Source organism: Buchnera aphidicola (Uroleucon sonchi), from assembly GCF_011035165.1.
Taxonomy (GTDB): Bacteria; Pseudomonadota; Gammaproteobacteria; order Enterobacterales; family Enterobacteriaceae; genus Buchnera; species Buchnera aphidicola_BE.
Map to the genome: position 1 here is coordinate 519044 of NZ_CP047588.1, position 95306 is coordinate 614349.

The 95306-nt window shown below is 25.1% G+C and carries 105 protein-coding genes, 9 tRNA genes and 1 rRNA gene (1 of these 115 cut by a window edge); 32 read left to right on the forward strand and 83 right to left on the reverse strand.

Going from position 1 to position 95306, the window contains the following annotated elements; genetic code table 11:
• From GUU85_RS02310 to GUU85_RS02330, 5 genes are all read right to left on the reverse strand, one after another.
• Positions 1-896: ribosomal RNA gene (locus GUU85_RS02310) — 23S ribosomal RNA — on the reverse strand (it extends 2025 nt beyond the left edge of the window).
• A gap of 160 nt (positions 897-1056) precedes the next feature.
• Positions 1057-1129: transfer RNA gene (locus GUU85_RS02315), tRNA-Glu, on the reverse strand.
• Between the two features lie 127 nt (positions 1130-1256).
• Positions 1257-2102, reverse strand: coding sequence for a shikimate dehydrogenase (gene aroE / locus GUU85_RS02320; protein WP_163119547.1), 846 nt, complete (start codon positions 2100-2102; stop codon positions 1257-1259).
• On the reverse strand, positions 2095-2622 hold the full coding sequence (locus GUU85_RS02325) for a Sua5/YciO/YrdC/YwlC family protein (protein WP_174240624.1): 528 nt from the start codon (positions 2620-2622) through the stop codon (positions 2095-2097). The genes aroE and GUU85_RS02325 overlap by 8 nt, the downstream gene beginning before the upstream one ends.
• 95 nt (positions 2623-2717) lie before the next feature.
• Positions 2718-3191: a DUF494 family protein gene (locus GUU85_RS02330; protein ID WP_163119556.1), complete on the reverse strand. Its 474-nt coding sequence runs from the start codon at positions 3189-3191 to the stop codon at positions 2718-2720.
• Between the two features lie 234 nt (positions 3192-3425).
• Here GUU85_RS02330 and def point away from each other — a divergent pair, with 234 nt between their 5' ends.
• Positions 3426-3950 (forward strand): peptide deformylase, encoded by a 525-nt coding sequence (def, locus tag GUU85_RS02335; protein ID WP_163119558.1) that lies wholly within the window; start codon positions 3426-3428, stop codon positions 3948-3950.
• Position 3951: 1 nt separating this feature from the next.
• The gene (fmt, locus tag GUU85_RS02340; RefSeq protein WP_163119560.1) at positions 3952-4896 is read left to right on the forward strand and encodes a methionyl-tRNA formyltransferase; all 945 of its coding nucleotides are present in this window, start codon (positions 3952-3954) and stop codon (positions 4894-4896) included.
• Between the two features lie 84 nt (positions 4897-4980).
• Here fmt and rplQ read toward each other — a convergent pair whose 3' ends face one another.
• From rplQ to fkpA, 36 genes are all read right to left on the reverse strand, one after another.
• Entirely contained in the window at positions 4981-5376 is a 396-nt protein-coding gene (gene rplQ / locus GUU85_RS02345) for a 50S ribosomal protein L17 (protein ID WP_163119562.1), read from the reverse strand.
• A 50-nt stretch (positions 5377-5426) separates the two neighbouring features.
• Positions 5427-6416, reverse strand: a complete 990-nt coding sequence (locus GUU85_RS02350; protein ID WP_163119563.1) for a DNA-directed RNA polymerase subunit alpha — start codon at positions 6414-6416, stop codon at positions 5427-5429.
• A 44-nt stretch (positions 6417-6460) separates the two neighbouring features.
• A complete protein-coding gene (gene rpsD / locus GUU85_RS02355; protein WP_163119571.1) occupies positions 6461-7081 on the reverse strand; it encodes a 30S ribosomal protein S4 in 621 nt (206 codons plus the stop codon).
• A gap of 33 nt (positions 7082-7114) precedes the next feature.
• Entirely contained in the window at positions 7115-7510 is a 396-nt protein-coding gene (gene rpsK, locus GUU85_RS02360) for a 30S ribosomal protein S11 (protein ID WP_163119573.1), read from the reverse strand.
• 18 nt (positions 7511-7528) lie between these two features.
• A complete protein-coding gene (gene rpsM / locus GUU85_RS02365; protein WP_163119575.1) occupies positions 7529-7885 on the reverse strand; it encodes a 30S ribosomal protein S13 in 357 nt (118 codons plus the stop codon).
• An 89-nt stretch (positions 7886-7974) separates the two neighbouring features.
• The gene (gene rpmJ / locus GUU85_RS02370; RefSeq protein ID WP_014500175.1) at positions 7975-8091 is read right to left on the reverse strand and encodes a 50S ribosomal protein L36; all 117 of its coding nucleotides are present in this window, start codon (positions 8089-8091) and stop codon (positions 7975-7977) included.
• Between the two features lie 17 nt (positions 8092-8108).
• Entirely contained in the window at positions 8109-9428 is a 1320-nt protein-coding gene (secY, locus tag GUU85_RS02375; protein WP_163119576.1) for a preprotein translocase subunit SecY, read from the reverse strand.
• A 10-nt stretch (positions 9429-9438) separates the two neighbouring features.
• On the reverse strand, positions 9439-9873 hold the full coding sequence (rplO, locus tag GUU85_RS02380; RefSeq protein ID WP_163119578.1) for a 50S ribosomal protein L15: 435 nt from the start codon (positions 9871-9873) through the stop codon (positions 9439-9441).
• A 5-nt stretch (positions 9874-9878) separates the two neighbouring features.
• Positions 9879-10058: a 50S ribosomal protein L30 gene (gene rpmD / locus GUU85_RS02385; RefSeq protein ID WP_163119579.1), complete on the reverse strand. Its 180-nt coding sequence runs from the start codon at positions 10056-10058 to the stop codon at positions 9879-9881.
• 16 nt (positions 10059-10074) lie between these two features.
• Positions 10075-10578, reverse strand: coding sequence for a 30S ribosomal protein S5 (gene rpsE / locus GUU85_RS02390; protein WP_163119581.1), 504 nt, complete (start codon positions 10576-10578; stop codon positions 10075-10077).
• Positions 10579-10592: 14 nt separating this feature from the next.
• Entirely contained in the window at positions 10593-10961 is a 369-nt protein-coding gene (gene rplR, locus GUU85_RS02395) for a 50S ribosomal protein L18 (RefSeq protein ID WP_163119583.1), read from the reverse strand.
• A gap of 1 nt (position 10962) precedes the next feature.
• A complete protein-coding gene (gene rplF / locus GUU85_RS02400) occupies positions 10963-11499 on the reverse strand; it encodes a 50S ribosomal protein L6 (protein ID WP_163119585.1) in 537 nt (178 codons plus the stop codon).
• Positions 11500-11513: 14 nt separating this feature from the next.
• The gene (gene rpsH / locus GUU85_RS02405) at positions 11514-11906 is read right to left on the reverse strand and encodes a 30S ribosomal protein S8 (protein WP_163119806.1); all 393 of its coding nucleotides are present in this window, start codon (positions 11904-11906) and stop codon (positions 11514-11516) included.
• Positions 11907-11939: 33 nt separating this feature from the next.
• The gene (gene rpsN / locus GUU85_RS02410; protein ID WP_163119593.1) at positions 11940-12245 is read right to left on the reverse strand and encodes a 30S ribosomal protein S14; all 306 of its coding nucleotides are present in this window, start codon (positions 12243-12245) and stop codon (positions 11940-11942) included.
• A 16-nt stretch (positions 12246-12261) separates the two neighbouring features.
• Positions 12262-12801 carry a 50S ribosomal protein L5 gene (gene rplE, locus GUU85_RS02415; RefSeq protein ID WP_163119595.1) on the reverse strand — a complete coding sequence of 180 codons (540 nt, stop codon included), beginning with the start codon at positions 12799-12801 and terminating at the stop codon, positions 12262-12264.
• Positions 12802-12818: 17 nt separating this feature from the next.
• Complete coding sequence (rplX, locus tag GUU85_RS02420; RefSeq protein WP_163119597.1) at positions 12819-13130, reverse strand: 50S ribosomal protein L24; 312 nt, start codon at positions 13128-13130, stop codon at positions 12819-12821.
• 34 nt (positions 13131-13164) lie between these two features.
• A complete protein-coding gene (gene rplN / locus GUU85_RS02425) occupies positions 13165-13533 on the reverse strand; it encodes a 50S ribosomal protein L14 (protein ID WP_163119599.1) in 369 nt (122 codons plus the stop codon).
• 119 nt (positions 13534-13652) lie between these two features.
• Positions 13653-13907: a 30S ribosomal protein S17 gene (rpsQ, locus tag GUU85_RS02430; protein ID WP_163119808.1), complete on the reverse strand. Its 255-nt coding sequence runs from the start codon at positions 13905-13907 to the stop codon at positions 13653-13655.
• Positions 13904-14101 (reverse strand): 50S ribosomal protein L29, encoded by a 198-nt coding sequence (rpmC, locus tag GUU85_RS02435; RefSeq protein WP_163119601.1) that lies wholly within the window; start codon positions 14099-14101, stop codon positions 13904-13906. Before rpmC ends, rpsQ begins: the two co-directional genes overlap by 4 nt.
• Positions 14101-14511 (reverse strand): 50S ribosomal protein L16, encoded by a 411-nt coding sequence (gene rplP / locus GUU85_RS02440; RefSeq protein WP_163119603.1) that lies wholly within the window; start codon positions 14509-14511, stop codon positions 14101-14103. The genes rpmC and rplP overlap by 1 nt, the downstream gene beginning before the upstream one ends.
• Positions 14512-14531: 20 nt before the next feature.
• Positions 14532-15233: a 30S ribosomal protein S3 gene (gene rpsC / locus GUU85_RS02445; RefSeq protein WP_163119605.1), complete on the reverse strand. Its 702-nt coding sequence runs from the start codon at positions 15231-15233 to the stop codon at positions 14532-14534.
• Positions 15234-15251: 18 nt separating this feature from the next.
• Positions 15252-15584 carry a 50S ribosomal protein L22 gene (rplV, locus tag GUU85_RS02450; RefSeq protein ID WP_163119612.1) on the reverse strand — a complete coding sequence of 111 codons (333 nt, stop codon included), beginning with the start codon at positions 15582-15584 and terminating at the stop codon, positions 15252-15254.
• A gap of 31 nt (positions 15585-15615) precedes the next feature.
• Positions 15616-15894, reverse strand: coding sequence for a 30S ribosomal protein S19 (gene rpsS / locus GUU85_RS02455; protein ID WP_163119614.1), 279 nt, complete (start codon positions 15892-15894; stop codon positions 15616-15618).
• A gap of 19 nt (positions 15895-15913) precedes the next feature.
• The gene (rplB, locus tag GUU85_RS02460; RefSeq protein WP_163119617.1) at positions 15914-16735 is read right to left on the reverse strand and encodes a 50S ribosomal protein L2; all 822 of its coding nucleotides are present in this window, start codon (positions 16733-16735) and stop codon (positions 15914-15916) included.
• A 15-nt stretch (positions 16736-16750) separates the two neighbouring features.
• Entirely contained in the window at positions 16751-17053 is a 303-nt protein-coding gene (gene rplW, locus GUU85_RS02465; protein WP_163119619.1) for a 50S ribosomal protein L23, read from the reverse strand.
• A complete protein-coding gene (gene rplD / locus GUU85_RS02470) occupies positions 17050-17655 on the reverse strand; it encodes a 50S ribosomal protein L4 (RefSeq protein WP_163119810.1) in 606 nt (201 codons plus the stop codon). Before rplD ends, rplW begins: the two co-directional genes overlap by 4 nt.
• A gap of 17 nt (positions 17656-17672) precedes the next feature.
• A complete protein-coding gene (rplC, locus tag GUU85_RS02475) occupies positions 17673-18302 on the reverse strand; it encodes a 50S ribosomal protein L3 (protein WP_163119621.1) in 630 nt (209 codons plus the stop codon).
• 35 nt (positions 18303-18337) lie between these two features.
• Positions 18338-18649: a 30S ribosomal protein S10 gene (gene rpsJ / locus GUU85_RS02480; protein ID WP_053940444.1), complete on the reverse strand. Its 312-nt coding sequence runs from the start codon at positions 18647-18649 to the stop codon at positions 18338-18340.
• Positions 18650-18960: 311 nt separating this feature from the next.
• Entirely contained in the window at positions 18961-20145 is a 1185-nt protein-coding gene (gene tuf / locus GUU85_RS02485; protein ID WP_163119623.1) for an elongation factor Tu, read from the reverse strand.
• Between the two features lie 53 nt (positions 20146-20198).
• On the reverse strand, positions 20199-22307 hold the full coding sequence (gene fusA, locus GUU85_RS02490) for an elongation factor G (protein WP_163119625.1): 2109 nt from the start codon (positions 22305-22307) through the stop codon (positions 20199-20201).
• 104 nt (positions 22308-22411) lie between these two features.
• Positions 22412-22882 (reverse strand): 30S ribosomal protein S7, encoded by a 471-nt coding sequence (gene rpsG, locus GUU85_RS02495; RefSeq protein ID WP_163119627.1) that lies wholly within the window; start codon positions 22880-22882, stop codon positions 22412-22414.
• Between the two features lie 66 nt (positions 22883-22948).
• Positions 22949-23323 (reverse strand): 30S ribosomal protein S12, encoded by a 375-nt coding sequence (gene rpsL, locus GUU85_RS02500; protein ID WP_163119629.1) that lies wholly within the window; start codon positions 23321-23323, stop codon positions 22949-22951.
• A 122-nt stretch (positions 23324-23445) separates the two neighbouring features.
• Positions 23446-23733 carry a sulfurtransferase complex subunit TusB gene (gene tusB / locus GUU85_RS02505; protein ID WP_163119631.1) on the reverse strand — a complete coding sequence of 96 codons (288 nt, stop codon included), beginning with the start codon at positions 23731-23733 and terminating at the stop codon, positions 23446-23448.
• Between the two features lie 13 nt (positions 23734-23746).
• The gene (gene tusC, locus GUU85_RS02510; RefSeq protein ID WP_163119633.1) at positions 23747-24106 is read right to left on the reverse strand and encodes a sulfurtransferase complex subunit TusC; all 360 of its coding nucleotides are present in this window, start codon (positions 24104-24106) and stop codon (positions 23747-23749) included.
• A gap of 18 nt (positions 24107-24124) precedes the next feature.
• The gene (gene tusD, locus GUU85_RS02515; protein ID WP_163119635.1) at positions 24125-24511 is read right to left on the reverse strand and encodes a sulfurtransferase complex subunit TusD; all 387 of its coding nucleotides are present in this window, start codon (positions 24509-24511) and stop codon (positions 24125-24127) included.
• Between the two features lie 79 nt (positions 24512-24590).
• A complete protein-coding gene (gene fkpA / locus GUU85_RS02520; RefSeq protein WP_163119637.1) occupies positions 24591-25352 on the reverse strand; it encodes an FKBP-type peptidyl-prolyl cis-trans isomerase in 762 nt (253 codons plus the stop codon).
• A 1281-nt stretch (positions 25353-26633) separates the two neighbouring features.
• Here fkpA and tsgA point away from each other — a divergent pair.
• Positions 26634-27800, forward strand: a complete 1167-nt coding sequence (gene tsgA, locus GUU85_RS02525) for an MFS transporter TsgA (protein ID WP_163119639.1) — start codon at positions 26634-26636, stop codon at positions 27798-27800.
• A gap of 87 nt (positions 27801-27887) precedes the next feature.
• On the opposite strand, the gene trpS is transcribed toward tsgA, so the two are convergent.
• The 4 genes from trpS to aroK all read right to left on the reverse strand — a co-directional run bounded on the left by trpS (position 27888) and on the right by aroK (position 31722).
• Positions 27888-28916, reverse strand: coding sequence for a tryptophan--tRNA ligase (gene trpS, locus GUU85_RS02530; protein WP_163119641.1), 1029 nt, complete (start codon positions 28914-28916; stop codon positions 27888-27890).
• Positions 28917-28943: 27 nt separating this feature from the next.
• On the reverse strand, positions 28944-29630 hold the full coding sequence (gene rpe / locus GUU85_RS02535; RefSeq protein ID WP_163119643.1) for a ribulose-phosphate 3-epimerase: 687 nt from the start codon (positions 29628-29630) through the stop codon (positions 28944-28946).
• Between the two features lie 445 nt (positions 29631-30075).
• Complete coding sequence (aroB, locus tag GUU85_RS02540; protein WP_163119645.1) at positions 30076-31158, reverse strand: 3-dehydroquinate synthase; 1083 nt, start codon at positions 31156-31158, stop codon at positions 30076-30078.
• A 42-nt stretch (positions 31159-31200) separates the two neighbouring features.
• Positions 31201-31722 carry a shikimate kinase AroK gene (gene aroK / locus GUU85_RS02545; RefSeq protein WP_163119647.1) on the reverse strand — a complete coding sequence of 174 codons (522 nt, stop codon included), beginning with the start codon at positions 31720-31722 and terminating at the stop codon, positions 31201-31203.
• A 300-nt stretch (positions 31723-32022) separates the two neighbouring features.
• Between aroK and GUU85_RS02550 the strand changes: the two genes are divergently transcribed.
• Positions 32023-32107, forward strand: a tRNA-Ser gene (locus GUU85_RS02550).
• Between the two features lie 15 nt (positions 32108-32122).
• Here GUU85_RS02550 and deoD read toward each other — a convergent pair.
• The 4 genes from deoD to GUU85_RS02570 form a co-directional block, all read right to left on the reverse strand.
• Entirely contained in the window at positions 32123-32830 is a 708-nt protein-coding gene (deoD, locus tag GUU85_RS02555) for a purine-nucleoside phosphorylase (RefSeq protein ID WP_163119649.1), read from the reverse strand.
• 44 nt (positions 32831-32874) lie between these two features.
• Positions 32875-34101, reverse strand: coding sequence for a phosphopentomutase (locus GUU85_RS02560; protein WP_163119651.1), 1227 nt, complete (start codon positions 34099-34101; stop codon positions 32875-32877).
• A gap of 59 nt (positions 34102-34160) precedes the next feature.
• Positions 34161-35753 carry a peptide chain release factor 3 gene (locus GUU85_RS02565; protein WP_163119652.1) on the reverse strand — a complete coding sequence of 531 codons (1593 nt, stop codon included), beginning with the start codon at positions 35751-35753 and terminating at the stop codon, positions 34161-34163.
• A 249-nt stretch (positions 35754-36002) separates the two neighbouring features.
• Entirely contained in the window at positions 36003-36581 is a 579-nt protein-coding gene (locus tag GUU85_RS02570; RefSeq protein ID WP_163119653.1) for an NfuA family Fe-S biogenesis protein, read from the reverse strand.
• A gap of 113 nt (positions 36582-36694) precedes the next feature.
• Between GUU85_RS02570 and bioH the strand changes: the two genes are divergently transcribed.
• Complete coding sequence (bioH, locus tag GUU85_RS02575; RefSeq protein WP_163119654.1) at positions 36695-37465, forward strand: pimeloyl-ACP methyl ester esterase BioH; 771 nt, start codon at positions 36695-36697, stop codon at positions 37463-37465.
• Between the two features lie 68 nt (positions 37466-37533).
• On the opposite strand, the gene GUU85_RS02580 is transcribed toward bioH, so the two are convergent.
• Entirely contained in the window at positions 37534-38049 is a 516-nt protein-coding gene (locus tag GUU85_RS02580) for a single-stranded DNA-binding protein (protein WP_163119655.1), read from the reverse strand.
• A 521-nt stretch (positions 38050-38570) separates the two neighbouring features.
• Here GUU85_RS02580 and dnaB point away from each other — a divergent pair.
• The 4 genes from dnaB to hemW all read left to right on the forward strand — a co-directional run bounded on the left by dnaB (position 38571) and on the right by hemW (position 42951).
• The gene (gene dnaB / locus GUU85_RS02585) at positions 38571-39968 is read left to right on the forward strand and encodes a replicative DNA helicase (protein ID WP_163119656.1); all 1398 of its coding nucleotides are present in this window, start codon (positions 38571-38573) and stop codon (positions 39966-39968) included.
• A 239-nt stretch (positions 39969-40207) separates the two neighbouring features.
• The gene (gshB, locus tag GUU85_RS02590; protein WP_163119658.1) at positions 40208-41164 is read left to right on the forward strand and encodes a glutathione synthase; all 957 of its coding nucleotides are present in this window, start codon (positions 40208-40210) and stop codon (positions 41162-41164) included.
• Between the two features lie 16 nt (positions 41165-41180).
• Positions 41181-41600, forward strand: a complete 420-nt coding sequence (gene ruvX / locus GUU85_RS02595; protein ID WP_163119660.1) for a Holliday junction resolvase RuvX — start codon at positions 41181-41183, stop codon at positions 41598-41600.
• A gap of 220 nt (positions 41601-41820) precedes the next feature.
• Positions 41821-42951 carry a radical SAM family heme chaperone HemW gene (hemW, locus tag GUU85_RS02600; protein WP_163119668.1) on the forward strand — a complete coding sequence of 377 codons (1131 nt, stop codon included), beginning with the start codon at positions 41821-41823 and terminating at the stop codon, positions 42949-42951.
• A gap of 6 nt (positions 42952-42957) precedes the next feature.
• Here hemW and trmB read toward each other — a convergent pair whose 3' ends face one another.
• A complete protein-coding gene (trmB, locus tag GUU85_RS02605; RefSeq protein ID WP_163119670.1) occupies positions 42958-43674 on the reverse strand; it encodes a tRNA (guanosine(46)-N7)-methyltransferase TrmB in 717 nt (238 codons plus the stop codon).
• A 116-nt stretch (positions 43675-43790) separates the two neighbouring features.
• On the opposite strand from trmB, the gene mutY reads away from it, so the two are divergent.
• The 3 genes from mutY (at position 43791) to murI (ending at position 45974) form a co-directional block, all read left to right on the forward strand.
• Positions 43791-44843 carry an A/G-specific adenine glycosylase gene (mutY, locus tag GUU85_RS02610; RefSeq protein WP_163119672.1) on the forward strand — a complete coding sequence of 351 codons (1053 nt, stop codon included), beginning with the start codon at positions 43791-43793 and terminating at the stop codon, positions 44841-44843.
• An 18-nt stretch (positions 44844-44861) separates the two neighbouring features.
• Complete coding sequence (locus GUU85_RS02615) at positions 44862-45101, forward strand: oxidative damage protection protein (RefSeq protein ID WP_163119812.1); 240 nt, start codon at positions 44862-44864, stop codon at positions 45099-45101.
• Positions 45102-45185: 84 nt separating this feature from the next.
• Positions 45186-45974, forward strand: coding sequence for a glutamate racemase (murI, locus tag GUU85_RS02620; protein WP_163119674.1), 789 nt, complete (start codon positions 45186-45188; stop codon positions 45972-45974).
• Here the strand turns inward: murI and sbcB are convergent.
• Complete coding sequence (gene sbcB / locus GUU85_RS02625; RefSeq protein WP_163119676.1) at positions 45971-47416, reverse strand: exodeoxyribonuclease I; 1446 nt, start codon at positions 47414-47416, stop codon at positions 45971-45973. The two genes, murI and sbcB, sit on opposite strands and share 4 nt — an antisense overlap.
• Positions 47417-47469: 53 nt before the next feature.
• Here sbcB and GUU85_RS02630 point away from each other — a divergent pair, with 53 nt between their 5' ends.
• Complete coding sequence (locus tag GUU85_RS02630; RefSeq protein ID WP_163119678.1) at positions 47470-47778, forward strand: DUF496 family protein; 309 nt, start codon at positions 47470-47472, stop codon at positions 47776-47778.
• 12 nt (positions 47779-47790) lie between these two features.
• Here GUU85_RS02630 and GUU85_RS02635 read toward each other — a convergent pair.
• A tRNA-Asn gene (locus tag GUU85_RS02635) sits at positions 47791-47863 on the reverse strand.
• 140 nt (positions 47864-48003) lie between these two features.
• On the opposite strand from GUU85_RS02635, the gene GUU85_RS02640 reads away from it, so the two are divergent.
• Together GUU85_RS02640 and pyrE are read left to right on the forward strand one after the other, a co-directional pair.
• Positions 48004-48076 (forward strand) — tRNA-Ile (locus GUU85_RS02640).
• 125 nt (positions 48077-48201) lie between these two features.
• A complete protein-coding gene (gene pyrE / locus GUU85_RS02645; protein WP_163119680.1) occupies positions 48202-48846 on the forward strand; it encodes an orotate phosphoribosyltransferase in 645 nt (214 codons plus the stop codon).
• A gap of 14 nt (positions 48847-48860) precedes the next feature.
• Here pyrE and dut read toward each other — a convergent pair whose 3' ends face one another.
• The 13 genes from dut to pgi all read right to left on the reverse strand — a co-directional run bounded on the left by dut (position 48861) and on the right by pgi (position 64312).
• Positions 48861-49313, reverse strand: a complete 453-nt coding sequence (gene dut, locus GUU85_RS02650; protein ID WP_163119683.1) for a dUTP diphosphatase — start codon at positions 49311-49313, stop codon at positions 48861-48863.
• A 39-nt stretch (positions 49314-49352) separates the two neighbouring features.
• Positions 49353-50105 (reverse strand): 3'(2'),5'-bisphosphate nucleotidase CysQ, encoded by a 753-nt coding sequence (gene cysQ / locus GUU85_RS02655; RefSeq protein WP_163119685.1) that lies wholly within the window; start codon positions 50103-50105, stop codon positions 49353-49355.
• A 51-nt stretch (positions 50106-50156) separates the two neighbouring features.
• Positions 50157-50606, reverse strand: coding sequence for a 50S ribosomal protein L9 (rplI, locus tag GUU85_RS02660; RefSeq protein WP_163119687.1), 450 nt, complete (start codon positions 50604-50606; stop codon positions 50157-50159).
• 49 nt (positions 50607-50655) lie between these two features.
• Positions 50656-50883, reverse strand: a complete 228-nt coding sequence (gene rpsR, locus GUU85_RS02665) for a 30S ribosomal protein S18 (protein WP_163119689.1) — start codon at positions 50881-50883, stop codon at positions 50656-50658.
• A gap of 73 nt (positions 50884-50956) precedes the next feature.
• Complete coding sequence (gene rpsF, locus GUU85_RS02670) at positions 50957-51301, reverse strand: 30S ribosomal protein S6 (protein WP_163119690.1); 345 nt, start codon at positions 51299-51301, stop codon at positions 50957-50959.
• A 156-nt stretch (positions 51302-51457) separates the two neighbouring features.
• On the reverse strand, positions 51458-53659 hold the full coding sequence (rnr, locus tag GUU85_RS02675) for a ribonuclease R (protein WP_163119814.1): 2202 nt from the start codon (positions 53657-53659) through the stop codon (positions 51458-51460).
• 68 nt (positions 53660-53727) lie between these two features.
• Positions 53728-55050, reverse strand: a complete 1323-nt coding sequence (locus GUU85_RS02680; protein ID WP_163119691.1) for an adenylosuccinate synthase — start codon at positions 55048-55050, stop codon at positions 53728-53730.
• 49 nt (positions 55051-55099) lie between these two features.
• Positions 55100-56029, reverse strand: a complete 930-nt coding sequence (gene hflC, locus GUU85_RS02685; protein WP_163119692.1) for a protease modulator HflC — start codon at positions 56027-56029, stop codon at positions 55100-55102.
• Positions 56022-57239, reverse strand: coding sequence for an FtsH protease activity modulator HflK (hflK, locus tag GUU85_RS02690; protein ID WP_163119693.1), 1218 nt, complete (start codon positions 57237-57239; stop codon positions 56022-56024). The genes hflC and hflK overlap by 8 nt, the downstream gene beginning before the upstream one ends.
• Before the next feature lie 130 nt (positions 57240-57369).
• Positions 57370-58257, reverse strand: coding sequence for a tRNA (adenosine(37)-N6)-dimethylallyltransferase MiaA (miaA, locus tag GUU85_RS02695; RefSeq protein ID WP_216843179.1), 888 nt, complete (start codon positions 58255-58257; stop codon positions 57370-57372).
• 1149 nt (positions 58258-59406) lie between these two features.
• Entirely contained in the window at positions 59407-60567 is a 1161-nt protein-coding gene (locus GUU85_RS02700) for a mannitol-1-phosphate 5-dehydrogenase (RefSeq protein WP_163119695.1), read from the reverse strand.
• Between the two features lie 46 nt (positions 60568-60613).
• Positions 60614-62497, reverse strand: a complete 1884-nt coding sequence (locus tag GUU85_RS02705) for a PTS mannitol transporter subunit IICBA (RefSeq protein ID WP_163119697.1) — start codon at positions 62495-62497, stop codon at positions 60614-60616.
• A gap of 162 nt (positions 62498-62659) precedes the next feature.
• Positions 62660-64312: a glucose-6-phosphate isomerase gene (gene pgi / locus GUU85_RS02710; protein WP_163119815.1), complete on the reverse strand. Its 1653-nt coding sequence runs from the start codon at positions 64310-64312 to the stop codon at positions 62660-62662.
• Between the two features lie 274 nt (positions 64313-64586).
• On the opposite strand from pgi, the gene orn reads away from it, so the two are divergent.
• The 3 genes from orn to GUU85_RS02725 all read left to right on the forward strand — a co-directional run bounded on the left by orn (position 64587) and on the right by GUU85_RS02725 (position 66236).
• A complete protein-coding gene (gene orn / locus GUU85_RS02715) occupies positions 64587-65138 on the forward strand; it encodes an oligoribonuclease (RefSeq protein WP_163119699.1) in 552 nt (183 codons plus the stop codon).
• A 38-nt stretch (positions 65139-65176) separates the two neighbouring features.
• Positions 65177-65252, forward strand: a tRNA-Gly gene (locus tag GUU85_RS02720).
• A gap of 279 nt (positions 65253-65531) precedes the next feature.
• Positions 65532-66236 carry an N-acetylmuramoyl-L-alanine amidase gene (locus GUU85_RS02725; protein WP_163119817.1) on the forward strand — a complete coding sequence of 235 codons (705 nt, stop codon included), beginning with the start codon at positions 65532-65534 and terminating at the stop codon, positions 66234-66236.
• Positions 66237-66344: 108 nt separating this feature from the next.
• Here the strand turns inward: GUU85_RS02725 and rpmE are convergent, their stop codons facing one another.
• On the reverse strand, positions 66345-66545 hold the full coding sequence (gene rpmE, locus GUU85_RS02730) for a 50S ribosomal protein L31 (RefSeq protein WP_163119707.1): 201 nt from the start codon (positions 66543-66545) through the stop codon (positions 66345-66347).
• Between the two features lie 598 nt (positions 66546-67143).
• Between rpmE and hslV the strand changes: the two genes are divergently transcribed.
• From hslV to coaD, 5 genes are all read left to right on the forward strand, one after another.
• On the forward strand, positions 67144-67674 hold the full coding sequence (gene hslV, locus GUU85_RS02735; protein ID WP_163119709.1) for an ATP-dependent protease subunit HslV: 531 nt from the start codon (positions 67144-67146) through the stop codon (positions 67672-67674).
• A gap of 13 nt (positions 67675-67687) precedes the next feature.
• Positions 67688-69019 (forward strand): HslU--HslV peptidase ATPase subunit, encoded by a 1332-nt coding sequence (gene hslU / locus GUU85_RS02740; RefSeq protein WP_163119711.1) that lies wholly within the window; start codon positions 67688-67690, stop codon positions 69017-69019.
• Between the two features lie 219 nt (positions 69020-69238).
• Complete coding sequence (locus GUU85_RS02745) at positions 69239-69730, forward strand: Hsp20 family protein (protein ID WP_163119713.1); 492 nt, start codon at positions 69239-69241, stop codon at positions 69728-69730.
• Positions 69731-69843: 113 nt separating this feature from the next.
• Positions 69844-70602 carry an FAD-binding oxidoreductase gene (locus GUU85_RS02750; RefSeq protein WP_163119715.1) on the forward strand — a complete coding sequence of 253 codons (759 nt, stop codon included), beginning with the start codon at positions 69844-69846 and terminating at the stop codon, positions 70600-70602.
• A 767-nt stretch (positions 70603-71369) separates the two neighbouring features.
• Positions 71370-71867 (forward strand): pantetheine-phosphate adenylyltransferase, encoded by a 498-nt coding sequence (coaD, locus tag GUU85_RS02755; RefSeq protein ID WP_163119717.1) that lies wholly within the window; start codon positions 71370-71372, stop codon positions 71865-71867.
• 76 nt (positions 71868-71943) lie between these two features.
• Here coaD and GUU85_RS02760 read toward each other — a convergent pair whose 3' ends face one another.
• Entirely contained in the window at positions 71944-72813 is an 870-nt protein-coding gene (locus tag GUU85_RS02760; RefSeq protein ID WP_254056357.1) for a hypothetical protein, read from the reverse strand.
• Positions 72814-73067: 254 nt separating this feature from the next.
• Positions 73068-73526 (reverse strand): hypothetical protein, encoded by a 459-nt coding sequence (locus GUU85_RS02765; RefSeq protein ID WP_163119719.1) that lies wholly within the window; start codon positions 73524-73526, stop codon positions 73068-73070.
• A 148-nt stretch (positions 73527-73674) separates the two neighbouring features.
• On the opposite strand from GUU85_RS02765, the gene GUU85_RS02770 reads away from it, so the two are divergent.
• Complete coding sequence (locus GUU85_RS02770) at positions 73675-74418, forward strand: class I SAM-dependent methyltransferase (RefSeq protein ID WP_163119721.1); 744 nt, start codon at positions 73675-73677, stop codon at positions 74416-74418.
• 86 nt (positions 74419-74504) lie between these two features.
• On the opposite strand, the gene GUU85_RS02775 is transcribed toward GUU85_RS02770, so the two are convergent.
• The 3 genes from GUU85_RS02775 to dapF form a co-directional block, all read right to left on the reverse strand.
• Positions 74505-75956 carry an inorganic phosphate transporter gene (locus GUU85_RS02775; RefSeq protein WP_163119723.1) on the reverse strand — a complete coding sequence of 484 codons (1452 nt, stop codon included), beginning with the start codon at positions 75954-75956 and terminating at the stop codon, positions 74505-74507.
• 82 nt (positions 75957-76038) lie between these two features.
• The gene (locus GUU85_RS02780; RefSeq protein WP_163119725.1) at positions 76039-77256 is read right to left on the reverse strand and encodes an MFS transporter; all 1218 of its coding nucleotides are present in this window, start codon (positions 77254-77256) and stop codon (positions 76039-76041) included.
• Positions 77257-77287: 31 nt separating this feature from the next.
• Positions 77288-78106, reverse strand: a complete 819-nt coding sequence (dapF, locus tag GUU85_RS02785; RefSeq protein ID WP_254056374.1) for a diaminopimelate epimerase — start codon at positions 78104-78106, stop codon at positions 77288-77290.
• Positions 78107-78270: 164 nt separating this feature from the next.
• Between dapF and cyaY the strand changes: the two genes are divergently transcribed.
• The 3 genes from cyaY (at position 78271) to GUU85_RS02800 (ending at position 80461) form a co-directional block, all read left to right on the forward strand.
• Positions 78271-78597, forward strand: coding sequence for an iron donor protein CyaY (gene cyaY / locus GUU85_RS02790; RefSeq protein WP_163119729.1), 327 nt, complete (start codon positions 78271-78273; stop codon positions 78595-78597).
• A 122-nt stretch (positions 78598-78719) separates the two neighbouring features.
• On the forward strand, positions 78720-79664 hold the full coding sequence (hemC, locus tag GUU85_RS02795; protein WP_163119731.1) for a hydroxymethylbilane synthase: 945 nt from the start codon (positions 78720-78722) through the stop codon (positions 79662-79664).
• Positions 79665-79675: 11 nt separating this feature from the next.
• Positions 79676-80461, forward strand: a complete 786-nt coding sequence (locus tag GUU85_RS02800) for a uroporphyrinogen-III synthase (RefSeq protein ID WP_163119733.1) — start codon at positions 79676-79678, stop codon at positions 80459-80461.
• Here the strand turns inward: GUU85_RS02800 and GUU85_RS02805 are convergent.
• The 9 genes from GUU85_RS02805 to GUU85_RS02845 all read right to left on the reverse strand — a co-directional run bounded on the left by GUU85_RS02805 (position 80432) and on the right by GUU85_RS02845 (position 88536).
• Positions 80432-80508: transfer RNA gene (locus GUU85_RS02805), tRNA-Pro, on the reverse strand. The genes GUU85_RS02800 and GUU85_RS02805 overlap by 30 nt on opposite strands.
• Before the next feature lie 9 nt (positions 80509-80517).
• Positions 80518-80593 (reverse strand) — tRNA-His (locus tag GUU85_RS02810).
• 46 nt (positions 80594-80639) lie between these two features.
• Positions 80640-80713: transfer RNA gene (locus GUU85_RS02815), tRNA-Arg, on the reverse strand.
• Positions 80714-80904: 191 nt separating this feature from the next.
• Positions 80905-82164 (reverse strand): transcription termination factor Rho, encoded by a 1260-nt coding sequence (rho, locus tag GUU85_RS02820; RefSeq protein WP_163119735.1) that lies wholly within the window; start codon positions 82162-82164, stop codon positions 80905-80907.
• 127 nt (positions 82165-82291) lie between these two features.
• Positions 82292-82630, reverse strand: coding sequence for a thioredoxin (gene trxA, locus GUU85_RS02825; protein ID WP_163119737.1), 339 nt, complete (start codon positions 82628-82630; stop codon positions 82292-82294).
• A gap of 165 nt (positions 82631-82795) precedes the next feature.
• A complete protein-coding gene (locus GUU85_RS02830) occupies positions 82796-84805 on the reverse strand; it encodes a UvrD-helicase domain-containing protein (RefSeq protein WP_163119739.1) in 2010 nt (669 codons plus the stop codon).
• 53 nt (positions 84806-84858) lie between these two features.
• On the reverse strand, positions 84859-86331 hold the full coding sequence (gene ilvC, locus GUU85_RS02835; protein WP_163119741.1) for a ketol-acid reductoisomerase: 1473 nt from the start codon (positions 86329-86331) through the stop codon (positions 84859-84861).
• A gap of 31 nt (positions 86332-86362) precedes the next feature.
• Entirely contained in the window at positions 86363-88216 is a 1854-nt protein-coding gene (gene ilvD, locus GUU85_RS02840; protein WP_163119742.1) for a dihydroxy-acid dehydratase, read from the reverse strand.
• Between the two features lie 247 nt (positions 88217-88463).
• Positions 88464-88536: transfer RNA gene (locus GUU85_RS02845), tRNA-Trp, on the reverse strand.
• A gap of 167 nt (positions 88537-88703) precedes the next feature.
• Here GUU85_RS02845 and GUU85_RS02850 point away from each other — a divergent pair.
• The 5 genes from GUU85_RS02850 to fdx all read left to right on the forward strand — a co-directional run bounded on the left by GUU85_RS02850 (position 88704) and on the right by fdx (position 93115).
• Positions 88704-89918: an IscS subfamily cysteine desulfurase gene (locus GUU85_RS02850; protein ID WP_163119744.1), complete on the forward strand. Its 1215-nt coding sequence runs from the start codon at positions 88704-88706 to the stop codon at positions 89916-89918.
• Positions 89919-89945: 27 nt separating this feature from the next.
• A complete protein-coding gene (gene iscU, locus GUU85_RS02855; protein WP_163119746.1) occupies positions 89946-90332 on the forward strand; it encodes a Fe-S cluster assembly scaffold IscU in 387 nt (128 codons plus the stop codon).
• Positions 90333-90412: 80 nt separating this feature from the next.
• Positions 90413-90934, forward strand: a complete 522-nt coding sequence (gene hscB, locus GUU85_RS02860; protein WP_163119748.1) for a Fe-S protein assembly co-chaperone HscB — start codon at positions 90413-90415, stop codon at positions 90932-90934.
• A gap of 15 nt (positions 90935-90949) precedes the next feature.
• A complete protein-coding gene (gene hscA / locus GUU85_RS02865) occupies positions 90950-92776 on the forward strand; it encodes a Fe-S protein assembly chaperone HscA (RefSeq protein WP_163119750.1) in 1827 nt (608 codons plus the stop codon).
• Positions 92777-93115: an ISC system 2Fe-2S type ferredoxin gene (gene fdx / locus GUU85_RS02870; protein WP_163119752.1), complete on the forward strand. Its 339-nt coding sequence runs from the start codon at positions 92777-92779 to the stop codon at positions 93113-93115. It begins immediately after the preceding gene.
• On the opposite strand, the gene der is transcribed toward fdx, so the two are convergent.
• Together der and GUU85_RS02880 are read right to left on the reverse strand one after the other, a co-directional pair.
• A complete protein-coding gene (gene der / locus GUU85_RS02875; RefSeq protein ID WP_163119754.1) occupies positions 93112-94464 on the reverse strand; it encodes a ribosome biogenesis GTPase Der in 1353 nt (450 codons plus the stop codon). The genes fdx and der overlap by 4 nt on opposite strands.
• 58 nt (positions 94465-94522) lie before the next feature.
• Entirely contained in the window at positions 94523-95116 is a 594-nt protein-coding gene (locus tag GUU85_RS02880; RefSeq protein WP_163119756.1) for a tetratricopeptide repeat protein, read from the reverse strand.
• Positions 95117-95306: the final 190 nt, after the last annotated feature.

A 95306-nucleotide genomic window follows, 5' to 3' on the forward strand; every position in this document is an offset into this window, starting at 1 on the left:
TGGCCCCCTAGTCGAAACAGTGCTCTACCCCCGAAGATGAATTCACGAGGCGCTACCTAAATAGCTTTCGGGGAGAACCAGCTATCTCCCGGTTTGATTGGCCTTTCACCCCTAGCCATAGGTCATCCGCTGATTTTTCAACATCAGTCGGTTCGGTCCTCCAGTTGGTTTTACCCAACCTTCAACCTGCCCGTGGCTAGATCACCGGGTTTCGGGTCTGTACCCTGCAACTTAACGCCTATTTAGGACTCGGTTTCCCTTTGGCTCCCTTATTCAGTTAACCTTGCTACAGAGTACAAGTCGCTGACCCATTATACAAAAGGTACGCAGTCACACATATTTTTAAAAACATATATGCTTCCACTGCTTGTACGTACACGGTTTCAGGTTCTATTTCACTCCCCTCGCCGGGGTTCTTTTCGCCTTTCCCTTACGGTACTAGTTCACTATCGGTCAGTCAGGAGTATTTAGCCTTGGAGGATGGTCCCCCCATCTTCAAACAGGATTTCTCGTGTCCCGCTCTACTTTTTGAACTCACAATATAAATTATTTTATATACAGGGCTATCACCTTGTATCGCTGAATTTTCCAAATCATTCTACTGTAATTTATATTGATTATAGTTCTAGGCTGATCCCTTTTCGCTCGCCACTACTAAGGGAATCTCAATTGATTTCTTTTCCTCAAGGTACTTAGATGTTTCAGTTCCCTTGGTTTGCTTTATTAACTTATTTAATTCGGTTAATAATGATGCATTAACTGCATCGGGTTTCCCCATTCGGAAATCGACGGTTATTGCGCTTCATATCAGCTTACCGACGCTTTTCGCAGATTAGCACGTCCTTCTTCGCCTCTGACTGCCAAGGCATTCACCATGTACGCTTATTTGCTTAACCTTACAACCCACAGGTGTTTTACAAAATAAGTGATTAATACTTGTTTTTTCCGAATTTTTAAAGAGCTAATTTAAAGTTGAACTTTACTTTAAAAGTGATCTTGAGAATAACACAATTATTTAAAATAGTATATAAGAATTTTATAAATATTTCTATTTCTTGTCCCCTAGGGGATTTGAACCCCTGTTGCCGCCGTGAAAGGGCGATGTCCTAGACCTCTAGACGAAGGGGACTATTTTATATAAAATATATTTTTTAAAATAACATTGTTATAAATAACAGATCAAAAAAAAAGAGTCAAGCAATTTTTATAATATTAATCAAAATTTTTTCATACTAATCTTTTAAAATCAATAAAAATTAAGCATTTTTTATAAATTTTTTTTTATTTAAAATATCAATAATATAATGAATTTTTGGCATGACTTTATGCCATAAAAAAAATGCATGAGCAGCTTGAAAAACTAACATTCCTATTCCATCAGAAAAATAATGCGCACCAATATTTATACACCAATCAATAAATTTTGTATTATTGATTTGATAATTAATATCATATAAATGTGTTTTTTTTAAACAAATTAAAGATAAAGGAATCATATCATTTTCAATTTTAGAAATATTGGATCTGGCATTAATAATTAAATTAAAATATTTAATATTTAATTTATTTGTGTTTAGTATTTGTATTTTTCCATATTGATTAAATTGCATAACTATCTTTTGCGCATTCGATAGAGTTCTATTTAAAACAAATACAGAACAACCAAAAGATAAAAGAGCATATAAAATTCCTTTAACCGCTCCTCCTGCACCAAGTATTAAAATTGAGTCATTTTTTTTTATAAAATTTAATCTTTTAAGATCAGATAACAAACCAATTCCATCTGTATTATCCCCTAAAATACATTGGTTTTTTAATTTATACAATGTATTAACTGATTGAGCAATTTTAGCTTGTTCAGTTAATTTATTACAAAAAAAATAAGCTTCTTGTTTAAATGGGGCAGTAATATTTGCTCCAACTCCATAATTTTTAAAAAAATAATTTAAAAAAGAATACAAACTATCTAATGGGACATGAACAGATTGATAAGTGTGTAAAATATTTGTTTGTTTAGCAAAATATTTATGAATTATAGGAGATTGAGTATGATTAATCGGATTTCCAAATACAGCATAATTAAAATCTTGACATTTAAACATGACGAATTATATTCCCATCAATAAGATTAACAATCTTAGAAGGATTCTTTTCAGTACCTATTGTTCCATGTAATAATGGAAAATTTTTTCCAAAATATTTTAATACTTCTTGATCTGTGATACATGGAGGCATGCTAGAAATATTAGCACTTGTAGAGATTAACGCCCCTCCAAATGCATTACATAACTTTATTATTTCAGCATGAGAGCTAATTCGAACAGCAATAGTATTAAATTTCCCAGTTAACCAATAAGGTACTTGTAATTTTGCCGGAACAAGAAAAGTAAAATGTCCTGGCCAAACAAGTTGCATGGTTTTTTTTTGTTCGTTTGATATTTTTTCTTCATTAATATACTTTTTTATTTGACAAAAATGCGCAGCAACTAATATAAATCCTTTTTCTATGTTTCGGTTTTTTAACTGTAACAATTTTTTTACAGCTTGTTCGCTATTAGGATCGCATCCAAGTCCAAACATTGATTCTGTAGGATAAGCAATAATATGTTGATTTTTTAACATGTAAACACAATAATCTAAAGAATTTGAAAAATAATTATTATTCATTATTTTACTCGTAAATAAAAATATTATTTTTTTATTAATTCATTATCAATTTAATGAATAATTTCTTCTTTAAAATTAAATAATAAATTCTCTAGTTTATTATATACCAATTCATGCCCCGGAACATTAAATAAAACAATTAATACAATCCATTTTAAATCTTCAAGATGCAATTCATTCATATCTAAATCCATAATTCTTTCAATAATCATTTCTCTTGTCTCTAATGTTAATATCTCTAACTGTTCTAAAAAAAGTAAAAAACCGCGACAATCAACATTTAATTTAAGAGATTCTTCTTGAGTATAAATTCGAGTAGATATTTGTTCTGATATTACATTAATAGACGACAAAATATTATTTTTATAACAAGCAAGATTTTTTAACCAACGTAAAGCATTATAAATATCTTTCTTTGGAAATCCTATATCTGATAAATCATTTGTTAAACTATCATAATCAATAGAAATTTTTGATTTAGTATGTACATAATTTTCAAATAAATATATTAATATGTCAAACATTATATCCTCAATTATATACTTAAAGATTTATATGTTTAGTAATATGTCCTACATATAAATTTTACCATAAATATTATTAATACATAATACATAAAATATTATAATATTAACGTGCATAAATTTTAATCGAAAAAATATGTCTTATTGAGTACAAAAAATACAAGTAAACTTTCAATTATAATAAAAAAGTCTATACTAATATATTAAATTTAACTATTTGATCTTTTACTTTATATGTCTGATTTAAAATTACTTTACTATCCTGATAGACGTTTAAGACTTATTGCTAAACCTGTAACAGAAATTAATAAAAAAATAAAGAAAATTATTAATAATATGATATATACGATGCATCAAAAAGAAGGAATTGGTTTAGCAGCTACTCAAGTTGATATTCAATTGCAAATTATAGTAATAAATGTAATGCAAAAAAAAGATACAGATTTAGTATTAATTAATCCTAAAATTCTTAAAAAAGAAGGAAATATTAGTATTCAAGAGGGTTGTTTATCAATTCCAGAATATCGTGCTTTTATTCCGCGATTTAATTATATTAAAGTGCAATCAATTGATCAGTATGGAGAAACAATAGAAATAGAAGCGCAATCAATTATGTCTATATGCATTCAGCATGAAATAGATCATCTTCAAGGAAAATTATTTATTGATTATTTATCTAAATTTAAAAAAGATCGAATTAAAAAAAAATTTGAAAAATTTAAAAAACAACAAATTAAATCACTAAGGGAATCAAGTTAATTTGAATACATTAAAAATTATTTTTGCTGGAACAGAGTATTTTTCAGCTGCCTATCTAAATGTATTAATCACTTCTTCTTATAAAATTGTTGCAGTTCTTACTCAACCAGATCGTCCTTCCGGGAGAGGACAAAAGATTCATTTTTCTCCTGTTAAAATTTTATCATTACATCATAAAATTCCTATTTATCAACCTATAAATTTAAATGATGTACTCTTTCAAAATAGAATATTAAATCTGAATGCTGATATTATGATAGTTGTTTCTTATGGAAAAATAATACCAAAAAAAATTTTAAATATGTTTTCTAAAGGATGTATCAACGTTCATCCTTCTCTATTACCAAAATGGCGTGGATCGACTCCAATTCAATCATCTATTTTATATGGAGATAAAAAAACTGGAATAAGTATTATTCAAATGAATGATAAAATTGATTCAGGAGAAATAATATACTCAACTGAATGTAATATATCTTCAAAAGATACGACAAAAAGCTTATCTTTAAAATTAATTAAAATAGGCACAAGAGGATTGTTAGAAACATTAAAAAATATTATTTTAAATAAAATCATAAAAATTAAACAAAATGAAAATTATATGACTTTATCAAAAAAAATATATAAAATAGACGCTTTATTAAACTGGAATTTACATGCTCAACAATTAGAACGACGTATTCGAGCATTTAATCCATGGCCAATATGTCACTTTACATTTAAAAATGTAAATATAAAAGTTTGGGAAGCAACTATCATACCTATAGCAGAAAAAAAATTTTCTATAGGAGAAATTGTCTGTGCAAATCAATATGGGATTCAAATTAATACAGCTTATCAAATATTAAATCTTGAAAAAATACAATTACCAGGAAAAAAAATAATGGATATAAAAAATATTATTATATCTAAAAAAAATTTTTTTAAGATTGGTGCAATTATATAAAAACAAGCAAACGGTAAAAATCCGTTTGCTAAATCTTAAGAATTAAATACATTTTTAGTAAAATTCATAACATTTAAATATAATTTATTTTGATTTGATAACTTTTTCGTTTTTATTTTTTTTTATACGATCAACTAATTCAATATAAGCCATTGGAGCTTTGTCTCCAGATCTAAATCCACATTTTAATATACGAGTATAACCACCTAATCTATTTAAAAATAATGGACCCAAATTAACAAATAATTTTGCTACTATTGCATGATCTCGGATACGAGAAAATACTAAACGTCTATTTGACACGGTATCTATTTTAGATAAAGTAATAATTGGCTCTGCAATACGACGAAGTTCTTTTGCTTTAGATAAAGTCGTTTTAATAACTTCATGTTTAAATAAAGCACAAGACATGTTTTTTAACATTGCGTTAAGATGAGTGCGATTGCGATTTAATTGACGACCGCTTTTCCGGTGACGCATATATCTATTTTCCTTTTAATAATCTTTTAAAATATACAATATAATATAAACTATTCATCTGAAATACTTTCTGGAGGCCAATTCTCTAATTTCATTCCAAGTGATAAATTACGAGCAGCTAATATATCTTTAATCTCAGTCAAAGATTTTTTTCCTAAATTAGGAGTTTTTAAAAGCTCTACCTCAGTTCGTTGGACTAAATCACCTATATAATGTATTGATTCTGCTTTAAGACAATTAGCTGATCTTACAGTTAATTCTAAATCATCTACTGGACGTAATAAAATAGGTTCAAATTTTGGTTTTTCTTCTTCTATTTCAGGAGCACGAACATCTCTTAAATCAACAAAGGCTTCTAATTGTTCTGATAAAATAGTAGCAGCTCTCCGAATTGCTTCTTCTGGGTCAATTGTTCCGTTAGTTTCCATTTCAATTACTAGTTTATCTAAATCTGTTCTTTGCTCAACACGTGCTGCTTCAACATTATAAGAGATTCGATCTATAGGACTGTAACAAGCATCTAGCAATAAACATCCTATTGGCCGCATATCTTCTTCAGAATGAACTCTAGTGGCGGCAGGAACATAGCCTCGACCACGTTGCACTTTGATTCTCATATCAATAGATGAAGTATCACAAGTTAAATTACAAATAATATGGTCTGGTTTAATAATTTCAACATCACTATTATGTATAATATCACCAGCTGTTACAGATCCAATACCAGATTTTTTTAATATAAGATAAGCTTCATCTTTGCCATGTACTTTAACAGCTAACTCTTTTAAATTTAATAATATTTCTAAAATATCTTCTTGTATGCCTTCTTTAGTACTATATTCATGCAATACACCATCAATTTCTACTTCAGTTACTGCGCATCCAGGCATAGAAGAAAGTAAAATTCTACGCAGTGCATTTCCTAATGTATGACCAAAACCTCTTTCTAATGGTTCTAAAGTTACTTTTGTATGAGTATCGCTAATTTGTTCAATATCTACTAAACGTGGTTTTAAAAAACTCATTGTATAATTCTGCATAAATTTTGTTTCCTTTCAAATAATTAACTACTTATTTCAGTTAATTACTTAGAATACAGTTCAATAATTAAATATTCATTAATTTCTGCAGATAAATCAGATCTTTCAGGAAATCTTTTAAATACACCTTCCATTGTAGTTAAATTCACTTCTAACCATAATGGTTTTTCTCTATGCTCAACTAATTGTAATGCCGCTTTTATACGTGATTGTTTTTTAGATTTTTCTCGAATAGCAATTACATCATTAGGAGATACTTGATATGAAGCAATATTAACAATCTTATCATTCACTATAACAGATTTATGATTAATTAATTGTCGAGATTCTGCACGAGTACATGCAAAACCCATACGATAAACTACATTATCTAATCTAGATTCTAATAATTGTAATAAATTAGCTCCAGTATTACCTTTTAAACGCGCTGCATTTTTATAATAAATTTTGAATTGACGTTCTAAAATACCATATAAACGACGTACTTTTTGTTTTTCTCTTAATTGCATAGCATAATCAGATAATCTAGGTTTTTTAATACCATGCTGCCCAGGCGGTTGTTCTAATTTACATTTTGATTCTATTGAACGAAGTCCTGATTTTAAGAATAAATCAGTTCCTTCTCGTCGACTTAATTTTAATTTTGGACCTATATATTTTGACATTTTATATCTCTTTTTAAAAAAAATTATTTTAATTTAAACGCGACGTTTTTTAGGAGGACGACAACCATTATGTGGAATAGGTGTAACATCAGTAATATTAGTAATACGAAATCCAGCTGCATTTAAAGCCCTAATAGTCGATTCTCTTCCTGGACCTGGACCTTTAACCATGACTTCTAAATTTTTTATCCCATAATCTTTTACAATCTCAGCACAACGTTCCGCAGCAACTTGTGCAGCAAAAGGAGTAGATTTTCGAGATCCTCTAAAACCAGAACCACCAGATGTTGCCCAACCTAAAGAATTTCCTTGTCTATCAGTAATAGTTACAATAGTGTTATTAAAAGATGCATGGATATGTGCTATACCATCTAAAATTTGTTTTTTAACACGTTTACGTGTACGAACAGATGATGAATTTTTAATCATAATTTACATTTACCTATATTATTTTTTTATTGGCTTTCTCGGACCTTTACACGTCCTAGCATTTGTTTTAGTTCTTTGTCCATGAACAGGTAAATTTCTACGATGACGTAAACCACGATAACAATTTAAATCAATTAAACGTTTAATATTAAGCGTAGTCTCTCGTCTTAAATCACCTTCAATAACATATTTAGAAACATGTATTCTTAAAATTTCAATTTGTTCTTCATTTAAATCGATAATTTTAGAAGATTCAGGAATTTTTGATATTAAACAAATTAATTTAGAGCGTTTTTTACCAATGCCATATATTGAAGTTAATGCAATTAAAGTATGTTTATTTTCAGGAATATTAATGCCTGCAATACGTGCCATTTTATATATTTCCTATGAATTCTATGTGAAATTATAATATATATCACAATTGTTTTATACGAATAATAAAATAATATATTTATTAAATATTATCCTTGACGTTGTTTATGTTTTGGATCAGTCCGACATATTACTCGAACAACATTTTTTCTTCTTATTATTTTACAATTGCGACATAATACTTTTACAGAAGCTTGTACTTTCATTTTTATCCTTAAATATATTAATTTAAATTAGCTTTTTTTAATATAGATTCATATTGATTAGACATAATTAATGTTTGTATTTGAGATATAAAATCCATAATTACTACTACAACAATTAATAATGAAGTTCCACCAAAATAAAAAGGAGCATTCATAGAGCTACGCATAAATTCTGGAATTAAACAAATAAAAGTAATATAAAAAGATCCAACTAATGTTAATCGTATCATAATTTTATAAATATATTTAGCTGTCTGTTCACCAGGTCTAATACCTGAAATAAAAGCACCTGATTTTTTTAAATTATCTGCTGTTTCACGAGGATTAAAAACTAATGCAGTATAAAAAAAACAAAAAAAGATTATTGCAGATATATATAAAATCAAATATAAAGGTTGATTAGGTTGCAAATAAAATAAAACTTTTTTTAACCATGTCCATTCATTATTTGATGTACACCAGGATAGAATTGTAGCAGGAAATAAAACAATGCTAGATGCAAAAATAGCTGGCATAACACCAGACATATTAATTTTTAATGGCAAATGAGTGCTTTGTGCAGTATAAATACGACGACCTTGTTGACGTTGCGCATAATGTACGATAATTTTTCTTTGTCCTCGTTCTATAAAAACTACCAGTAAAACGACTAGAAAAATAACTAATAAAATAAAAATAAAAAATAAAAAAGATAAATCTCCTTTTCTAGTTTGTTCAATAGTATTGCTGATTGCAGAAGGCAAACCTGCTATAATACCTATAAAAATAATAATTGAAATACCATTTCCAATTCCGTTTTCAGTAATTAATTCTCCTAACCACATTAAAAACATAGTTCCAGTAACTAAACTTAACATAGAAGTTAAATAAAAAGAAAAATCTGGATGAATAATAATTGAATGTACACCAATCAAATTAGGTAGACTAGTCGTTACCCCAATAGATTGTATAATTGCTAATATTAAAGTTCCATATCTAGTATATTGATTAATTTTCTGACGTCCTAATTCACCTTCTTTTTTGATTTCAGATAGTGTTGGATATATTAGCGTTAATAACTGAATAATAATAGAAGATGAAATATATGGCATTATGCCTAATGAAAAAATAGAAGCTCGACTTAGTGCTCCTCCAGAAAACATATTAAACATATCAAAAATACTGCCTTGTTGCTCATTTAATATTCTAGATAAAACAAAAGTATTAATGCCAGGAATTGGAATAAAAGAACCAATGCGAAAAACAATTAAAGCTATGATCACAAAAATTATTCTTTGCTTTAATTCACTGAAATTTTTTTTAGGTTTTTTAAAATTTGGTGCTAATTTCTTTGCCATTATTAAATGCTTATCCTTCAATTTTTCCGCCAGAATTTTCAATTTCAATACGAGCACCTTTAGTAACACGTATGCCTTTGATTGTTAATGATTTTTTTATTTTTCCTGAAAGAATTATTTTAGCATATTTAATATTTTTTTTAATAATATTAGCTGTTTTTAATATATCAAGATTGACAATATCAGTATTTAAATGAGATAAATCTGATAAACGAATTTCTGCAGTCATATGTTTTTTTCTAGAATTAAAACCAAATTTAGGCAGTCTTCTATATAAAGGCATTTGACCACCTTCAAAACCACGACGCACACTACTGCCAGATCTAGATTTTTGACCTTTATGACCACGACCTGCAGTTTTTCCAAATCCTGAACCTATACCGCGACCTAATCTTTTTCGATTTTGACGAGCTCCACGCGCTGGAATTAGAGTATTTAAATGCATTGACACTATTCCTCTTGTATTTTTAGAATATAAGAAATTTTTTTAACCATACCTTGAATTGATTTTGTATTTTTTCGGATTACCGTGTGTCCAATATGACGCAATCCTAAACCAATTAATGTTTTTTTATGTTTAGGCAATCTACCTATAGAACTTTTAATTTGAGTAATTTTAATTTTTTTCATATATTTAAATTATTATTTATCCTAATATATCTTCTATACGTTTATTACGCTTCGCAGCTATCATGTTTGGAGATTTCATATTAATTAAACCATTCATAGTAGCACGAACTACATTAATTGGATTAGTAGAACCATAAGTTTTAGCTAACACGTTATGCACTCCTGCTACTTCTAACACTGCTCGCATAGCTCCTCCCGCAATAATACCAGTTCCATCAGAAGCAGGTTTCATAAAAATATTAGATCCAGTATGAGATCCTTTTAATGGATGTTGTAAGGTCTTATTAACTAATGGTATTATAATCATATTACGTCTAGCTTTTTCCATGGCTTTTTGAATGGCAGCAGGAACTTCACGAGCTTTTCCATAACCAAAACCAACTTTTCCATTACCATTACCCACTACTGTTAATGCAGTAAAAGAAAATATACGACCACCTTTTACAGTTTTAGAAACACGATTTACTGTAATTAATTTTTCTTGTAAATCACTATTATTTTTTTTTTCGAGATTAGCCATGATCAATTTTCACCTTAAAACTTAAGACCTACTTCACGAGCAGATTCAGCTAATATTTTTATACGACCGTGGTATTTAAAACCAGATCGATCAAAAGACACGCAGTGTATTCCTTTTTTAAATGCACGTTCTGCAATAATTTTACCTATTAAAGCAGCAGCTTGTTTATTTCCTGTATACTTTAAATTAGAATTAATATTTTTTTCTAATGTCGAAGCATATGCTAATACTTTTGATTCAATAGAAGAAATAATTTGAGCATAAATATGACGCGAAGTACGATGTACAACTAATCTCATCGCACCTAATTGTTTTATTTTACATCGTGTTTTCATAGATCGACGTATACGAGAAATTATTTTTTTTTTACTCGATAAAATCATTTTATTTCTTTTTAGCCTCTTTAATACGAACAACTTCGTTTAAATATCGAATACCTTTTCCTTTATACGGTTCTGGTTTACGATAAGAGCGTAAATTAGCAGCAATTTGACCTACTAATTGTTTATCTATTCCTCGAATAACGATTTCTGTTGGAGATGGATTGTCTATTTTAATACCTTGAGGAATATAATATTTAATAACATGAGAATAGCCTAATGAAAGATTGATAATATTATCCGATGTAATTGAGACACGATAACCTACTCCAGATAATTGCAATTTTTTAATAAATTGTTTTGAAACACCTATAATCATAGAATTAACAAGCGCCCTTGCAGTTCCTGCTTGAGCCCATCCGTCAGAAAAACCAGAACGTGGTGAAAAACATATTTTATTATTTAAATATTCGATGTTAACAGATTTATTTATAACACGAGAAAGCTGTCCATATTTTCCTTGAATTGATATAATTGGTAAATCTAATTGTACATTAATGTCAGAAGGAATGATAATTGGGCATTTAGCAATACGAGACATTCTTCCTCTCCAATTTAAGAGACATAACAAATAACTTCACCGCCAAGACCGACTTGACGAGCAACACGATCCGTCATAACACCTTGAGAAGTAGAAATTATTGCTATTCCCAAACCAGCCATAACTTGTGGTAAATTTTTTTTATTTTTATATATACGCAAACTCGGACGACTAATGCGTTCAATCGTCTCAACCACTGATTTTCCTTGAAAATATTTTAAAATGACTTTTAATTTAGGTTTGATTATATCAATAATTTCATAATCTGTAATATATCCTTCTTCTTTTAATACACGTGCAATCGATTTTTTTAATTTAGATAAAGGCATAATAATAGAATATTTATTAGCTGATTGACCATTTCGAATACGTGTTAGCATATCTGCTATTGGATCTTGCATACTCATTTTTTTTAAACTCCACAAACTCAATAATATATTTTACCAACTTGATTTTTTTAAACCTGGTATTTCACCTTTCATAGCCGCTTCTCTGACTTTTATACGACTCAATCCAAATTTTCGTAAAAAAGCATGTGGACGACCAGTTTGACGGCATCTATTTCTTTGACGAGACGGACTAGAATCCCGAGGAAAGGTTTGTAATTTTAATACTGCATTCCAACGTTCTTCTTTCGAATATTTTATATTAGAAATAATATTTTTTAATTCATTTCGTTGAATATAAAATTTATTAGCTAATTTAACACGTTTGATTTCACGTGCTTTCATTGATTGTTTAGCCATTGAATAACCTTTGTTTTTATCGACGAAAAGGAAAATTAAACTCAGATAACAACAAACGACCTTCATCATCAGATTTAGCAGTAGTCGTGATTGTTATATCTAATCCGCGAACACGATCAATTTTATCGTAATCAATTTCAGGAAAAATAATTTGTTCTTTTATACCTAGACTATAATTTCCTTTTCCATCAAAAGAATTATTAGATAAACCACGAAAATCACGAATTCTAGGGATAGCAATAACAATTAAACGTTCAAAAAAATCCCATTTTTTTTGACCTCGTAATGTTACTTTACATCCAATAAAAAAACCTTGACGAATTTTAAAATTTGCAATAGATTTACGCGCTTTAGTGACGACTGGTTTTTGACCAGATATTATTGTTAAATCTGACATAGCATGATCTAATGTTTTTTTATCAGAAGCAGATGCTCCTAAACCCATATTTAAAGTAATTTTCTCAATTTTTGGTACTTCCATTATAGAACTATATTTTTTTTTTAACATCAGTTTATGTACAACAATAGATTTATAATAATTATAAAATGTTGTCATTATCTTGCTCCAAAACATTAAATAGTTTTTTTATTCGATTTAAAAAAACGAATTTTTTTTCCTTTTTCCAATCTAAAACCAACACGATCAGATTTATTAGATTCTGGATTAAAAATCGCAAGATTAGATATATGAATCGGTGCTTCTTTTTCTATTATACCTCCACTTTGATTTTGAGATGGAATAGGTTTTTGATGTTTTTTAATCAAGTTTAATCCATCAACAATAGCTTTATTTGAAGATAAAATTTTTTTAATTTTACTTGTTTTGCCTTTATCTTTTCCTGTTAATATTATAACTGCGTCATGACGACGCAACTTTGATGCCATTTTATATTCCTTAATATTATATATTATAAATAAACTATAGAACTTCAGGTGCTAATGAAATAATTTTCATAAATTTCTCTGTACGTAATTCACGAGTAACAGGGCCAAAAATACGAGTGCCAATAGGCTGTTCATTATTATTTAATACAACACAAGCGTTATTATCAAAACGAATAATTGAACCATCAGTTCGTCTCACTCCTTTTTTTGTTCTAACTACAACTGCTTTTAACACTTCCCCTTTTTTAACTTTTCCTCGAGGAATAGCTTCTTTAATAGTAATTTTGATAATATCACCAATAGCTGCATAACGACGACGCGAACCACCTAATACTTTAATACACATAGCAGATCGTGCTCCGGAGTTATCAGAAACACGTAATATAGTTTGTTCTTGAATCATTAGTATTTAAAACTCCTATTATATGTATTAATAAATACTAAAAATATTTTCTATAATATGATGATTTTTGTTATTTATTAATTGGTGTATATTCTTATCTCTGTATATTAAATGTAACTTTAAAAAATAGTTTTTTTAATAATACGCACTAGTATCCAAGATTTAGTTTTAGAAATTGGTCGTGATTCTCGAATTTCTATTAAGTCTCCTATATGACATTGATTTTCTTCGTCATGAATATGGATTTTTGTAGTACGTTTAATAAACTTTTTATAAATTGCATGTTTTACGAAACGCTCAATAGCAACTACAGCAGATTTTTGCATTTTATTACTAATTACCCGGCCTTGTAGTGTGCGAATCTTATCCATTATTGTAATTTCTCTTGTTCAGCTAATATGGTCTTAATTTTTGCGATATTACGTCTTACTATACGTAATAAATGAGGTTGCTTTAATTTTCCAGAAACAGATTGCATACGTAGATTAAATTGCTCTCTTAATAAATGAAAAAGTTCTATACGTAAATCTTTTTTATTTTTTTTTCTTAATTCTACTATTGTCTTCATTACATCACCGTTTTATTAACAAAAGTAGTTTTAATTGGTAATTTAGCTGCTGCTAATTTAAATGCTACACGCGATTCTTCTTCAGTAACTCCATCTAATTCATAAAGTATTTTCCCAGGTTGTATTAAAGCTACCCAATATTCAACATTGCCTTTACCTTTTCCCATTCGAACTTCTAAAGGTTTTTGTGTAATCGGTTTATCAGGAAATATGCGTATCCACATTTTTCCCTGTCTTTTGATGCAACGAGTTATAGTTCTTCTTGCAGATTCAATTTGACGAGAAGTTAAGCGACCTCTATCAATGGCCTTTAAACCAAAAGTTCCAAACTCAATATGAGTACCAGAGGCTAAACCGCGATTTCGACCTTTATGCATTTTTCGAAATTTAGTACGTTTTGGTTGCAACATTATTGGTTTCTCTCTTTATTTTATTTTCTATTTTTACGAAATTGCTTTTTTATATGACTTGAAGGTTTATCTAATTGCTCAATTGCTCGCATACCTCCTAATATTTCACCTTTAAAGATCCATACTTTAACCCCTATTACACCATAAGTAGTGTGTGCCTCTGAAACACTATAATCAATATTTGCACGTAAGGTATGTAAAGGAACCCTTCCTTCTCTATACCATTCCCTACGAGCTATTTCTGCTCCACCTAAACGACCACTAACTTCAACTTTAATTCCTTTAGCACCTTGTCTCATTGCATTTTGAACTGATCTTTTCATAGCTCGTCGAAACATTACTCGTCTTTCTAATTGAGATGTAATACTATCAGAAACAAGCTTTGCATCTAACTCGGGTTGACGTATTTCAGAAATATTAATTTGAACTGGAACCTTCGTAATTTTAGCGATAGATGTTCTTAATTTTTCTACATCTTCTCCTTTTTTTCCAATAACAATTCCTGGTCTAGCTGTATAAATCGTTACTCGTATACTTTTTGCTGGTCTTTCAATAATAATACGAGAAATTGAAGCTTTTTCGAGTGCTTTTATTAAAAATTGACGTACTTTGTAATCACTATCTAAATTATTAGCAAAATCTTTAGTATTAGAAAACCAAACAGAATTCCATTTTTTTATTATACCTAAACGCATACCATTAGGATGTACTTTCTGACCCATAACTGACTCTCCTTAATGTTAACGATCAGATACAATAACAGTAATATGACTAGTACGTTTTAAAATACGATCTGCACGTCCTTTAGCACGTGGCATCATTCTTTTCATTGTTGAGCCTTCGTTAACAAATATTTGTTTAATTTTTAATTGATCAATATCTACACCATCATTATGTTCTGCATTTGCTATAGCTGATTCAAGTACTTTTTTAACTAAAATAGCTGCTTTTTTTTTATTATAAGTCAAAATATTTAATGCTTCTGGTACTTTTTTATTACGTATTAAATTAACAATTAAACGCACTTTTTGAGCTGAAGAACGCGCTTGACGATGTTGAGCTAAAATTTCCATTTACTCCTCTTGTATATTATTATATAAAAAATTAACGTTTTTTAACTTTTTTATCAGAAATATGACCTCTATACGTACGAGTTAGAGAAAACTCACCTAGTTTATGACCAACCATTTCTTCAGTAATAAAAACTGGGATATGATTGCGACCATTATGAATTGATATTGTTAAACCTACCATATTTGGGAAAATCGTCGAACGTCTTGACCATGTTTTAATAGGTTTTTTATCATTCATTTTAACTGATTTTTCTACTTTTTTTAATAAACTAACATCAATAAATGGACCTTTTTTAAGTGAACGAGGCATAACATGATCCTTGTCATAATTATGTTTTACGATGACGTAAAATAAATTTTTCAGTACGTTTATTTTTACGAGTTTTTTTACCTTTTGTTTGAATACCCCATGGACTAACTGGATGTTTACCAAAATTTCTTCCTTCTCCACCTCCATGAGGATGATCAACAGGATTCATAGCTGTTCCACGAACAGTAGGACGTACTCCAGCCCAACGTGATGCTCCAGCTTTTCCTAAGACCTTTAACATATGTTCAGAGTTGCCTAATTCTCCAATTGTAGCTCTACAATTAGATTCTACTTTTCTCATTTCTCCTGAACGCAAACGTAAAGTTGCATATTTATTATCAAATGCGACTAATTGAACATAGCTTCCTGCAGAACGCGCTATTTGACCGCCCTTTCCAGGTTTCATTTCTACGTTATGAATAAACGTTCCGGCTGGGATATTTTTTAATGGCAAAGCATTTCCTATTTTTATAGGAACTTGCATACCAGATATAATTTTATCTCCTATCTTCAGATTTTTTGGGGCTAAAATATATCTTCTACTACCATCTTTATATAATATTAAAGCAATATTTGCAGAACGATTAGGATCATATTCAAATCTTTCTATTTTAGCTTCTATACCATCTTTATTTCTTTTAAAATCTATAATACGATACGTTTGTTTATGTCCACCACCAATATGACGAGTCGTAATTCGTCCATGATTATTCCGTCCTCCACTTTTATTTTTTTTGCTTAATAATGAAGGATATGGTTTTCCTTTATGAAGATGATTATTCATAATTTTAATAACGTGGCGACGACCCGGAGATGTCGGTTTACATTTAACAATTGCCATTATTGTATCCTCCGACTACTCTGTATTGCTAATAAAATCTAAATTATACCCTTTTTTAATTTTAATATATGCTTTTTTCCAATTACATTTTTGAACAATACGATTAGATTGACGTTTCTTTTTTCCTTTTATTTTTAATGTTCTTATTCTATCTACTTCTACATTGAATATTTTTTTTATTGCACATTTTATTTCATATTTTGTAGAGTTATTTAAAACTTTTAAAACAATAGTATTAAATTTATCCATAGATAAAGATGATTTTTCAGAAACATGTGGAGAAAGTAGTATTTTAAGTAAACGTTCTTCAGAAATCATAAAAGTATTTCCTCTACTTTTTTTACCGCTGCAACAGTAATAATAACATGTTCGAAAGAAATTAGGCTTACAGGATCTATAGAATAAACATCCTTTACATCAACAGAATATAAATTTCTTGACGCAAGCAGTAAATTTTGATCTATTTTCAGCGTTACAATCAAAACATTATTTAAATTAATTGTTTTCAATTTTTCTACTAATAGTTTTGTTTTAGGAACATTTAATGAAAAGTTTTCAAATATTGTTAATCTTTTTTGACGTATTAATTCAGAAAAAATACTTTTTAGTGCACCGCGATACATTTTTTTGTTGACTTTCTGTGTATAATCTTGTGGTTTGGCGGCAAATGTTACACCACCTGATCGCCAAATTGGACTTCTAAACGATCCAGCTCTTGCACGACCAGTACCTTTTTGACGCCAAGGCTTTCTGCCAGATCCAGAAACTTCAGAACGACTTTTTTGTGCTCTTGTACCTTGTCGATTACATGCTGAATATGCGACAACAACTTGATGAATTAAAGCTTCATTAAAATCTCGACCAAAAATCATACCAGAAACATTAATCATACTCTGCGCGTCTTTAACTACTAATTCCATTTTTAAATCCTCACTACTCATGCTTTGATAGCCGGTTTAACGATAAGATTACTACCAGTAGCGCCAGGAACGGAACCTTTTACCAAAAGAATATTTTTATTTTCATCAATATCTATTATTTTTAAATTTTGAATGGTAACTCGATGATTTCCTAATTGTCCTGCCATTTTTTTACCTTTGAATACTCGTCCAGGGGTTTGATTCTGACCGATAGAACCAGGTACTCGATGAGATAAAGAATTACCATGAGTTGCATCTTGAGTATGAAAATTCCAACGTTTTACTGTACCACAAAAACCTTTTCCTTTAGAAGTTCCTGTAACATCAACTTTTTTAATATTATTAAAAATATTAATTTTCAGAATCTCTCCTATTTCAAAAATCTCATCTTTTTTAATTCTGAATTCCCATAAACCACGACCAGGAGCTACTCCTGATTTTAAAAAATGCCCGGCTTGTGGTTTATTAAGTTTGTTAATTTTTTTAATATCTGTTGTTACCTGAATAGCACAATAATAATCAGTATCTATATTTTTTACTTGTGTAATTCGATTATCTTTTAATTCAATCACTGTAACAGGAATTGATGTTCCTTCTTTAGTAAAAATACGAGTCATACCGAGTTTTTTACCAACTAAACCGATCATGTATTGAATACCTTTATTATATCAATCTATCTCAATTAGCCTAAACTAATTTGCACATCTACACCAGCAGCAAGATCTAATCGCATCAGTGCATCAACAGTTTTTTCAGTAGGCTCGACTATATCAATTAAACGCTTGTGTGTACGAATTTCATATTGATCACGTGCATCCTTATTTACATGTGGAGAAATTAAAATAGTAAAACGCTCTTTACGAGTTGGTAAAGGAATAGGTCCGCGCACTTGTGCGCCAGTTCTTTTTGCCGTTTCAACGATTTCAGTAGTGGATTGATCAATTAATCTATGATCAAAAGCTTTTAAACGAATACGAATTCTTTGGTTCTGCATTAGCCAGAACTCCAGTTATTTACACATTAAAAATTTCATCTTCTTCGAATAAATTATCTATATTCAAAGTAGATATTATTAGATTCATACTATATAACTCCTATATCAGGAGTATTTTATTATTAATACAGTTACTGTATATCATATAACTTATTTTTAAAACATTTTTTCTTTAAAAAAAATAAAATTGTTTAAAATAAAAACAATATATTGATTTTAAGTAAAAATAAATAAGTCAAGAAAAGAGCATTTTATACTCTTTTCTCAATAAATTCAACTAGATATCAATATAAAATATTGCAATATAATTATTAAATTAAAATTTTTGAAACTACACCTGCTCCAACAGTACGTCCGCCTTCACGTATAGCAAATCGTAATCCATCAGTCATAGCAATAGGATTAATTAATGTAACCGTCATTTTTATATTATCTCCTGGCATAACCATTTCAACACCTTCGGGTAATTCAATTGAACCTGTTACATCAGTAGTTCTAAAATAAAATTGAGGACGATATCCTTTAAAAAATGGAGTATGGCGCCCACCTTCTTCTTTGGATAAAACATAAACTTCAGACTCGAATGTTGTATGTGGATGAATACTACCTGGTTTAGATAAAACTTGACCTCTCTCAATTTCATCACGTTTTGTTCCACGAAGCAAAACGCCTACATTTTCTCCAGCACGACCTTCGTCTAATAATTTTCTAAACATTTCAACGCCTGTGCAAGTAGTTTTAGTTGTTTTTTTAATACCTACGATTTCTACTTCTTCACCAACTTTAATTACACCTTTTTCTACTCGCCCCGTCACTACTGTACCTCTTCCTGATATAGAAAATACATCTTCTATTGGTAATAGGAAAGGTTGATCTATTGCACGTTTTGGTTCAGGAATATAACTATCTAAAAATTGAGATAATTCAAGAATTTTCGACTCCCATTCAGGATCACCTTCTAAAGCTTTTAAAGCTGATCCACGAATAATAGGAGTATCATCTCCAGGAAAGTCATATTGTGTTAATAAATCACGCACTTCCATTTCAACTAATTCAAGCAATTCTTCATCATCTACCATATCACATTTATTAAGAAAAACAATAATATACGGTACACCTACTTGTCTTCCAAGTAAAATATGTTCGCGAGTTTGAGGCATTGGTCCATCGGTAGCTGCAACTACTAAAATAGCACCATCCATTTGAGCCGCACCAGTAATCATATTTTTTATATAATCTGCATGGCCTGGACAATCCACATGAGCATAATGTCTTAACTCAGTATCATATTCTACGTGAGAAGTATTAATTGTTATGCCTCTTGCTTTTTCCTCTGGAGCATTGTCTATTTGATCAAAAGCACGAGCAGAACCTCCATATTTTTTAGATAAAACTGTTGTAATAGCTGCGGTTAATGTTGTTTTACCATGATCTACATGACCAATAGTACCGACATTTATATGCGGTTTTAAACGTTTAAATTTTTCTTTAGACATTATTTTTTCCTTAGATAAAATCTTTATTTTAAATGAATAATATCAAAAAATTTCTACTTTTCTCTTTTATCAATAATGTCTTTAGACACGCTACAAGGAGCTTCTACATATTTTAAAAATTCCATTGAATAAGACGCTCTCCCTTGAGTTTGTGAACGTAAATCAGTAGCATAACCAAACATTTCTGATAAAGGAACACATGCATTAATAATTTTTCCTATAGATAAATCTTGCATTCCCTCAATAATACCTCGTCTACGATTTAAGTCACCTATTACATCTCCCATATACTCATCTGGAGTCTCAATTTCTACTTTCATAATAGGTTCTAACAAAATTGGTTTTGCTTGCTTAAAACCTTTTTTAAACGCTATAGCAGCGGCTAATTTAAAAGCTAATTCAGATGAATCAACATCATGGTAAGAACCAAAATAAAGACGTATACCAATATTCACTACTGGATAACCAGCTAATGGACCATACTTCAATTGTTCTTGAATACCTTTATCAATCGCCGAAATATACTCACTAGGTATTACTCCTCCTTTAATATCATTTATAAATAAATATTTCTCTTTTTCTGAATGTAATGGAAATAATTCTATAACAACATGCCCATACTGTCCTCTACCTCCTGACTGTTTAATATGTTTACCTTCAATATCTGTAACTTTTTCAAGAATTGTTTCACGATATGCTACTTGAGGTTGTCCAATATTTGCATCAACGCTAAATTCTCTTTTCATACGATCAACAATAATCTCTAAATGCAATTCCCCCATCCCAGATATAATCGTTTGATTCGATTCTTGATCAGTTCGAACTCGAAAAGAAGGATCTTCTTTTGCTAATCGCGCTAATGCTAAACCCATTTTTTCTTGATCTACTTTAGTTTTAGGCTCTACAGAAATAGATATAACTGGTTCAGGAAATTCCATACGTTCTAATATAATTGGATGATTAAGATTACATAATGTATCACCAGTTGTGACATCTTTTAAACCAATAGCTGCAGCTATATCTCCTGCATATACTTCTTTTATTTCTTCCCTTTTATTTGCATGCATTTGCACAATTCTTCCAAATCTTTCTTTTTGAGATTTTACAGAATTTAATACAGTATCTCCAGATTTTACCACTCCTGAATAAACACGAAAAAAAGTTAGATTACCTACAAACGGATCGTTAGCAATTTTAAAAGCTAAAGCAGAAAATGGCTCTTGATCATCTGAAGTTCTCAAGGATGGAGTTTGATTTTTATCATTTAAAATACCTTTAATATCTTGAATATCATTTGGAGCTGGCAAATATTCAACAATTGCATCCAATAAAGATTGAACGCCTTTATTTTTAAAAGCAGAACCACAAGTAATTAATATAATTTCATTATTTAAACAACGCTGTCTCAAAGCTGCTTTAATTTCACTTTCAGATAAATTTATTTCATTTAAATATTTGTCCAGTAAATCTTCATTTGCTTCTACTGCAGATTCAATTAAATTTTGATGCCATTTTTTTGATAATGCAACCATATTTTTTGGAATTTTATCATAATTAAATGTTAATCCTTGATCAGAATCTGTCCAATAAACAGCTTGCATTTTAATTAAATCAATTACACCAATAAAACTATCTTCTGAACCAATTGCTAACTGCAATGGAACTGGGTTAGCACCTAATCGTGTTTTAATTTGTTTTATAACTCTTAAGAAATTAGCCCCCATACGATCCATTTTATTTATAAAAGCTATACGTGGTACATTGTATTTATTTGCTTGACGCCATACAGTTTCAGATTGAGGTTGTACCCCTCCTACAGCACAATAAACCATTACAGCTCCATCTAGTACACGCATAGAACGCTCTACTTCAATTGTAAAATCTACATGTCCTGGCGTATCGATAATATTAATTCTATGTGGTTTAAACTGTTTGGCCATACCACTCCAAAAAGTTGTAGTAGCAGCTGAAGTGATAGTAATACCTCTTTCTTGCTCTTGTTCCATCCAATCCATAGTAGCAGCTCCGTCATGAACTTCGCCGATTTTATGATTGATCCCTGTATAAAATAAAATTCTCTCAGTAGTAGTAGTTTTGCCTGCATCTATATGAGCACTAATTCCAATGTTACGATATCGAGTAATAGGTGTTATACGAGACATTATCCTTCTCTCATTGTAAATTGTAAAACCTAGGCTGTATAAAGTTCAATTAAAACAATTATCTCACTTAACAATATTTAAATCAGATTAAAATCGTGATAATATTACCAACGATAATGAGCGAATGCTTTATTTGCTTCAGCAATTTTATGAACTTCTTCTTTTTTCTTAACTGCAGCACCTTTATTTTCTAACGCATCATATAATTCATTAGATAAACGTAAATACATAGATTTATCTGAACGTTTACGAGCAGATTCTACAATCCAACGCATAGCTAAAGCATTTCTTCTTACTGGTCTGACTTCTACAGGTACTTGATATGTAGATCCTCCAACGCGACGAGATTTAACTTCTACTATTGGTCTTACATTTTCTAAAGCTATCTCAAATGCTTCTAATTCATTTTTTTCACAACGTTTAGATAAATTTTTTAATGCAGTATATACAATAACTTCAGAAATAGACTTTTTTCCATCTATCATAAGAATATTAATAAATTTAGCTAGTAACTCTGAATGAAATTTTGGATCTGGCAAAATTTTACGAGTATTAATAATACGACGACGTGGCATATAGACTCCATGAAATTGTAAAATATATTAAATAAATAATCACTTTTATTATTTTTATTAAAGTATTTATACTTTTGTTTTTTTGACTCCATATTTAGAACGTCCTTGTTTTCGCTCTTTAACTCCCGCACAATCTAATGATCCTCTAACCACATGATACCTTACTCCGGGTAAATCTTTAACACGCCCTCCTCTTATTAAAATTACAGAATGCTCTTGTAAATTATGACCTTCCCCGCCAATATAAGCTGTGACTTCAAAACCGTTAGTAAGTCGTACACGACATACTTTACGCAATGCTGAATTAGGTTTTTTCGGTGTAGTAGTATAAACTCGAGTACATACGCCTCTTTTTTGTGGGCTTTTAGACAATGCTGGAACATTGCTTTTAGTAATTTTTCGTATACGAGGTTTACGGACCAATTGATTTACTGTGGCCATAAAAAAACTCCTATTTTTATATTGATAATCTGAAAATATCAAAATTTTATAAATAAAATATTTAGTATTTTCTGAAGAATTGTAGGATTGAGTTGATTAATAATGAAAATACATCAAAATTGTTACCAATTCATTTGTTTTTGATGTTTAAGTGTTAACGATACAAAATAAACATAGCTAATTAAATTAAATTTGCTAGAAATATTTTTCTGAATACCTCTTGCATAAACATCATCTTTAATAAGATATAATCTTACTGAAGATTGTATAAGTTGTTTTAAAAAAATGTTATTTTTTAATCCGATTAATACACCATCTTGAAGTCCTAAAAAATCATCAGATTTTTTTAGCATACTAATAATAAGATTTATATTAGTTTCAAAAGGAGATTTCATTAAAGTATGTAACATATTTTGATTAACCTTAAAAATTGATTATTAAATCAACATTATCTAATTTTAAACGTAATAAATATGCATCTAATATAGTGATATTTAATATAAATCGTGTATAATTATGTAATCCTCTATTTTTTAAAGAAGATTTACAACAATAAAACTCTTTAATATCATACATAGATAAAATAGAAAAAGCAGGTGTATAATCGCGAGATAAAATATTTGTTGATTTATAATTTTTAATTAATTGCAAAACTCCATCATTAATGAAGAATACACTTATTTTTTGAAAAACAGATGAAAGACCAAAAATAGAATCTAATCCTTCTCTGCCTAAACTAGTGCCATGCGGAGAATGAGAAAAAATAAACGCAATTTTATTCATTATAATTAATATACCAAATTAAAATTGTATTATACGATCAGAAAGTTTAATAGAATTCGCTAATTCTAATAAACCACTTAATTGAAAAAAAATTGCTAAATTGCCTATTTTACAAGGTCGATCAAAATATTTTTCGTTTTTAACAATTCCTCTTCTTAAAGCAGAACTATTGCAAACATATAATTTAACTTGATATTTCTTTTTAAGTTCTTGCCATGCGTGAATTAAATTAAATTCATCTGATGCAGGTGTAGTCATATTATTAGCATTATATACTCCATCTCCATAAAAAAATACACTGCATATCTTATTTTTAGTTTGAATTAAAGCATTACAAAATAAGAAAGCAGTACTTGCATTTTGAGTGCCATAAGCAGGTCCTGTCACCAATATTGTATAATTCATAACAAATATTTCATATTAAAATTATCAAATAATCTATTTATATATTTTATATACAATAAATCATGAATATAAATTCAAGTTAATCTACCGTATCTAATAATTCTATATCAAAAATTAACGTAGAATTTCCTGGTATTCCATTGACTGATTGTTTTCCATATGCTAAATTTGGAGGTATAACTAATTTAATTTTACCACCTTTTTGAATATATTTTAAACCTTCTTGCCAACCTAATATAACATTTTTTAACTTTAAAGAAACAGGTTTACCTTTTAAATAAGAATTATCAAATTCTATTCCATTAATTAAAGTACCTTTATAATGTACCGTGATTTTAGTATTGTTAGTAATTTTATTTCCTTCCCCTTGTTTTTCTATAAGATACAATAAGCCACTTGATGTTTTCTGAACGCCTTTTAATTTAGCAAAATTTTTCATATATAATATTCCCTGAATTAAATTATCTTGCAAATTTTTTTCAAATTCCATTTGAGTAACTTTTGTTAATTTTTTTTCAAATTCTTTTAGAATGACAGAAATCTCTTTATGTGATAACTTTAAATGACCAGAAATTGCATCTTTGACGCCTTCTATAAGGCTATTTTTATCAATATGAATTCCAATTTTATTTTGTGTTTCAAAAGATTGATTAAAGTAACTTCCTAATGAAACTCCTAAAGAATAACCTAATTTTTCATCATTATTATAAAATTGATTGTGACTCTCTATATGAGATGTTGAATTGGAATCAGATAAAGATTTTGACATGGAAAAAGATTTTGAAATTATACATGATAGTAATAAAATAAATATTGTTCTTTTAAGAAGAAAAAAAATCATTTTTTACTCCAAAAATCGATCTATGAAACATTTGATACGTTTCTCTAAAATACTTAAAAATAATTTTAATAAACATTTTAAAAGGTATAAGTTTTACGTATTACTATATCATTTTAGTATAAATATAATACATTAAACGGTATATTCTATAAAACTATAACTTATGTTTAATATTAAACAAAATCATTGAATTCAATGATTAAAAATTAATTTTTTATCTGAAAGATATAATTTTGTTTTAAACAAATTATATGATTAAAACAAAATTAAATAGTTTAATTACACATAGCAATAAAAAATATTATTTCTATATAAAAATTATTTTTTTAAAAAAATATATTCCGTAATTTTTATATATAAAATAGATAATATTAATATTATATTAATTAGTCATGCATATTTTATTTATCAATTAAATGAAATAAAAAAATCATTTCTTATGATATTTATATAAAATATTTTAATTATTAATATCATAAATACATTTCTTGTATTAAAAATTTTTGAAATATTACAGGTCGCGCATTAAAATATAATATATTTACAAGTATATATCATAAAAATAAATTTTTATGCAAATAATAAATTTTAAAATAAGTATACTTTCATATCATTAAAAAATATCCAGAAGATAATTTATTCTATATATGGAATAATATTTCTTAATATATTATATTTACTGATTTTTTAATTATAAAATTGAGAACAATTTTTATATTAATGTTACATATACTAATTTTAAGCGCATAAATGATGTATGATTATTTAATATTAATTTCTAAACAAATTGATTATTCTTGTAATTTCAAAAATATTTAAAAATATTTTCATTCTATATAAAAACAAAATATATATCTAAAGTATAATTATAACAAGTAATTATTGTCTTTGTACGAATGATATATTTTATATAAATAATATAAAATAATCTTTAGACAATTTTGTAGATTATAAATTTTAAACTTTTTACTAAAATATATAAAAAATTATATTTATCTGATTATTTTATTGCTAAAAATATAGTATGACTAGTCAAAATTACTAAAAATATCTCTAAAATAATAAAAAAATTTTAAATCAAGATAAAATATACATTATATTTTATTAAAATTAAACTTATTTAATAATATATTAAAAATTTATAAAATATTTATTCAGCTAATCAGAATATAAATCATATATTAATCTAATTATTTCATAATTAATTATGTTGTATATGTTTTTTATAAAAAACGTACTATATTTATAGTATGATTATAGAATTTATAAAAGGTAAAAACAATGAAAGATATGAATCGAATAGGACTAACTTGGATTAGTTTTTTGTCATATGCTTTTACAGGTGCATTAGTTGTAGTCACAGGAATGATTATAGGTAATATTTCTGATTATTTTAATGTGTCTATAGCTGAAATGAGTAATACATTTACTTTTTTAAATGCAGGAATATTAATAGCGATATTTTTAAATTCTTGGCTAATAGAAATTATATCATTAAAAAAACAACTAATTTATGGATTTATACTAACCATTATATCCATCATTAGCATAGCGCTATTTCATAATTTATTATTTTTTTCAATCAATATGTTTATACTTGGATTAGTTAGTGGTATTACAATGTCTATAGGTACATTTATTATTACACATTTATATTTAGATTCTAAAAGAAGTTCAAAATTGTTATTAACTGATTCATTTTTTAGTATGTCTGGAATGATATTTCCAATTATTACAGCCTATCTTTTAGAAAAAAAAATCATTTGGTACTGGACTTATATATTTATAGGAATAATCTATTTTATAATTTTTCTGCTTACTATAAATTTAAACTTTGATAAATTAAAAATGAGCATTAAAAATATTCAACAAAAAAAAGAAAAATGGAATTTAAATATATTATTATTGTCAATATCAGCATTATTATATATTTTAGGACAATTGAGTTTTATCTCATGGGTACCTCAATATTCTACAAATATTATGCATATGGATATTAAAAAAACTGGTTCTTTAGTTAGTAGCTTTTGGATGTCTTATATGATTGGTATGTGGTTTTTTAGTTTTATTATTAAATTTTTTGATTTACATCGCATTTTTATTTTTCTTACTGGAATTTCTACTCTATTAATGTATTTTTTTATTCATAGTGAAAGTTTTATAAAACAACAGTTCATGATTATTAGTTTAGGTTTTTTTTCAAGTGCAATTTATACGATTATTATTACGTTAGCATCATTACAAACAAAGCATCCTTCTCCAAAATTAATAAATATAATTTTATTATTTGGAACGATCGGGACTTTGCTGACATTTATTGTTAGTGGGCCAATAGTAAAATATAAAGGATTATATACTACTTTAATTAATGCCAATATATTATATGGGATCGTTTTTTTTCTATCTGTATTAATTTATCACAACAAAAAATATCAAAACATAAAATAAATGTATTAATAAATTATATATGTTACTGATCTTGCATAAATTATAAATTTAAAAATAAACTAGAAGAAAACTGTTCTGGTTTATTTATTAAATGTATTCAAATGCTATTAAACCTAATTTATCATATATATTTTTTAAAGTTTTTTTAGATTTTAATTGTGCTTTAATTGCTCCATCATAAGCAATTTTTTTTAAATAAGATTCATCACTACGATAATTATAATAAGATTTTTGTAAATTGTTTAAACATTTATATACACAATCTATAACAATTTTTTTAAATTCAGAATACATGACACCTTCTAGCTCTTTTAATAATATCTTAATATCTTTATTAGTAACAGCAGAAAGAATTTCTAATAAATTTGAAATACCTGGTTTTTTATTTATATCATGATATATTTTAGATGGTATTTCTGAATCAGTGACAGCATTTTTTATTTTTAACATAATAGAATACATATCATCTAGTAAATAAATGACATTTTTATGATTTATATCAGATTTAGACATTTTTTTTTCAGGTTCTAATAAAGACATAATTTTAGAACCATATTGAGTAATTAATGATTCAGGAATTGTGAATATATTGCCATATAAATAATTAACACGTCTAGCTATATTTCTTGTTAATTCTATATGTTGTTTTTGATCTTCTCCTACTGGGACGAAATTAGTTTGATATAATAAAATATCTGCTGCCATTAAGATAGGATAATTTAACAAAGCTGCTTTAATTGATTTTACAGAAGTATTATTTGAACATCTTTTTGTTTTAAATTGTGTCATGCGTAATAATTCTGAAAATTCACTAAAACAATTTAAAATCCAATTTAATTGACTATGTTGATATACATGCGATTGAACAAAAATAATACTTTTATTTGGATCTACGCCACAAGCTAAATAAAAAGATAACGTATCTAATATTAATTTATTTAAACTAAATATATTTTTTTTTATATTAGTTAATGCATGTAAATCTGCGACACAATACAAACAATCATAATTATTTTGCATACTAGACCAATGACGCATTGTACCTATATAATTTCCAAGAGTTAAATTTCCAGAAGGTTGAACTGCGCTGAATAAAATAGGTTTAGTTAAAATCATATGATTCCTATATTGTTTTTAAAAGAGTTAATGAACAAATCTTGAATAAGATTGGTTTAATTCTATTCGAATTTTTTTAATAATTAATTCATAATTAGAATATTTAAATAATCCGGAACCAATCACAAAAACATTTGCTCCAGAACATGCTATTTCAGCGATATTTTCTAATTTAATTCCTCCATCTACTTCTAAAAGAATATCTAAAAAATTAGAATCAATAATTTTTTTTACTTCACGTATTTTATTAAAAGTCGATGGTAAAAAAGTTTGATTACTAAATCCTGGATTAACTGACATTAATAAAATTAAATCTAGTTTTTCTAGCACATAATCTAAAACATTAAGCGGAGTGGCTGGATTAAGTGCTAATCCAGCTTTGCATCCATGTTCTTTAATTAAATTTAATGTTCGTTCAACATGTAATGTTGCCTCTGGATGAAAAGTTATAAATGTTGCTCCTGCTTTAGCAAATAAAGGGATTAAATTATCTACTGGCTTAATCATCAAATGTACATCAATAGGAACTGTAATATTATAATTTCGCAATGATTGTAAAATCATAGGACCCATAGTTAAATTAGGTACATAATGATTATCCATAACATCAAAGTGTATTAAATCACTTCCTGCATCTATTACTTTTTTTGTATCTTCTCCTAAACGCGCAAAATCAGCAGATAGAATTGATGGAGCTAAAAAAAACTTTTGCATTTTATTTTCTCATCTATAATATATATTAATCTAAAATTATAGAAATAATATTATTGAAAACATTTGAATATTTAAATGAATAATATTTGAAATATATAAATGATTTTGATGTTTCTTATAAAAAATATTAAATAAAGTATCTAAAAGTATTTTTTATGATTTAAAAATTTTATATATTTTAATACAAATTAAAATGTAATAAAAAATATTTTATTAAAAAATTAATAATACTTTTATTTTCTATATTGTATTAATATAATTAAATATTTAACTACATATTTTATTTATAGAATATACGCAAAATATTTTTAAAAATGTTTAATACTTATATTATATGTAACATTATTTTATGAAAATTATACGTTTTCTATAAATGATAATAAAAAATAAAAGAATAAAAAAGTATATTCTATAACTAAAATTAATATCAATATTATTAAAATAATTACTGAGAACGCTTAATAGCACTCAAAATAATATTTTTATCTATATTACTATAAATTTTTGCTTGTCCAATAGATATTGGTAAAACTAACCTAATTTCTCCTGAAATCACTTTCTTATCTCTCATCATATAAGGTAAATATGATGCTGCTGACATATTTTTCGGGCCTTTAATAGGTAAACCAATTCTTTTTAATAAAATTAATATCCTTTTAAGATCTTGTTTGTCAAGATATCCAAGTAATTCAGAAGTACGTGCCGCCATAATCATCCCTACTGAAACAGCTTCTCCATGAAGCCAATTACCATAACCTGAATGAACTTCTATAGCATGTCCAAATGTATGACCAAGATTTAATAATGCTCGCAAATTTTTTTCGCGTTCATCTAAAGAAATTAAATATGATTTAAGTTCACAACATTTTTTTATACAATAAGATATAGCTTGATCATCTAATGATAGTATTAATTGAATATTTTCTTCTAACCAATAAAAAAATGGTTCATCTAAAATCACCGCATATTTTACAACTTCAGCTATTCCTGATATTAATTCATTATAAGGTAAACTTTTTAAATAATTAACATTAATAATTACAGAAGATGGTTGCCAAAAAGAACCAATCATATTTTTACCTAACAAATGATTTACAGATGTTTTTCCTCCTACTGCAGCATCTACTTGAGATAAAAGTGTAGTAGGAATTTGAATAAATCGTACGCCTCTTTGATAAATAGAAGCTGCAAATCCAGTTATATCTCCTATTACACCGCCTCCTAATGCAATTAATGTAGTATCACGAGAATGTTTTTTTTCTAATAAAGCAGAAAGAATCAATTCCATTTCATTTAATGTTTTATATTGTTCACCATCAGATAAAATAATTTGATCAATTTTAATTCCTGATTTTCTTAAATGAAAAAGAACATGATCTTTAAATAGATTAGCTAATTTTTTATTCGTAACTAACATAGCTTGATTTCCAGGCTTTAAAGGCCAAAAAATATTATCTTTTTCGATAATATTAGAACCTATACTAATAGGATAGCTACGTTTTCCTAGATCAACTTTTAATTGTTCCATAACATTTCAATGCTCCATTCATTTTTCATACTAAAACTGTTATTATATTTCTTTCAATAAACGAATAATATTAAAAGCTACAGATTTAGCAGTTTGCTCATCAGTTTGAATTTTAATATCTGCAATTGATTCATATAAAGGATTTCTTTCATTAGCTAAATTTTCTAATATAACACGATTAGAAGAAGAAACTTGTAATAATGGTCTTGATTTATCACGTTTAGTGCGTACTAATTGTTTTTCAATAGTCGTTTCTAAGTATATTACAATTCCACGTGCTGATAAAATATTGCGATTTTCTTTAAAATTTACTGATCCACCTCCTGTAGCAAGCACAATTCCTTTTTTAGCAGTCAGTTCAGCTATAATTTTTTTTTCTCTTAAGCGAAAACCTTTTTCTCCTTCTACATCAAAAACCCAACTTATATCAGCTCCAGTGCGTTTTTCAATTTCTTGATCAGAATCAAAAAATTCCATATTTAGTTTTTGAGATAATTGACGACCAATAGTACTTTTTCCAGCACCCATAGGTCCAATTAGAAAAATATTTTTTTTGTCTGCCATATTATTTTTAATTACTAAGATAATTCGTGAACAATGCCAGTTTTTAAAATATTTATGCTGGCGAGAAATAAATATATATTATAGTAAAATATAGTAAGAAATAAATTATTTCAATAAAATATATTTTATCAGGATTAGTATAATTTGTTTTAATTTTATTAAAAAACAAATATCTTCATTTAAATACCTAAAACATTTTAAAAAATGTTATCATATTTTTTAAAAATAATTTTTTAATTAATACTTGACTCAGTTTAGATCTTTTGATTATTATTAAATAATAAATAAAAAAATGAAATCGGTGAGGTGTCCGAGAGGCTGAAGGAGCACGTCTGGAAAGCGTGTATATGGAAACGTATCAAGGGTTCGAATCCCTTTCTCACCAAAAACAATAAAATTCTTATAATAAAGTTGATTCTAAAGCTATTTTAATCATATCATGAAAACTAGATTCTCTTGATTCAGATGAAAGAGATTCTTTTTTAATCATATGATCTGATACTGTACATATTGATAACGCTTTCACATGAAATTCAGCAGCTACCGAATATATTCCTGCTGTTTCCATATCTATTCCGATAATGTTATATTTCTTTAAAAGATTAAGCATTCCAATATCTTCATTATAAAAAGAATCAGTAGTAAAAAAATTTCCAATAGAAATTGAAATATTCATTTTTTTTGCAATTTTTGCTGTATTATAAATCATATCAAAATCCGCAATAGCAGCAAAATCATGATTATTAAATTTTATTCTATTAATTTTAGAATCAGTACATGCTCCCATACTAATCACGATGTCACGTAAATTTATATCATCTCGCACGGCCCCACAAGTTCCTATACGAATAATTTTTTTAACATTAAACTCAGTAATCAATTCTCGACTATAGAGAGAAGCAGATGGAATACCTATTCCATGACTCATTATTGATATTTTTTTATTTTTATATAATCCAGTATAAGCTAACATTAAACGTGTATTATTAATTTGAACATATTTATTTAAATATTTTTCAGCAATATATTTTGCACGAACTGGATCTCCTGGCATAAGAACTATATCTGCAAAATCATTTTTTTTACTAGTAATATGAGGTGTAGACACTAATTGATTCCTTTTAAAAAAATAAAAAAGTATTAAATAAATATTTAAATCATACTTTTACCATATGACATATTAGACAATAAAAAATATTTTGCAATAGTTTGACCTATATCCGCAAAAGTTTTACGATGACCTAAAAATTTTTTTTCAAGATTTGGTGAATATATTAATATCGGCACATTTTCACGAGTATGATCAGTTCCATTCCAGGTTGGATCACATCCGTGATCTGCAGTTAAAATTAATATATCGTTTTCTTTTACTAGTTCAATAATTTTAGATAACTTTTTATCAAAAAATTCTAATCCTTTAGCATACCCAATAACGTCACGACGATGCCCCCAATTAGAATCAAAATCTACTAAATTTGTAAAAACTAATGTATTATTTGTGGAGTTTTTTATTTCTTGAATAGTTTGATTACACAATTCATTTAAACCTGTAGATTTAATATTTTTACTAATTCCTACTCCAGAATAAATATCTGATACTTTTCCAATTGCAATTACTTTGCCTTTTTTTTCATTAATAAGTTTTTGCATAACTGTAGTTGAAAAAGGTTTAATTGAAAAATCACGTCTATTACCTGTACGTTGAAAATTTGATTGATTATCTCCAATAAATGGTCTTGCAATAACTCGTGCAATTTTATATTTTTTTTTATCTAAAAAATAACGAATATTTTGACATAATTTATATAAATTAGATAAACCAAAAAAAATTTCATGACATGCGATTTGTAAAACAGAATCTGCAGAAGTATATATAATCGGTTTTTTAGTTCGAATATGCTCTTCTCCTAAATTTTGAATAATCTCAGTGCCTGATGCATGGCAATTACCTAAAATACCTGTTATATTATTTGAATTAACAATGTAATTTAAAATATCTTCAGGAAAACTATTGTTTTTTTTTACAAAATAAAACCAATCCTCTAAAACTGGAACTCCTGCTAGTTCCCAATGTCCTGAAGTAGTATCTTTTCCAGAAGAAATTTCACTAGCAAATCCATAACTGCCAAGGAGATGGACATTATCATTAAATCCTAATAATTTTTGTTTCGATGATGCTCTAGCAGCATGTGTAATACCTAATTTTATTAAATTTGGAATATATAAACCACCTTGTCTTTTAATATCATCTGCTTCTCCTAAAAAACACTTTTCTGCTATATGTCCAAATGTATTTGCTCCAACATCATTAAATTTATAAGCATCAGCACTAGAACCAATTCCCAAAGAATCTAAAACAATTAAAAAAATTCGTTTCATATTAGAATTCCAAGAATGTATTATAAAATATAACTATTGAAAAATTTTTAAAATTATTTCTATTTTCGTACTTTATCGAAAATAATATCATTATGTTGATTCATAACTATATTTAAATTTGCAACGCTAGGAGCTAAATATATTAAATAATTATTCGTATCATAAGCTAAATAAGAATTATATTTTTTTTTAAACTCATTAATACTATAATGATTTTTGCAATTAATCCAACGAGCAAGAACAATATTAACTTTTTTATATATTGCATCTATATTATACTCAACTTTTAAACGTTCAATTACTACATCAAACTGTAATATTCCAATAGCACCTACAATACAATCATTATTTAGAATTGAACGAAATACTTGAATTGTTCCTTCTTCAGATAGTTCTATTAAACCTTTTTTTAATTGTTTTTGTTTCAAAGGATTTATTAAATAAATTTGACGAAATATTTCTGGAGCAAAAATTGGCATATCAATAAATTTAATATCTTCTCCTTCTGTAAATGTATCTCCAATTTTAATAGTTCCATGATTATGCAATCCTATGATATCACCAGGATAAGCTTCTTGAATTGATATTCTTTCTCCAGCTAAAAAAGAAAAAGCATCAGAAATAGTTATATATTTATTGATTCTTATATGTTTTAACTTTATTCCTTTTTTATATTTTCCTGAGACAATTCTCATAAAAGCCATTCTATCTCGATGCTTTAAATCCATATTAGCTTGTATTTTAAATACAAAACCAGTAAATTTTTTTTCTTGAGGATAAATAAAACGTTTATTACTTTTACGGTATATAGGATACGGAGCCCAATTTATTAAAGCATTTAATATATGATCAATACCAAACTCTCCAAGTGCACTACCAAAAAAAATAGGAGTATCTATTGCTTGTAAAAATTTTTTATGATTATACTTAGCATATATGTATATAATTAATTCTAATTCTTTGTATATATGTTTACATATATCTAATCCAAGTGTTTTTTTTAAAACAGGTACATTAGAAAAATCGATAAAATTTTTAAGAAAGTAAGATTTATTTTTTGAAAATTTATTTTTATAAAAATAAATTATTTTTTCATATATATGGTATACCCCTTGAAAATCTTTTCCACAACTAATAGGCCAGGTAATAGGAATACAGTTGATTTTTAATTCATTTTCAATTTCGTCAAGTAATGATATTGGATCACGACTATCACGATCTAATTTATTAATAAAAGTGATGATAGGAGTGTTATTAACACGCGTAACTTCTATAAGTTTTTTAGTTCTTTCTTCTATACCCTTAGCTGCATCAATTACAACTAAACAACAATCTACTGCAGTAAGAATACGATATGTATCTTCTGAAAAATCTTGATGACCTGGAGTATCTAATAGATTGATTAAAATATTTTTATATGTAAATTGCATAACAGAAGTAGTAACAGAAATACCACGTTTTTTTTCAATATTCATCCAATCTGATTTAGCATAATTTTGATTTCCTCTACCTTTAATGACCCCAGAAATATGAATTGCTTTTCCAAGTAATAGCATTTTTTCCGTAATAGTAGTCTTTCCAGCATCAGGGTGAGAAATAATGGCAAAAGTTCTTCTTTTAGTCAATTCATTGGTGTAATTTTTATCCAACATATACATACTCATTTAAAACATTTAATCAAAAATTTATAATAATATTTATAAAATATTACTTATTCATAATAAATATATAAGATTTTTATTAATTTAGTATAATTGCATTATAAAATGATGATATAAAAATTAAGAAAATAAAAATCAATATTTTTAAATACTTTAAAAATATTTATAATAATACTTTAAAGTGCTAGTATTTTATTCAATAACACAATTTTTTTTAAATATAACAATATCCTATATAAATTAATAAAATGAATGCGCTCCTCGTGTATGTTCCGTTTCATCAGATACTTTTTTTATTTCAGGAAACTTAGATAATAATTTTTTTTCTACTATTTCTTTTACAGTTGATCCTATCATTGAACAACCATTACAACCACCACTAAATCTAATTATAGCTGTTCCATATTTATCTAGTTTAATAAAATGAACTTGTCCTCCATGCATTGCTAATTGAGAATTAATTTCTATACTTAAAAATTTTTGTATTTTTTCTGTTAATGAAGATGGTTTTATTTCATAATTAGTTTTTGCATAAGGAGCTTTAAAAGTTAATTGAGAACTAATTTGATCAGTGACTAAATTAATTTCTGAATCTTTCAAATAACTAATTAATTCTTTATTAATATAAACAAAAAATTTATTATATTTTAATTGAATATCTACTTGATCTTCAATTTCATCTTGATGCAAAAATGCGAGGCCACATTCTGCATTGTTTGTTCCTGGGTGTAATATAAAAACTCTTATTTGTGTGCCAATAGGTTCGCGAGATAAAAGAGATAAAAGATATTTTTGTGCATTTTCGGAAATAGTAATCATGAGAATTATTTTAATCAATTTGAAATAAATAATTTTACTAATTTATTAAAATAAACACAAGAAAATTTAAATTTAATATTATATATATCATTTTTACAAGAGTCTTTAAAAAAATGACAAATCTTTATTGGGATACAATAGGAACAGGAAAAATTAATATAGTTTTTTTAAATGGATGGGGGATTAGCTCAAAAATTTGGTTTTTTATTATCAAAAAACTAAAATATGATTTTAAATTTTATTTAATTGATTTACCTGGATCAGGAAAAAATAACACTCTTATGCCAGAAAAAATAGATAAAATTATGAAAATATTATATAAAATAATACCACAAAATGCGATATTGATCGGGTGGTCTATTGGAGGATTAATTGTTAATTATTTTGCATTATGTTACCCTAAACATAGTTTAGCGTTAATTAATGTAGCATCGTCACCTTGTTTCATAGAAAAAAAAAACTGGCCTGGTATAAAAAAAAATGTAATAAATAAATTTTATTTTTATCTAAAAACAAAATACTATAAAACAATAAATAATTTTTTAAATATAGAACAAATTACTTCTAAACAATCTACTGAAGATATTAATATACTCAAAATAATTTTATCCTCTGAACCTCAACCTAATTTAGAATTATTAAATAATAATTTAGAAATGATGTTTTCATTTGATTTACGTGAAGATATCATGTGTTTAAAAATGCCTATATTAAGAATATATGGAGAATTAGATAATTTAATACCTAAAAAAATAGCATATATACTTGATAAAAAATGGCCTAGTACTCATTCAATAATTATAAAAAAATCTGCTCATGCCCCATTTATTACACATAAAAATCAATTTTGTTCTATTTTATTAAATTTTACTAAATCTTTATAAAGAATATAAAAAATAGCCCTAATATTAGGGCTATTTTAAAAAATATTTTTATAATTGAATCAGTATAATTAAAAAGGAATGTCATCATCAAAATCTATTTCTGCAGAATTATGAACAAGATCCGTTGTTGAGTTATGTGAGGTTAAACCTTTTTTAAAATCTACTTGATCTGTTTTTTTTATTTTTTCTTCAGAATGATTATTTTCTTGAGTTGATAAATTTTGTAAATGAATGTTTCGACTACCTAACATTTGCATAGTACCACCAATATTTACAATAACCTCTGTAGTATAACGCTCAATGCCATTTTGATCTTGCCATTTTCTTGTTTGTAAAGCTCCTTCAATGTATATTTGAGAACCTTTTCGAAGATATTCTCCTGCAATTTCCGCTAATTTACCAAATAATACTATTCTATGCCATTCTGTTTTTTCTTTATTTTCTCCTGTATTTTTATCTTTCCAATTTTCTGAAGTCGCTAATGTCATATTAACTACTGCATTACCATTTGGCATATAACGCACTTCAGGATCTTGACCTAAATGCCCAATTAAAATAACTTTATTTACGCCTCGACTAGCCATAATATTAACTCCATTTTCTAAGCATGGTAATAATATATTTATATATTATTTTAAATTATACATGTTAAAAATTTTATTTAATATGATCAAACGTATAAAGATGCTATATTATTTTTTAAACATCTGAACATGTATTAAGTATTTAAGTCTTATGAATGCTAATCATTTATATATTAATAATATTAAAAATTTTATATTATTAAAACAATATTAATATTTTTTATTACAATGATTTTGTTTTATTTTAAGTTAATTTTTATTAAAAAATTTTGAATAAAGCTTAATATTTTAAATACATGACAACTTGATTAAAATTATATAACACAATAATCATGCATGATTTAATAACACAAAATATTTTACTTAATGTATATTAAGTATATTTTTCAGTTATTCATTTTATGTCATAGAAATAAAATATAAAAATACAAAATATTTTGAAAATGACTAAAAGTAGATTAGTCTATAGAACGTGTATTATTGCAATATTACGATATAATTTCATATAGATTCACTAAATAATGGTATATGCAATAAATATGACTAAAAATAAATTATATTTCAATCAAATTAATAAATTTAAAATTCCACCACATTCTTTAGAAGCAGAACAATCAGTATTAGGTGGATTAATGCTAGATAATGAACAATGGGATAGTGTATCAGAACATGTAGTTGCTGATGATTTTTTTAGCAAACCTCATCAATTAATCTTTCAAGAAATGCAAAAACTTCTTGATTCAGGACATCCAATAGATTTAATTACTCTTTCTGAATCTTTAGAGCAAAAAGGAAAATTAGAAAGCGTCGGTAGATTTTCTTATCTAGCAGAATTATCAAAAAATACACCTAGTACAGCTAATATTATTGCATATGCTGATATTGTTCGAGAACGAGCTATAGTAAGAGAAATGATATTAGTAGCTAACAAAATCGCTAATGCTGGATATGATACGCAAGGTAGGAAGAGTGAAGAATTATTAGATTATGCAGAATCTAGTGTTTTCAAAATTGCAGAAAAACGTTTTAAAAAAGACTCAGGACCCAAAAATATTGAACAAATTCTCGATGAAACTATTACTAGTATTGAAAAATTATTTTTATCACCGCATGACGGGGTAACAGGAATTAATACTGGATATCAAGATTTAAATAAAAAAACATCGGGTCTTCAACGTTCTGAATTAATTATTATCGCGGCTAGACCATCTATGGGAAAAACAACATTTGCTATGAATTTATGTGAAAATGCTGCTATGCTATATGATAAACCTGTATTAATATTCAGCTTAGAAATGCCTGGTGAACAAATTATGATGCGAATGCTGGCTTCTTTGTCACGTGTCAATCAAGCAAGAATTAGAACTGGACAATTAAACGATGAAGATTGGGCGCGAATATCTGGAACTATTAATATATTGCTTAAAAAAAAGAATATTTATATCGATGATTCTTCAGCACTAACACCTAGCGAAGTTCGTTCACGAGCTCGTCGTATTTATCGTGAACATAATGGATTAACTTTAATTATGGTTGATTATTTACAGTTAATGAGAGTGCCTTCACTATCTGAAAATCGTACTCTTGAAATTGCAGAAATATCTAGAACTTTAAAAGCATTAGCCAAAGAGTTACAAGTGCCAGTAATAGCATTATCACAACTTAATCGTTCTTTAGAACAAAGATCAGATAAACGACCAGTGAATTCTGATTTACGTGAATCTGGTTCTTTAGAGCAAGATGCAGATTTAATAATGTTTATATATCGTGATGAAATTTACAATGAGAACAGTGATTTTAAGGGAATAGCTGAAATTATAATAGGAAAACAGAGAAATGGTCCTATTGGTACAATTCGTTTAACGTTTAATGGACATTGGTCTAGATTTGATAATTATTCAGGCCCTAAATATGATTAAATATTATATCTATTTTAAATAAATTAATCTTCATTAGTTTATCAATTTAAAAATCAATGATTAAATTACAAAAAATATTTTTTTAATTATTTCAATTTTTTAATTATATATAAAAAATCAATTTTTTATCAAAAATATTTAAAAAATAAAATAATTAAAATAATATATTTTTTATACTAAAAATATGAGTGTTGTCACATCTTAAACATATTTTTTAAAAATTAACTATAAGATAAAATATGACTAAAAAAATAAATATTAAAATTGGAATCGTTATGGATTCTATTAAATCAATTAATCTTCAAAAAGATTCAAGTTTTGCTATCATATTAGAAGCTCAAAAAAGAAATCATATTATACATTATATGGAGCTAAATGATCTTTATTTAATAAAAGATATTCCATATGCGAGGAGCAGAATTATAGTAGTTAAAAAAAATATAGAACAATGGTATCAATTTACTCAAGAACAGCATATTTCTTTAAGTGAATTAGATGTTATTCTAATGAGAAAAGATCCACCATTTAATACTGAATTTATTTATTCAACATACATTTTAGAACGTGCAGAAAAAATGGGTGTATTGGTGATTAATAAACCTCAAAGTTTGCGAGATTGTAATGAAAAAATGTTTATATCATGGTTTCCTGAATTAACTACGAATACTTTAGTTACAAGAAACATTAATCAAATTCGTCAATTCTGGAAAAAAAATCAAGATATTATAATTAAACCACTTGATGGCATGGGTGGTACTAATATTTTTCACATCAAAAAATATGATCCAAACTTCTCAGTTATTGCAGAAATAATGACTCATTATGAAACAAAATATTGTATGATACAAAATTATCTATCAGATATACAATTTGGAGATAAAAGAATTTTAATTATTAATGGCAAAGCTGTACCGTGGTGTTTGGCTAGAATTGCAAAAACTGGAGAAACAAGAGCCAATTTAGCTGCTGGTGGAACAGGAAAAATACAACCTTTAAGTGATACAGACTGGAAAATTGCTAATATTGTATCTCCTGTTTTGAAAAAAAAAGGTTTAATTATTGTTGGTTTAGATGTTATAGGAGACAAATTAATAGAAATTAATGTGACAAGTCCAACTTGTATTTGTGAAATTGAATTAGCAAAAAATATCTCTATTACTAGTATGTTATTAGATTATATTGAACGGCATATATAATATTAAAGATTATAATATGATAATACTTGCATTTGATTTTGGAATTAAAAAAATTGGAGTAGCTGTAGGAGAAAATATTATCAAAAAAGGAAGACCTTTAAAATTTTTACATGCTCACAACGGATATCCTAATTGGTATTCAGTGCAATCTTTAATAAATCTTTGGGAACCGAAATTAATTATTGTAGGTTTACCTTTAAATATAAATGGAACAAAACAAACGATAACTAACAAATCAGAAAAATTTGCTAATTTATTACAATCTAAATTTAATATTACTGTTAAAATGCATGATGAACGATTAACTACTGTAGAAGCTAAATCAATTATGTTTTATAAATATGGTTTTAAATCTCTTAAAAAAATAGATAACATTCATTCTTATGCTGCTGTAATTATACTAGAAAGTTGGTTGAATCGAAATGTTAATAAATAAATATTTTATTAACATTTAATCTTATTAAGATTAATAAAAAATAATATATTTTATAAAATATAAATTTATAATTATATCATTTTATTAATCAAAATATTAATTTAGATTAATATACTAAACGTTATATAAAAACATTTTCATAATAAATATATAAAATAGATTATATTTTTATAGTAGTATTATTAATAAATTTCATTTTTTCAAAAAGATAAATATTTTTATGTTTAACTTACCATATATTAGTTTATATATTCACATTCCTTGGTGTATCAAAAAATGTGGATATTGCGATTTTTATTCATATGTCAGTAAAGAAAAAATTCCTGAAGAAAAATACATTGATCATGTATTAAAAGATTTTGAAATCGATGTATTAAAAGTTAATAATAGAAAAATTAATACAATTTTTATTGGAGGAGGAACTCCTAGTTTATTAAAAATCAGTTCTATTAAAAAATTATTATTAGGTATTAAAAAAAGATTTATCATTACTGATAATGTAGAAATTACTATAGAAGCCAATCCTAAAATACTAGAATATCAAAACTTTATTTATTATAAAAATATTGGTATTAATCGTTTATCGTTAGGGATTCAAACATTTAATTCGTATTTATTAAAAAAAATTGAACGCACTTATAATAAACAAGAAGCAATATCTGCTATTTTGGAAGCAAAAAAAAATTATTCAAATTTTAATTTAGATTTAATGTATGGTTTGCCTGATCAAACATTAGCAGATTCATTATTAGATTTAAATATAGCTATTCAGTATAATCCATCGCATATATCATGGTATCAATTTACAGTAGAACCTAATACTATATTTTATGCAAAAAATATATCCTTACCAAATGAACATTTAATTTTTCAAATGTTTATTGAAGGTGAAAAATTATTAAAAAAATCAGGATATAAAAAATATGAAATATCTTCATATTCAAAAAATCATTATCAATGCAAACATAATTTGAATTATTGGAATTTTGGTGATTATATAGGTATTGGTTGTAGCGCTCATGGGAAAATTACTCAAAAAAATGGAAAAATTATAAGAACTATTAAACATAAAAATGTTAATCATTTTTTAAATGGTCACTATCTTCATTCAATAAATATAGTATCTGAAAAAGAAAAAATTATTGAATATTTTATGAACCTTGCAAGATTATACAAGCCAGTTTTAAAAAAACATTTTAGTAAAATGACTAATATTCATATAAATATGATAGAACAAAATATTCAAATAGCTAAAAAAGAAGGTTTTATAATTGATCATGTAAATTATTGGTATATAACTAAGAAAGGAAAACTGTTTTTAAATATATTACTAGAAATTTTTTTACATTAAATATTATTATATTGTTTGAAACATTAAATCAAAAACGTGATTACCTTTTAAACGAGCTTTATTTTCAAACTTGGTCATGATACGAAACGTAGAACGTACAGTGAAATCATTATTTTTAGATAAGTTACAATATTGATGAATATTTTTAATTTCATTTAATATATCAAAAGCATATGATTCAGAATCAGTCGCAATCTGCAAGATACCATTTATTATTAATTTTGTTGCAACAATTTTTAAAAATTTTTTCTTTAATAATCTTCTTTTATGATGGCGTTTTTTATCCCAAGGATCTGGAAAAAAAATTTGTACAACAGATAAAATATGATTTGGAATCATATATTTTATTACTTCAATCGCATCATAATAAATAATTTTTAAATTTTTAATCTTATAAAGATATGCTAAATTTAAACATGATCCTATTCCAGATTTATATACTTCTATTCCTAAAAAATTTTTTTTAGGATAATTAATCGCATTATGGATTATATTCTCCCCTGAACCAAATCCAATTTCTAAAACTAATGGATCTTGAGAATTAAATATAGATTCTAAATTCAGTAAATTCATTTGAAAATCAATACCAATATGAGTCCAATATTTCTGAATTGCATTAATTTGGGAAATAGTAAGACGATTATTACGAGAAGCAAAACTATGAATTTCACGCATAAAAGTACCGTCTTTTTTATATTTTAGTGTGAAAATATTATTGTTCATAATTTATTTATTCTATGATATAAGTGGAGAAATAATTTTATAGTTTTAATAAAAATATTCGAATATAATTATTTTTAAAATATTAAACATTTCTATATTATGGTATTAATAATATAATGGCAAATTATTGTTTTTCTCAATTAATAATAAATTGGCACCATAATTATGGTCGAAAAAATTTACCATGGCAAAAAAATAAAACATTATATAAGATCTGGATATCTGAAATAATGCTACAACAAACTACAGTAAAAACTGTTATTCCTTATTTTAAAAAATTTATATACTACTTTCCTAATATAAATACTCTTAGTACAAGTAAATTAGATAGCATCTTATATTGCTGGAGTGGCCTTGGATATTATAATAGAGCAAAAAATATTTATAAATCAGCACAAATCATCACTACAGAATATAATGGAACCTTTCCACATGAATTTGTAAATGTTCTAAAATTACCAGGAATAGGTAGATCGACAGCAGGAGCTATTTTATCTTTATCATTAAATTTTTATTATCCTATATTGGATGGGAATGTTAAAAGAATTTTAATTCGTTATTATGGTATTATTAGTTCTTTAACAGATAAAATAATAGAAAAAAAATTATGGACAATAATTGAATTAATTACACCAATACATAATACTGGGTCATTTAATCAAGGTATGATGGATTTGGGTGCATTAATTTGTACACGTACTAAACCAAAATGTGAATTTTGTCCATTAAACAAGAAATGTATTACAAACATTCAAAAACAATGGGATAAATATCCCATAAAAAAAATAAAAAAAATATATCCTCAAAAAACATCTTGGTTTATTATTATTAAATATAAAAATTATTTTTGGTTAAAAAAAAATACTACATATAATATCTGGAAAAATCTTTTTTGTTTTCCAACATTTTATGATGAAAAAACATATTTAACTTGGTTACAAGAAACTAAAATAAATATTAATAATTATCAAAAAATGATATCATTCTATCATAAATTTAGTCATTTTATTTTATATATTCAACCAGTATTAATTCAATTATCTAATATTTCAAATTTTTGTCAATATGATAAACAAGGTATGTGGTATAATATAAAAAACCCTCAACATATCGGTCTATCTAAACCAGTTCAAAAAATACTTGATATGTTCAAACAAGATTCTTATTAAAATAGGATTATTAATATGATTAATCGAATAATTTTTTGTGAATTTTTAAAAAAAAAATCTCAAGGACAAGATTATCAAATATATCCTGGGAAATTAGGAGAAAAAATATACAATCATATTTCACAAGAAGCATGGGAACAATGGATGAAAAAACAAACTATTTTAATTAATGAAAATAAATTAAATACATCTAATTACAAAGATCGTCAAATTATTGAAAATAATATGAAATTATTTTTATTTAAAAAAATAAAATAAATTATTAAATATTGTATAATATTTAATTTATTAAATAATATTAGATTAATATATATACTATTTAACTTATGAAAAAATTATACAGTGCTTATATTTGATTCCGGTATTGGTGGTTTATCTATATTAAAAACTATTAAAATGATTTTTCCTAATATTCATTATATTTACATATTAGATAATGAAGTATTTCCTTATGGAAATAAAACCGAACATTTTATTATTCACAGAATTATTACAATAATTAAAAAGATTAAAAAAATTTATCCTATTAATATAGTATTAATTGCTTGCAATACAGTTAGTACTGTGGCTTTATCATTTTTAAAAAAAACATTTAACTTTCCTATTATTGGTATATTTCCTGATATAAACGCTGCAGAAAAAATAACAAAAAATCATATTATCGGTTTAATCGCAACGAAAAAAACTATACAGTCATCATATACTCAAAAATTAGTATATGAAAAATCCTTTAATAATGCTATCAAAATAATTAGTACCAATCAATTAGCTTTAATAGCTGAAAAAAAAATTAGAAAAATAGCATTTTCAAAATTAGATTTAAAAAAAATTTTAACACCTTGGCTTAACTTATCTATTAAACCTGATACAATTATATTAGGATGTACACATTTTACTTTTTTAAAAAAAGAAATTAAGGAATCTTTACATTTAAGTTCATCAATTAATTTTATTGATTCAAGACAAAAAATGCTGTTTGCTCTTCAAAATTATTTACATAAATTAAAGAATCATCAAAATATTCAACAAAATATTTTCTTATATTCTAAAAATGATCAATACTTAAAACAATTATTATTTTTTTTAAAAAAGTATCAATTTAATAAAATTGCATATATTAATTTAAATTAATTTAAATTAATTGTTTCATATAACAATCTTTTTCTTTTTTGAATGGAGTAATTTAATAATTTTTGTAACAAAATTATATTTTTAAAATTATGACTATTTTCTTGAAACAAGAATGCAATTTGATTATGATATTTTTCTAAATATATTAAATTAAACATTTCTGTACAATGTTTCAGCCATATTGTTTTTTCATGTTGATTTAATGTATAAAAGAAATTACGAGCACGATAACGAAATAATAAAGTCTGTAAACGATTATCGTAAAAATGGTAATTGATGTTTTTTAAAAATATTGCTTTAGTATTTCTAATGATTTCTATAAGTTTTTTATCATGAAAATTAAAAAAAGCATCATATATTTGCAAATCAACATTATGAGATTTAATTATATTATTTTGTTTAAAAAAAATTTTTGTAACATTTAAAACATAGAAATTATTTTTCTTAATTAAATGAATATTTTTTTTATATACAGAAGCATTAATATTTAATCGATGATAATCTTCTATTCGCATTGTTTGTATTGGAGCTAAAATAGGACAACGATTTAAATTTAAAGATACAATTCCTAAATTAAATAAATCTTTTATACAAGAATCATTATTGATAGATTGTTGTTTAAAAAAATTAATAATTTTTTGAGTATCTTTTAATAAATCTATTGCAATTAATGTATTTTTATTATTTTTACAATATGTTATAGGTAGTATAATGCTTAAATAATAATTAGTAATAGAAAAATAATTAGAAACATAAACAATTGGTTTAAATGCTTTAAAATCAATCAATTTTTGTAATTCATGTTTTTTCCGCATTTTAAAAAAAAAATTAAATAATTTCGGTTCTTTTTCTTTTACAAGTTTAGTAATTGCAATTGTGGCATAAACATCTGATATAGCATCATGTACATTTTCATGTATAATATTATTAGCTTTTGTTATATCTGATAGTTTAAAACTAATACGACCCAATGTATTTTTTAACCATTTTATGCTATTTGGGCGAAATGCATAACACGCCTTTAATAAATGTAAGACATCCCAACGAGAATTACTGTTTTTCCAACTCCATTCATAAGAATCAAAAAAATTTCTATAAAAAATATTTCGTGTAATTTCGTCATCAAAATGAATATTGTTATAGCCAATAATACAAGTATTAGGTATGTTAAAAATATTATATATTCTTTTAGCAAAAAGACATTCATTTATTCCGTGCTGATGTGCATATTGGGGAGTAATATAAGTCATTAAAACAGCACTAGGATCTGGTAAATAATCATCTGATGGAATACAGTAAAAACACTGAGGTGTATCAATAATATTAAATTCCATATCAGTTCTAACGCATGCGAATTGAGCTGGTTTATCTAAAGCAGTATGTTTGCCGAAAGTTTCATAATCATAGAATAAATAAGTAGATGTATTATTTTTATATTGCATAATTTTTTTATTTTAATAAAATAATTGAACATAAATATAAAAAGGCTTTAATCATGTCAAGTCAAACAAAGTCATTTAAAAATGTACTAGAATTTGTGCATAAATTTAGAAGAAAAAATAAAATTAAAAGAGAAATTTGTGATCTTGAAAAAAAAATTAGAGATAATCAAAAAAGAATATTACTATTAAACAATTTAAATCAATATATTACTAGTGATATGAATTACGAAGAAATTCAAAAGATAATTTTAATAATGAAAAATGATTATGAAGATAGAGTAGATGATTATATTGTTAAAAGTGCAGAATTATATAAAGAAAAGAGAAACTTATCAAAAGAATTAAAATTAATTGTTAATTAACAATTAATTTTGCTCCTCCGACTGGATTCGAACCAGTGACATACGGATTAACAGTCCGCCGTTCTACCAACTGAACTACAGAGGAATATAAATATATATATCAAAATTTTTTATATCTGTCAAATATATGTAAAAAAATATTTTTTTTAAAAAAAATATAAAATATTTAAAAGAATTATAGATTATTATAAAAAATTGATCTATTATTAAAGATAATAAATATATGGCCCTTTAGCTCAGTGGTAAGAGCAGGCGACTCATAATCGCTTGGTCGCTGGTTCAAATCCAGCAAGGGCCAAAAAAAATAATTAATTTCTTCTAAAATTTTTTATCTAAAAATCATACTAATTTTAATATCAATTGAAATAATTAATATACAAAATTCTATTCTAAATTTTTACGATTTATTAGGATGTAATTTTTATGCACTGGAAAAAAGAATTTATTGATTTTTCTTTTAAAAAAAAAGCATTACAATTTGGAACTTTTAAATTAAAATCAGGACGAACTAGTCCTTATTTTTTTAATTCAGGTTTACTATCTACAGGAAAAGATATTACAAAAATTGGTTTATTTTATGCTCATTCTATTATGAATTCAAAAATAGATTTTGATATGTTATTTGGTCCTGCATATAAAGGTATTCCTATTGTCGTAGCAACAACAATTGCATTAAAAAATCATTATAACTTAAATGTTTCATATGCATTTAATCGAAAAGAGAAAAAAAAATATGGAGAAAAAGGAAATTTAATAGGAACAGATATATACAGAAAAAACATTATTATTTTAGATGATGTGATTACATCAGGAACTGCAATACATCATTCTATGAAAATTATAGAAGAACAACAAGCAAATATTGCTGCAATTTTTGTTCTTTTAGATAGACAAGAAAAAGGACAAAGAAATTTATCTACTATTCGTCACATATCAAATAATAATAGTTATAAAATTATTTCGATTATTACTATTGAAGATTTAATTGCTTATTTATTAGAAGATTCAAAATTAAATAAACATATTCCTGATTTAATCAAATACTGTAAAAAATATGGCATACAATAAATATTATGCAATTTTTAAGATAAACCTGAATGACCAAAACCTTTTTGTGCACGTTCAGTGAGATGAAAATCTTTAACTAAAGAAAAATGAGGTCTAATAATAGGCACAAATACTATTTGAGCCACTCTAGCATCTGGATAAATATAAAAATTTTTTTGACTTCGATTCCATATAGATATCATTAATTCACCTTGATAATCTGAATCAATTAAACCAACTAAATTACCTAATACAATGCCTTTTTTATGACCTAATCCAGATCGTGGTAAAATTAATGCTGTAATATTTGGATTAGCAATATAAATTGCTATTCCAGTTGGAATTAATATTGTATTTTGCGATTTTAATTTAATTTTTTCTTTTAAGCATGCTCTTAGATCTAAACCAGATGATCCTATAGTTGAATAATTAGGTAAAAAATTTTTTTTTATATGATTACTCAAAATTTTGATTTCAATTTTATTCATAGTAATGATTAATTTAAAGTTAATGGTATATGATACATATCACAACGAAGATGCAAAAAAACCGGGATTAATTAAAGAATTACGATCGGATAATGAATAATTTAAAGTTTTTTGATTAGTTAATGTAATAATTTTACCACCAGCTGCAACTAAAATAGCATGACCTGCAGCAGTATCCCAAATATAAGTATTTCCAAATCTTGGATAAATTTGAGCTTTACCTTCAGCAATTAAGCAAAATTTTAATGATGAACCTAATTTTTTTATTCTATAATTTTTAATGGTTGATAAATAATGGCTCAATTCTTTATCAATATGCGATCGACTAGTCAAAAATAATGGTATATTTGATTTTATAACTTTAATTTTTTGTTTTAAACCTAATTGATTTTCTTTCCATGCATGATGTTTATATGCAGAATATAATACATCTAACGCTGGAACATATATTACACCTAATATAGGAATACCATTATTAATTAAACTAATATTTACTGTAAATTCGCCATTTTTTTTTAAAAATTCTTTTGTACCATCTAACGGATCAATTAACCAATAATTCTTCCAATGCTTGCAAATTTTAAAATCATAATTGTCTTCTTCAGAGATAATTGGAATATCAGGAGTTATTAACAATAGTCCTTTTTTAATTATATTATTAATTAAACGATCAATATGAGTAACAGGTGTGTTATTAGACTTATAAGTAACATTTATAGATTCGTGAGAATTATAAAAGTGCATCATTGAATGACCAGCTTGACGTGCTAATTGACAAATTTTATCTAACATTTTATACCATATATGTATGAATATCGTATTAAGAGTAATTATAAAAAATTATTATTTTGAAACAATATTTACAGTAAAATCAATACAAACTTTTTTATGCGGTTGAAAAATTACTCGATGTGAACCAACTTTACGTAATAAACCATGAGGTAAACGAATTTCTTTTTTGTTTATTTTAAAACCTAATAATATGATTTCTTTGACAATGTTTCTAACCCCAACAGAACCAAATATTTTTCCAGCTTTTCCAACTTTTGATTTAATAGTAATTGAATTAATTTGTTTAATTTTTTCAGCTCGCTCTTGTGCTGTAAGTATTTTATTAATATTTTCTTGCTCTAATGCAAGACGTTGAGCTTCAAAAGATTTAATATTTTTTTTATTTGCTAAAATGGCCTTACCAGTAGGAATTAAAAAATTTCTTGCGTAACCAGATTTAACATTAACGATTTTACCAGAATCACCTAATTTATGAATTTTTGATAAAAGAATGATTTCCATAATCTATTTCTCTATAATTAATTAATTATTCTTTATTTTATATAATATTTTAACGATGATGATCAGTATATGGTAATAAAGCAAGATAACGTGCTCGTTTAATAGCTTTAGATAATTGTCTTTGATATTTTGCTCGCGTGCCTGTAATACGACTAGGAACAATTTTACCACTTTCTGTAATATAATTTTTTAAAGTTGACAGGTCTTTATAATCAATTTCTTGAACACCTTCTGCAGTAAAACGGCAAAACTTTCTACGACGAAAATAACGCGCCATTTATCTTTCCTTAAAGTATTTAAAATACTATGTAGATTAAGTAAAAAATCAAATTATATTTTTATAAGAATGATCATATTTTTTTTTCTTTTTTTTCATCTTGTATCTTTAATATTGGTGATAATTCACATACTGCTTTTTTTACACATATAATCATATTTCTAAGAATAACTTTATTAAAACGAAATTCTGTTTCTAAACTACTAATAGTTTTAGGAATAACTTCTATATTCATTAAAATATAATGTGCTTTATTTAATTTATGAATTGAATAAGATAATTGACGTCTACCCCAATCTTCTAGACGATGTATAACTCCATTATCTGATTCAATAATTTGTTTATATTTTTCATTCAGTAGCGGTATTTTATCGCTGTGATCAGGATGAACTATAAATATAATTTCATAATGACGCATGAATATTTGATCCTTTGGATAATCTAGCTTTCTATAAAATATTTTTATAATTCTTGTTACGAAAACAAGGAAGGTCTTTATAATTTAAAAAATTTATCATTTTATATATTATTGTAGTTTATAAGAAAAATCAATAAAATTTAATTGTCTTAAAAATTATGAAAAAGATTTATATAAAGATAATTCTATTTTTCTTTCTATTAAATTTACAGAAACTACCTGTACTTGTAAAACATCACCAAGACGATAAATATTTTTATGAGCTTTCCCAATTAATTTTAATCTTAATGAATCAAAATAATAATAATCATCTTTTAAAGAAGTAATATGAACTAATCCATCAATAAAAAATTTATTTAAACGAACATAAAATCCAAATGAAGTAACATTAGAAATAACACCTTTTAATATACATCCAATTTTTTGGTGCATAAATTCACATTTTAACCAATCAAAAACATCTCTATTAGCTATGTCTGCACGTCTTTCAGCCATTGAACAATGCATTCCTATTTCTCTCATTTCATGAGTAGTATACAAATAATTTTTAGAAATATTATCTTTTTTATGAATAATATTTTTTTTATTTTGTAATAATAAATATTTAATAATTCTATGTACTATTAAATCAGGATAACGTCGAATAGGTGAAGTAAAATGAACATAACTAGATAAATCTAAACCAAAATGACCACAATGGTCAGGAGAATATATAGCCTGTGTCATAGAACGCAGTAAAATTGTTTGAATAATATCATATTGAGAATGATTAGAAATGGTTTTTAATAAATTAGAGTAATGACTAGATTGTGGAATATCTCCTCCTAATAATGTTAAACCCATCTCATGGAGAAATAAACGTAATCGAACAACATTATCTTTTTTTGGAGAAGCATGATTGCGAAATAAAACAGGATGTGCGTATTTTTTAATAAAAAAAGATGAAGCTATATTAGCTAATATCATACATGATTCAATAAATTTATGCGCATCATTTCTAATATTTTCACATATTTTTTTAATTCTCAAATTAGAATCTAAAATAAACTTGGGTTCTATATTATTAAAATCAATACCTTTTTTAGATATTTTATTTTTATTAAAAATTTTTTGCAAATCAAATAAATTTTGAATATATTTAAAAGATTTTTGATATTTATTTTTTAAAAATATATCACCATTCCAAAGTTGAGAAACTTCACTATACGTGAATCTACCATGAGAGCAGATAACTGCTTCATAATGTTTGTAACTCATTAATTCACCTTTATCAGATAAATTCATTTCGCAAATTACACATAAACGATCAACTTGAGGATTTAAAGAACATAAATCTGTAGAAATTTTTTCTGGTAACATAGGTATAACTAATGAAGGGAAATATATAGATGTACCTCGTGATAATGCTTCTTTATCTATAGCTGTATTTGATTTAACATAAAAACTTACATCTGAAATAGCTACTAATAAACTCCAATTTTCTTCTGTATTATTTTTTTTTTTACAAAACACAGCATCATCAAAATCATGAGCATCTTCATCATCAATAGTAATAAAATGTAAATGTCTTAAATCAATACGATTTTTAATATCATATTCAACCGATTTATTATTAATTTCATATAATTCACTTTTGACTGCTTGAGACCATAAAAAAGGAATGGAATGTGTACGTAAGGCTATATCTATAGCTAAATTGGTACTCATTTTTTTCCCAAGAACTTCTGTTATATATCCTTGTACTTTAATATTTCTTCCAGATTGATATAGTAATTTAACAGAAACAATCGATCCTATAGAAATTTTTTCTTTTAAATCTGAAATAATAAAAATTTTAAAATTAAAACGAGTATCATCAGGTATAACGAAACTAATTTTTTTATGAATATAATATCGACCAATAATTAATAAATTATTTGGTTTTAATAATTTTAAAAATTTTGCTGAATTGCGTTTTTTTTTATCAGACAACATAATATAAGCAAGAATAATATCACCATGAATACAATATTTCATTTGATCAGATGACAAAAAAAGATCATCTTTTAATATATCTGTTCTTAAAAATCCATAACCATCTCTATGTCCTATGACTGTTCCTTGAATGACTTTACAATGCTGAGGAACTGTATAAAAACGTTTTTTAACATGTATTACTTGACCGTCTTGTTCCATTAATTTTAATCTATGATGTAATGCTTTTTTATTATTTTGATTATTAATACATAATTTTTTTTCTATTTTTTTTTGACTCATTAAGTTTTTATATTTTTTTAATAAAAATATAATAGCTTCTCGACTTGGGATAGAATTCTTGTGTTTTCTTTCTTCTTTTTTTTGGTAGGAATCGACTACCATATTTACTTCTCCATATATCTTTATTTGATAATAAATATGATGATACATTATAATAAATAATACATGTATTATATTGTATTTAAAGTAATTGATTTGTTAATATGAATAATATCGTGAATAAAAATAATATCTGAACGATCCGGACCAGTAGAAATAATACTAATAGGAGTTTGAGTAATTTCTTGTATACGATTAATATAAGCTCGTGCTTGATAAGGTAGATCTTCTATTTTTTTTATACCTAATGTTTTTTGAGACCAACCAGGATATGTTTCATATATTGGTATAATATGTTCCCATTCATTAATATCAGGAAAAGATATGATTTTAGAAGTATAAATATTTTTATAAGATATACAAATTTTTATCTCATCTAATCCATCTAATACATCTAATTTAGTAATACATAAACTAGAAATAGAATTAATCTGTATTGACCGACATAAAGACACAGAATCTAACCATCCTGTTCTTCTTTTTCTTCCAGTTGTCGAACCAAATTCATTACCTTGATGAGAAAAATGCTTATCTATTTTATCAAATAATTCAGTAGGAAATGGGCCGCTTCCTACTCTTGTAGAGTACGCTTTTGTAACACCAATAATAGTATTAATATTCTTAGGTCCTATTCCTGTCCCTGTCATTACTCCACCAATAGTGCTATTAGAAGAAGTCACATAAGGATATGTTCCATGATCAATATCTAATAAAGTACCCTGAGCTCCCTCAAAAACTATTTTTTTCTTATTTTTAATAGCAGTATGTAATATATGAGTTGTATCTTGTATCATATTAAAAAGAACTTTTGCATTTGATAATAAATCATTTAAAATCATTTTATAATCTATAGATTGATGTTGATAAAAGTTAACTAATTGATAATTATAATAATGAACTATTTTTTTTAAACGTTCAGATAACGTTTTTGTATTTTTTAAATCTCCAATACGTAAGGCTCGTCGTGCAATTTTATCTTCATATGCAGGTCCAATACCTCTTCCGGTCGTACCTAATGCCTGGATTCCTAATTTTTTTTCACGAGCACGATCCATTTCAATATGATATTGTAAAATTAAAGGAGAAGAATTTGAAATAAATAAACGTTCATTAATAATAATATCATTTTCTTCTAACATTTTTATTTCTTGTATTAATGCTGAAGGGGAAATAACTACTCCATTCGCAATAATACCAATTACATTTTTATGTAATATTCCAGATGGAATTAAATGTAAAATAATTTTTTTTTTATTTATGACTAAAGTGTGACCTGCATTGTGTCCTCCTTGATATCTTACAACATATTCAGCATCTGAACTAATACAGTCTACTATTTTGCCTTTACCTTCATCACCCCATTGAGCACCTAATATTACGATGTTTTTATTCATTTCTTATCTATACCTATTAAAATTTAAATTTTTTACTATGTTTGAAGTATTAATCTAACATCTTAATAATTTTTTTCATATATTGAAAAAAATTACTATTTGAATCAATTAACATAATACTTTCATGATTTTTAAAACTATTTTCATAAGCACGTAAACTTCGAATAAAGAAATAAAAATCTGGTTCTTTACTAAAATTATTTGCAAATAATTTTATTACTGCTGCCTCACCTTCTCCTTTAATAATTAAAGCCTCTTTTTGTGCTTTAGCTAATATATTAGATACTTTATAATCAGCTGTAGCACGTATCTTTTCTGCTTGTTCTTGTCCTTGAGAACGTTGACTACGTGCTACTGCTTCTCTTTCAGCTCTCATTCGATTATATATCGCCTCTGAAACTTCAACAGGTAAATTAATCTGTTTAATACGTACGTCTACTACTTGAATGCCTAATGCATTCATACTATTAATATTAATTAAATCTGTTTTTTTTGAATTAATTGTACCTTTATTTAATTGATTTAAAACATCTGTAGTCAACTTTCCTCGCGAATCTGTAACAATTTCTTGAACATTTAAACGACCAATTTCGGAACGTAATCGATCACTAAATTTTCTTTTTAATAATACTTCAGCTTGGATAACGTCTCCTCCACCAGTAGTAAGATAATATCGACTAAAATTATTAATGCGCCATTTTATATATGAATCAACAATTAAATCTTTTTTTTCTTTAGTAACAAAACGATCTGCTTGATTATCCATTGTATGAATCCGAACATCTAGCATTTTAACTTTATCTAAAAATGGTAATTTAAAATGTAATCCGGGATTATATACAACTGTTTTTTGTTTATTATTACGGATAACTTTTCCAAATTGCAAAACAATTCCACGTTCTCCTTCTTTAACAATAAAAAGAGAAGAAGATAATAAAAAAATAAAAATACTTGATAAAAAAATAACAACTTTATTCATATTTATTCTTTTCCATATTTTTAAAATCACTTCGAACAGAATTAACACGACGCTCTTCTAAAATGTTCTCAGAAGCTGATGAAGAAAAAGAACTCTTATTATTAATATATTTTTTATTTTTTAAAATATTTTTTTTCTTTAAATGAACATTATTAATTGAATTCATGATAGAAAAAAAATTGTCTAAAGATACAAAAAATGCTGAATTGTCTTGTTTATCAATAAATATTTTTTTATTATTTTTAAATAATCGTTCCATAGATTCTATGTAAAGACGTTTTAATGTTATTTTCTTTGATAATAGATATTCAGGTAAAATTTTATTAAATTGAGCGACTTCACCTTGAGCTTTAAGAATTATACTAGAAGAATATGCTTTTGCTTCTTCTAATATTCTTTGTGCTTGTCCATTAGCCTTTGGTTGCACTTCATTAGAATATGCTTCAGCTTCACGTATATATTGTTCACGATTTTCACGAGCAGCAATTGCATCATCAAAAGCAGCTTTAACTTCTTCAGGAGGTCTAGCTGTTTGAAAATTTACATCTAATATTGTAATACCCATATTATATGGCTTAATGATTGCTTCAATTTCTTGTTGAGTGTCGCTTCTCACTAAAGTACGCCCTTCTGTTAATACTCTATCCATAGTCGAATGTCCAATAACACCTCTTAATGCGCTATCTGTTGCTTGACGTAAACTATCATCAGGATAAGCATTAGAAAATAGATAATTAATAGGATTTGTAACTTTATATTGCACATTCATTTCTACACGTACTACATTTTCATCCGCAGTTAACATGATACCCGAAGTAGCTAACTCTCTTACAGTTTCTACATTAATTACTTTAACTTCATTAAAAAAAACTGGTTTCCAATTTAATCCGGGTTCTACTAAATGACTAAATTTTCCAAACCTAGTCACTACACCACGTTCCGCTTCTTTAATTGTATAAAAACCACTAAGAAACCAAATAAATAAACTAATTAATATTATTGTAAAAAAAGGATTAATTATCTTTTTTGATGAGTTTTGTGAATTAGTATTATAATTAATAATATTTTTAAAACGATATAGAATTTTTTTTACATCTAATAAAGTTTTTTTGTCTTCATTTTTTTTTCCTGAATAATTTTTATTATTACTATTTTTTTTCCCCCATGGATCTAATTCAGGTTGATTATTATTTGGTTTATTCCAAACCATTTTATACCTCATTTAATTAGTTTGATTATCATTATATAAAATCATGAAATAACACATTTATATATTTAAATAATCAATTATACATTTTTCAAAAAAGTATTATTAAATTTATTTTAATATTATTTTTATTTTAAAAAATTCTTAACATTTTTTCTAATAAGATTTTAGGATTAGAATTACATAATGTTTGATCAACATTTTCCCACTTTTTTAACCATGTTAATTGATTTTTAGCAAGCGTTCTGGTTGCATACACTATTTGGTTAAACATCTCCTTATAGTTAAATTGATATTCAAGATACTGCCACATTTGACGATATCCAATACATCGAATAGATGATAAATTTATATGTAAATCACCTCGAAAAAAAAGTAGCTCAACTTCCTTTTGAAAACCCATAATTAACATGTTTTTTATACGTCTTTCAATTTGATAATTTAACCATTCTCTGCTAGGAGGTAATACTGAAAATTGAAAAATATTATATGGTAATTTATTCAAATGGCTATTTTTAAGTTCTGTTAAAGTTTTTCCAGTAAGATAAAAAATTTCTAATGCTCTCAGTGTTCTCTGAAGATCATTTTTATGAATGCGTTTTGCTGAAATTGGATCAATTAATGTTAATTTATTATGTAAAAAAAATTTTTTCTGATTATTTTCTAATAAATATTTACGAAGTTTAGTATTTGATGATGGTAAACTAGATAGCCCATGTAATAAAACATGATAATAAAACATTGTACCGCCAACCAGCAGCGGTGTTTTTCCTAATTTAATTATATAATTGATTTCTTTTAAAGCATCCTGACGAAATTCTGCAGCTGAATAATTTTCACTAGGATCTTTAATATTTAGTAAACGATAAGTATGAGTAGATAAATCATGAATATTTGGTTTATCTGTTCCAATATCCATGCCGCGATAAATTGCTGCAGAATCGACACTAATTAATTCTATTGGTAAGTATTTTTTAAGATATACCGCTAATGTACTTTTACCGCATGCTGTCGGTCCCATCAAAAAAATAACAATAGGCTTTTTACTCTGTAAAGAATTTATATTTTTAATATACATAATGCTTTATTAATATTAAGTTTTTATAATAAAAATTAGTTTCAAGAATTTCTTAATAAAAAAATTATAAGAATATTCTATATTTATAATAGACTGAAATGTTGCGAAATGTTTATATATCTGATTTTTTAAATTCTATAAATACATTATATTTTTAATAAAAATAGAAATTTTTTCAAATTACATATTATTTTTTTAATATTTAATTTTATAAAATTTTTATAAAATATTTATATTAAGATTAGATGATATATATGTAAAATTTCAAAATATCATTTCATTTTATTTAAATATTATCTATTTTTTAGTTTTATTTAGAAATTTATTATAATAATACTGTTTTGATGAAAAAAATAATTAGTCAAAGCATTCTAAAAAATTATTAAACTGTATAATTTATAATAAATAATAATTTTAAATAGAAAAATATATTTTTAAAATAGATCATGATTTTAAAATATCAAACTTGTGATATTTTGTATTGATATATATAATTTTTTTAATTATAATATTATGTAATATATTTGATATTTTATTATAAAATATACATCTATAAATCATTTTAAATACAATATTCAGTTTTCATATTAATACAATTCTATTAAAAGAAATTTAAATATTATTCTAAATTGATGAAATATTAATTAAATAATATTAAAAACGTTATGTATTATAATTTTCATAAATAAAAAATATGAAAAAATAAATTTTTTACAGATACACTTATATTTAATGCACTTATATTTATACGTAATAAATAAAATGCATTTTTAACTCATTATATTCTCAAATATAATCTTTTTTAAATAGATAGTTAAGTGTCTTTATTGATTTTAAACTTAATATAATATTAAAAAAATTTTTTTATTAACTCAGCAATAAAACTATAAAAAAATATTAATTTTTTTATATTTTCAAAAATATTTAAAATAATAAATCGTATTTTTTTAGAATGCTTCAAAATATGATCAAGAAATAATTAATTAAAAAAATTAATTTTTTCAAATTAACATTTATATCATAATTTATTTGATTTATCATGCATAAATAAATCTTACTAAACACTCTAAATATAAAAAATTATAAATACGTTTATTGCATTTCTTGAATTATTTCATAATATGATTTTTTAATACAATATATTGCTTCTTTATTTAACTTAAAATTACAAATATGCATTAACGTTTTTTCTATACCTTTTTCTTTAATTAAAGATGCAAGTTTCATAGATTCTAAATCATTACAATTAAAATAATGACATGCTGCAGCAACGCCTTTTGATAAATTAGCATATGGTAATTTATATTCTATACTACCTAAAATAGGTTTAATTAGACGTTCTTCTGACCCTAATTTTTGTAATGGATTACGGCCAATTCGTTCTAGACGATCTGATAAAAAATTATTTTCAAAACGAAGAAAAATTTTTTTAATATAATTTAAATGGTCATGTTTATCAAAAAAATATCGTTTTATTAAAACAGATCCACTTTCTTCCATAGCATTTTTAACAATCATTCGTATTTTTGGATTTTGAATAGCCTCTTTTATTGTTTTATACTGTTTAATTAATCCAAGATAGGATGCAATAGCATGTCCTGTGTTCAAAGTTAACAATTTTCGCTCAATAAATGGATTTAAATCATGACTTAATTTCATATCAAGTATTTTAGGAATAATACCTTTGAATTGATTTGCATTTACAATCCATTCTTTGAATTCTTCAGCAATTACCAATAAATTAGATTGATTATGATTAGATGAAGGTATGATTGTATCAATACTGCAATCTACAAATCCTATATATTGATTTAAATAATTATGATATTTATTAGGTAATATTTTTAATACTGCTTCTTTCAAAAAAGAGCTAGCTTTAATTTTATTTTCACAAGCAATAATATTCAGTGTCTTTAAAGAGCCTCTTTTAATTTTTAATATAATTCCTTTGGTAATAATGATCGCAATACTATTTAATGCATTTACACCAACAGCAGTAGTAATTAAATCAACTGCGCTAATTTGTTCAAAAATTTTTTCATCTTTACAATTAATAGCAGAAATTTTTTTTATATCAGTAATTTTGTGTAAATTAATACCTACAGTTTTAACGGAATATTGTTTATAATAATTAATTAAATTAATTATATCTTGATTTAAGTCTGCAAAAATAATATCAAATCCAGATTCTGATAATGTTTTTCCAATAAAACCACGTCCAATATTCCCAGCTCCAAAATGAAGTGCTTTCATAAAATAGATTTAATTAAATGTTGTATTATAAATTAAAAAAATGAATTTATTTCATATTTAAAAGTGACAAAACTTCACTTTTACTATTAGTAGTAGATAATTTTTTAATCGTTTCTTTATTATCTAACGCATTAGTAATATTACTTACTACAGTAATATGTTCGTTATTTTTAGCTGCAATACCAATAACAAGATAAGCAATATCATCAATTTCGTCTCCAAATCGAACTCCCTTAGGAAATTGACAAAAAATTATACCTGTTTTTAAAACAGAATCTTTTGATTCAATAGTTCCATGGGGTAAGGCTATTGATTCACCAAGCCAAGTAGACGATAGCTTTTCTCTATCGAGCATTGATTGAATATAATCAGATTTCACGTAACCTTGTTCAACTAAATTTTGACCAATAATATTAATAGCTTCTTCTTTATTATGAGCATTTTGATTTAGTAATATATTACTTTCAGTTAATTGAAATAAGTCTAATGATTCTTTTTTATTATTATTTTTTAAAAGATTAGTAGAATCAAGATTCATGGAATTTTGTGCTAATTTTTCTATTAAATTATCATAAAAATTATCATTAAGAAAGTTTTTTAAAGATATATGATGTGCATATGGGGCGTATTTTTGAGCTCTAGGTGTTAAATTTTTATGTGTAATTACTAAATCTGTTTTTTTAGGTAATAAATTAATAGCTGTATTAACCACAGAAATATGATGCAAATTAGCTTTTTTGATTTTCTTACGTAAAATACTAGCACCTAATGCACTTGATCCCATTCCAGCATCGCACGCAACAATAATAGTTTTAATAATATTTGAATCAAAATTATTATTTGAATTATTAATTAAGACTTTTGAATCATTAATATTTTGATGATTTTGAAAATTTTTATTATCATGATTTATTTTATACTGAAATTTTAATAATAAAGCAGCGCTTATAAAAGAAACTAAAAAAGCACAAAATACAGATATCATATTAGTCAAATAACAACCTTTAGGAGTCATGGCTAAAATAGATAAAATAGAACCTGGTGATGCTGTTGAAATTAATCCACCCTGTAAAAAAACTAATATAAAAATACTACACATACTACCTAATATTAAAGAAATTATCAATTTAGGTTGCATTAAAACATAAGGAAAATAAATTTCATGAACTCCTCCTAAAAATTCAATAATTGCAGCTCCTCCTGCAGATTTAGATAAATGTCCTTTTCCAAATAATAACCACGCGATTAATATACCTAAACCTGGACCTGGATTTGATTCAATTAAAAAAAAGATAGAAATATGTTTTTCTGATGCTTCTTGTATGCCTAAAGGTGAAAAAATTCCATGATTAATAGCATTATTTAAAAAAAATATTTTAGCAGGCTCAATAATAATAGCTGTCAGAGGTAATAAATGATAATACATAATCATTTTAATTAAATATTCTAAAACATGAGATAACCATACAATCAATGGTCCAATAATTAAAAATGAAATAACTGATAACAATAATCCTAATATAGCAATAGAAAAATTATTAACTAGCATTTCAAAACCATATTTAATTTTATTGTTGATTTTTGTATCAATATATTTTATAATCCAACCACTCATAGGACCAACAATCATACCCCCTAATAACATAGGAATATCAGCGCTGGCAATAACTCCGATAGTAGTAATAGATCCAATTAACCCTCCTCTCTTTCCTGCAACTAAACTACCCCCAGTATATCCAATTAATATAGGTAAAAGATAGAAAATTATTGGTCTAATTAATTGCTCTAAACTTTTATTAGGCTGCCATCCTAATGGAATAAACAAAGCGCTCATTATTCCCCATACAATAAAAATACTTATATTAGGCATAATCATATTACTTAAAAATTGACCAAAATTTTGTATTTTTAATTTAATTGATATTAACATAGTCAACACTCATATTTCTATTATATTACTATAACATTAAAATATTTTTGAAATATTACACAATAATAATATTATATTATTATGCACTCTAAAAACATATTTAACCAATTTTATATACTACATAGTGATGTTTGATTTTTAAATATCTTTAATAATTCATTTTTATCTGTGAAAAAATTTATAAAAATCAATTAATCCTTGAGTAGAAGAATCATAATTATTATCAATATGTATATTATTTTTTAAAGAATGATAAATATTTTTAGATAGTTCTTTACCAATTTCCACTCCCCATTGATCAAAGCTAAAAATATTTAATATATAACCTTGTACAAAAATTTTATGCTCATATAACGCAATTAAAGCTCCTAAATTATAAGGAGTAATTTTTCTTATTAATATTGAATTAGTAGGCTTGTTGCCTTCACATATTTTAAAAGGCAAAATTTTATTAATTTCTTGTTGGTGTTTTTTAGATAGTATTAAATCTTGCAAAACAACATCATGTGATTTACCAAAAGCTAATGCTTGTGTTTGAGCTAAAAAATTAGATATTAATTTGATATGATGGTCTCCTAAATCATTATGCGATAAAATCGGAGCGATAAAATCACAAGGAATTAATTTAGTACCTTGATGTATTAATTGATAAAATGCATGTTGACCATTAGTCCCAGGTTCTCCCCAAATAATAGGTCCGGTTTGATAAAATATTTTTTCACCATTTCTATTAATAGATTTTCCATTAGATTCCATATTAGATTGTTGCAAATATGCTGCAAAACGATGCATATATTGATCATAAGGTAATATTGCTTCTGTTTCTGATCCAAAAAAATTACTATACCAAATACTAAGTAAAGCTAATAATACTGGAATATTTTTATAATAACTAGTATTATAAAAATGATTATCCATAGCATGCGCGCCATCTAAAAATTTTTCAAAATTATTAAATCCAATTGACAATATAATCGACAAACCTGCGGCAGACCATAATGAAAAACGTCCTCCTACCCAATCCCAAAATTTAAAAATATTATTGATATGAATACCAAAATTTAAAGCATTTTGAATATTAACAGATAAAGCAAAAAAATGTTTATCTAAAGTATGTAAATCTTTTGCGTAATTTAAAAACCATTTTTTTGCACTTATTGCATTAGTTAGAGTTTCATCAGTAGTAAAAGTTTTAGAAGCTATTAAAAAAATAGTTTTTTCTGGATTAATGTTTTTTAAAACTTTTAACAGATGACTACTATCTATATTAGAAACATAATGAATATTTAAGTGATTCTTATATGGATATAATGCTTCATTTACCATATATGGACCTAAATCTGATCCGCCAATTCCAATATTTACCACATCTGAAATTGATTGACCTGTATACCCTTTCCAATGACCGTTAATGATATCTTGTGAAAAATATTTCATTTTTTTTAATAAAATATTTATTTCTGACATAATATTGTAATTATTAATTATAATAGGATAATTATTCCTGTTGCGTAATGCTATATGTAAAACTGATCGATTTTCTGTTTGATTTATTTTAGCTCCAGAAAACATGAGTTTTATTGCAGATCTTAAATCAGTTTCTTGAGCTAAATTAATTAATTGCTTTATTGTTTCATCAGTAATACGATTTTTTGAAAAATCAACTAAGATTTCTTTTTCAAATAAAATTGAAAATTTTTTAAATCGATCAGTATCATTTAAAAACAGTTCTTTTAAATGTAAATTTTTTATTTTCTTAAAGTGGTTTTGTAAATTTTTATATGATTGAGTATGATTTAAATTAATATTTTTCATTAAAGATTTCAGCTCTCTTAAAATATAACTCATCTGATTTGCATACTTTATATTTACTTAAAATAATTATTTTTTAAAAATTTAATGTTCAATAATGTTATACATTTATTTTTAATAATAATATACTTATACTTTTAAAGTATTGTATATTATATATTAATAGATAAAAATTATTTCGATAAACATTAGAAATAATTATAAAATTATTCATGCTAAAATAATATAATTAATAAGCTCTTTCATTATAAGAACAATATTTACGAAAGTAATAATAATGAAAAATAATCAAAATTATTTAATTTGGATTGATTTAGAGATGACAGGTCTAAATCCTAAAAAACATCGTATTATTGAAATTGCTACATTAATTACAGATAACTATTTAAATGTCGTTGCAGAAGGACCAGTAATTTCAATATATCAAAAAGAAAAATATATTCTATGTATGGATCAATGGAATATTATGACACATACAGAAAATGGATTAATAAAACGTATAAAAAGTAGTGTCTATAATGAAGCTATGGCAGAACATAAAACTATAACATTCTTAAAAAAATGGGTACCTATGAAATCATCTCCGATGTGCGGTAACAGTATAACTCAAGATAGACGATTTTTATTTCAATATATGCCTAAATTAGAAAGTTATTTTCATTATAGAAATATTGATGTTAGTACTCTTAAAGAACTATTTTATCGTTGGAATCCTGTAATTCTAAAAAATTTTAAAAAACAAAATACACATAGAGCGTTAGAAGATATTCGTGAATCTGTTTTAGAATTAAACTTTTATAAAAATTATTTTTTCAAAAAGAAAGCTTGAAAAATATATTTTATAAATATAAAATAAAATTTATTATTGCGGGAATAGCTCAGCTGGTAGAGCACAACCTTGCCAAGGTTGGGGTCGCGAGTTCGAATCTCGTTTCCCGCTCCAAAATATATTAATTATATAACATATTTAATAAAATATATAATTAATAAAATACGAATATTAATTGCAATTGCAAATAAAAAAAAAACAATAAAAAATAATTAATTAAGGAATATTCAATGATTTTTTATTATTATTTTAAGTGGATAGTATTGTTTACTTTTTTACTTGCATGTGAAAATCAACACAAAAAATTTTTTGAAAAAGAAGATCTAAAAAAAATCCACTATTTTTTTTTGAACATACACATTTAATAAAAAAAAAATACCAAATAAAACAAATATAAAAAAATTACAAAAAATTGAAATTATTATAGATGCTGGGCATGGCGGGCAAGATCCTGGAGCTATTGGTCATAAAGGATTGCAAGAAAAAACAATAAATATTGCAATTGCATTAAAAATTAAAAAATTATTAAATCATGATCAAAGATTTCATGCAATATTAACACGTACAAAAGATATTTATCTTTCAATCAAGAAACGTAAAGAATTTTTTAAAAAACATTATGCAAATCTATTAATATCTATTCATGCGGATTCTTCTAAAAAAAAATCAGCTTCTGGAGCATCAATATGGATAATTTCAAAAAATAGAATGCATCGCGAAATTAATAATTATTTAATAAAACCATCAATAATATTTTTCCCTAAAAAAATTGAAAATATTCTGAAAAAACATCAAAACGATATATTTTTGAAAAAAACAATATTAGATTTACAATCTAATGATTTTAAAGATATTGAATTAAAAATAGCTCGCAATATATTACGAGAGCTCAAAAAAAAGATTAAACTACATAAACAATCTCCAAACTATGCTAGTTTAGGGATATTAAGTTCTATTAATATACCGTCAATATTAATAGAAACAGGTTTTATTACTAATATTTCAGAAGAAAAAAAATTAAGCACAAAAATTTATCAAAATAAAATTTCAAAAGCTATTTATTTAGCTATCAAACATTACTTTAATAATTTAAACTGAAATATAATATAATTATTCTATAAATGTGATATATAATTATTAAGCATCTTTAATTAACCATAAAAGATGCTTATATTTTAAACAATAACTTTATTTTTAAATTCTTTCTTATAACTTAAAACGTTTTTTAAATCTTTCAACACGACCTCCTGTATCAACAATTCTTTGCTTTCCTGTATAAAAAGGATGACATTTTGCACATATATCTAAATGAAAATTATGATCAATAGTAGAAAAAATTTCAATTATATTACCGCAAGAACAAGTAGCAGTAACTTTAGTATAATTAGGATGAATTTTTTTTTTCATATAACGCATTCCCGTAATTAATTATAAATATCTATCTTAATCTTTATTATCATTTATAATAGTTTTAACTTTTTTAGTATAAACATTAATAATATTTCACAAAAAATTATTAATCTATTCGTGATGTAAATTATATGTAGATCAGATAATGTATAAAATCAAAAAAAAAAGTCATGCGATAAATTTTAAGAAAAATAAAACATACAATAGAAAACGATATATATATATAACTACATGTATATTTATTTTTTTTATTTTATTAAGCATTATTAATATTTATAGTGTTTCTAAAAAAATAAATCCTAAACATATAATAATCAATCAAAATCATGAATTATTACCTGAAAAACCGAAAAATAAATGGAGATACGTTCAGACATTAGAAAATTTATAAAAATATTAATGTCATAATAGTATTATTCATTATTAAAATTATTTAGACTAAAACTTAAATAATATATCATATTGAAAAGTAATTTTAAAAATCTATTAAGTAAGCATATACTATTTTGATTAAATAGTTAATCATATATATTATAAATAAGATATTTTTTATAAAGAATATAAGAAATAAAATATTATTTAAAGAGGTTTTCTTGTGACTACAATATTAAGTGTAAGATTAAAAAATAAAGTAGTAATTGGAGGTGATGGACAAGCAACTTTAGGCAATACAATTATGAAAAGTAATGTAAAAAAAATTAGGTCATTATATCATGACCAAGTAATTGCAGGTTTTGCAGGAGGAACTGCAGATGCATTTACTTTATTTGAAATGTTCGAAAAAAAATTAGCCATGTATCAAGGTCAATTACAACGTGCTGCTATTGAATTAGCGAAAGATTGGCGATCAGATAGAATGTTACGCAAATTAGAAGCATTATTAGCGGTTGCTGATAAAGATACTTCATTAATTATCACAGGAAATGGAGATGTTATACAACCTGAAGATGATTTAATAGCTATAGGATCCGGAGGATCTTATGCGCAATCTTCTGCTAAGGCATTAATAGATAATACAAATTTAAATGCGCATGAAATTGTAGAAAAATCATTACATATCGCTGCTAATATTTGTATATATACAAATCATATATTTACTATAAAAGAACTATTTTCAGAAAAATAAGGAATTAATCTTTATGTCTGACATGACTCCTTCTCAAATTGTTTCTGAACTTGATAAATTTATAATTGGTCAAGAAAAAGCAAAAAGAGCGGTATCTATTGCATTAAGAAATCGTTGGCGTCGGATGCAATTAAACAATGAACTACGTCACGAAATCACTCCTAAAAATATTTTAATGATTGGTCCAACCGGAGTAGGTAAAACAGAAATAGCAAGGCGTTTAGCTAAATTAGCTCATTCTCCTTTTATTAAAGTTGAGGCTACGAAATTTACCGAAGTTGGGTATGTTGGAAAAGAAGTTGATTCAATTATTCGTGATTTAACTGATGCAGCAATCAAAATGATTCGTATTAAAAATATTGAAAATAATAAAATCCGTGTTGAGGAAGTAGTAGAAGAAAAAATATTAGATGTTCTTGTTCCAAGGCCAGATAAAACTTGCACAGAAAACGAAAAAAATGAAAGTTTTTCAAAAACTATTCAAATATTTCGAAAAAAATTAAGAGAAGGTTTATTGGACGAAAAAGAAATAGAAATTAATTTATTATCTACTACTATGGGAATTGAAATTATGGCTCCTCCAGGTATGGAAGAGTTAACTAATCAATTACAATCTCTATTTCAAAATTTAAGTGGGAACAAAAAAAATAGAAGACGTCTGAAAATTAAAGATGCAAGAGTATTATTGACAGAAGAAGAAGCTACAAAGTTAATTAATCAAGAAGAAATTAAAAAAGAAGCTATTAATGCAGTAGAACAAAATGGTATTGTATTTATTGATGAAATTGATAAAATTTGTAAAAGAGGAGAGTCTTCTGGACCAGATATTTCGCGAGAAGGAGTTCAAAGAGATTTATTGCCTTTAGTTGAGGGGTGTACAGTATCCACTAAATATGGAATGGTCAAAACAGATCATATTTTATTTATCGCTTCTGGCGCCTTTCAAACTTCTACTCCATCAGATTTAATTCCAGAATTACAAGGACGTTTACCTATTAAAGTAGAATTACAAGCATTGACTGTTGATGATTTTGAGAAAATTTTAACTGAACCTAGAGCATCTATTACTGCGCAATATAAAGCTCTTATGACAACAGAAGGTGTTGATATTAATTTTACAAAAGAAGGGATAAGAAATATTGCAGAAACAGCTTGGAAAGTTAATGAATCTATGGAAAATATTGGAGCTCGCAGATTGCATACTATATTAGAAAAATTAATGGAAGATATATCATTTAATGCAAGTGAAAACAAGGGTAAAAAAATTAAAATTAATGCACAATATGTCAGTCAACATTTAGATCAATTAGTATCTAATGAAGATTTAAGTCGTTTCATTTTATAATTTTGTACAATTTTTATGTAATTTCATATATTCTAAAAATATATAAATATTTTTTTATATAAAAAACAATTTTAAATTAATTTTAAGCTTGCTATTGAAAAAAAAAAATAAAACCTTACTATAAGGTAATAAGATATTGTAATTTTCTTATTAGTAAATATTTTAGAAAATATTAATATTTCAATTTTTATAGTTCAAATATTTTTAAGGAGCTTATTAATGTCTTATCGTTCACTTTCATTTATTCCTAATTTTAATGATCATAATATTTTTTCAAATCGATTTAATCAAATCGACAAAATGTTTAGCACATTAACAGGAGAAAAACCTATTTCTGATACACCAAAATATAATTTATATCAAATTAATGAAACTGAATATCAATTAATACTTAGTGTACCAGGTTTTACAGAAGAAGAGTTAGATATCTCTGTTCATAATAGCCAGTTATCTATTCAAGGTAAAAAACAAATTCAAAATAAACACAAAAATGAAAAAAATCAAGAACATAATCATTGTTTGCATCAAGGTATAATATTTAACAATTTTTCTTTAAATTTCAATTTAGAACATAAAATTAAAGTCAAAAAAGCTGAATTATCTTTAGGTTTATTAAAATTACATTTTGAATGCAATATTCCTGAAGAAGAAAAACCAAAAAAAATTACTATTAATATTGCTCAAAATACAAAAACAATTAATCAAAAATAACATTTAAAATATATAAAAATTTTCATGTATTTTTTTAATATCAACAATCATTGTATTTAATCAAATAAAGTGCAATGATTGTATTTTTAATAAAAAATAATTGAGAACAGATAATGAATCCATGGATTATTGCTAATGTTTTAGCGGTTAAAAAATGGACTAACAACTTATTTAGTCTAATTTTAAATGCTGATATTGAACCTTTTCAAGCTGGACAATTTAACAAATTGTCTATATATAATCATACTAGCACTAACTATTGTAGAATCCAAAGAGCGTACTCATATGTTAATTCACCTCAAGAAAAGAATATAGAAATTTATATCGTTCGTGTTAAAGATGGGAAAATGAGTAATATATTATACAATCTAAAAAATGGTGACAATATTTTTATTAAAAAAAAGTCATTTGGTTTTTTTATTATTGATGAAATACCAAGTTGTGATAATTTATGGATGTTTGCTACTGGAACTGCTATAGGGCCTTATTGTTCCATTTTAAAGACCGGTAAAAATATTGATAGATTTAATAATATTATTTTAATACATGCAGTACGATATCAATATGAATTAACGTATTTACCATTAATGAAAGAACTGCAAAAGAAATATAACGGAAAACTTAAAATTCAAACTATCACCAGTCAAGAAAAAAATAATCATTCTTTAACAGGAAGAATTCCTTTATTATTAAAAAATAATATTTTGGAACAACATATCGGTTTAACAATAGACTCTCATACTTCACATGTGATGTTATGTGGTAATCCATTTATGATTAAAGATACATGTGAATTTTTAAAAAATAATAGAAATATGAAAAAACATTTACGTCGTAGACAAGGTCATATTACTTTAGAACATTATTGGTAATATTTTTATATTTTTATTACAAGATTTAACAAATATATTATGATTTTGTTAATATAATATTTATAGTCAAAATAATTAATTTATTTAACTCTATTAACATCTTAACAAATCAAATAATAAAAAAATAATTTAATATAGTATTATATTTGTATTAATAAAATAGTTTTATGATTAATTGTCATATAAAATTAGAATAAACGATTTATTCTGTACTTTTATAAAAATAATTAAAAATTTTAAAAAATATAAACATATTTACTATTTCAATCTACAATAATTAATTTATACATTATTAAAGAATAAAAAATATTTCTTTTTTCAAATTAAGTTATATATATTATAAAATAATAAAATCATGAAATTTTTATAATAAAATGCAATTTACTAGTATTTATTTTGAATATATTTATTATTTTTTTAAAAATATATTCCATAAAATTCATTGTTAAAGTTGCAGAATATATTTATAGTATATCTACTCATCTCTCATCTCATTAATATTTCATATAATATTCTATAATAAAAATTTATTATTTTGTATCTATCTATATATTATTTTTTTATTTATAATTATCCATTCCAATCAAAATATAATCTATATAAATTACTATTTAAATATAGTATATATTGTTGTTGATATTTTGAAAAAAAATTAATATTCGAAATAATTTTTATTTTTTAATTAAATTTTTAATAAAATACTATATAAATTTTTAAATATTTTATATCTATTTTTTTGAATTGTATGAATAAATGAATAGAAACATATGAATAAAACTGCAATTTATCCAGGAACATTTGATCCAATTACCTATGGTCATTTAGACATTATAATACGTGCAACAAAAATATTTGATAATATAATTATTGCTATCTCTAAAAATAAAGAAAAAAAACCTATTTTTAACTTAAAAGAACGTATTCAATTAACTAAAAAAGCAACATTGCATATTAAAAATATAAAAAAAGTACTTGGTTTTAACGATTTATTAGCTAATTTAGCTAAAATAGAAAAATCTAATATTTTAATTCGAGGTGTTCGAACAATATTTGATTTTGATTATGAAATAAAATTAGCAGAAATAAATAAACAAATTTATCCTGAATTAGATAGTATATTTTTATTATCATCTAAGGAAGTATCATTTATATCTTCATCATTTGTTAAAGAAATTGCAAAATATAATGGTAATGTCAAACCGTATCTACCTAAAGAAGTTTATACCGCATTATTGAAAAAACTACATAAAAAATATCTCTCATAAGTTCATCATAATTCATTAAACTAAAATGGTAGGATGTATAATCCTACCATTTTAAAATAGAAAAAATTTTATGTTTTTATATTATAAAATATGAATATTTCATAATTGGTTCATGATTTGGAGTAATTATTATAGTTGCACGTACGCCACAAGATTTATATTTTGTTTTTATCGGCTGATTATTTTGAACATCTAAGTCAGCTACATGAGTAGCAACTAACTTAATTGAACCATCATTTAAATAATGAATATTATAAGTATTTTTTGAATTACTAAATTTATATTGATTAATTTCTGGATGTTCAGATACAAATTGCAAATATGCTTGACGTAAAAATTTTTCATTTGCATAAGTAGAAATTAATATTTGATTGTCAATATTAGGTATAATATTTTTAAAATCTTGCATCATTTTTTTATATGAATCAATAGGAATAATATGATCATTGATCATTATAATAAATGGATGTGTATCAATCATAAAACTTTCTTCTAACTTATGCGATAACTTTAAATATGCATATTTTTCTTGAAATTTTTGAATTGTAAATAAAATATTATGCAGAGAATGTAATTGATCTGACACTTTCCATTTATATTCATGAAAAAAATCATTATAATAAGATTTTTGAATACTTTCATTCATTCTATTTTTAAAATTACTATCTTTTTGTAAAATTTTTTTTCTTTTTTCTAGATCAAAGTTTTCATCAAATCTATCTAATGGATAATAATCATTTATATTTTTATTATTCGATTTAGTAATAATAGTATTCGCAAGATCAGGAAATGAACTCTGATATTGAAAATGAGTAGGATTCTCATTTGATTGATTAATAATTTTTATTTTACCTGTATATCTAACGTGTTCAATAATCGATTTTATAAAAACTTTAGAAGATTCAATGGTTTTTTTAAGATTTTTTATATATACAGATAAAGGCATTAAAGATGTATTTTTTTTATGTTTTTTTGCTTGATAATTATTAAATGGATAAAGAAAATATTTTAAAATTACATTATCAAATAAATTAATAGATTTTTCTTTAATTATTTGATAAGCATTGACTACCTGATTTTTTGCTTTATTAAAAAAATTGTTATTTTTATTTGCAATGTTTAAATGTGAAAATTTATTATGAAATGATTTTATTTTTTGAGCAAATTGACTTAATGCAAATTGACTTAATTCAAATTGATTTAAAATTTTTTTTTCATAATTACTTTTTGATCATCTTCTTGAAGAATTTGTTTATAATAATTTTTACTTATTATATTCATATAACTGTCGATATTTTTATGTGTTTTTTCTATTGTATCAATTTTTTGTTTAGTATGATTTTCTTCTTCTATTATTTCACGTGCTATATTTTCTATGTTATATTTTTTTAAGATATTTTTTTCTAATTCTTTTTTTATTATACTTAATAATATTAAAGATTCCGCAAATGAATTTTCTAAATGATTTATTTTTTTTTGATTCTTTAAAATCATAATATTATCTTCAATACTCAAATCATTTTCAGAATAATTATTAATTTTTTTTAACTGATTTATATTTTTTTTTAATTTTAACATAGTTTTTACAGTATCTTTGTAAATTTCTATGTCATTATATTTTGTATTAATTATATTTGTAGATGACAAATTAGATAACATAATATTTTCCTTGTTATTAATTAATTTTAATATATTTTATAGAATTATTTTATTCAATTAAAACATATAAAAAAAATTATTAATTTACATTTTAATTATTTTTTCTTAAAAGTCAATTATTAATTTACAAATCTAAATAGATAAAAATATGAAAATATATTTAAATTTTGAATGCTATGATAAAAGAATACTACATATAATTAAATTATTTAAATTAGAACATGATCCGAATTCTTCTATTGGATTATTAGCTACTCATGACTCATTAGAATTATATAATCGAAACAATATTTATCAAAAATCTATTAAAGTTGATTTTAATTCAAAAAAAAATAATTATCGATGTTTAAATTTTAAAAAAAAACATGAAGCTTTATATAAAGTAGTAGGGATGAAACAATCGTATACACCTTTTATATTAGATTTAACTGCAGGATTAGGAAATGATGCTTTTATATTTTCTTTTTTAGGTTGTCAGGTTTTAATGATAGAACGTAATCCAGTAATTGCAGCATTATTAACAGATGGTTTATACAGAGCATATAAAAATATTAAAATAGGTTTTTGGTTAAAAAAAAGATTGCATTTAATTATCAATGATAGTATGAATATTTTGAAATCTTCTATTTTTAAACCAGATATTATTTATATAGATCCTATGTATCCTATTGTTAAAAATAAATCTTTACCAAAAAAAAATATGCAAATATTAAGATTTTTAATTGGTCATCATGATGATGATTATGAATATATTTTATACATGTCTAAAAAATTAGCAAAAAATCGGATTATTGTAAAAAGACCATCTTATGCTCAGCCTTTATCAAAAGATAAAATTAATTTTTTTATTAAAACTAAACATCATCGTTTTGATATATATTTACCTTTTTAAATAAATTGAGAGTACATAATTTATATGTACTCTCTAGATATTTATAATGTTTCATGATAGATATTAGATATATACATAAAAATATTTTATATTACTGATAATGTAACCCAATATAATAACCCTGATAATAAAATTGAAACAGGTAGAGTTAACAACCATGCCAAACCAATATGTTTAATTGTATTTAATTGAATTCCATTACCATCAATTAACATCGTACCTGCTACAGAAGACGATAGAATATGTGTTGTAGAAACTGGTATACCTGTGTAACTTGCAATGCCAATAGAAACGGAAGTAGTAATTTGAGCAGACATAGCTTGAGCATATGTCATTCTTTTTTTTCCTATTTTTTCACCAATAGTTATAACTATTCTTTTCCATCCTATCATAGTGCCTATAGATAAAGATAAAGCAATAATTAATATGATCCAAGTTGGGGCATATTCAATTGTTTTAAGTATTATTTTTTGATTTTTAATTAAAAAATATTGATCTTTTAAATCTGTTATTTCAGAAGAATTTTTAGTTTGATCAATTGTATTCGCAATAATTAATAATACATGACGTAATTGAAATCTTTGTTTAACATTTAACATATTATAATCTAATATGTTTTTTAATAATAATTTAGTACTAATAATATTTTTAATAATTAATTGATTTAGTTTTTTTTGATGATATTGTGTACTTAATGTATTAATTTTTTTTTGAAAATAATATTTTTCTAAATTTTCCAATGCATTTTTTGTAGCAATAATGTCATTTTTATCAGCATGTAAATCAACTAAAAAAGTAGATGGAGCAATACCAATTAACACAAGCATAATTAATCCAATACCCTTTTGTCCGTCATTAGCTCCATGTGCATAACTGACCCCAATTGAAGATAAAATTAATGCTATTTTAATTAAAAATGGAGGCTTTGTTTTACCGTCTATTTTTTCTCTCTCTAAAGGAGTCATATGAATTCGATAAAATCTTGTATTATTATTTAAATAATATCTTAATAAAAAAATTAAACTACCAGCTATAATCAATCCAATAATAGGTGATAAAATTAATGATATAACTACACTAATAATTTTAGGCAAATTGAAGGCATATAATAAAGATGCATGTACAATCATTGCATGTGTTAAACCGACTCCAATAATTGCCCCAATTAATGCATGTGAACTAGAAGCAGGCAAACAAAAATACCAAGTTAATAAATTCCAAATTATTGCAGCTAATAAGATTGAAAAAATCATATAAAGAGAATTGGTGGATGTAGTGTTAAATACTAAATCATTAGGTAATAAATGAACAATTGCATAAGCAACAGTTAAACCTCCAAATAACACACCTAGAAAATTAAATACTCCAGACATAATTACAGCAATACGTGCAGACATTGCTCGTGTATATATTAATGTTGATACTGAATTTGCTGTATCATGAAAACCATTAATAGCTTCATAAAATAAAACAAAAAATAAAGCTAAAAAAATTAATAAATTATGATTCATAATAAAACAAAAAAATAAATCTAGCATAATTTTTAAGCCATTTTAAATAAATGTAACAAACATTTTAGTATCTAAAAAAAATATATTTTAGAAAAGAAAAATATATATTTTAATAATTATTTTTCTTTAATTGAAAAGATAAAAATACTCCAAGACATAACATTATTATAATAAAACTAGAAATACCAGGCCATTTCATATAAAACCAAAAGAATCCACCGAATGTACCAAACATACTAGAACCAAGATAATAAAAAAATAAATATAACGATGTAGCTTGAATTTTAGAAATATTACTATATGATCCAATCCAACTGCTAGCAGTAGAATGAGATGCAAAAAAACCACCAGAAAATATTATTAGACCAAAAAGAATTATAAATAATTCGTTAAACTGTGTAATAAATACACCTATAATCATTAATAATAATGAAACAATAAGAATATTATTCTTATCATATTTATTCATTAAAATACCTGCTTTAGGAGAGCTATACACTCCTGTCAAATAAAGAATAGATACTAATCCTATACTAGATTGACAAAGAAAAAATGGCTCTAAAATTAAACGATAACCAATATAATTAAAAATCGTGACAAAACTACCCATCAGTATGAATCCGATTAAAAATAAAATAAATAATCCCGGATTTTTTAATTGATAATAAAAATGGTTTAAAAATTTAGGAAAGTTAATAGATGCAGATAAAAAATTTTTAGAAGGAGGTAGAAAATATAAAAAAGATAAAGAAGATATTAAAGCAATACAACCAATAATCATCAAAGCAATATTCCACGAAAATTGTTCTGATAACATACTACTTAATACTCTTCCTGAACAACCTCCTATAGTATTTCCGCTAATATATAAACCCATACATAACGATAAAGAATTAGGATGAATTTCTTCACTAATATATGTCATAGCAACTGCAACTACACCACTTAATGCTAAACCAGTTAATGAACGTAATAAAACAATACTCATCCAACTATTCATCATCGAACAAATAATTGTTAATATAGCTGCTGTCAATAAAGAAGCTGACATAATTAGTTTTCTACCAATTACATCTGATACTAAACCAGTAAATAACATTCCTAAAGACATTGTAATAGTTGCTGAAGATAACGATAAACTGCTTTCTGCAGGAGTTAGAGAAAATTGTTTAGAAAACACTGGTAATATTGATTGTACACAATATAAAATAGAAAAAGTGGCAAAACCACCTGAAAAAAGAGCCAGAATAACTTGATTAAATTCTTTTGTATTCTTTTTTATATATTCTTTTTTTAAAGATTCTTTTTTATTTTTTAATAAAATCAAAATATAGCCTCATTTTTAATAATAAATAATTTTATATATATATGAAACCATCATAAATATGACTTGCAGGTCCTATCATATATAAAGGATATCCAACACCTTGCCATTTTATAATTAAATTTCCACCTAATAATCTCACTTTAACTGTATTTGATAAATCATTTTTTATTATACCTACTGCTACAGCAGCACAAGCTCCGCTTCCACAAGCATAAGTTTCACCTACATCACGTTCATATACTCTATATTTAATATACTTTTTATTAACAATTTCCATAAAACCTACATTAATTTTTGATAAAAATAGAGGATTACTTTCAATTTGTTTTCCAATAATATTTACAGGAGCATGTTGTATGTTTTGTACTTTTAAAATACAATGTGGATTACCAATAGATACAAGGCTGCAAGTTAAATTTAACAAATTTATTGAAAAATTTTTTTGTAAAATATTTTTAGATATATTAAAATGTGTTAATTTAAAAACAGGTTCTTGCATATTCACTTGAACTAAATTATTAGATAAAAATTCAATAATCAAATTTCCTGTTTTAGTGCTAACAGAGATTTTTTTTTTATTAGTTAAATTTTTTAATAATAAAAAATATCCAACACATCGTGCACCATTTCCACATTGTTCAACTTCATTTCCATTGGAATTAAAAATTCGATAATGAAAATCAAATAAAGGGTTATATGATTTTTCTATAATTAACAATTGATCAAAACCAATGCCAGTATGCCGATGAGAAAATTTTTTTATTAATGTTGATGATAAAATAAAATTTTCTTTAATACAATTAATAACCATAAAATCATTACCTAATCCATGCATTTTAGAAAAATTTATTTTTTTTTTATTTTGATAATATAAATTCATTTTTTTTCCAATAATAAAAATTAATTTTTAAGATAATATATAAAATATAACATGATATCTATTATATAAATTTGATTATTTTATAATATATAATTTAATATGTTATATATTAATTAATGAAAGGTACTGTAAAAATGAAAAAAACAAACATTTTGAAAGAAAATAATTTTTATTTTTTAGTAAACAAGTTATTTTTTCAGATTGAAGATAATTTAAAATTATATGAAAATGAAATGGATTTAGATTATACGATTCAAGATTATGTAATGACTATTAGCTTTTCAAAAAATAATTTAATTATTATTAATAAACAAGAGATATTAAGACAAGTTTGGTTAGCTACAACAATCAATGGATATCATTTTAATTATATTAATAATCAATGGATATGTAACCGTACTAATAAAAATTTTTGGGAAATATTTGAAAATGCTTTTTTTATACAATCTAAAAAAATGTAATACTTATAAAAAATAAATCATAATCTTTGTATATAAAATTTATAAAAATATAAAATTATTTTTATGTTATAAAAAGATATTTATTTATACAATTTAAAATGTATCTAAATATGAATAGTAATATGCAAAATAAAACTTTAAGAATTGCAACTAGAAAAAGCCCTTTAGCTTTAGAACAAACTAAATATGTACAAAAAAAAATATTATCTTTATGTCCAGAAATTAATATTAAATTAGTCCCTATTGTTACCCATGGAGACAATATTTTAAATAAGTCTCTCTCAAAAATAGGAGGTAAAGGTTTATTTATTAAAGAATTAGAATATGCTCTTCTTGAAGATAAAGCAGATATTGCCATTCATTCAATGAAAGACCTGCCTGTCAATATTACAAAAGAACTATGCTTAGTTAGTATATGCAAAAGAGGTAATGCTTTAGATGCATTAGTATCTAATAATTATCAATCAATTAATCAATTACCTAAAGGAGCAATAGTCGGTACTTCTAGCTTAAGGAGACAATCTCAATTAATTACATATCGTCCAGACTTAATTGTATCTCCTTTACGAGGTAATATAGAAACTAGAATAGCTAAATTAGATAAAGGACAATATGATGCCATTATCCTTGCTACTGAAGGTTTAAATAGATTAAGATTAAAAAATAGAATCGCTCAAGTTATACCTGCGGAATTATCTCTCCCTTCATGCGGTCAAGGAGCGATTGGTATTCAGTCTCGATTACATGATAAAAAATTTTTATTTTTTTTATCACAATTAAATCATAAAAATACTGTTATTGAAATTAATACAGAAAGAGCATTTTGTAGAAAACTTGAATCAGGTTGTCAAATTCCAATTGGTAGTTATGCGATTTTAAAAAAAAATAAAATTTGGTTAAGAGGATTAATAGGCTCACCTAATGGTGAAATCGTATTGAGAGGTGAAAGAATAGGATGGTATAATACGGGAGAAAAAATGGGACATTCACTCGCTAATGAATTGCTAGATAATGGAGCCAAAAATATTTTGAATAATATTTATAACAATAATTCTTTATATATATGAAAATATTGGTTATGCGACCTTCTCCATCAGGAGAGGAATTAGTTAATAATTTAAATAAATTGAATATACAATCTTGGCATTTTTCTTTTTTTAATTTTTTACCTAGTTTAAGTAAAAATAGCTTACTGAAAAGACAAATTAAATTATATGAATCAGATATTATTCTTGTATTTTCTAAAATGTCTATTTATTATACAAACTTATATTTAAAAAAAAATAATTTACAATGGCCTAATCATGTTAAATATTACGCTATCGGTCAAAATACAGCTGATTTGTTAAGTAAATACGTAAAAACAATTTTCTTTCCTAAAAAAGAAGAAAATAGTGAAGAATTATTAAATATTTTATATCAAAATATAACTAAAAAAGATAAAATTATTTTATTGCAAGGAGAGAATGGACGAAATTTTATTCAAAAAAAATTAACAATTCAAGGTTTTAATATTTATTTAATTGAATGTTATAAAAGAGTTTTAAAAAGTTTTGATAGTGCAAAAGAAATAAAAAAATGGCATCAATATAATATAAATACATTTATTATCACTAATTCTTTAACATTACAACAATTAAATAAAATTATTTTCAAACACAATCAAGAGAAATGGTTACTAACATGTATAATATTTGTTTTAGGTAAAAGATTATTTGCATTAGCTAAAAAATTAGGTTGGAAAAAAATAATAGTTTTACCTTATGCTAATAATGATTTTTTATTAAAAATTATTCAAAATCTTCAAAAAAATCAAAAAAATCAATTAATTTGTTGGTCGGCGAAAGAGGATTTGAACCTCTGACCTACTGGTCCCAAACCAGTTGCGCTACCAAGCTGCGCTATTCGCCGTATTTTTTTTGGGGTGGCTAATGGGATTTGAACCCATGACCACTGGAATCACAATCCAGAGCTCTACCAACTGAGCTATAGCCACCAAATATTTTTAATAAGTATATTTTTTTTATAAAAAATAAAAACAGTGCGCTCGACAGGATTTGAACCTGACACCTCTACCTTCGGAAGATAGTGCTCTATCCAGATGAGCTACGAGCGCATAGATAACAATATAATTAGATTTTAGAGTCAATCATCTTTATTGTCCAGTTTTTTTTATAAAAATTTTTATTTTATTTGCATAAATAGTTATTTATTCTTGTATTTAAGTTTATAATAAAAAATATAAAAAAAATTAACAAAATATTTTATTTTAAAAATATAATAAATGTGCATTCAATTCATTAAAATTTATGAACGCTTCATCATATCAAAAAATTCATCATTAGTTTTAGTCATCGAAAGTTTATTTAGTAAAAATTCCATTGCATCTATTTCGCTCATAGGATGAATAATTTTTCTTAAAATCCACATTTTTTGCAGCTCATCTGGTAAAGTTAATAATTCTTCTTTTCTAGTTCCTGATCGATTATAATCAATTGCTGGAAAAACACGTTTTTCCGCAATTTTTCTAGACAAAGGAAGTTCCATATTACCTGTACCTTTGAATTCTTCATAAATTACTTCATCCATCTTAGAACCAGTATCTATTAGTGCAGTTGCAATAATGGTTAAACTTCCTCCTTCTTCCACATTACGTGCAGCACCAAAAAATCTTTTTGGACGATGTAAAGCGTTGGCATCTACTCCTCCTGTTAAAACTTTTCCAGATGCAGGCACAACAGTATTATAAGCACGTGCTAAACGAGTAATAGAATCAAGTAAAATAATTACATCTTTTTTATGTTCTACTAATCTTTTAGCTTTTTCAATGACCATTTCCGCTACTTGTACATGTCTAGACGCTGGTTCATCAAAAGTAGATGCCACTACTTCGCCTTTAACTAATCTCTGCATTTCAGTAACTTCTTCTGGTCTTTCGTCAATAAGCAAAACCATTAAGACGCAATCTGGATGGTTATATGCAATACTTTGAGCAATATTTTGTAATAATATTGTTTTCCCTGCTTTCGGAGGAGCAACAATTAATCCTCTTTGCCCTCTTCCAATTGGTGAAGCTAAATCTAAAACTCTTGCTGTTAAATCTTCAGTTGATCCGTTGCCACGCTCCATTCTTAATCTAGAATTAGCATGTAATGGTGTTAGATTTTCAAATAATATTTTGCTTCTTGCATTTTCTGGTTTATCATAATTCACTTCATTGACTTTAAGTAAAGCGAAATATCTTTCTCCTTCTTTAGGTGGTCTAATTTTTCCAGAAATAGTATCACCGGTGCGTAAATTAAATCTACGTATTTGACTTGGTGAAACATAAATATCATCAGGACCAGCTAAATAAGAACTATCTGCAGAACGCAAAAATCCGAATCCATCTTGAAGTATTTCTAAAACACCATCTCCAAATATATCTTCTCCACTTTTTGCATGTTGTTTAAGAATAGCAAAAATAATATCTTGTTTACGCATACGCGCTAAATTTTCTAACCCCATTTTTTCACCAAGAATAATTAATTCAGAAACTGGCATATTTTTAAGTGCAGTAAGGTTCATAATGGTGGGTTCTTAGTAAAATCGGGGTAAATCTTAGAAATAAAAAAATTTATGATATAAATTTAAAGTCTATAGAAAAATTTAAAAAGAAATTAAATTTTTTTTAATATATTTATTTTATATGACATTATGTTGTAGACATTTTTTTTATATGTTCATCTAAAAATTCTTTAAGTTGTATTTTAGAAATTGCACCAATTTTAGTAGCTAAAACTTCACTTTTATAAAATAACAATAGTGTAGGGATACTTCTAATTGAATATGTTGGAGCAATATTAGAATATTTTTCAATATTTACTTTTCCAATAGAAATACTGGAATACTCTATTGCTATTTCTTCTAAAATAGGAGCTAAAATTTTACAGGGATTACACCATGGAGCCCAAAAATCAACTAAAAAAAAATTTTTTGATTGTAAGACTTGTTCTGTAAAATTATGTTCCGTGAGTTCAATTATTGTATTCATATAAGTATTTTACTCGATAATAAAAAATTATTTGATTAATATAATTTACAATTTTATAATAAGAATTATATTCTATCATTGTTCATAACTTTTTTAAAACTAAATTTAAAAAATTTATTTATAATAATTTTATTTATTGATTTTATTTATTATGTTACATTATTTTTATTTTGCAATTATTTTTTTTAAATTCAATATTCTATATTTGCTCTTTTCTATTTGATCAATAGATGTATTTAAAACACATTTCTGATCCCATTTTAAATCTTCATGAGGTAATTCAAATAAAAATCTACTGGGCAACATATCCATTTTTTGTCCATATTTTTGATATGTTTGTGAGTAAGTAAAAAACAATTGTTTTTTTGCTCTTGTGATTCCAACATAGGTTAATCGTCTTTCTTCTTCTAGATTATTTTTATCAATACTTTTTTGATTTGGAAGAATTCCTTCACACATGCCTATAATAAACACTGAAGAAAATTCTAATCCTTTAGAAGCATGTAAAGTCATTAATTGCACTTGATTATTTTTTTTATCTTTTGTATTTTGATTTGTCAAGTCACGAATAGTCATTCGTTCAACAATTTGTGATAAATTCATAGGTTTTTCGAATATATTTCCTTCAATCATATTTTGAAACCATTTTGATAAAGTATGAATGTTATTTATGCTATTTTCAATTTTATTCGATTCTTTAAACGTTTTAAAGATCCATTTTTCATAATGAGTATCATTGATAATATAATCAATAATATTATATTCTTTTAAAAAAGATTTTTTAGTAAATTTTTTAATTTTTAAAATAAATTTTTTTATTTTGTTAATAGTATTTTGTGCTAAAAAACTATTAATTTCTAAATTTTCACTAACTTGAAAAAGGCTTTGTTTTGTTTCGTTGGCTTTGTCTTCTAATTTTTTTAGTGTAATTTTACCAATTTTACGTGAAGGAATATTTATAATTCGCATAAATGAATCGTTATCATTATTATTAATAATCAGTCGTAAATAACTCAATAGATATTTGATTTCAGGACGGAAAAAAAACGATGATTTTTCAGAAATATAGTATGGAATATTTTTTTTTATTAAAATTTTTTCAAGAATACGAGATTGATAATTATTTCTATATAAAATAGCATAATCTTCATATTTTGTATTATTTTTAATATTTTGTGTTATCATTGTTTCAACAATTTTTTCAGCTTCTTGTTCTTCATTTCTCCCTGTTAGAACCTTGATATAATTACCATACTGTAATTGAGAAAACAATTTTTTTTCTAAAAAATGGGTGTTATTGGCAATTAGACAATTAGCGATGTTTAGTATTCTTCCTGAAGATCGATAATTATGTTCCATTTTTATAATTTCTAAATTTGGAAAGTCTTGTATAAGCGAATTGATATTTTTTGGATTGGCGCCTCTCCAGGTATAAATAGATTGGTCATCATCTCCAACTAATGTAAAATTTTTATTAGATTGAGTCAGTATTTTAATTAATTCATATTGACTATTATTCGTGTCTTGATATTCATCAACTAATAAGTAAGTAATTTTTTTTTGCCAACGATTTTGTACAATTGTATTATTTTTTAATAATAGTGTAGGTATACAAATTAAATCATCAAAATCTAATATATTTGCTTCAGAAAGGTAATTATTATATTTTTCATAAACATATGCAAAAAAATTTTCTTCATGAGATAATGTTGATTTATATACTTGTTCAGGTGTTAAAAATTTATTTTTCCAATGCGAAATCATAAATATAATTTTTTTTAATGATTTTATATTATTTTTAATTTCTTGTTGACATATTTTTTTTATTAAATGCACCTGATCTTTTTCATCAAACAGAGTAAAATTACTTTTTAAATTTAATTCTTGAATTTCTTTTTTAATAATTTTTAATCCTAAAGAATGAAATGTAGAAACAATAATCTGATTGATCTTTAAATAATTTAAATGTTTTGATAAACGAACTCTCATTTCATCAGCAGCTTTATTAGTAAAAGTAATTGCTGCAATATTATGAGGTTGATATTGACCACAATTAATTAAGTAAATAATTTTATTAATAATAACTTTTGTTTTTCCAGATCCTGCCCCTGCTAATATTAAACAGGGACCATTTATATATTTAATAGCTCTTTTTTGTATAATATTTAAGCACATATAAAATAGTAAAGTTGATTTAATAAATATGTTGCAATAATTTTAAAAATTTTTTATTTTGCAACTGCAATTTCTTTCATTTTTGTCATATAACTTCTTAACTTACGTCCAACAATTTCTATAGGATGATTACGAATCATTTCATTAATTTGATATAATTCAATATTATTAATTTTTTCATTTAAAAATTCTGAACCAAGATCAGATGCATTAATTTTGGACATAAATGTTTTTAAAATTGGATACGCTGACGCAGAAAAAAGATAATTACCATATTCTGCAGTATCAGAAATTACTTTATTCATTTCATATAATTTTTTTCTTGCAATAGTATTAGCTATTAATGGTAGTTCATGCAAAGATTCATAATATGCTGATTCTTCAATAATACCTGAATTAAGCATGGTTTCAAAAGATAATTCAATTCCAGCTTTTAATATAGCAACCATTAATATACCATGATCATAATATTCTTGTTCTGGTATTTTTTTATTATATATAGGAGCTTGTTCAAATGCTGTATTTTTGGTTTCTTTTCTCCATTTTAATAATTTTGCATCATTATTTTTCCAATCTTTCATCATTTCACTAGAAAAGTCTCCTGAAATAATATCATTCATATGTTTTTGAAATAATGATGAGCATATTTCTTTAATTTCTTCAGAAAGTTGATAAGCTCGTATTTTAGATGCATTAGACAATCGATCCATCATTAAGGTGATACCACCATGTTTTAAAGATTCTGTGATAACTTCCCATCCATATTGTATTAGTTTGGATGAATATGCAGCATCGTATTTATTTGCAATTAATTTTTCATAACATAATAATGAAGCAGTTTGTAGCATACCGCATAAAATAGTTTGTTCTCCCATTAAATCTGATTTAACTTCAGCTACAAAAGATGATTCAAGTACTCCTGCTCGATGTGATCCAATAGAAAAAGCCCATGCTTTTGCGATATCTAAACCGATCTGATGGATATCATTTTCATTATGTACAGCAATTAATGTAGGTACACCAAAACCTCTTATGTATTCTTCTCGAACTTCAGTTCCAGGGCATTTAGGAGCTACCATGATAACAGTAATATCTTTTCTAATTTTTTCTCCAAATTCTACAATATTAAATCCATGTGAATAACCTAAACAAGAATTTTTTTTCATTAATTCTTGTAAAATTTTCACGACGTTATGATGTTCTTTATCAGGAGTTAAATTAATAACTAAATCAGCATTGGGTATTAATGATTCATAATCATCTACTTTAAAATTATTTTTTTTTGCATTAATCCAAGATTGATTTTTACTTAGAATACTATTTTTTTTTAGTGCAAAGGAAATGTTTAATCCAGCATCTCTCATATTCAGTCCTTGATTTAAACCTTGAGCTCCACAACCTACAATCACTATATTTTTATTTTTTAAAATATTATTTTTATTATTAAATTCTTGTTGATTCATAAAACGACATTGTTTTATTTGATTAATTTTTTGACTAAAATTTAATTTATTAAAATAATTCATTATTACAATTCCTATTGATCAAAGAATATATCTAAATATTAGATAACTTTTTGTAATCTCTTACAGCTCCTTTATCAGCACTAGTACAAAAAAAAGCATATGTTTTTAAAGCTGCAGATACGTATCTTTTCCGATTTTTTGGTTTATAAGCTAAACATCCGTGTAATTTTTCTTGGATCATACGATGAGATAATTCTTTTTTTGTCACATCTAAATGAATGGTTCTATTTAAAATATTAATATGAATTATATCGTTGTTTTTAACTAAAGCAATGACACCTTGATTTGCTGCTTCAGGTGAAATATGACCTATAGATAATCCCGATGTACCTCCTGAGAATCGACCATCAGTAATTAATGCGCATTTTTTTTCTAATTTCATAGATTTTAAATATGTAGTTGGATATAACATTTCCTGCATTCCTGGACCTCCTTTAGGTCCTTCATAACGAATAACAATTACATCTCCAGGAATTATCTCATTATTTAAAATAGCATTGACAGCATCTTCTTGGCTTTCATAAACTTTAGCAGTTCCTGAAAAAATATAATTACTTTTGTTTATTCCAGCTGTTTTGATAATACAACCATTTTTAGCTAAATTTCCATATAAAATTGCTAATCCTCCATCTTGACTATAAGCATAGTTACAAGATCGAATACAACCATTTTTACGATCATAATCTAAATTATCCCATCTAAAATCTTGAGAATATGGTTTAATTGTACGTACACCTCCTGGTCCAGCTTTAAACATATTAATTATATCAGAATTGTTTGTTGAAAAAATATCATATTGATTTAATATATCTTCTAAATTTAATTGTAAAATATGTTTTGTATTTTTATTTAATAAATTGGCATTATTTAATTCCTTTAAAATTGCCATTACTCCTCCTGCACGATGAACATCTTCAACATGATATTTCGTAGTACTTGGAGATACTTTACAAATATGAGGAATTTTTTTAGAGAGAACGTCAATATCTGACATTTTAAAATTTATTTTTGCTTCTTGAGCTGCCGCTAATAGATGCAAAATAGTATTCGTTGATCCTCCCATTGCAATATCTAACATCATTGCATTCTGAAAAGATGCTAGATTAGCAATATTTCTAGGTAAAACATTATCATTATCATTTTTATAATATTCTTCAGTGATTTTCACGATAATTTTTGCAGATTGAATAAATAAATTTTTACGATCAATATGAGTCGCTAATAGGGTTCCATTTCCTGGCAAAGACAAACCTAGCGCTTCCGTTAAACAATTCATAGAATTTGCTGTAAACATACCTGAACAAGAGCCACATGTAGGACAAGCAGACATTTCAATATTTTTAATTATATTACTTGATTCATATTTATTTCCTCCATGTATGATAGCATCAACTAAATCTACTTTGATTATTTGATCATTTTTTTTAATTTTCCCTGCTTCCATGGGTCCACCTGATACAAAAATTGATGGTATATTTAGTCTTAATGATGCCATAAGCATTCCTGGAGTTATTTTGTCACAATTGGAGATGCAAATCATTGCATCAGCACAATGAGCGTTAATAACATATTCTATTGAATCTGCAATCAATTCACGTGATGGCAAAGAATATAACATGCCTGAATGTCCCATAGCTATTCCATCATCGATTGCAATCGTATTAAATTCTTTTGCGACACCTCCACATTTTTGAATTTCATTAGAAATTAATTTTCCTACTTCTTGTAAATGAATATGGCCTGGAACAAATTGAGAAAATGAATTTACTATTGCAATAATTGGTTTTTTAAAATCTTCATCAGTCATGCCTGTTGCTCTCCATAATGATCTTGCTCCAGACATGTTTCTACCATGAGTAGTTTTAAAAGAACGGTATTGAATCATTTTAGAAGAACTCCAAAAAACAAGATAATCTTAAAAAAATATTTTATTTCAATTTATTATAATTATTTTTAAATTATAATCTTTTGAAAATTAATTAATTCGATATTATTGTTTTTAAATGAAAATAAAAAGAGGAATTATATTTTTGATATAATGAAAAATGTGATGTTAATATTTTTTAAATACATTTAATTCGTTTAAAAAAATTAAAATGATTATTAAAAATTTTTAATACGTGAGATTATTTCAGGGGCGGAAGGATTTGAACCTACAACTTTCGGTTTTGGAGACCGATGCTCTACCAATTGAACTACGCCCCTAATAATTTTAAAATTATTTAAAAATATTATATTCTGAATGTTAATAAAAGTCTAGTATCTTATTAAAGATATTTAAAAATAACAGATTTAAAGTAATTTTTAAATCTAATATTTTTATAAAATGATAGAATATAAATTTTAAATTTTATTAAAGGCAGATATTTTATATGAAACTTCCAGTATATTTAGATTATGCTGCAACTACTCCGGTAGAGTATCAAGTTGCAAAAAAAATGATGAATTACTTAACAATAGATGGAACATTTGGAAATGCTGCATCACGTTCTCATAAATTTGGTTGGCATGCTGAAGAAGCAGTAGATATTGCTCGTAATCAAATAGCAGAATTAATTTCAGCAGATGCTCGTGAAATTATTTTTACCTCTGGAGCTACAGAATCAAATAATTTAGCAATAAAAGGTATAGCTTTTTTTCATAAAAAAAAAGGTCAGCATATAATTACAAGTAAAACAGAGCACAAATCAGTTTTAGATTCTTGTAGATATCTTGAAAGTAAAGGATTCAATGTTACTTATTTAACACCAAAAAACAATGGTATTATTGATTTAAATGATTTAAAAAATAGTATTCAAAAAGATACTATACTTGTTTCTATAATGCATGTAAATAATGAAATTGGTATTATACAAGATATTAATAGCATCTCAAAAATTTGTAAAAATTACAATATTTTTTTTCATGTAGATGCAACTCAGAGTATAGGAAAAATTCCTATTAATTTAAATAAAATTAATATAGATTTAATGTCTTTTTCTGCTCATAAAGTTTATGGACCAAAAGGAATTGGAGGTTTGTATGTACGTCGTAAACCTCGTGTTCGATTATTACCTTTAATACATGGAGGAGGTCATGAGAGAGGTATGCGTTCAGGTACGCTTGCAGTACATCAAATTGTAGGGATGGGTGAAGCATTTATGCTAGCAAAGCAGAAAATACATGATGATTTTGTTTATACAATAAAATTAAGAAATTTACTTTGGAATGGTATTAAAAACATTGAAGAAGTATATTTAAATAGTGATTTACAGCAAGGAGTGCCACATATATTAAATGTAAGTTTTAATTATGTTGAAGGTGAATCATTAATTATGGCCCTTAAAGATTTAGCTATTTCTTCAGGATCAGCTTGCACATCTGCCAGTTTAGAACCTTCTTATGTATTAAAATCTTTAGGAATCAAAGATGAATTAGCTCATAGTTCTATTCGATTTTCAATAGGTCGATTTACAACACAAGAAGATATAATACATACAATTAAATTAGTACATAATTCTATTTATAAATTACGGGAACTTTCTCCTTTGTGGGAAATGTTTAAGTCAGGAGTTGATTTAAATAGTATAGAATGGGATCATAGTTAAATTTTATTAATATAAAGGTAAAATTATATGGCTTATAGTAAAAAAGTAATGGATCATTATGAAAATCCAAGAAATGTCGGTTCTTTTTCTAGTTCTGACGCTAATGTCGGTAGTGGTTTAGTTGGCGCTCCTGCTTGTGGTGATGTGATGAAATTGCAAATTAAAGTAAACAAAAAAGGTATTATAGAAGATGCGTGCTTTAAAACATATGGTTGTGGATCTGCTATAGCATCAAGCTCATTAGTTACAGAATGGGTAAAAGGTAAATCTATTATTGAAGCTGAATCAATTCGAAATACAACTATAGTAGAAGAATTAGAATTGCCACCAGTAAAAATTCATTGTTCTATTTTAGCCGAAGATGCAATTAAAGCTGCTATTGCTGATTACAAAAGTAAAAAATCTTTAAAATGATTATATTTAATTACATGTTGAAAGAATATTTTCTTTCAACATATGATTATTATAATAATATATTTTAATATAGGTGAAATATGGATTATTTTACATTATTTAATTTACCAAAAAAATTTGAAATTAATCAGAAATTATTATTTGACAATTTTTATGCATTACAATCAAAATTTCATCCTGATTTATTTATTAATTATACATCTTTAAAAAAAGAAATAATTTTAAAAAAATCAATAGAACTTAATTTAGGTTATAAAACATTAAAAGATTTTTTAAGTAGAGCAATGTATTTGCTTTCTTTATATGGATATAAAATAAATACAGAAAGCGTTTTATTAAATCAAAATCGTTTTTTAGTAAAATATTTTGCTTTATATGAAGAAATTGATAATTTAAAAAAAAATAGTTTTAATATAAAAAACTGGAATTGTGTTTTAGATAAAGTAGATAAAAAAATTATGTTTTGTAAAAAAAATATTGAACTGGAATTTAAAGAAGAGAATTATGAAAAAATTGTTATTATAATAGAAAAATTACTATTTTTAAAAAAAATAAAATTAAGTTTAAAAAAAGAACGTAATTTATTTTTAAGACAAAAATAATTAAGGTATGTGTATATGGTTTGTTTGAAAAAAAAACATGAAAAAAAATTATTATTAGGTATTGATCTTGGAACTACTTATTCATTAGTAGCTACAGTAATCAATAATAATGCAACGTTATTACTAGACGATAAAAAACGCTATTTATTACCATCTATTGTAAATTATAAAAAAAATTCCATTACAGTAGGTTGGGATGCGATAAAAGATACTGTTCAAGATCCTACTAATACTATCAGCTCTGTCAAGCGTTTACTTGGTCGTTCTTTAAGTTTTATTAAAAATAATTTTCCTATTTTACCATATTTAATTGAAGAAAATGAAAAAAAAGGTATTTTTTTTCGTACTGATTCAGGTTGTATTACTCCTGTTGATGTTTCTAGTGAGATATTAAAAAGTTTAAAAGAAAGAGCTATTTTTTTATTTAATCAAGAAATACATGCAAGTGTTATTACAGTTCCAGCGTATTTTAATGATATTCAAAAAAAAGAAACCCAAAGAGCAGCTATTTTAGCAAAAATAAATTTAATAAAATTATTAAATGAACCGACAGCGGCAGCGTTTGCATATAATTTACAGATACAGAAAAAAGAAATTATTTTTGTTTATGATTTAGGTGGTGGTACTTTTGATATTTCTATATTAAAGTTACATAAAGGAATGTTTGAAGTATTAGCATCTAGTGGTGATACTCATTTAGGTGGTGATGACTTTGATTATGTATTAGCAAATTATATTTATAAAAAGTCAAATTTATTAAATAAATACAATATTATTTTGCAATCTAAATTATTAAAAATTGCTAAATTAACAAAAATTAAATTAACAGAATACAAAAAAGTTAAAGTAAATTTTTTAAATTGGGAAGGATATATTACACGAGATGAATTTAATTCAATTATTTTATCTTTTGTACAAAAAACATTATTCATTTGTTCTGATCTTTTAGAAGAAATTAATTTATCTATTGAAAAAATAGCAGAAGTAATAATGGTAGGAGGATCAACTCGTGTTCCATTGGTACATGATCAAGTTGCTCATTTTTTTAAAAAAAAATTATTAAACGATATTAATCCAGATCAAGTTGTAGCAATTGGTGCAGCATTACATGCTAATATGTTGATTAATAATAATATTAAAAATAAAATAATTTTATTAGATGTTATACCTCTTTCATTAGGTATTGAAGTAATGGGAGGTTTTGTTGAAAAGATCATATTACGCAATACTACTCTTCCTGTTATAAAAACAAAAGAATTTACAACATATAAAGATAATCAAACATCTATTTTGATACACGTGGTTCAAGGTGAAAGAGAATTAGTAAAAGATTGTATTTCATTATCTCGTTTTGTTTTAAAAAATATCATACCTCAAAAAGCTGGTTTAGTTCGTATTTCTGTGACATTTCAAGTTAATACAGATGGATTAATTAATATTTCTGTTTTAGATAAAAATAGTAATCAAGAAAAAAAAGTACAAATTAATAATACTGTATTAACAAAAATTGATACTACCAAAATAATAAAAAATTCTTTAAAACATTTGAAAGATGATTATTACTTAAGAGTAAAAGAAGAAAAAAAAATGGAATCTTTACGTGTGTTAAATATTGTCAATAACGCTTTAATAAAGTATCAACATTCAATACCTTTTGAAGAATTGAAAAAAATAAAATTTTTTCAAGAAAAATTAAAAGAATCTATTGAAAAAGATGATTTTTTTGCTATTAAAGAAAATTTAAAAAAATTAGATGCAGCTAGTATAAATTTTTTTTCATTGCAATTAAAAAATACTATTCGTTGTTCATCTATCAAAAATATTTTAAAAGAGGATGTATAAATGCCTATTGTTTTATTTTTACCGCATAAAATTATTTTACCAACAGGTGCTAAATTGCAAGCAAATAAGGGAGAAACAATATTAAATGTTGCTTTAAGAAATAATATTAAATTAGAGCATGCATGTGAACAATCATGCGCATGCAGCACTTGTCATTGTATTATCAGAAAAGGGTTTGCATCTGTATTAGGTTGGTCTGAAAAAGAAGAAGATATTTTAGATAAAGCTTGGGGCCTCGAATCTGAAAGTCGTTTAAGCTGCCAAGCTATTATTGGAGATGTAGATATTGAAGTAGAAATTCCTTTATATAATTTAAATTATACTACAGAGAAATATTAGTTAGTATTTTTTTTTATATAAGGATTTACATTTTCTTTAAATTGTATTTGAATGGGAGCGCCTTTTATTCTTAAAATATTATAAAATAAATTCATTAAATATTTTTTATATGATGAAGATAAATATTTTACTCGATTACCATGTATAATAATTGTTAGTGGATTAGAACTTCCTAAATGGGCATATTTTAATTTTATTTGTTGTCCTTTTATCATTGGTGGTTGGTGTTTTTTAGTTGCCATATGCATAATTTTTGTTAATTTAGATGTACTAATTTTTATTTGAGATGCTTGGTATGATTCATAGATAGAATTAAATATTTCAAAAATTCCTTGATTATTTAAAGCAGATATAAAATGTATTCTTAAAAAATGAAAAAATTTAATTTGTTGCTCAATAATTTTGTGTATTTTTTTTTTCTCTATTGCATTTAATAAATCACATTTATTGATAATAATTATAATACCTTTTCCAGTATTAATAATAAAATTAGCTAATGATAAATCGCGATGACATATTTTAACATTTGCATCTATTATTAATAATACGACATTTGATTGTTCAATCGTTTGAAACGTCTTAATAATTGAAAATTTTTCAATAATATTAGTTCGACGTTTGTTTTTAGATACTCCTGCTGTATCAATTAAAAGATAATTTTTATTATTATACTTTATTTCTGTAGATATGCTGTCTCTTGTTGTGCCTGCTATATAAGACGTAATCATTCTTTTTTTATTTAAAATCTTATTAATTAGAGTAGATTTCCCTACATTTGGTTTACCAATAAAAGCTATTTTTATTGGTAATTTTTTTATTATTTCATTATTAAATTGTTGTTTTTGAAATGTTTTTTCTATCCATGGAATTAAATATTTATTCTTTAAAGTATCTATTCCTCGATTATGAATAGCAGAAATTTGCTGAATATTTTTAAATCCTAACATATAGAATTCATTTATATGCGGAATACTATTTGCTCCATCAATTTTATTAATAACTAAAATAGTTTTTTTATGATATTTTCTTATTTTTTTTGCAATATCATTTTCTTGAGGCATTAATCCAGCATGAGCGTCTACAATAAATAAAATTAAATTTGATTCTTGTATTGCTTTTAATGTTTGTTTGTATGCTTCTATTTCTATTTCATTTGATTGTATGTCAAATCCTGCTGTGTCAATCAAGATTGCTTTAGTATTGTATTTTAATACAATAGAACCATATTGCCTATCTCTGGTAATTCCTTGATGGTTAGATACTAATGCGTTTTTTGTTTTTGTTAATATGTTAAATATAGTAGATTTTCCAACATTCGTACGACCAATTAGTACAATCATAGGTATCATTTTAATTATATACTCTTGTTTAAAAATTATTTTTAAAAATATGATATTTTTGCATTTATTAATCTTCATCTTTTATATTATGTATTTTCATATTAATAATTTCTTTAGATGCATTAGAATTCTCTATTAATAACGCTTTTTCCCAAGATTTAATTGCGGCTTGTTTATTATTGATATTCATAAATGCATCACCTTTCATATTTTCAATAATATTATCCCAATTATGATTTTGAATTTCTTGAAGTATTTTAATTGCTTGTTGATTTTCATTTTGTTCTATTTTTATTTTTGCTGTATTTAACTTTAAAATAATGTTTAGATTTTCTTCTTGAGTATATTTGAGACTATTATTTAATACAATCAATGCTTCGTTTAATTTATTATACAAAATATATTGTTTTGACAAAAACAAAGCAGTTAAAGTTCCATAAATATTATGGTTTTCTATAATAAAATTTTCTGCTTTATTTAAACTTTGAATATTTTTTATATTGATATTTTTTATAATTTTTTCATATTTTATAGCAATAGGGTATTCTTTTTGATCGAGTTTTTTATTAGAAATAAATATTTTCCAACAAAATATTATTAGACCAATAATAAAAATAAAAGCAATAACTGAGGTAACATTTTTTTTTGATATATTCAACATTTTTCTCTCGATTAATTTTGATTTTTGTAATTTTATACAATAAATGCAAGTACGGTGTTTTATAAAAGAAATATTATATCTAATTTTGTACAAAATATTAACATATAAAAAAGTTATACACATGAAAAACACAAATTATACACAATTAATTCACATGATAACTTCTTTTATAATCAATGATAAAGAGCAC

Bases quoted from the DNA above. Each gene is read 5' to 3' on its own strand.
- rpmE (WP_163119707.1), bottom strand. From the start codon at position 66,545: ATGAAAAAAAAAATTCATCCTAATTATACTAAAGTTACTGCTACTTGT.
- rplD (WP_163119810.1), bottom strand. From the start codon at position 17,655: ATGGAATTAGTAGTTAAAGACGCGCAGAGTATGATTAATGTTTCTGGT.
- rplX (WP_163119597.1), bottom strand. From the start codon at position 13,130: ATGGCATCAAAGTTGCGTCGTCATGACGCAGTTATAATATTAACAGGA.
- cyaY (WP_163119729.1), top strand. From the start codon at position 78,271: ATGAAAAAAACAAACATTTTGAAAGAAAATAATTTTTATTTTTTAGTA.
- hemC (WP_163119731.1), top strand. From the start codon at position 78,720: ATGCAAAATAAAACTTTAAGAATTGCAACTAGAAAAAGCCCTTTAGCT.
- GUU85_RS02580 (WP_163119655.1), bottom strand. From the start codon at position 38,049: ATGGCTAGTCGAGGCGTAAATAAAGTTATTTTAATTGGGCATTTAGGT.
- miaA (WP_216843179.1), bottom strand. From the start codon at position 58,257: ATGGGACCGACAGCATGCGGTAAAAGTACATTAGCGGTATATCTTAAA.
- GUU85_RS02560 (WP_163119651.1), bottom strand. From the start codon at position 34,101: ATGAAACGAATTTTTTTAATTGTTTTAGATTCTTTGGGAATTGGTTCT.
- sbcB (WP_163119676.1), bottom strand. From the start codon at position 47,416: ATGCAATATAAAAATAATACATCTACTTATTTATTCTATGATTATGAA.
- hflK (WP_163119693.1), bottom strand. From the start codon at position 57,239: ATGGTTTGGAATAAACCAAATAATAATCAACCTGAATTAGATCCATGG.
- rnr (WP_163119814.1), bottom strand. From the start codon at position 53,659: ATGGTAGTCGATTCCTACCAAAAAAAAGAAGAAAGAAAACACAAGAAT.
- trmB (WP_163119670.1), bottom strand. From the start codon at position 43,674: ATGAACAATAATATTTTCACACTAAAATATAAAAAAGACGGTACTTTT.
- rpsE (WP_163119581.1), bottom strand. From the start codon at position 10,578: ATGGCTAATCTCGAAAAAAAAAATAATAGTGATTTACAAGAAAAATTA.
- rplO (WP_163119578.1), bottom strand. From the start codon at position 9,873: ATGCATTTAAATACTCTAATTCCAGCGCGTGGAGCTCGTCAAAATCGA.
- pgi (WP_163119815.1), bottom strand. From the start codon at position 64,312: ATGAAAAATATTAATTTAAATCATACTCAATCATATAAAAATTTACAA.
- GUU85_RS02770 (WP_163119721.1), top strand. From the start codon at position 73,675: ATGAAAATATATTTAAATTTTGAATGCTATGATAAAAGAATACTACAT.
- rpmD (WP_163119579.1), bottom strand. From the start codon at position 10,058: ATGAAAAAAATTAAAATTACTCAAATTAAAAGTTCTATAGGTAGATTG.
- tusD (WP_163119635.1), bottom strand. From the start codon at position 24,511: ATGAATTATACAATATTGGTGACAGGACCTGCTTATGGCACTCAAAAT.
- rpsD (WP_163119571.1), bottom strand. From the start codon at position 7,081: ATGTCAAAATATATAGGTCCAAAATTAAAATTAAGTCGACGAGAAGGA.
- fusA (WP_163119625.1), bottom strand. From the start codon at position 22,307: ATGTCTCGTATAACACCTATTACTCGATATCGTAACATTGGAATTAGT.
- mutY (WP_163119672.1), top strand. From the start codon at position 43,791: ATGGCAAATTATTGTTTTTCTCAATTAATAATAAATTGGCACCATAAT.
- fkpA (WP_163119637.1), bottom strand. From the start codon at position 25,352: ATGATTTTTTTTCTTCTTAAAAGAACAATATTTATTTTATTACTATCA.
- rpsH (WP_163119806.1), bottom strand. From the start codon at position 11,906: ATGAGTATGCAAGATCCAATAGCAGATATGCTAACACGTATTCGAAAT.
- hflC (WP_163119692.1), bottom strand. From the start codon at position 56,029: ATGAATAAAGTTGTTATTTTTTTATCAAGTATTTTTATTTTTTTATTA.
- trpS (WP_163119641.1), bottom strand. From the start codon at position 28,916: ATGATTTTAACTAAACCTATTTTATTCAGCGCAGTTCAACCTTCTGGA.
- cysQ (WP_163119685.1), bottom strand. From the start codon at position 50,105: ATGTTAGATAAAATTTGTCAATTAGCACGTCAAGCTGGTCATTCAATG.
- rplB (WP_163119617.1), bottom strand. From the start codon at position 16,735: ATGGCAATTGTTAAATGTAAACCGACATCTCCGGGTCGTCGCCACGTT.
- rplW (WP_163119619.1), bottom strand. From the start codon at position 17,053: ATGATTTCTGAAGAACGTTTACTTAAAATACTACTTTCTCCACATGTT.
- rplC (WP_163119621.1), bottom strand. From the start codon at position 18,302: ATGATCGGTTTAGTTGGTAAAAAACTCGGTATGACTCGTATTTTTACT.
- tusB (WP_163119631.1), bottom strand. From the start codon at position 23,733: ATGTTACATACTTTAATGAAATCTCCTTTTGAAACTAATATAAATCTT.
- rpe (WP_163119643.1), bottom strand. From the start codon at position 29,630: ATGCAAAAGTTTTTTTTAGCTCCATCAATTCTATCTGCTGATTTTGCG.
- GUU85_RS02745 (WP_163119713.1), top strand. From the start codon at position 69,239: ATGTCTTATCGTTCACTTTCATTTATTCCTAATTTTAATGATCATAAT.
- tuf (WP_163119623.1), bottom strand. From the start codon at position 20,145: ATGTCTAAAGAAAAATTTAAACGTTTAAAACCGCATATAAATGTCGGT.
- der (WP_163119754.1), bottom strand. From the start codon at position 94,464: ATGATACCTATGATTGTACTAATTGGTCGTACGAATGTTGGAAAATCT.
- GUU85_RS02325 (WP_174240624.1), bottom strand. From the start codon at position 2,622: ATGTTAAAAAATCAACATATTATTGCTTATCCTACAGAATCAATGTTT.
- rplF (WP_163119585.1), bottom strand. From the start codon at position 11,499: ATGTCTCGTATTGCTAAATGCCCAATTATCATTCCTTCTGACATTAAT.
- rpsM (WP_163119575.1), bottom strand. From the start codon at position 7,885: ATGGCACGTATTGCAGGCATTAATATTCCTGAAAATAAACATACTTTA.
- rpsS (WP_163119614.1), bottom strand. From the start codon at position 15,894: ATGCCTCGTTCACTTAAAAAAGGTCCATTTATTGATGTTAGTTTATTA.
- def (WP_163119558.1), top strand. From the start codon at position 3,426: ATGTCTGATTTAAAATTACTTTACTATCCTGATAGACGTTTAAGACTT.
- GUU85_RS02830 (WP_163119739.1), bottom strand. From the start codon at position 84,805: ATGTGCTTAAATATTATACAAAAAAGAGCTATTAAATATATAAATGGT.
- hscB (WP_163119748.1), top strand. From the start codon at position 90,413: ATGGATTATTTTACATTATTTAATTTACCAAAAAAATTTGAAATTAAT.
- trxA (WP_163119737.1), bottom strand. From the start codon at position 82,630: ATGAATACAATAATTGAACTCACGGAACATAATTTTACAGAACAAGTC.
- dnaB (WP_163119656.1), top strand. From the start codon at position 38,571: ATGGTATATGCAATAAATATGACTAAAAATAAATTATATTTCAATCAA.
- gshB (WP_163119658.1), top strand. From the start codon at position 40,208: ATGACTAAAAAAATAAATATTAAAATTGGAATCGTTATGGATTCTATT.
- rho (WP_163119735.1), bottom strand. From the start codon at position 82,164: ATGAACCTTACTGCACTTAAAAATATGCCAGTTTCTGAATTAATTATT.
- GUU85_RS02705 (WP_163119697.1), bottom strand. From the start codon at position 62,497: ATGTTAATATCAATTAAATTAAAAATACAAAATTTTGGTCAATTTTTA.
- GUU85_RS02800 (WP_163119733.1), top strand. From the start codon at position 79,676: ATGCGACCTTCTCCATCAGGAGAGGAATTAGTTAATAATTTAAATAAA.
- rpsR (WP_163119689.1), bottom strand. From the start codon at position 50,883: ATGGCGCGTTATTTTCGTCGTAGAAAGTTTTGCCGTTTTACTGCAGAA.
- hscA (WP_163119750.1), top strand. From the start codon at position 90,950: ATGGTTTGTTTGAAAAAAAAACATGAAAAAAAATTATTATTAGGTATT.
- rpsN (WP_163119593.1), bottom strand. From the start codon at position 12,245: ATGGCTAAACAATCAATGAAAGCACGTGAAATCAAACGTGTTAAATTA.
- coaD (WP_163119717.1), top strand. From the start codon at position 71,370: ATGAATAAAACTGCAATTTATCCAGGAACATTTGATCCAATTACCTAT.
- hemW (WP_163119668.1), top strand. From the start codon at position 41,821: ATGTTTAACTTACCATATATTAGTTTATATATTCACATTCCTTGGTGT.
- GUU85_RS02680 (WP_163119691.1), bottom strand. From the start codon at position 55,050: ATGAATAAAAACATCGTAATATTAGGTGCTCAATGGGGTGATGAAGGT.
- rpsG (WP_163119627.1), bottom strand. From the start codon at position 22,882: ATGCCACGTCGTCGTATTATTAATACTCGTAAAATTTTGCCAGATCCA.
- aroK (WP_163119647.1), bottom strand. From the start codon at position 31,722: ATGGCAGACAAAAAAAATATTTTTCTAATTGGACCTATGGGTGCTGGA.
- rplV (WP_163119612.1), bottom strand. From the start codon at position 15,584: ATGGAAATTTTAGCTCAACATCGTCAAGCGCGTTCTTCAGCTCAAAAA.
- ilvD (WP_163119742.1), bottom strand. From the start codon at position 88,216: ATGATTCAATACCGTTCTTTTAAAACTACTCATGGTAGAAACATGTCT.
- GUU85_RS02775 (WP_163119723.1), bottom strand. From the start codon at position 75,956: ATGCTAGATTTATTTTTTTGTTTTATTATGAATCATAATTTATTAATT.
- GUU85_RS02880 (WP_163119756.1), bottom strand. From the start codon at position 95,116: ATGTTGAATATATCAAAAAAAAATGTTACCTCAGTTATTGCTTTTATT.
- rpsF (WP_163119690.1), bottom strand. From the start codon at position 51,301: ATGCGTCATTATGAAATTATATTTATAGTTCATCCTGATCACAGCGAT.
- aroB (WP_163119645.1), bottom strand. From the start codon at position 31,158: ATGGAACAATTAAAAGTTGATCTAGGAAAACGTAGCTATCCTATTAGT.
- rpsL (WP_163119629.1), bottom strand. From the start codon at position 23,323: ATGGCCACAGTAAATCAATTGGTCCGTAAACCTCGTATACGAAAAATT.
- rplE (WP_163119595.1), bottom strand. From the start codon at position 12,801: ATGACAACATTTTATAATTATTATAAATCTATTGTTGTACATAAACTG.
- dut (WP_163119683.1), bottom strand. From the start codon at position 49,313: ATGAATAAAATTGAAATCAAAATTTTGAGTAATCATATAAAAAAAAAT.
- rpsK (WP_163119573.1), bottom strand. From the start codon at position 7,510: ATGATTAAAAATTCATCATCTGTTCGTACACGTAAACGTGTTAAAAAA.
- bioH (WP_163119654.1), top strand. From the start codon at position 36,695: ATGACAAATCTTTATTGGGATACAATAGGAACAGGAAAAATTAATATA.
- GUU85_RS02330 (WP_163119556.1), bottom strand. From the start codon at position 3,191: ATGTTTGACATATTAATATATTTATTTGAAAATTATGTACATACTAAA.
- GUU85_RS02565 (WP_163119652.1), bottom strand. From the start codon at position 35,753: ATGTTGGATAAAAATTACACCAATGAATTGACTAAAAGAAGAACTTTT.
- rpsJ (WP_053940444.1), bottom strand. From the start codon at position 18,649: ATGCAGAACCAAAGAATTCGTATTCGTTTAAAAGCTTTTGATCATAGA.
- ilvC (WP_163119741.1), bottom strand. From the start codon at position 86,331: ATGAATTATTTTAATAAATTAAATTTTAGTCAAAAAATTAATCAAATA.
- rplP (WP_163119603.1), bottom strand. From the start codon at position 14,511: ATGTTGCAACCAAAACGTACTAAATTTCGAAAAATGCATAAAGGTCGA.
- GUU85_RS02850 (WP_163119744.1), top strand. From the start codon at position 88,704: ATGAAACTTCCAGTATATTTAGATTATGCTGCAACTACTCCGGTAGAG.
- secY (WP_163119576.1), bottom strand. From the start codon at position 9,428: ATGGCAAAGAAATTAGCACCAAATTTTAAAAAACCTAAAAAAAATTTC.
- rpmJ (WP_014500175.1), bottom strand. From the start codon at position 8,091: ATGAAAGTACAAGCTTCTGTAAAAGTATTATGTCGCAATTGTAAAATA.
- iscU (WP_163119746.1), top strand. From the start codon at position 89,946: ATGGCTTATAGTAAAAAAGTAATGGATCATTATGAAAATCCAAGAAAT.
- GUU85_RS02570 (WP_163119653.1), bottom strand. From the start codon at position 36,581: ATGATTACTATTTCCGAAAATGCACAAAAATATCTTTTATCTCTTTTA.
- aroE (WP_163119547.1), bottom strand. From the start codon at position 2,102: ATGTTTAAATGTCAAGATTTTAATTATGCTGTATTTGGAAATCCGATT.
- ruvX (WP_163119660.1), top strand. From the start codon at position 41,181: ATGATAATACTTGCATTTGATTTTGGAATTAAAAAAATTGGAGTAGCT.
- rplI (WP_163119687.1), bottom strand. From the start codon at position 50,606: ATGGAAATCATTCTTTTATCAAAAATTCATAAATTAGGTGATTCTGGT.
- tusC (WP_163119633.1), bottom strand. From the start codon at position 24,106: ATGAATAAAATTGCGTTTATTTTTTCTCATTCTCCGCATGGCACTAGT.
- hslU (WP_163119711.1), top strand. From the start codon at position 67,688: ATGTCTGACATGACTCCTTCTCAAATTGTTTCTGAACTTGATAAATTT.
- orn (WP_163119699.1), top strand. From the start codon at position 64,587: ATGAAAAATAATCAAAATTATTTAATTTGGATTGATTTAGAGATGACA.
- GUU85_RS02760 (WP_254056357.1), bottom strand. From the start codon at position 72,813: ATGCCTTTATCTGTATATATAAAAAATCTTAAAAAAACCATTGAATCT.
- GUU85_RS02350 (WP_163119563.1), bottom strand. From the start codon at position 6,416: ATGCAGAATTATACAATGAGTTTTTTAAAACCACGTTTAGTAGATATT.
- rpsC (WP_163119605.1), bottom strand. From the start codon at position 15,233: ATGGGTCAGAAAGTACATCCTAATGGTATGCGTTTAGGTATAATAAAA.
- pyrE (WP_163119680.1), top strand. From the start codon at position 48,202: ATGCACTGGAAAAAAGAATTTATTGATTTTTCTTTTAAAAAAAAAGCA.
- GUU85_RS02700 (WP_163119695.1), bottom strand. From the start codon at position 60,567: ATGAAAGCACTTCATTTTGGAGCTGGGAATATTGGACGTGGTTTTATT.
- GUU85_RS02750 (WP_163119715.1), top strand. From the start codon at position 69,844: ATGAATCCATGGATTATTGCTAATGTTTTAGCGGTTAAAAAATGGACT.
- tsgA (WP_163119639.1), top strand. From the start codon at position 26,634: ATGAAAGATATGAATCGAATAGGACTAACTTGGATTAGTTTTTTGTCA.
- GUU85_RS02630 (WP_163119678.1), top strand. From the start codon at position 47,470: ATGTCAAGTCAAACAAAGTCATTTAAAAATGTACTAGAATTTGTGCAT.
- rplR (WP_163119583.1), bottom strand. From the start codon at position 10,961: ATGATTTTATCGAGTAAAAAAAAAATAATTTCTCGTATACGTCGATCT.
- rpmC (WP_163119601.1), bottom strand. From the start codon at position 14,101: ATGAAGACAATAGTAGAATTAAGAAAAAAAAATAAAAAAGATTTACGT.
- fdx (WP_163119752.1), top strand. From the start codon at position 92,777: ATGCCTATTGTTTTATTTTTACCGCATAAAATTATTTTACCAACAGGT.
- GUU85_RS02765 (WP_163119719.1), bottom strand. From the start codon at position 73,526: ATGTTATCTAATTTGTCATCTACAAATATAATTAATACAAAATATAAT.
- rplN (WP_163119599.1), bottom strand. From the start codon at position 13,533: ATGATTCAAGAACAAACTATATTACGTGTTTCTGATAACTCCGGAGCA.
- rplQ (WP_163119562.1), bottom strand. From the start codon at position 5,376: ATGCGTCACCGGAAAAGCGGTCGTCAATTAAATCGCAATCGCACTCAT.